Source organism: Streptomyces sp. NPDC017246, from assembly GCF_044331325.1.
Classification (GTDB): Bacteria; Actinomycetota; Actinomycetes; order Streptomycetales; family Streptomycetaceae; genus Streptomyces.
Genome location: NZ_JBIRMW010000014.1, coordinates 113,110 through 227,440, shown reverse-complemented (window position 1 = coordinate 227,440; position 114,331 = coordinate 113,110). Strand labels below are relative to the sequence as shown.

The window sequence follows — 114,331 nt, the reverse complement described above, 5'->3', positions numbered from 1 at the left end:
ACAACTCGACCGTGGTGCTGTCGGGACACGGTCCCCAGACGACCATCGGCCAGGAGCGCGCCACGAACCCCTATCTGCGGGACGTGGCCGCCGGCCTCGGGAGCACGAAGGCTCCCCGACGAGGAATGTGACGAGACTTTCGTGAGCACCTTTCAGGCCCCCAAGGGCACGTACGACCTGATCCCGCCCCGCTCCGCCACGTTCCTGGCGGTCCGGGACGCGATCTCCACGCCGCTGAGGAACTCCGGCTACGGCTACATCGAGACGCCCGGTTTCGAGAACGTCGAGCTGTTCTCCCGCGGTGTCGGTGAGTCCACCGACATCGTGACCAAGGAGATGTACACCCTCACCACGAAGGGCAACGACCACCTCGCCCTCCGCCCGGAGGGCACCGCGTCCGTGCTGCGCGCGGCGCTCCAGGCCAACCTGCACAAGCAGGGCAACCTGCCGGTCAAGCTCTGGTACTCCGGCTCGTACTACCGCTACGAGCGGGCCCAGGCGGGTCGCTACCGCCACTTCTCCCAGGTCGGCGCCGAGGCCATCGGCTCCGAGGACCCGGCGCTCGACGCCGAGCTGATCATCCTGGCCGACCAGGCGTACCGCACCCTCGGCCTGCGGAACTTCCGCATCCTGCTCAACTCGCTGGGCGACAAGGAGTGCCGTCCCGTCTACCGCGAGGCGCTCCAGGGCTTCCTCCGCGGGCTCGACCTCGACGAGGAGACCCTGCGCCGCGCCGAGATCAACCCGCTGCGCGTCCTCGACGACAAGCGCGAGTCCGTGCAGAAGCAGCTCGACGGCGCCCCGCTGCTGCGCGACTACCTGTGCGACGCGTGCAAGGCATACCACGAGGAGGTGCGCGCCCTGATCACCGCGGCGGGCGTGGTCTTCGAGGACGACGCCAAGCTGGTGCGCGGCCTGGACTACTACACCCGTACGACCTTCGAGTTCGTCCACGGCGGTCTCGGCTCGCAGTCGGCGGTCGGCGGCGGCGGCCGCTACGACGGCCTCTCCGAGATGATCGGCGGCCCCGCGCTGCCGTCCGTGGGCTGGGCGCTCGGTGTGGACCGCACGGTCCTCGCCCTGGAGGCGGAGGGCGTCGAGCTCGACCTCCCGGCCGTCACCAGCGTCTTCGCGGTGGCCATCGGCGAGGAGGCGCGCCGGATCCTCTTCGGCAAGGTCACCGAGCTGCGCAGGGAGGGCATCTCCGCGGACTTCTCGTTCGGCGGCAAGGGCCTCAAGGGCGCGATGAAGGACGCCAACCGCTCGGGCGCCCGTCTCGCCGTCGTCGCCGGTGAGCGCGACCTCGCCGAGGGGGTCGTCCAGCTCAAGGACATGGAGTCCGGCGAGCAGCGGGCGGTCGCCGTGGACTCCCTGCTCGACGCGGTACGGGCCAAGCTGGCCTGACGCACTGTACGGACGGAGGGGCCCGGACCACGCACGCGCGTGGTCCGGGCCCCTCCGCGTCGTCCTGCGCAGGCCGCCACGTCGTCCTTACGCACGTCTCACTTATCTCCGGCGAACGGTGGGCGCCGTCCCCCGTACGGCAGAATGACCATGCCCACAAGGCCAGCGAGCGAGGGACAAGGCGACATGACGAAGGCAGCGGTGGACGGGGCCGCGTCCGGCCGGCACGACGACGGCACGATCGGGGCGAGCAGGGCCTTCGCCTGGCTGCTCGTCATCACCGGAGCGGCCGGAGTGCTCGCCGCCTGGGTCATCACGATCGACAAGTTCAAGCTCCTGGAGGACCCGGACTTCGTCCCCGGGTGCAGCCTCAACCCGATCGTCTCCTGCGGCAACATCATGAAGAGCGAGCAGGCCTCGGTCTTCGGCTTCCCGAACCCGATGCTCGGCCTGGTCACCTACGCCATGGTGATCGCGATCGGCCTGGCCCTGCTCGCCGGGGCCCGCTACCGCCGCTGGTACTGGCTCGGCCTCAACGCCGGCACCCTCTTCGGCGTCGGCTTCTGCACCTGGCTGATGTACCAGTCGCTGTACGAGATCAACTCGCTCTGCCTGTGGTGCTGCCTGGCCTGGGTCGCCACCATCGTCATGTTCTGGTACGTGACCTCGCACAACGTCCGCCTCGGCGTCATCCCCGCCCCCCGCGGACTGAAGACCTTCTTCGACGAGTTCACCTGGATCCTCCCCGTCCTGCACATCGGGATCATCGGCATGCTGATCCTGACCCGCTGGTGGGACTTCTGGACCGGCTGACGGAAACCGTCCGGCCGGCCGGCGACGGCCGCGCTGTCAGTCCGGTGACCTAGGCTTCATGACTGTGGAGCCCGACCTCTTTACCGCAGCAGCCGAAGACCGCCAGGAGAAGGACCCTGCCAGCAGCCCGCTGGCCGTCCGGATGCGCCCCCGCACCCTCGACGAGGTGGTGGGGCAGAAGCACCTGCTCAAGCCCGGATCGCCGCTGCGCCGGCTCGTGGGGGACGGCGACGGCGGCCCCGCCGGCGCCTCCTCGGTGATCCTCTGGGGACCGCCGGGCATCGGCAAGACCACCCTGGCGTACGTCGTCTCCAAGGCGACCAACAAGCGCTTCGTGGAGCTGTCGGCGATCACCGCGGGCGTCAAGGAGGTCAGGGCCGTCATCGACGGCGCCCGGCGCGCCGTCGGCGGCTACGGCAAGGAGACCGTCCTCTTCCTGGACGAGATCCACCGCTTCTCCAAGGCCCAGCAGGACTCGCTGCTGCCCGCCGTGGAGAACCGCTGGGTGACGCTGATCGCCGCCACCACGGAGAATCCGTACTTCTCCATCATCTCCCCGCTCCTCTCCCGCTCGCTGCTCCTCACCCTGGAGCCGCTCACCGACGAGGACCTGCGCGGTCTGATGGCGCGGGCCCTCACCGGCGAGCGTGGCCTCGGCGGGGCCGTGACCCTGCCGGAGGACGCCGAGTCCCACCTCCTGCGCGTCGCCGGCGGCGACGCGCGGCGCGCCCTGACCGCCCTGGAGGCGGCCGCGGGCGCCGCCATCGCCAAGGGCGAGCCGGAGATCACCCTGGAGACGGTCGAGGAGACCGTCGACCGGGCGGCCGTGAAGTACGACCGGGACGGCGACCAGCACTACGACGTGGCCAGCGCGCTCATCAAGTCGATCCGCGGCTCGGACGTGGACGCGGCCCTGCACTATCTGGCGCGGATGATCGAGGCGGGGGAGGACCCGCGGTTCATCGCCCGGCGCCTGATGATCTCCGCGAGCGAGGACATCGGACTCGCCGACCCCAACGCGCTGCCGATCGCGGTCGCCGCCGCGCAGGCCGTCGCCATGATCGGTTTCCCCGAGGCGGCGCTCACCCTGAGCCACGCCACCATCGCCCTCGCCCTGGCCCCGAAGTCGAACGCGGCGACCACCGCGATCGGCGCCGCCTTGGCGGACGTACGGAACGGCCTCGCGGGATCGGTCCCGCCGCATCTGCGCGACGGCCACTACAAGGGCGCGGCCAAGCTCGGCCACGCACAGGGCTACGTCTACCCGCACGACGTGCCGGGCGGCATCGCGGCCCAGCAGTATGCCCCGGACTCCATCCACGGCAGGCGCTACTACGACCCCACCCGCTACGGCGCGGAAGCGCGGTACGCGGATGTGGTGGACCGTGTGAGGGCCCGGCTGAAGGGCGACGAATAGCCCCACCCCGGGATCCGGACGGCGGAAACGCCCCGGTCCGGGAGCTCTTGGGCGCCTGTCGCCGAGGCCGTCGGACCCTGGGCGGAGGGTGCCCCGAGGACCCGGTACACTGGTCGGGATCGCTGCGTCCCGTGTCCGGCTCCGGTCGGCACCACCAGAACGGGACAGTCAGCCGGAGACCCTGCCCCCGGGCGGGGTTTCCAGGAGCGTCGCGCACCTTCGAAGGTGTCGCGTGCCACCCACCACCACCCGGATCCCGGGAACGGCGGTGGGTCGTTCGCGTGCTGCACGTATGTGCCCAGACCTGGGAGCGGCTGCCCGGCAGGTCCGTCTCGTACGGATCCGGCGGGTTTCCCGGCTGCGGATGCGACCTCCCCTAACCCTGGTGAAGCCGTTTCGTACCACGTAGAGAGGTTGGTTCATGCCGAACCAGTCCCGTCCCAAGGTCAAGAAGTCGCGTGCCCTCGGCATCGCGCTGACCCCGAAGGCTGTCAAGTACTTCGAGGCCCGCCCCTACCCGCCGGGCGAGCACGGCCGTGGCCGCAAGCAGAACTCGGACTACAAGGTCCGTCTGCTCGAGAAGCAGCGTCTGCGCGCCCAGTACGACATCAGCGAGCGCCAGATGGCGCGCGCCTACGACCGCGCCAAGAAGGCCGAAGGCAAGACGGGCGAGGCGCTGGTCGTCGAGCTCGAGCGTCGCCTCGACGCCCTGGTCCTGCGTTCGGGCATCGCCCGCACCATCTACCAGGCCCGCCAGATGGTCGTCCACGGCCACATCCAGGTCAACGGTGGCAAGGTCGACAAGCCGTCGTTCCGCGTCCGTCCCGACGACGTCGTGATGGTCCGCGAGCGCAGCCGCACCAAGCCGCTGTTCGAGGTCGCCCGTGAGGGTGGCTTCGCCGCCGACGGTGAGACCCCGCGCTACCTGCAGGTCAACCTGAAGGCCCTGGCCTTCCGCCTCGACCGCGACCCGAACCGCAAGGAAATCCCGGTCATCTGCGACGAGCAGCTGGTCGTCGAGTACTACGCCCGCTGATTTCGGCAATGGCGTAGTACCACCCTCGCGGTGTTCAGCCCGCCGCTTCCCCGCCCTTTCCGGTGGGGGAGCCGGCGGGCTTCCGCGTTCCCGGGACCGCCGCCGACCTGGCCGTGCGGAAGGGCCGCGGGGCGGACGCCTCCGCGGTGACACCGACGGCCGGATCGCCCCGGCCGGCGACCGCGCACTCCACCGCCTCCGCCGCCGACAGCGCCAGGCCCTCCCGGAACGCGGCGCCGTAGGCCTCCGCGCCCAGCGCCTCCTCGGCCCGCTGCTGGCACAGCGTCCTCGGCGCGTCGAACGCCTCCGAGCCGAAGAGCCGGACACCGACCGTGTCCCACAGCGGCACCGCCGCCCCCTGGAGGACCGCCGCCTCCGTCGGATCCCCCTCGCTCACCGCCACCAGGGCGAGCATCTCGATCGCCAGGACGGTGCCGACCAGATCGCGGAAGGCGTGGTTGATGGATACGCACCGGGTGAGCAGCTCCCGCGCCTTGCCGTACGCGCCCCTCGTCCAGGCCGCGTACCCCAGTACATAGAGGGCGTACGCCCGGGCCCAGAGCTCGCCCCGCTCCTCGCAGATGTCCTTCACCTCGCGACAGAGGGCGACCGCCCCCTCCATGTCGCCCCGGAACGCCCGCGCCAGAGCCACCTCGATCTGGCCCATCAGCACATTGCTGTTCAGCTCGCCGAGCTCCCGGTACGCGTCGAGCGCCCGCCCGATCAGCTCCTCGGCCCGCGGCATGTCGTCCGTGAGCAGCGCCAGACAGCCCATCCGGTGCGTCGCGTACGCCTCCGCCAGCGCGTTCCGCGAGGACCTGGCCCGCTCCCCGCACTCGTGGAGCGCCGCCACCGCCGCCGTACCGTCCCCCTGAAGGACCGCCACGTACCCGAGCACCCACAGCGCCTTCAGCCGCGCCTCCTCGTGGCCGGACTCGACGGCGAGCGCCCGCTCCAGCCAGTGCCGGCCCTCCGAGAGGCGCCCGCAGCCCACCCACGCGAACCAGAGCGTGCCCGCCAGGTGCTGGGCGAGATGCGTGTCCTCCGGGAGTTCCAGGCAGAGGTCGAGGGCCGCCCGCAGATGCGGCAGCGCGGCCTCCGTCAGGGCCGCGACCTCGGCCTGGCGCGGGCTGAACCACTCCAGCTCGCACCAGGTGGCGAGGCCCATGTACCAGTCGCGGTGCCGCCGTCGCATCCGCTCCGTGTCGCCGAGCGCCGCGAGCCACTCCGCCCCGTACGCGGCGACCGTGTCGAGCATCCGGTAGGCCGGGCCCGGCGGGATGTCCTCGCGGGTGAGCAGCGACTGCGCGAGCAGCCCGCCGAGCAGATCCAGGATCCGCTCCGGCGGCAGCTCCCGGCCGCCGCACACGTACTCCACCGCCTCCAGGTCGAAGGGGCCGGGGAACACCGAGAGCCGGGCCCAGAGGAGCCGCTCCTCGGGGGTGCACAGCTCATGGCTCCAGCCCATGGCGGTGCGCAGCGTCTGATGGCGGGGGAGCGCCCCGCGCGCGCCGTCCGTGAGGAGCCGGAAGCGGTCGTCGAGACGGAGCAGCATCTGCTCGACGGAGAGCAGCGGGAGCCGCCCGGCCGCCAGTTCGAGGGCGAGCGGAATCCCGTCGAGGCGCCGGCACAGCTCCCGTACGGCCTCCGAACCGCCGACGCGCGCCGGGGCACCGGGGAGGCCCGGGGCCCCGGTCCGCCCTCCCGGGCACGGAGGGGCGCCCGTCAGGGTGGGCGCCCCGTGGAGGGAACCCGCTCCCGCCTCCGGCAGCGCGGGCGCGCCCGCCTCCGCCGCCCGTTCCGCGAGCAGGGTCATCGCGTCCGCCTCGCCCAGCGGCGCCAGCGGGAACACCGTCTCGCCCGCCACCCGCAGGGGCCGGCGGCCGACCGCCAGGACGGTGAGCCCGGGAGCGTGTTCGAGCAGTTCCCGCACCAGCGGCGCGCAGCCCTCCACGAGGTGCTCGAAACCGTCCACGACCAGCAGCGTCCGCCGCTCCGCGAGGTGCTCGACGAGCACCTCGCGCGGGGGCCTCGGGGTGTGGTCGGTCAGGCCGAGGGCCTCGACCAGGGCGTACTCGATCAGGTCGGGGTCCCGCAGGGGCGCGAGCTCGGCGAGCCGGACCCCGTCGCCGTAGCGATTCTGCACTTCCGAGGCAGCCCGCAGGGCGAGCCGGGTCTTGCCGACCCCGCCCACGCCCACGACCGTGACCAGCCGGGACGCCCCAAGGAGCGCCGTCAGTGCGGCCTGCTCGGCGGCCCGTCCGACAAACCGGTTCAGCTCCGCCGGGAGATTGCTCCGTCGCATGGGACACGGAGCGTACTCATCCCCGCGCGCTCCGTACAATCGGATCCCGCTGACTCCCGTCCCACGGGCGGTAATGCGGTACGGGGGGAGAGCCCGGGCGCGATAGGGTCGGGGAACGACTTTTCGCAAGGGCCCAACGACAGCAGAGAGCGGTGCAGCGTGACCGGTGGAGAGGTTGCCGGGATTCTGGTGGCCGTGTTCTGGGCGATCCTGGTCTCCTTCCTCGCCGTGGTGCTGGTGAGGCTGGCGCAGACGCTCAGGGCGACCACCAAGATGGTGGCCGACGTGACCGAGCAGGCCGTTCCCCTGCTGGCCGACGCCTCCGCGACCGTGCGTTCGGCGCAGACCCAGCTCGACCGGGTCGACGCCATCGCGTCGGACGTCCAGGAAGTCACCTCCAACGCCTCCGCGCTCTCCTCCACCGTCGCCTCCACCTTCGGCGGCCCCCTCGTCAAGGTCGCCGCCTTCGGATACGGGGTGCGCAAGGCCCTCGGCCGGGGCGGGGACGGCGAGGACGTACCGCGGGCCTCCGCGCGACGTACTGTGGTCGTCGGCCGTACCGTGCCGTCCTCGCGACGCCGGAAGCAGAAGGGCTGAGCCGCGATGTTCCGCCGCACGTTCTGGTTCACGGCCGGCGCCGCCGCCGGCGTGTGGGCCACCACCAAGGTCAACCGGAAGCTGAAGCAGCTGACCCCCGAGAGCCTCGCGGCCCAGGCCGCGAACAAGGCGATCGAGACCGGCCACCGCCTCAAGGACTTCGCCCTCGACGTGAGGGCGGGCATGGTCCAGCGGGAGGCCGAACTGGAGGAGGCGCTCGGCCTCGACGCGGCCGACCCGGGCCCGGCCCAGGGCCGGGAGCTGCCGGAGCCGCGCCGCAGGGGCGCGCTCGGCTCCACCCCGTACCCGACCACGCATTCAATTCCCACGATCTCGTACAACCGGAATGAGGACCACTGATGGAGTCGGCTGAAATCCGCCGCCGCTGGCTGAGCTTCTTCGAGGAGCGCGGGCACACCGTCGTCCCTTCGGCGTCGCTCATCGCGGACGACCCGACTCTGCTGCTCGTCCCCGCCGGCATGGTGCCCTTCAAGCCCTACTTCCTGGGCGAGGTCAAGCCGCCCTTCTCGCGCGCCTCCAGCGTGCAGAAGTGCGTGCGCACGCCGGACATCGAAGAGGTCGGCAAGACCACCCGCCACGGCACGTTCTTCCAGATGTGCGGCAACTTCTCCTTCGGCGACTACTTCAAGGAAGGCGCCATCAAGCTCGCCTGGGAGCTGCTGACGAGCTCGGTGGAGCACGGCGGCTACGGGCTGGAGCCGGAGAAGCTCTGGATCACCGTCTACCAGGAGGACGACGAGGCCGAGCAGATCTGGCGCGACGTCGTCGGCGTCCCCGCCGAGCGCATCCAGCGCCTGGGCAAGAAGGACAACTACTGGTCGATGGGCGTCCCCGGACCCTGCGGCCCGTGCTCCGAGATCAACTACGACCGCGGCCCCGAGTTCGGTGTCGAGGGCGGCCCGGCCGTCAACGACGAGCGGTACGTGGAGATCTGGAACCTGGTCTTCATGCAGTACGAGCGCGGTGAGGGCTCGGGCAAGGACGACTTCCCGATCCTCGGCGAGCTGCCGTCGAAGAACATCGACACGGGCCTCGGCCTGGAGCGCCTGGCGATGATCCTCCAGGGCGTCCAGAACATGTACGAGACGGACACCCTCCAGGTCGTCATCGACAAGGCCACCGAGCTGACCGGTGTCGCCTACGGCAAGGCCCACGACAGCGACGTCTCGCTGCGCGTGGTCGCCGACCACATGCGCACCTCCGTGATGCTCATCGGCGACGGCGTCACCCCCGGCAACGAGGGCCGCGGCTACGTGCTGCGCCGCATCATGCGCCGCGCCGTCCGCAACATGCGTCTGCTCGGCGCCACCGGCCCGGTCGTCCAGGACCTCGTCGACACCGTGATCAACACGATGGGCGAGCAGTACCCGGAGCTGGTCACCGACCGCAAGCGGATCGAGACCGTCGCGCTCGCCGAAGAGGCCGCCTTCCTCAAGGCCCTCAAGGGCGGCACCAACATCCTCGACACCGCCGTCACCGAGACCAAGGCCGCCGGCGGCACGATCCTCTCCGGCGACAAGGCGTTCCTGCTCCACGACACGTGGGGCTTCCCGATCGACCTCACCCTGGAGATGGCCTCCGAACAGGGCCTCTCCGTGGACGAGGACGGCTTCCGCCGCCTGATGAAGGAGCAGCGGGACCGCGCCAAGGCCGACGCCAAGGCGAAGAAGACCGGCCACGCCGACATGACCTCGTACCGGGAGATCGCCGACAGCAACGGCGCCACCGAGTTCACCGGCTACACCAACACCGAGGGCGAGAGCACGGTCGTCGGCCTCCTCGTCAACGGTGTCTCCTCGCCGGCCGCCTCCGAGGGCGACGAGGTCGAGGTCGTCCTCGACCGCACCCCGTTCTACGCCGAGGGCGGCGGTCAGATCGCCGACCAGGGCCGGATCAAGCTGCACAGCGGTGCGGTCATCGAGATCCGTGACGTCCAGCAGCCCGTTCCCGGTGTCTCCGTGCACAAGGGTTCCGTGCAGGTCGGCGAGGTGACCGTGGGCGCCACCGCCTACGCCACCATCGACGTCCGCCGCCGCCGGGCCATCGCCCGCGCCCACTCGGCCACCCACCTGACCCACCAGGCGCTGCGCGACGCCCTCGGCCCGACGGCCGCCCAGGCCGGTTCCGAGAACCAGCCCGGCCGCTTCCGCTTCGACTTCGGTTCGCCGAACGCCGTCCCCGGCGCGGTCCTCACCGACGTCGAGCAGAAGATCAACGAGGTCCTCTCGCGCGAGCTGGAGGTCCACGCCGAGGTCATGCCGATCAACGAGGCCAAGCGCCAGGGTGCCATCGCCGAGTTCGGCGAGAAGTACGGCGAGCAGGTCCGCGTGGTCACCATCGGCGACTTCTCCAAGGAGCTGTGCGGCGGTACGCACGTCGGCAACACCGCCCAGCTGGGCCTGGTGAAGCTGCTCGGCGAGTCGTCCATCGGCTCCGGCGTGCGCCGTATCGAGGCCCTCGTGGGTGTCGACGCGTACAACTTCCTCGCCCGCGAGCACACGGTCGTCGCCCAGCTCCAGGAGCTGGTCAAGGGCCGTCCGGAGGAGCTCCCCGAGAAGATCTCCGCCATGCTCGGCAAGCTGAAGGACGCCGAGAAGGAGATCGAGAAGTTCCGCGCGGAGAAGGTCCTCCAGGCCGCCGCCGGTCTCGTCGACTCCGCCCAGGACATCCGCGGCCTCGCCCTGGTCACCGGCCGGGTCCAGGACGGCACCGGCGCCGACGACCTGCGCAAGCTGGTCCTGGACGTCCGTGGCCGCTTCCCGTCCGACCGTCCGGCCGTCGTCGCCCTGTTCACCACGGCCAACGGCAAGCCGCTCACGGTCATCGCCACCAACGAGGCCGCCCGTGAGCGCGGTCTCAAGGCCGGCGAGCTGGTCCGCACGGCTGCCAAGACCCTCGGCGGCGGTGGCGGCGGCAAGCCGGACGTCGCTCAGGGCGGCGGTACGAACCCGGAGGCCGTCGGCGAGGCCATCGCCGCCGTCGAGCGTCTTGTGGTGGAGACGGCGTGACGATGCGCCGCGGCCGCCGTATCGCGGTCGATGTCGGGGACGCCCGGATCGGGGTCGCCTCGTGCGACCCCGACGGGGTCCTCGCCACGCCGGTGGAGACCGTGCCCGGACGTGACGTCCGGGCCGCCCACCGGCGGCTGCGCCAGATCGTCGAGGAGTACGAGCCGATCGAGGTCGTCGTGGGCCTGCCCCGCTCGCTCAGCGGGCGGGAGGGTCCGGCGGCGACCAAGGTCCGCGCCTTCGCCGGGGAGATGGCCAAGGGCATCGCCCCGGTGCCGGTCCGGCTGGTCGACGAGCGGATGACCACGGTCACCGCGACCCAGGGGCTGCGGGCCTCCGGGGTGAAGGCCAAGAAGGGGCGGTCCGTCATCGACCAGGCCGCCGCTGTGATCATCCTTCAGAACGCTCTTGAGTCCGAACGGGTATCAGGTAATCCGCCTGGCGAGGGCGTCGAAGTGGTCATCTGATCGCGATACGGTAACGTTCCGCGCGATGCGGCGATGTTCGAACAACTGCCGCACTACGTAGAGGCGGATCGTCCGGAAGCCTCGCGGCTGTTTTGGGGATCGATGACTGAGTATGGCCGGAGCCCCGGCTCCGAACCGTGGCACCCCGGGGACCCGCTGTACGGGGACCAGGGGTGGGAGGGCCAGCAGCAGCACTACCCGCACCCGCAGCAGGCGAGCCAGTACGACCAGGCCGGTCACGGCTACCAGGACCCGTACGGGCAGGGCGGCCAGGCCGGTCAGGGGTACGAGGGCGACCCGTACCAGCAGCAGCAGCAGCATGCGCAGCAGCAGTACCAGCAGCAGCCGCAGGAGTACGTCGACCCGCAGTATCAGCAGTACCAGCAGCAGCAGTCGCAGCAGCAGTACGAGCAGCAGCATCACCACCAGCCCCACCAGCCGCAGCACCAGCCTCAGCAGCCGCAGCACCAGCAATACGAGCAGTCGTACGAGCAGCAGCAGTACGGGACGGGCTACCCGGGCGGTTACGACACGCCCGGGAACCTCGGACAGCAGTACGACGGCAACTGGGAGACGGGCCAGGCGGCGATGCCGTACGGCGCGACTCCGGCCGATCCGTACGGCGGCCAGAACCCCGACCTCTACGGCACCCCCGAGGCGTACCCCCCGCCCCAGCCCCCCGGCCGTCGGCAGAACCCGCCGGAGCCGGTGATCGACTGGGAGCCGGAGGAAGAGGCGCGTCCGGAGCCGGAAGAGGAGAAGCACCCCTTCTTCACCGGTGAGGACGACCCGGAGGAGGAGTACGACGAGGAGCCCGGCCGCGGCCGGGGCTCCCGCGGCGGCGATCGCGAACGCCGGAGCAAAGCGAATAAACGCAAAGGCAAGAACGGTGTGGCCTGTCTGGTCGTCGCCCTCGTCCTGGCGGGCGGTGTCGGCGGCGTCGGCTATTTCGGCTACCAGTTCTGGCAGGGCCAGTTCGGCGCGGCCGAGGACTACGCGGGCGCGGGCTCGGGCGACGTGCAGGTCGAGATCCCCAAGGGCGCGCTCGGCAACGAGATCGGCAACATCCTGAAGAAGGCGGGGGTCGTCAAGAGCGTCGACGCCTTCGTCTCCGCGCAGCAGAAGAACCCCAAGGGCATCGCGATCCAGGCCGGCGTCTACACGCTGAAGAAGGAGATGTCGGCCGAGAGCGCGGTCACGCTGATGCTCAACCCGGCCAGCCAGGCCAACCTCGTGATCCCCGAGGGCAAGCGGAACGCCTGGGTCTACGACCAGCTCGACAAGCGCCTCGACCTCAAGCCGGGCACCACCAAGGAGATTGCCTTCGCGAAGGCGGGCAGCCTGGGCCTGCCCGACTGGGCCAAGAGCCACCCCGACATCAAGGACCCGCTGGAAGGATTCCTCTTCCCGGCGAGCTACCCGGTCGCGAAGGGCACCAAGCCGGAGGACGCGCTGCGCAGGATGGTCTCGCGCGCGAATCAGGAGTACGGGAAGCTCGACCTCGACGCCAAGGCGAAGGAGCACGGTCTCAAGGGACCGTGGGAGGTCCTGACGGTCGCGAGCCTGGTGCAGGTCGAGGGCAAGTACAAGCACGACTTCGACAAGGTGGCGCGGGTGGTCTACAACCGCCTCAAGCCGAACAACGTGGAGACCGTCGGCCGGCTGGAGTTCGACTCCACGGTGAACTACCTCAAGGGCGAGAGCACCCTCGACGTCGGGACCGTCGAGGAGATGCGCAAGATCAAGGACCCGTACAACACGTACGCGTACGACGTGAAGGGCCTCATCCCCGGTCCCATCAGCAACCCGGGCATCGAGGCGCTGAACTCGGCGATGAACCCCGCCGACGGCCCGTGGTACTACTTCGTGTCGATCAACGAGAACAAGACCGTCTTCTCCGTGACCCTCAAGGAACACAACCAGAACGTCGCGGAGTACGAGAAGGAACGGAAGCAGGGGCAGTGAGCACGCAACACCGCGCGGCCGTCCTCGGTTCGCCGATCGCCCACTCGCTCTCCCCGGTCCTGCACCGGGCCGCGTACGCCGAGCTCGGCCTCGACGACTGGACGTACGACCGGTTCGAGGTCGACGAGGCCGGGCTGCCCGGCTTCGTCGGCGAACTGGACGACAGCTGGGCCGGTCTTTCGCTGACCATGCCGCTCAAACGGGCGATCATCCCGCTGCTCGACGGGATCAGCGACACGGCGGCCTCGGTCGAGGCGGTGAACACGGTCGTCCTCCGTGAGGACGGCAGCCGGTTCGGGGACAACACCGACGTCCCCGGCATGATCGCCGCGCTGCGCGAGCGGGGTGTCGAGAAGGTGGAGTCGGCGGCCGTCCTCGGTGCCGGCGCCACCGCCTCCTCCGCGCTCGCCGCGCTCGCCCGGATCTGCGCCGGGCCCGTCACCGCGTACGTACGGAGCGAGGCGCGTGCCGAGGAGATGCGCGGCTGGGGCGAGCGGCTCGGCGTGGACGTCCGTACCGCCGCCTGGGACGACGCGGCGGAGGCCTTCGCGGCTCCGCTGATCGTCGCGACCACCCCGGCCGGCACGACGAACGCCCTGGCGACCGCCGTGCCCGACGCGGTCGGCACCCTCTTCGACGTCCTGTACGACCCCTGGCCGACCGCGCTCGCCGCGGCCTGGTCCGACCGCGGCGGCAAGGTGGTCGGCGGCCTCGACCTCCTCGTCCATCAGGCCGTCCTTCAGGTCGAACAGATGACCGGCGCCGCCAAGGCGCCGCTGGCCGCGATGCGCGCGGCCGGGGAGCGGGCGCTGGCCGCCCGATAGGCCCCGGGCCGAACTCCGGCCACGGGGGAGTGAGAGGCAGGGGGAGTACGGGGGATGGGCGGGGAACTGGTGCTGGCGTCGAAGTGGGACGCGGCCTTCGACATCGGGCGCTTTCTGTATGTGGGGTTCTTCAGCGACCTGCCCGCATGGGCGCGGTACACCGTGCTCGGTGTGGGCGCCGCCGGCTTCGGGTGGCTCGCGGTGAGCCGGCTCCGCGTCCGCTTCCGCGGCGCGCCGGAAGCCGGTGGGAAGACCGGCGGAACGGCCGGTGACACGACCGGTGACACGGCCGGTACGACGGACGAGGCGCTCGCCGCGGGCGAGACCCGCGTCCGATAGCTGGACCGGGGGCCGAGGTAGCGCCCCGGACGTGGGAGGATCGGAGACGGCGGGCCAGGGCCGCGCACCCGGTCGCGCCGTCGCAGTGCCAGGCGCGAGCATGAGGAGCATCGTTGAGCAGGTTGCGTTGGCTGACCGCTGGGGAATCCCACGGACCCGCGCTGGTCGCGACACTGGAGGGTCTTCCCGCCGGCGTCCCGGTCACCACTGAACTGGTGGCGGACCACCTCGCGCGGCGACGCCTCGGCTATGGACGTGGCGCCCGGATGAAGTTCGAGCAGGACGAGATCACCTTCCTGGGCGGTGTCCGGCACGGACTCTCCCTCGGCTCCCCGATCGCCGTCATGGTCGGCAACACCGAGTGGCCCAAGTGGGAGAAGGTCATGTCGGCCGACCCGGTCGACCCCGCGGAGCTCAAGGAGACGGGCCGCAACGCCCCCCTGACCCGGCCCCGGCCCGGTCACGCCGACCTCGCCGGCATGCAGAAGTACGGCTTCGACGAGGCCCGGCCGATCCTGGAGCGCGCCAGCGCCCGGGAGACCGCCGCCCGCGTCGCCCTCGGCGCCGTCGCCCGCTCCTTCATCAAGGAGGCCGCGGGCATCGAGATCGTCTCCCACGTCGTCGAGCTGGCCGCCGCCAAGGCGCCGTACGGCGTCTACCCGACCCCGGCCGACGTCGAGAAGCTCGACGCCGACCCGGTCCGCTGCCTCGACGCCGACGCGTCGAAGGCGATGGTCGCCGAGATCGACCAGGCCCACAAGGACGGCGACACCCTGGGCGGGGTCGTCGAGGTCCTCGCGTACGGCGTGCCCGTCGGCCTCGGCTCGCACGTCCACTGGGACCGGCGCCTCGACGCGCGGCTCGCCGCCGCCCTCATGGGCATCCAGGCCATCAAGGGCGTCGAGGTCGGCGACGGCTTCGACCTGGCCCGCGTGCCCGGCTCGCAGGCCCACGACGAGATCGTCAGGACCGAGGACGGCCTCAAGCGCACCTCCGGTCGCTCCGGCGGCACCGAGGGCGGTCTGACCACCGGTGAGCTGCTGCGGGTCCGCGCCGCGATGAAGCCCATCGCGACCGTGCCGCGCGCGCTCGCCACCGTCGACGTCGCCACCGGCGAGGCCACCCAGGCCCACCACCAGCGCTCCGACGTGTGTGCCGTCCCCGCCGCGGGCATCGTCGCCGAGGCCATGGTCGCGCTCGTCCTCGCGGACGCCGTCGTCGAGAAGTTCGGCGGCGACAGCGTGCCCGAGACGCGCCGCAACGTGCGGTCGTACCTCGAGAACCTGCGCATCCGGTGACCGCCGGCCCGCTGATCGTCCTCGTCGGACCCATGGGCTCCGGCAAGTCCACGGTGGGCGCGCTCCTGGCCGAACGGCTCGGCGCGCCCTACCGGGACACCGACGCCGACATCGTCGCCGCCGAGGGGCGCGAGATCTCCGACATCTTCGTCGAGGACGGTGAGGAGCACTTCCGCGCCCTGGAGCGGAACGCCGTCGCCGCGGCCGTCGCCGAGCACGAGGGCGTCCTCGCCCTCGGCGGTGGCGCGATCCTCGATGCCGGTACCCGCGCCCTCCTCACCGGTCTGCCCGTCGCGTACCTCTCCATGGACGTCGACGAGGCGGTCCGGCGCGTCGGCCTCAACACCGCGCGGCCGCTGCTCGCCGTCAACCCGCGCCGCCAGTGGCGCGAGCTGATGGAGGCGCGCCGCCACCTGTACACCGAAGTCGCGCGGACCGTCGTCACCACCGACGACCGCACCCCCGAAGAGGTCGCGGACGCGGTCCTCGCGGCACTGGATCTGAAGAAGGACGCATGACGACGGACCAGGAAGTGACCCGTATCCACGTCGCGGGCAGCGCCGGCACGGATCCGTACGAGGTGCTGGTCGGCCGGCAGCTGCTCGGTGAGCTCCCGACGCTGATCGGCGACCGGGCCAAGCGGGTCGCGGTGATCCACCCGGAGGCCCTCGCCGACACCGGAGAGGCGCTCCGCGCCGACCTCGCCGAGCAGGGCTACGAGGCGGTCGCCATCCAGGTGCCGAACGCCGAGGAGGCGAAGACCGTCGAGGTCGCCGCCTACTGCTGGAAGGCGCTCGGCCAGACCGGCTTCACCCGCAGCGACGTCGTCGTGGGCGTCGGCGGCGGAGCCACCACCGACCTGGCCGGCTTCGTGGCCGCGACCTGGCTGCGGGGCGTCCGCTGGATCGCCGTACCCACCACGGTCCTCGCCATGGTCGACGCGGCCGTCGGCGGCAAGACGGGCATCAACACCGCCGAGGGCAAGAACCTCGTCGGTGCCTTCCACCCGCCCGCCGGCGTCCTCTGCGACCTCGCCGCGCTCGACTCGCTGCCGGTGCACGACTACGTCAGCGGGCTCGCGGAGATCATCAAGGCCGGCTTCATCGTCGACCCGGTGATCCTCGACCTCATCGAGGAGGACCCGCAGGCCGCCCGTACCCCGGACGGCCCGCACACCGCCGAGCTGCTCGTACGCTCGATCAAGGTCAAGGCGGAGGTCGTCTCCGGCGACCTCAAGGAGTCCGGCCGCCGCGAGATCCTCAACTACGGCCACACCCTCGCGCACGCCATCGAGAAGAACGAGCGGTACAAGTGGCGCCACGGCGCCGCCGTCTCCGTCGGCATGGTCTTCGCCGCCGAGCTCGGCCGGCTCGCCGGTCGGCTCGACGACGCCACCGCCGACCGGCACCGCGCGATCCTGGAGTCCGTCGGACTGCCGCTCACCTACCGCGGTGACCAGTGGCCCAAGCTCCTGGAGACCATGCGGGTGGACAAGAAGTCCCGCGGCGACCTGCTCCGCTTCATCGTCCTCGACGGGATCGGCAAGCCGACCGTCCTGGAGGGCCCCGACCCGGCGGTCCTGATCGCGGCGTACGGCGAGGTGTCGGCGTGAGCGAGCCGCGTCCGGTTCTGGTGCTCAACGGCCCCAACCTGGGCCGGCTCGGCTCCCGCGAGCCCGACATCTACGGCGCCACGTCGTACAAGGGGCTCGTCGAGTCCTGCCGGAGCCTCGGCGCGGAGCTCGGCTTCGACGTCGAGGTCCGGGAGACCAACGACGAGGGCGAGATGATCCGCTGGCTGCACGAGGCCGCGGACGGCTCGGTCCCGGTGGTGATCAACCCCGGGGCGTTCACGCACTACGCCTACGGGATGCGGGACGCGGCCGCCCAGCGGACCGCCCCGCTGATCGAGGTGCACATCTCGAACCCGTACGCCCGGGAGGAGTTCCGGCACACCTCGGTCGTCGCGGCCGTGGCGACCGGCACGGTCGCCGGGTTCGGGATCGGTTCCTACCGGCTGGCGCTGCGGGCGCTCGCCGAGGAACTGACGGACTGACAGGCGTAGCGGAACCGACGGTCCGCGGGCCCGGACCCGCGGACCGGCACGGGCCGGGCCCGCGGACGGACGCGGGCCCGGGAACGGACCGCGCGGACGGGCGGGCACCAGGGGGAGTCCCCGGCCGTTCCCCCTGTGGGGGCCGGGGGCGGTAACGTTCCGGCGCACCGGATACATCAGGCGTACGAGACGGAGTGGGACCGGATGCAGCACGCAGTGGGGGGTCCGCTGCCACCGCCCGGGCGACCGGGCCAGGCGCCCGGCCCCGGCGCCGTTCCCGCTTCCGGAGCGGGGGGCGGCCCCCAGGGTGCCCACCCGCCCGTACCGCCGCCTCCGCCGGGTGCTCCGTACCCGGCCCCGCCCGCCGGACCGCGGCTCGGCGTGCACCCGACCGTCCAGAGCGGAGCCCCCCTGCCCCCGCACACGGCCTCGGGGCACGCGGCGCAGCCTCCGCACCCCGCGCCGCCCGCGGGACCCGGGACACCCGGCCGGTACGGCTCCGGAGTCGTACCGCAGCACGGCGGTCCGCCGCACCCCGGCGGCTCGCAGTACCCCAGTGGGCCGCCCCAGCGCGCGGACCTCAGCGGTCATGTCCCGCTGCCGCCCGTCGCCGCGCCGCTCGCGCCCCCCGCGGAGCACGGCGCGGGCACCGGCGGCGCGACCCTCGCCGTGCTGCTCATCGGCCCCGCGGGCGCCGGCAAGACGACCGTCGCCCGGCACTGGGCGCAGCGCCGCCGGGTGCCGACCGCGCACATCAGCCTCGACGACGTCCGCGAGTGGGTCTGCTCCGGCTTCGCCGACCCCCAGTCCGGCTGGAACGAGCACTCCGAGGCGCAGTACCGGCTCGCCCGCCGCACCTGCGGCTTCGCCGCGCGCAACTTCCTCGCCAACGGCATCTCCTGCATCGTCGACGACGCGGTCTTCCCCGACCGTCCCGTGGTCGGCCTCGGCGGCTGGAAGCGCCATGTCGGCCCCGGCCTGCTGCCCGTCGTCCTCCTGCCGGGTCTGGAGATCGTCCTGGAGCGCAACGCCGAGCGCAGCGGCAACCGGCGCCTCTCGGACGAGGAGGTCGCCGCCATCCACGGCCGGATGGCCGGCTGGTACGGCTCGGGCCTGCCGATCATCGACAACTCCACGTACGACGTCGAGACCACCGCCCGGGTCCTCGACGACGTCCTGGCCCGTGCGATCGCCAGCCCGCCCACCTGGTGACCCCACGGGGGCGCCCGGCGGCCCGCGCGCGGGACCGCGACGACACCTCCGGGCCGGTCCGGCGGGCCTCCCGCCCGGTCGGCCGTCCAGAACAGGCCACCGCGCCGCGCTGCTCGTAGGCTCGGAGCATGTCAGAGGTGTATGCGGACCGCCGTGTACGGCTGCGCGATCGCTGCGCGGCCGCGGGCAGCCCGGCGGCCCTGGTCTCCCGCCCCGCCAACGTCCGCTATCTCGCGGGCGGTTCGCCCCCGGGCGCCGTCCTCCTCGTCGGGCCGGAACCCGACGCGGACGTCCTGCTCTGCCCGGTCGCGCCCGGCGCCGAACCGGCCGACGGACGGCTCGACGAACTGCTCCGCCGGCAGGTCCTGCCCGCCGGTGGCGGCGATCCGGCCGTCGCCGCCGTCGACCTCGCCCGCCGGGCGGGCGCCGACGCGCTGGCCGTCGAGGAACACGACCTGACCGTGGCCCGGCACCGGGCCATGGGCTCCGTCGCGCCCGGACTGCGTCTCGCCGACCTCGCCTGCGCCGTGGAGCAGCTCCGGATCGTCAAGGACGAGGACGAGATCGCCTGCCTCCGGATCGCCGCGGAGATCGCCGACCAGGCGCTCGGAGAGCTCCTGGAGTCGATCCTGGTGGGACGGACCGAGCGGCACCTCGCCCTGGAGCTGGAACGGCGGCTCGTCGACCACGGCGCCGACGGGGCCGCCTTCCCCACCTCGGTGGCGACCGGCCCGCACTCCGGACGCCGGGGGCACCGGCCCACCGACCGCCGGGTCGAGGAGGGTGATTTCCTCTCCGTCTGCCTCGGCGCCGACTACCGCGGCTACCGCTGCGAGATCGGCCGGACCTTCGTCATCGGCACCACGCCCGCCGACTGGCAGATCGAGCTGTACGAGCTCGTCTTCGCCGCTCAGCGGGCCGGACGGGAGTCTCTCGTACCCGGCGCCGAGTACCGGGACGTGGACCGCGCGGCCCGCCAGATCCTGGACGCCGCGGGGCACGCGGAGGCCGCCGTCCCCCTCACCGGGCACGGGGTGGGGCTCGAAATCGACGAGGACCCGCAGCTCTCACCCTCGGCCATGGGTAAACTGGACGCTTGTGTGCCGGTCACCGTCGAACCGGGGGTCCACCTCCCGGGCCGGGGCGGGGTCCGGATCGATGACACGCTCGTCGTGCGCCAGGAGGCGGACGGCGGACCCGAGCTACTCACCATCACGACCAAGGAGCTGCTCGCGCTGTAAGGCGCGTAGGCCTCCACGGTCCACGTCAGTCCAGGAGATTCCGCAACCGTGGCTTCCACGAACGACCTCAAGAACGGCATGGTGCTCAAGCTCGACGGGGGCCAGCTCTGGTCCGTCGTCGAGTTCCAGCACGTCAAGCCCGGCAAGGGCCCGGCCTTCGTGCGCACCAAGCTGAAGAGCGTGCTCTCCGGCAAGGTCGTCGACAAGACGTTCAACGCCGGCACCAAGGTCGAGACGGCCACCATTGACCGCCGCGACATGCAGTTCTCGTACATGGACGGCGACTACTTCGTCTTCATGGACGAGGAGACGTACGACCAGCTGATGGTCGACCGCAAGTCCGTCGGCGACGCGGCCAACTTCCTGATCGAGGGCTTCACCGCCTCGGTCGCCCAGCACGAGGGCGAGGTGCTCTACGTCGAGCTCCCGGCCGCCGTCGAGCTGGTCATCAAGCACACCGACCCGGGCGTCCAGGGCGACCGCTCCACCGGCGGCACCAAGCCCGCCACGCTGGAGACCGGCCACGAGATCCAGGTCCCGCTCTTCATCACCACCGGCGAGAAGGTCAAGGTCGACACCCGCACCAGCGACTACCTCGGCCGGGTGAACAAGTAACCGTGGCCGCTCGGAGCAAGGCCCGCAAGCGCGCCTTCCAGATCCTCTTCGAGGCGGACCAGCGTGGTGCCTCCGTCCAGGAGGTTCTCGCGGACCAGGTCCGGCACGCCCGGTCGGACGACCGTCAGCCGCCGGTGAACGACTTCACCATGCAGCTGGTCGAGGGCTACTCGGCCCACGTGGCGCGGATCGACGAACTCATCGCGACCTACGCGGTGGACTGGGACCTCGACCGGATGCCCGTCGCCGACCGGAACATCGTGCGCCTCGGCGCGTACGAACTGATCTGGGAGGACGGCACGCCGGACGCGGTCGCGATCGACGAGGCGGTGCAGCTCGCCAAGGAGTTCTCCACGGACGAGTCCCCGACCTTCGTCAACGGTCTGCTGGCGCGCTTCAAGGACTTGAAGCCGCGTCTGCGCCGGGACGCGGACGTCTGAGTCCGTAGACGTCACCGGCAGTCGAAGGGGCCCGCAGCACTCGTGCCGCGGGCCCCTTCGGCGTCTCCCGGCCGCGTGTGCGACGGCACACGGAGAGGCCGGGTCCCGGACGGGGAGGAACGCAGGGTCCCGGACGGAGCGACGGCCCCGGCCCCGGACGCGGAATGGCGCCGGGCCCGTGACGTGGAAACAGCGACGGGCCCGTGGACGTCGGATGACGTCCACGGGCCCGGCGGTACGTTTCTGCTGAGTCCCCGGAAGGGGTCAGTTCTCCTCGTGGGCGACGGCGCGGCGCGCGTCCGCGTCCAGCACGCCCCAGCTGATCAGCTGCTCGGTGAGGACCGAGGGGGACTGGTCGTAGATCACGGCGAGGGTGCGCAGGTCGTCCTGACGGATCGACAGCACCTTGCCGTTGTAGTCGCCGCGCTGCGACTGGATCGTCGCCGCGTAACGCTGGAGCGGGCCGGCCTTCTCCTGGGGGACGTGCGCCAGGCGCTCCAGATCCAGGACCAGCTTCGGCGGCGGCTCGGCGGCCCCGCCCGGAGTCGTGCCCGGCAGGAGCTCCTGCACCGGCACGCCGTAGAAGTCGGCCAGCTCGGCAAGGCGCTGCACGGTCACCGCGCGATCGCCACGCTCGTACGAACCGACCACGACGGCCTTCCAGCGCCCCTGGGACTTCTCCTCCACCCCGTGGAGCGAGAGACCCTGCTGGGTGCGGATGGCACGGAGTTTGGCCCCGAGCTGCTTTGCGTATTCGCTGGACATAACGCTCCCGGACGCTGTGACGACATGCGGCTGCGCCGCGCGGCTGGTAACTCACTGTGAGGTTACGCAGCGTTACTCTTTCCCGTCAAGCCGAATGGTCCGTACCGCCCCCTCCCGGGGGACGGCGCCCGGAGTGGCGGCAGGGGTGCGAGGAGGCCTCCCGTCCGCCCCTGGTATCGTTGACGTCGCAAATCCGACGTCCTTTAAGAGCCGTCCCGTGAGGCGGAGAAGGAGGTCCGTTTCTTCATGGACACCCAGCTGCAGTACAGCGACGACGCGCGGCCCGTTCTCGAGGCCCCGGACATCGCGCGGGTCCTCACCCGCATCGCACACGAGATCGTCGAGCGCGCCAAGGGCGCGGACGACGTGGTTCTCCTCGGCATTCCCACCCGCGGTGTGTACCTCGCCCGCCGGCTCGCCGAGAAGCTCGAATCGATCACCGGCACCAAGATCCCGGTCGGCTCCCTCGACATCACCATGTACCGGGACGACCTGCGGATGAAGCCGGCGCGCGCCCTCGGCCGCACCGAGATCCCCGGTGACGGCGTCGACGGCCGCCTGGTCGTCCTCGTCGACGACGTGCTCTTCTCCGGCCGCACCATCCGCGCCGCCCTCGACGCCCTCGGCGACATCGGCCGCCCCCGCGCGGTCCAGCTCGCCGTCCTCGTCGACCGCGGCCACCGCGAGCTCCCGATCCGCGCCGACTACGTCGGCAAGAACCTCCCCACGTCGCTGCGGGAGACGGTCAAGGTCCAGCTCGCCGAGGAGGACGGTCGCGACACCGTCCTGCTCGGCTCCAGGCCCTCCGCCTAGCCGGACCGGCTTCCCCCGCGGGGTCGGGGCACACTCCTGCGCCCCCGCATGCCCTCACCCCTCCCCACCACGGAGAGACACACCGATGATGCGTCACCTCATCTCGGCCGCCGACCTCACCCGCGACGACGCCGTCCTGATCCTCGACACCGCCGAGGAGATGGCCCGGGTGGCCGACCGGCCCATCAGGAAGCTGCCGACGCTGCGCGGCCGGACCATCTGCAACCTCTTCTTCGAGGACTCCACCCGCACCCGGATCTCCTTCGAGGCCGCCGAGAAGCGCCTCTCCGCCGACGTGATCAACTTCGCGGCCAAGGGCTCCAGCGTCTCCAAGGGCGAGTCCCTCAAGGACACCGCCCAGACCCTGGAGGCCATGGGCGTCGACGCGGTCGTCATCCGGCACGGCGCCTCCGGAGCCCCGTACCGCCTCGCCACCTCCGGCTGGATCGACGCCCCCGTCATCAACGCCGGCGACGGCACCCACCAGCACCCCACCCAGGCCCTCCTGGACGCCTTCACCATGCGCCGCCGCCTGGTCGGCCGGGACACCGGACTCGGCCAGGACCTCGCGGGCAAGCGGATCACGCTCGTCGGCGACGTCCTGCACAGCCGCGTCGCCCGCTCCAACGTCGACCTGCTGCACACCCTCGGCGCCGAGGTCACCCTGGTGGCCCCGCCCACCCTGGTCCCCGTGGGCGTGGAGACCTGGCCCTGCGAGATCTCGTACGACCTCGACCGCGTGCTGCCGAAGTCCGACGCGGTCATGATGCTGCGTGTGCAGCGCGAGCGGATGAACGCCGCCTTCTTCCCCACCGAGCGCGAGTACTCGCGCCGGTACGGGCTGGACGGCGAGCGGATGGCGAGGATGCCCGAGCACGCCATCGTCATGCACCCCGGCCCCATGGTCCGCGGCATGGAGATCACCGCCGAGGTCGCCGACTCCGACCGCTGCACGGTCGTCGAGCAGGTCGCCAACGGCGTCTCCGTCCGGATGGCGGTCCTCTACCTGCTTCTGGGCGGCAACGACTCCGCCACCCACACCACCCGTACCGAGGAGAACAAGTAACCATGAGCAAGATCCTTATCCGCGGTGCACAGGTGCTGGGCGGCGAGATCCAGGACGTCCTCGTCGACGGCGAGACCATCGCCGAGGTGGGCACCGGCCTGTCCGCCGAGGGCGCCACCGTGATCGAGGCCGAGGGCCAGATCCTGCTGCCCGGCCTCGTCGACCTCCACACCCACCTGCGCGAGCCCGGCCGCGAGGACTCCGAGACCGTCCTCACCGGCACCCGCGCCGCCGCCTCCGGCGGCTACACGGCCGTCTTCGCCATGGCCAACACCCACCCGGTCGCCGACACCGCCGGCGTCGTCGAGCAGGTCTTCCGGCTCGGCCAGGAATCCGGCTACTGCGACGTGCAGCCCATCGGCGCCGTCACCGTCGGCCTGGAGGGCAAGAAGCTCGCCGAGCTCGGCGCCATGCACGACTCCGCCGCCGGCGTCACCGTCTTCTCCGACGACGGCAAGTGCGTCGACGACGCGGTGATCATGCGCCGCGCCCTGGAGTACGTGAAGGCCTTCGACGGCGTCGTCGCCCAGCACGCCCAGGAGCCCCGCCTCACCGAGGGCGCCCAGATGAACGAGGGCATCGTCTCGGCCGAGCTCGGTCTCGGCGGCTGGCCGGCCGTCGCCGAGGAGTCGATCATCGCCCGCGACGTCCTCCTCGCCGAGCACGTCGGCTCCCGCGTCCACATCTGCCACCTCTCCACCGCCGGCTCCGTCGAGATCGTCCGCTGGGCCAAGTCCCGCGGCATCGACGTCACCGCCGAGGTCACCCCGCACCACCTCCTCCTCACGGACGAGCTGGTCCGCTCGTACAACCCGGTCTACAAGGTCAACCCGCCGCTGCGCACCGAGAAGGACGTCCTCGCCCTCCGCGAGGCGCTGGCCGACGGCACGATCGACATCGTCGCCACCGACCACGCCCCGCACCCGCACGAGGACAAGGACTGCGAGTGGGCCGCGGCCGCCATGGGCATGGTCGGCCTGGAGACCGCGCTCTCCGTCGTCCAGCAGACGATGGTGGAGACCGGCCTCCTCGACTGGGCCGGCGTCGCCGACCGGATGTCCTTCGCGCCCGCCCGCATCGGACGGGCCAAGGGCCACGGACGACCCGTCTCGGCAGGTGAGCCCGCGAACCTGACGCTGGTCGATCCGGCTTACCGTGGTGTCGTGGACCCCGCGGACTTCGCCTCCCGCAGCCGTAACACCCCCTACGAGGGCCGTGAGCTGCCGGGACGCGTCACCCACACCATCCTGCGGGGCCGGGCAACGGTCGTGGACGGGAAGCTGGCGTGACACCACTCATCGCAATCGCCGCAGAGGCTGCCGATCAGAAGTCGGCGGAGGTGACCGAATGGGCCGGGCGGCTCGGCTGGGTCGCCGGACTGCTGCTCTTCGTCGCCTTCGTGTACTGGCTGATGCGCCAGGGCTGGAAGTGGCGCGGCAGCCTCCAGTCGGACCTGCCCGAGCTCCCCACCGCGCCCGCGGCGGCCGGTGCGGCCACACTGACTCTCAGCGGGCGCTACCACGGGTCCACGACCGCCGGGCAGTGGCTCGACCGGATCGTCGCCCACGGTCTGGGCACCCGCAGCCGCGTCGAGCTCACGCTCACCGACGCCGGGATGGCGGTCGTACGCCCCGGGGCGAACGACTTCTTCGTCCCGGCCGAGGCCCTGCGTGAGGCCCGCCTCGACAAGGGCATCGCCGGCAAGGTCCTCGCCGAGGGCGGCCTGCTGGTCGTCACCTGGGCGCACGGCGGCAAACTGCTCGACTCCGGCTTCCGGTCCGACCGGGCGGCCGAGCACACCGCCTGGGTCGAGGCCATCAATTCCATGATCAACACGACGGAAGGCATCGCACGATGACGACCTCCACCAGGGGAGCCGCCAAGGCTCCCGCCGTACTCGTCCTGGAGGACGGCCGCATCTTCCGCGGCCGCGCCTACGGGGCCGTGGGGGAGACCTTCGGCGAGGCCGTGTTCTCCACCGGCATGACCGGCTACCAGGAGACCCTCACCGACCCGTCGTACCACCGCCAGGTCGTCGTCATGACGGCCCCGCACGTCGGCAACACCGGCGTCAACGACGAAGACCCCGAGTCGGGCCGCATCTGGGTCTCCGGCTACGTCGTCCGCGACCCCGCCCGCGTCCCCTCCAACTGGCGCGCCACCCGCACGCTGGACGAGGAGCTGGAGCGCCAGGGCGTCGTCGGCATCTCCGGCATCGACACCCGCGCCCTCACCCGCCACCTCCGCGAGCGCGGCGCCATGCGCGTCGGCATCTTCTCCGGCGACGCCTGGACGGGCATCCGCGACGAGGCCCTGCTCGACAAGGTCAAGGCGCAGCCCCAGATGAAGGGCGCGAACCTCTCCGCCGAGGTCGCCACCAAGGAGCCGTACGTCGTCCCCGCGATCGGCACCAAGAAGTTCACCGTCGCCGCCGTCGACCTCGGCATCAAGGGCATGACCCCGCACCGGATGGCCGAGCGCGGCATCGAGGTCCACGTACTGCCCGCCACCGCCACCGCCGAGGACATCTACGCGGTGAACCCGGACGGCGTCTTCTTCTCCAACGGCCCCGGCGACCCGGCCACCGCCGACGGTCCCGTCTCGGTGATGCAGGCCGTCCTGGAGCGCAGGACCCCGCTCTTCGGCATCTGCTTCGGCAACCAGATCCTCGGCCGCGCGCTCGGCTTCGGCACCTACAAGCTGAAGTACGGCCACCGCGGCATCAACCAGCCGGTGCAGGACCGCACCACCGGCAAGGTCGAGGTCACCGCGCACAACCACGGATTCGCCGTCGACGCACCCCTCGACAAGGTCTCCGACACGCCCTACGGTCGCGCCGAGGTCTCTCACGTCTGTCTGAACGACCAGGTCGTCGAAGGCCTCCAGCTGCTCGACCAGCCGGCCTTCTCCGTCCAGTACCACCCCGAGGCGGCCGCGGGCCCGCACGACGCCGCGTACCTCTTCGACCGCTTCGTATCCCTGATGGAGGCCGAGCGTGCCTAAGCGCACCGATATCCAGTCCGTCCTGGTCATCGGCTCCGGCCCGATCGTCATCGGGCAGGCCGCCGAGTTCGACTACTCCGGCACCCAGGCCTGCCGCATCCTCAAGGCCGAGGGCCTGCGGGTGATCCTGGTCAACTCCAACCCGGCCACGATCATGACCGACCCGGAGATCGCCGACGCCACCTACGTCGAGCCGATCACCCCCGAGTTCGTCGAGAAGATCATCGCCAAGGAGCGCCCCGACGCCCTCCTGCCCACCCTCGGCGGCCAGACCGCGCTCAACACCGCGATCTCCATGCACGAGCAGGGCGTCCTGGAGAAGTACGGCGTCGAGCTCATCGGCGCCAACGTCGAGGCCATCAACAAGGGCGAGGACCGCGACCTCTTCAAGGGCGTCGTCGAGGCCGTCAAGGCCAAGATCGGCTACGGCGAGTCCGCCCGCTCGGTCATCTGCCACACCATGGACGACGTCATCGAGGGCGTCGACATCCTCGGCGGCTACCCGGTCGTCGTCCGCCCCTCCTTCACCATGGGCGGCGCCGGCTCCGGCTTCGCCCACGACGAGGAGGAGCTGCGCCGCATCGCCGGCCAGGGCCTGACGCTCTCCCCGACCACCGAGGTGCTCCTGGAGGAGTCCATCCTCGGCTGGAAGGAGTACGAGCTGGAGCTGATGCGCGACAAGAACGACAACGTCGTGGTCGTCTGCTCCATCGAGAACTTCGACCCGATGGGCGTCCACACCGGTGACTCGATCACCGTCGCCCCGGCGATGACCCTCACCGACCGCGAGTACCAGCGGCTCCGCGACATCGGCATCGCGATCATCCGCGAGGTCGGCGTCGACACCGGCGGCTGCAACATCCAGTTCGCGATCGACCCTGTCGACGGCCGCATCATCGTCATCGAGATGAACCCGCGCGTCTCCCGCTCCTCGGCGCTCGCCTCCAAGGCGACCGGCTTCCCGATCGCCAAGATCGCGGCCCGTCTCGCCGTCGGCTACACGCTGGACGAGATCCCGAACGACATCACGGAGAAGACCCCGGCGTCCTTCGAGCCCACGCTCGACTACGTCGTCGTCAAGGCCCCGCGCTTCGCCTTCGAGAAGTTCCCCTCCGCCGACTCCACGCTGACCACGACCATGAAGTCGGTCGGCGAGGCCATGGCGATCGGCCGCAACTTCACCGAGGCGCTCCAGAAGGCCCTGCGTTCCCTGGAGAAGAAGGGCTCGCAGTTCACCTTCGTCGGTGAGCCCGGCGACAAGGCCGAGCTGCTGCGCGAGTCGGTCCGCCCGACCGACGGCCGCATCAACACGGTCATGCAGTCCATCCGCGCCGGCGCCACCCCGCAGGAGGTCTTCGACGCCACGAAGATCGACCCGTGGTTCGTCGACCAGCTCTTCCTGATCAAGGAGATCGCCGACGAGCTGGCCGCCGCCGAGAAGCTGCACCCGGAGATCCTCGCCGAGGCCAAGCGCCACGGCTTCTCCGACGCCCAGATCGCCGAGATCCGCGGTCTGCGCGAGGACGTCGTCCGTGAGGTCCGGCACGCCCTCGGCGTCCGCCCGGTCTACAAGACGGTCGACACCTGCGCCGCCGAGTTCGCCGCCAAGACCCCGTACTTCTACTCCTCGTACGACGAGGAGACCGAGGTCGCGCCCCGCACCAAGCCCGCGGTGATCATCCTGGGCTCCGGCCCGAACCGCATCGGCCAGGGCATCGAGTTCGACTACTCCTGCGTCCACGCCTCCTTCGCCCTGAGCGACGCCGGCTACGAGACCGTGATGGTCAACTGCAACCCGGAGACCGTCTCCACGGACTACGACACCTCCGACCGCCTGTACTTCGAGCCGCTGACGCTCGAGGACGTGCTGGAGATCGTCCACGCCGAGACGCTGGCCGGCCCCGTCGCCGGTGTCGTCGTCCAGCTCGGCGGCCAGACCCCGCTGGGTCTGGCGCAGGCGCTCAAGGACAACGGCGTGCCGGTCGTCGGCACCCCCCCGGAGGCCATCCACGCCGCCGAGGACCGCGGCGCCTTCGGCCAGGTCCTCGCCGAGGCCGGCCTCCCGGCCCCCAAGCACGGCACCGCGACCACCTTCGCCGGCGCCAAGGCCATCGCCGACGAGATCGGCTACCCCGTCCTCGTGCGCCCCTCGTACGTGCTCGGCGGCCGCGGCATGGAGATCGTCTACGACGAGACCCGCCTGGAGTCGTACATCGCCGAGTCCACCGAGATCAGCCCCACCCGGCCGGTCCTGGTCGACCGCTTCCTCGACGACGCCATCGAGATCGACGTCGACGCGCTCTACGACGGCCACGAGCTCTACCTCGGCGGCGTCATGGAGCACATCGAGGAGGCCGGCATCCACTCCGGCGACTCGGCCTGCGCCCTGCCCCCGATCACCCTCGGCGGCTACGACATCAAGCGCCTGCGGGTCTCCACCGAGGCCATCGCCAAGGGCGTCGGCGTGCGCGGTCTGATCAACATCCAGTTCGCGATGGCCGGCGACATCCTCTACGTCCTGGAGGCCAACCCGCGCGCCTCCCGGACCGTCCCCTTCACCTCGAAGGCGACCGCCGTCCCGCTCGCGAAGGCCGCCGCCCGCATCTCGCTCGGCGCCACCGTCGCCGAGCTGCGCGCCGAGGGCCTGCTGCCGAAGACCGGCGACGGCGGCACCCTGCCGCTCGACGCGCCGATCTCCGTCAAGGAGGCCGTGATGCCGTGGTCGCGCTTCCGCGACGTGCACGGCCGCGGCGTCGACACCGTCCTCGGCCCGGAGATGCGCTCCACCGGCGAGGTCATGGGCATCGACGCGGTCTTCGGCACGGCGTACGCCAAGTCGCAGGCCGGCGCCTACGGCCCGCTGCCCACCAAGGGCCGCGCGTTCATCTCGGTCGCCAACCGCGACAAGCGCTCGATGATCTTCCCGGCGCGCGAGCTCGTCGCCCACGGCTTCGAGCTGCTCGCCACCTCCGGCACCGCCGAGGTCCTCAAGCGCAACGGCATCAACGCCACGATCGTGCGCAAGCTGAGCGAGGGCGAGGGCCCCGACGGCGAGAAGACGATCGTCCAGCTCATCCACGACGGCCAGGTCGACCTGATCGTCAACACCCCGTACGGCACCGGCGGCCGCCTCGACGGCTACGAGATCCGTACGGCCGCGGTGGCGCGCAGCGTCCCCTGCCTCACCACGGTCCAGGCGCTCGCCGCGGCCGTCCAGGGCATCGACGCGCTCAACCGCGGCGACGTGGGCGTCCGCTCGCTCCAGGAGCACGCGGAGCACCTGACCGCGGCCCGCGACTAGCAGCCCGTACGAGGAGGGGGACACCGGCAGCACCTGCGGTGTCCCCCTCGTCATGAGCAGACCTGGACTCCCCGCATGTACAAGTTCTTCTTCGACCTCGTCTTCAAGCGCATGGACCCCGAGAAGGCCCACTACCTGGCCTTCCGCTGGATCCGCCTCGCCGCCCGCGTCCCCGTGCTGCGGACCTTCGTCGCCGCCGTCCTCGCGCCCCGGTACAAGGAGCTGCGCACCGAGGCCCTCGGCCTGCGCATGCACGGCCCCTTCGGGCTCGCCGCCGGCTTCGACAAGAACGCCGTCGCCATCGACGGGATGTCGATGCTCGGCTTCGACCACGTCGAGATCGGCACGGTCACCGGCGAGGCCCAGCCGGGCAACCCCAAGAAGCGCCTCTTCCGGCTGATCCCGGACCGCGCCCTGATCAACCGCATGGGCTTCAACAACGAGGGCTCCGCCGCCGTCGCCGCCCGCCTCCACGCGCGCGTGCCGGTCTTCAGGACCGTCGTGGGCGTCAACATCGGCAAGACCAAGGTCGTCCCCGAGGCCGAGGCCGCCGCCGACTACGTGAAGTCCACCGAGCGCCTGGCCGCGCACGCCGACTACCTCGTGGTCAACGTCTCCTCGCCGAACACCCCGGGGCTGCGCAACCTCCAGGCCACCGAGTCCCTGCGCCCGCTCCTCACGGCCGTACGGGAGGCCGCCGACCGTACGGTCACCGACCGCCGTGTCCCGCTCCTGGTCAAGATCGCCCCCGACCTCGCCGACGAGGACGTCGACGCGGTCGCCGACCTGGCCCTGGAGCTCGGCCTCGACGGCATCATCGCCACCAACACCACCATCGCGCGCGAGGGCCTCGGCCTGAAGTCCGACCCGGAGCTCGTCAAGGAGACCGGCGGCCTCTCCGGCGCCCCCGTCAAGGAGCGCTCCCTCGCGGTCCTCAGGCGGCTGCACGCGCGCGTGGGCGACCGCCTGGTCCTCGTGGGCGTCGGCGGCATCGAGAACGCCGAGGACGCCTGGCAGCGCATCCTGGCCGGGGCCACCCTGATCCAGGGCTACAGCGCCTTCATCTACGAGGGCCCGTTCTACGCCCGCGCGATCCACAAGGGCCTCGCGGCGCGCCTCGCGGCCTCCCCGTACGCCACCCTCGCCGAGGCCGTCGGCGCCGACTCCCGAAAGGCCACCCCGTGACCCTCTCCTTCGGTACCCGTCTGCGCTCCGCCATGGACGAGCGCGGCCCGCTCTGCGTCGGCGTCGACCCGCACGCCGCCCTTCTGGACTCCTGGGGCCTGACCGACGACATCGCCGGTCTGGAACGGTTCACGTTCACCGTCGTCGAGGCGCTCGCGGACACCGTGGCCGTCTTCAAGCCGCAGGCCGCGTTCTTCGAGCGCTTCGGTTCGCGCGGGATCGCCGTCCTGGAGCGCGCCGTCGCCGATCTGCGCGCGGCGGGCGGCCTGGTCGTCATGGACGCCAAGCGCGGCGACATCGGCTCCACCATGGCCGCGTACGCCGAGGCCTTCCTGCGCAAGGACTCCCCGCTCTTCTCCGACGCGCTCACGGTCTCCCCGTACCTCGGCTACGGCTCCCTGAAGCCGGCCGTCGACCTGGCCCGCGAGTCCGGCGCCGGTCTCTTCGTCCTGGCGCTGACGTCCAACCCGGAGGGCGCGGAGGTCCAGCGGGCCGTCCGTGAGGACGGCCGCACGATCGGCGCGACCATGCTGGCGCACCTCGCCGCCGAGAACGCGGGGGAGACCCCGATGGGCTCCTTCGGCGCGGTCGTCGGCGCCACCCTGGGCGACCTGTCCTCGTTCGACCTGGACATCAACGGTCCGCTCCTCGCCCCCGGCATCGGCGCCCAGGGCGCGACCCCGGCCGATCTGCCCGCCGTCTTCGGCGCTGCCGTCGGCAACGTCGTCCCGAACGTCAGCCGCGGGGTCCTGCGGCACGGTCCTGACGCGGCCGCCCTGCGGGACTCGGCGCACCGGTACGCGGACGAGATCCGCGCGGCCGTCGCCGGCTGAAGGCCTCCCGGTCTCTCCGCAGGTCGGAGCGGATCGGGCCTGTTTCGGAGCTGTTTCGGCCCGGTGAGACGACGCGTCTCACCGGGCCGTCTCACTCCTTGACGAAAACTTGGCTCAAAACCGGGTCGTTATGCCGGAAAAGTCCCGGTCGGTCGATGCTGACCAGGACTTTTCCGCTGTTCTCGCTGACTGGAGCGGCCTCGGCCGCTAGTCTCCGGGGCAGAGCAGGCGTTCAACGACCACTCCGTTGAGCGTTGCTCCACTGGTGTGGGGCGCAGGGTTCCTCACCGGTCCGTATCCGACAGATCGACATCCGAGGTGACGTAGGCGTGGCTCTTCCGCCCCTTACCCCTGAACAGCGCGCAGCCGCGCTCGAAAAGGCCGCCGCGGCTCGCCGGGAGCGGGCCGAGGTCAAGAATCGACTCAAGCACTCCGGCGCCTCGCTCCACGAGGTCATCAAGACCGGCCAGGAGAACGACGTCATCGGCAAGATGAAGGTCTCCGCGCTGCTCGAGTCCCTGCCCGGCGTGGGCAAGGTCCGCGCCAAGCAGATCATGGAGCGGCTCGGCATCTCCGAGAGCCGCCGTGTGCGCGGCCTCGGCTCCAACCAGATCGCCTCTCTGGAGCGCGAGTTCGGCGGCGCCGGCGCCTGATCCGGCGACCGGTCCGGCTTCCGATCCGGGGCATGCGTCCCGGGCACACCGGTAAAGCTGGAATAATCGCTGCATGGCAGCAGAGGTACGTCCGCGGCTGACCGTGCTCTCCGGCCCTTCTGGGGTCGGCAAGAGCACGGTCGTCGCTCATATGCGCAAGGTCCACCCCGAGGTCTGGCTCTCGGTGTCGGCGACGACACGGAAGCCCCGCCCCGGCGAGAAGCACGGCGTCCACTACTTCTTCGTGACGGACGACGAGTTCGACAAGCTGATCGCCAACGGTGAGCTCCTCGAATGGGCCGAGTTCGCGGGCAACCGTTACGGCACCCCGCGCGGCGCGGTCCTCGAGCGCCTCGACTCCGGAGAGCCCGTGCTCCTGGAGATCGACCTCCAGGGCGCCCGTCAGGTGAAGGACTCGATGCCCGAGTCCCAGCTGGTCTTCCTGGCCCCGCCGAGCTGGGAGGAACTGGTCCGCCGCCTCACCGGCCGCGGCACCGAGTCGCCCGAGGTCATCGCGCGCCGGCTGGAGGCCGCGAAGATCGAACTGGCCGCCGAGTCGGAGTTCGACACCACCCTCGTCAACACCTCCGTCGAGGACGTCGCGCGTGAGCTGCTAACGTTGATGCTGTTGACTTCTGGGGAATGATCCACTGAATCCCCCGGACGCCCAACGGCAGTCTGATCTTTTTTCCATCTTCGGAAGGTAGAGCGTGTCCTCTTCCATCACCGCGCCCGAGGGCATCATCAACCCGCCGATCGACGAGCTGCTCGAGGCCACGGACTCGAAGTACAGCCTCGTGATCTACGCGGCCAAGCGCGCGCGTCAGATCAACGCGTACTACTCCCAGCTCGGCGAGGGCCTGCTGGAGTACGTGGGTCCGCTGGTCGACACCCACGTCCACGAGAAGCCGCTCTCGATCGCCCTGCGCGAGATCAACGCGGGTCTGCTGACGTCCGAGGCCATCGAGGGCCCGGCTACGTAAGCACGTATCACGTGTAACGCTTGTCACCACAGGCCCGGCGGATCATCCGCCGGGCCTGTGGTGTCTCATGGAGTCGTACGCATCCGAGTGCGGGGAGCAGCAGTGGGCGCAGCAGGCAAGCCGAAGGTCGTTCTGGGTGTCAGCGGCGGCATCGCCGCCTACAAGGCGTGCGAGCTGCTGCGCAGGCTCACCGAGTCCGGCCACGACGTCCGGGTCGTCCCCACCGACTCCGCCCTCCACTTCGTCGGCGAGGCCACCTGGTCCGCGCTCTCCGGGAACCCCGTCTCGACCGAGGTGTGGGAGACCGTCCACGAGGTGCCCCACGTCCGGATCGGACAGGCCGCCGACCTCGTCGTCGTCGCCCCCGCCACCGCCGACATGCTCGCCAAGGCCGCCCACGGCCTCGCGGACGACCTGCTCACCAACACCCTGCTCACCGCGCGCTGTCCCGTCGTCTTCGCCCCCGCCATGCACACCGAGATGTGGGAGCACCCCGCGACCCAGGAGAACGTGGCGACCCTGCGCCGCCGCGGCGCCGTCGTCATCGAGCCCGCCGTCGGCCGCCTCACCGGCGTCGACACCGGCAAGGGACGGCTCCCCGACCCGGCGGAGATCTTCGAGGTCTGCCGACGCGTCCTCGCGCGCGGCGCCGACGCCCTCACCCCGGACCTCGCGGGACGCCATGTCGTGGTCAGCGCCGGCGGCACCCGGGAGCCCCTCGACCCCGTGCGCTACCTGGGCAACCGCTCCTCCGGGAAGCAGGGCTACGCCCTCGCGCGGGCTGCCGCCGCCCGGGGCGCCCGGGTCACCCTCGTCGAGGCCAACACCGGCATCCCCGACCCGGCCGGCGTCGACGTCGTCCACGTCGGCACCGCGCTCCAGCTCCGCGAGGCCGTGCTCAAGGCCGTCGCCGACGCCGACGCGGTCGTGATGGCCGCCGCCGTCGCCGACTTCCGGCCGGCCGTCTACGCCGCCGGGAAGATCAAGAAGAAGGACGACGGCGGAGCGCCCACCGTCGAGCTGGTCCGCAACCCCGACATCCTCGCCGAGCTCGCCGCCGACCGTGCCCTGCCGGGCCAGGTGGTGGTCGGCTTCGCCGCCGAGACCGACGACGTCCTCGCCAACGGGCGCGAGAAGCTCCGCCGCAAGGGCTGCGACCTGCTCGTCGTCAATGAGGTGGGGGAGCGCAAGACCTTCGGCTCCGAGGAGAACGAGGCCGTGGTGCTCGCCTCGGACGGCACCGAGATCCCCGTGCCGTACGGCCCGAAGGAAGCGCTCGCCGAGACGGTCTGGGACCTGGTCCTGCCGCGTCTGCGCTCCGCGACCTGACACACGACGCCCGCGCCGCGCCCTGACACGCCTCCCGTCCGCGACGACCGCGAATCCAGCGGGGCGCGTGTGATGTACGCCCCATCAGGGGGTCCGAGCCGTGCGAAGCGACCGGATTCATCCGCTCAGGGCATTCGCCAGGCGAGACACCTGGTCCATCCCGCGACCGTGACCGATAGACTGTTCACGGAACGTCTTGGGGCGCAGCCCCCTGCCGGTCCGTCAAAGAAGAGCCAGCAGCCGCTGCAACCCCAGGGAGCGTTGTGTCCCGTCGTCTGTTCACCTCGGAGTCCGTCACCGAGGGACACCCCGACAAGATCGCTGACCAGATCAGCGACACCATCCTCGACGCCCTGCTGCGCGAGGACCCCACCTCGCGCGTGGCCGTCGAGACGCTGATCACCACCGGCCTGGTGCACGTCGCCGGTGAGGTGACCACCAAGGCGTGGGCGGACATCCCGACCCTCGTCCGGAACAAGATCCTCGAGATCGGTTACGACTCCTCGAAGAAGGGCTTCGACGGCGCCTCCTGCGGCGTGTCGGTGTCCATCGGGTCTCAGTCCCCGGACATCGCCCAGGGCGTGGACACCGCGTACGAGAAGCGGGTCGAGGGTGCCTCCCAGCGGGACGAAGAGGACGAGCTGGACAAGCAGGGCGCGGGCGACCAGGGTCTGATGTTCGGCTACGCGTCGGACGAGACCCCCGAGCTGATGCCGCTCCCGATCCACCTCGCGCACCGGCTCTCCCGCCGGCTGACCGAGGTCCGGAAGAACGGCACCATCCCGTACCTGCGTCCCGACGGCAAGACCCAGGTCACCATCGAGTACGACGGCGACAAGGCCGTCCGCCTCGACACGGTCGTCGTCTCCTCGCAGCACGCCTCCGACATCGACCTCGAGTCGCTGCTCGCGCCCGACATCCGCGAGTTCGTCGTCGAGCACGTGCTCAAGCAGCTCGTCGAGGACGGCATCAAGCTCGACACCGACGGCTACCGCCTCCTGGTGAACCCGACCGGCCGCTTCGAGATCGGCGGCCCGATGGGCGACGCCGGCCTCACCGGCCGCAAGATCATCATCGACACCTACGGCGGCATGGCCCGCCACGGTGGCGGCGCCTTCTCCGGCAAGGACCCGTCCAAGGTCGACCGCTCGGCCGCCTACGCCATGCGCTGGGTCGCCAAGAACGTCGTCGCCGCGGGCCTCGCCTCGCGCTGCGAGGTCCAGGTCGCCTACGCGATCGGCAAGGCCGAGCCCGTCGGACTCTTCGTCGAGACCTTCGGCACCAACACCGTCGACAACGAGAAGATCGAGAACGCCATCGCCGAGGTCTTCGACCTCCGCCCGGCCGCGATCATCCGCGACCTCGACCTGCTCCGCCCGATCTACTCCCAGACCGCCGCCTACGGCCACTTCGGCCGCGAGCTGCCGGACTTCACCTGGGAGCGCACGGACCGCGTGGACGCCCTGCGCAAGGCCGCCGGCCTCTAGTACCCGGCCACGAGCGACCGAAGCCCGGCACCCCTGGGGGGTGCCGGGCTTCGACGTACCCGGCTTGTCGGTGGCGTCTGGTAGGTATGGGGCTGTGAGCAGCGAGAACGAGAGGTCCGAGGAGTCCGGTGAGCCCGAGCAGCTCGCGCTCATCCGGGAGACCGTGCGGAAGGCGAAGGTGCCGCGGGCCAAGCCGCGGACCTGGCGGGGGGCCGCGCTGGCCAAGGAGCTGCCCGTCGCCCGGGTCGTCGTGAACAAGGGGGCGCTGCACCTCGACCAGTTCTTCGACTACGCGGTCCCCGAGGAGCTGGACGAGATCGCGCGGCCCGGGGTGCGGGTGCGGGTGCGGTTCGGCGCGGGGGCGCACCAGGTCAAGAACGGACGCCGGGAGGGCGGGCGGCTCATCGACGGCTTCCTCGTCGAGCGCCGGGCCACCTCCGACTACTCCGGGCCGCTGGCCGCCCTCGCCGACGTCGTCTCCCCGGAGCCGGTGCTCGGCCCCGAGCAGCTCGGACTTGCGCGGGCCGTCGCCGACCGGTACGCGGGCAGCCTCGCCGACGTGCTCCAGCTCGCCGTGCCCCCGCGCAGCGCCCGCGCCGAAGGCCGCACCTCACCGGAACCGCTGCCGCCACCGACGGCTCCGGAGCCGGAGAGCTGGGGACGCTACGAGCGGGGGCCCGCCTTCCTGGAGTCCCTCGCGCGCGGCGGGGCACCCCGGGCCGTGTGGAACGCGCTGCCGGGACCGTACTGGGCCGAGGAGATCGCCCGGGCCGTCGGCGCGACCCTGGCCTCCGGCCGGGGCGCGCTCGTCGTCGTACCCGACGGGCGGGCCGCGGGGCGGGTCGACGCGGCCCTGACCGCCGTCCTGGGGGAGGGACGGCACGCCCTGCTCACCGCCGAGGCGGGTCCCGAGAAGCGGTACGCGCAGTGGCTCGCCGTGCGGCGCGGGGCGGTGCGGGCGGTCGTCGGAACCCGGGCCGCGATGTTCGCCCCCGTCCGGGACCTCGGCCTCGTCGTCATCTGGGACGACGGCGACGGCAGCCACAGCGAGCCCCACGCCCCGCAGCCCCACGCGCGCGATGTGCTGCTGCTCCGCGCCGCCCACGACCGGTGCGCCTTTCTGCTCGGAAGCACCAGCTGCACCGTCGAGGCCGCGCAGCTCGTCGAGTCCGGCTGGGCCCAGGCCCTGAACGCCGGACGCGAGCAGGTCCGCAGGGCGGCCCCGCTGATCCGCACCGTCGGCGACGGCGAACTCGCCCGCGACGAGGCCGCGCGCGCCGCCCGGCTGCCCTCGCTGGCTTGGCAGGCCGTACGGGAGGGGCTCAAGACCGGGCCGGTGCTGGTCCAGGTGCCCCGCCGGGGGTACGTACCGAGGCTGGCCTGCGAGCGCTGCCGGACGCCCGCCCGCTGCCGCCACTGCGCGGGGCCGCTGGAGGCTCCCGAACAGCGGGAGCTGCACTGCGGCTGGTGCGGGCGCGGCGCCTCCGACTGGCACTGCGTGGAGTGCGGCTCCACCCGGTTGCGGGCGCAGGTGGTCGGCGCCCGGCGGACGGCGGAGGAGCTCGGCCGGGCGTTCCCGGCGGTGCCGGTCCGGACCTCGGGACGGGACCACGTCCTGGACAGCGTGCCCGGGCGCCCGGCGCTCGTCGTCTCCACTCCCGGCGCCGAACCCGTCGCCGAGGGCGGCTACGCGGCCGCCCTGCTCCTCGACGGCTGGGCCATGCTCGGCCGGCCCGATCTGCGCGCGGGCGAGGAGGCGCTGCGTCGCTGGATCGACGCGGCCTCCCTGGTGCGCGGGCAGCCCGAGGGCGGCACCGTCGTCGTGGTCGCCGAGCCGACGCTCCGGCCCGTCCAGGCGCTCGTCCGCTGGGACCCCGTCGGGCACGCCCAGCGGGAGCTGGCCGAGCGGGCCGAGCTGGGCTTCCCTCCGGTCTCCCGGATGGCCGCGGTGACGGGCCCGCCGGAGGCTGTCGAAAACTTCCTGGCGGGGGCGGGGCTGCCCATGGACGCCGAGGTGCTCGGCCCCGTGCCGCTTCCGGTGGTCCGCCCCGGCGGACCCCGCAGACCCGGCGACCCGCCGCCGGGCGAGCAGTGGGACCGGGCCCTGGTCCGGGTCCCACCGGGCAGCGGCGCGGCCCTGGCGGCGGCTCTCAAGCAGGCGAGGGCGGGCCGTCTCGCGCGCGGCGGCGGGGACCCGGTGCGGATCCGGGTCGATCCGCCGGACATCGGCTGACGGCGGGCTCCGCGACGGGCCCCGCGGGGCCGTGGCCTCCGGTTCTCCGCCCGGCGACGGGGGAGCCAGGCTTCCGCCGGGTACGGCGGACGGCCGCCCGCCCCCGTGGGGGACGGACGGCCGTCGGATGCGCGCAGGTCAGCCGTTGCGCGGGCTCGGGAAGGCCGACGGACGCGGGTCCTCGCGGAGGGAGGCGCTGCCCGAGGTCGGCTGCGGGGGCATCGAACGGGCGGCGGGGACCGAGGGGAGCGTGCGGGTCGCGCCCGGCTCCACGATCGGCTCCTGGTCGACGCCGACGCCCGGCTGGGGCGCGCGCCGGGCGCCGTAGCGGCGGTGGACGGCCTGCTTGGTGACTCCGAGGGCGGAGCCCACCGCGTCCCAGGAGAATCCGAGGGAGCGGTCGAAGTCGACCGCCGCGGTCACCAGGGTCTCGACACTGTCCCGCAGCTCCTGCGCGAGACGTACGGTCGGGGCGGGCGCGCGCCCGTAGACGACGAAGCCCGTCGACGGGCCGGAGCGGCGAGGGCGGTAGACATTGCCCAGCTGGGCCGTGAGCGTGCGCAGTGCGTCCACCTGCCGCCGGACCCGCTCGATGTCCCGCACCAACAGGTGCAGACTCGCCCGAGCCTGGGCGTCGTGGGTTGCGTGGTCGGCCATGTGAAAGCCTCTCGAACCGGCATGTAAAGGGAAGGGCCGCAGGGGGGAACGGCGACCCGATTCGGTCAATCTCTCTTGACCAACGCGCCACCCGGGGTTGGGTCACGCTGCGGGGGCGTACACGCATATGCGCGGGGCGCTCGTCCTTCCGTACGCCCCCTCCGTACAGGACGCCTAGACTGGTGCGCTGCCCGTAAAGCCCCCGGACAGACAGGCAGTCGCCACCCATGAAGCTCGTCTTCGCAGGCACCCCCGAGGTCGCCGTACCCGCCCTGGACGCCCTGCTCTCCTCCGGCCGGCACGAGGTGGCCGCCGTGATCACCCGGCCGGACGCCCCGGCGGGGCGCGGCCGGCGGCTCGTCGCCAGCCCGGTGGCCCAGCGGGCGGAGGAGGCCGGCATCGAGGTCCTGAAGCCGGTCAGGCCCCGTGACGAGGACTTCCTCGCCCGGCTGCGGGAGATCGCCCCGGACTGCTGCCCGGTCGTCGCCTACGGCGCGCTGCTCCCCAAGGTCGCGCTCGACATCCCCGCGCGCGGCTGGGTCAATCTGCACTTCTCGCTGCTGCCCGCCTGGCGGGGTGCCGCGCCGGTGCAGCACTCGCTGATGGCGGGCGACCAGGTGACGGGCGCCTCCACCTTCCTCATCGAGGAGGGCCTCGACTCGGGTCCCGTCTACGGCGTCGTGACCGAGGACATCCGGCCCACGGACACCAGCGGTGATCTGCTCACCCGGCTCGCGTTCGCGGGCGCCGGCCTGCTCGCCGCCACCATGGACGGCATCGAGGACGGCGCGCTCCAGGCCGTTCCGCAGCCCGTCGAGGGCATCACCCTCGCCCCGAAGATCCAGGTCGAGGACGCCCACGTCGACTTCGCCGCCCCCGCGCTCCGGGTGGACCGGGTGGTCCGCGGCTGCACCCCGGCCCCCGGCGCGTGGACCGTCTTCCGCGGCGAGCGCCTCAAGCTGATCCAGGTCACGCCGCTGCCGGACCGTACGGACCTCGCCCCGGGCGAGCTCGCGGCGGGCAAGAACAACGTGTACGCGGGCACCGGCTCGTACGCCGTCGAACTGCTCTGGGTCCAGCCCCAGGGCAAGAAGCCGATGAAGGCCGCCGACTGGGCCCGCGGCGTCCGCATCGCGCCCGGCGAGCTCCTCGGCGCCTAGGACGGCGCCCGGACCGAGCCCGGGACGGCGCCCTGGACCGAGCCCAGTACTGAGCCCTGGACAGCGCCCAGTACGGCGGCTGAGAGGGGTACGGCCGGGCGGGCCGTGGGCCGGGTGCCACGGTCGGCCCCGCCGGACCGGTGAGGGCCGGTGGGCGCCGGTCACGGGCCCCGGAGCGGGTGGGGGCGCGGCGGACGTAGGCTTGGGGGGTTCGACCTCGTCATTTCGTCACGCGGAGCACCTTTGAGCGAGCAGGCACGTCGCCGTCCCCACAAGCCCTACCGGCGGCCCCAGAAGGACCCCGTCCGGATGCTCGCCTTCGAGGCGCTGAGGGCGGTGGACGAGCGGGACGCCTACGCGAACCTGGTGCTGCCGCCGCTGCTGCGGAAGGCCCGGGAGGCCGGGAACTTCGACGGCCGGGACGCGGCGCTCGCGACCGAGCTGGTCTACGGGACGCTGCGCCGCCAGGGCACGTACGACGCGATCATCTCCGCCTGCATCGACCGGCCGCTGCGCGAGGTCGACCCGCCCGTGCTCGACGTGCTCGCGCTCGGCGCGCACCAGCTGCTCGGCACCCGGATCCCCACCCACGCCGCCGTCTCCGCCAGCGTCGAGCTGGCCCGTGTGGTGCTCGGCGACGGCCGGGCCAAGTTCGTGAACGCCGTCCTGCGGAAGATCTCCCAGCAGGACCTCGACGCCTGGGTGGCGCAGGTCGCCCCGCCGTACGACAAGGACCCCGAGGACCACCTCGCCGTCGTCCACTCGCACCCCCGCTGGGTCGTCTCGGCGCTCTGGGACTCCCTCGGCGGCGGCCGCGCCGGGATCGAGGACCTCCTGGAGGCCGACAACGAGCGCCCCGAGGTCACCCTCGTCGCCCGGCCCGGACGCTCCACCACGGAGGAGCTCGCCGAGGCCACCGAGAGCTTGCCGGGCCGCTGGTCGCCGTTCGCCGTCCGGATGGCCGAGGGCGGCGAGCCCGGCGCCATCGAGGCGGTGAAGGACGGCCGGGCCGGTGTCCAGGACGAGGGCAGTCAGCTCGTGGCGATCGCCCTGGCCAACGCCCCGGTCGACGGCTCGGACGCCCGCTGGCTCGACGGCTGCGCGGGCCCCGGAGGCAAGGCCGCGCTGCTCGCCGCCCTCGCCTCCGAGCGCGGCGCCGTCCTGCTCGCCTCCGAGAAGCAGCCGCACCGGGCCCGGCTCGTCGAGCGCGCCCTCGCCGGCAACCCCGGCCCGTACCAGGTGATCACCGCCGACGGCACCCGCCCGCCGTGGCGTCCCGGCTCCTTCGACCGGGTCCTGATGGATGTGCCGTGCTCGGGCCTCGGCGCCCTGCGCCGCCGCCCCGAGGCCCGCTGGCGCCGTCGCCCCGAGGACCTCGACGGCTTCGCCCCGCTCCAGCGCGCCCTGCTCACCGAGGCGTTGAGCGCCGTCCGTGTCGGCGGTGTCGTGGGGTACGCGACCTGCTCGCCGCACCTGGCCGAGACCCGGGTGGTCGTCGACGACGTCCTGAAGAAGGTCGGGGGCGCCGAGCTGATCGACGCCCGTCCGCTGCTGCCGGGCGTGCCGGCGATCGGCGACGGCCCGGACATCCAGCTCTGGCCGCATCTGCACGGTACGGACGCCATGTATCTGGCGCTGCTGCGCCGGACCGCCTGAGCGACGGGGGCGTCGGGGAGCGTCCGGGAGTGCCCCGGGAGCTCCGCCCCTTCGATCACCTGACCGTAATCTCCCGGTCTGTACCGGTTCCGGGCTCGTCGCTTCGTACCGAAAATGGTCTGGACCGCAACCGAAACCGCTCGGCGGCAAAGAAGTACCCAAGAACGTGGGAGGCTTGGCACATGGCGCAGATCAACCCCAGCATCCTGTCCGCGGACTTCGCCCGGCTCGCCGATGAGGCCAAGGCCGTCGACGGTGCCGACTGGCTGCACGTCGATGTGATGGACAACCACTTCGTGCCCAACCTGACCCTGGGTGTGCCGATCGTGGAGTCGCTCGCCCGCGCGACCGACACCCCCCTCGACTGCCATCTGATGATCGAGGACCCCGACCGCTGGGCGCCCCAGTACGTCGAGGCGGGCGCCGGTTCGGTGACCTTCCACGTCGAGGCGGCGGCCGCGCCCGTCCGGCTCGCGCGGGAGATCCGGGCCAAGGGCGCGCGGGCCTCGATGGCGCTCAAGCCGGCCACGCCCATCGAGCCGTACGAGGACCTGCTCCCCGAGCTCGACATGCTGCTGATCATGACCGTCGAGCCCGGCTTCGGCGGTCAGGCCTTCCTCGACATCATGCTGCCCAAGATCCGCCGTACCCGTGAGCTGATCTCCAAGCACGGTCTGGAGCTCTGGCTCCAGGTCGACGGCGGCGTCGCCGAGTCCACGATCGAGCGGTGCGCCGAGGCCGGCGCCGACGTCTTCGTCGCGGGTTCCGCGGTCTACGGCGCGGCCGACCCGGCCGCCGCCGTCGCCTCGCTGAGGGCCCGCGCGGACGCCGTGACGGCCGTCGCCCCGTGGGCGTGTGGCCACTGAGCCTCCGGTGGATGAACGCGGTCCGTCGGGCCGCCCACAGGACTGATCAAGGCTCGCCGAATCTGACAGGATGGACAGCGAGTCCAGAGTGTGAACGACAGCGGTACGTGAACAGCGGTACGTGAACGTCGGTCGGTACGTGAACAGCGGTACGTGAACAGCAGTGAGGAGATCGCGGTGGCGGGTATGTCGGCGGGACGGTCAGCCCTGCGGATGGGCCCCGCGGAGCTGGTGCAGGCGGCGGCCATGGCCCGCCGCTTCTACCTCGAGGGCAAGTCCAAGATCCAGATCGCCGAGGAGTTCGGCGTGAGCCGCTTCAAGGTGGCCCGGGTCCTGGAGACCGCCCTGGAGCGCGATCTCGTACGGATCGAGATCCGCGTACCGGCCGAGCTGGACGCCGAGCGCTCCGACGCGCTCCGTGCCCGCTACGGGCTCCGTCACGCCGTCGTCGTCGAGTCCCCGGCGGAGGGCGAGGACGAGTCGCCCGACCCGGAGAACCTCGGCGAGGTCGCGGCCGACCTGCTCGGCGAGCTGGTCACCGAGGGAGACGTCCTGGGCCTGGCCTGGGGCCGCTCCACCATCCACATGGCGGCGGCCCTCGACCGGCTGCCGCCGTGCACGGTCGTGCAGCTCACCGGGGTGTACGACGCCGGGACCGCCGAGCGCGGCTCGGTCGAGGCGGTACGCCGTGCCGCCCAGGTCTCCGGCGGCGAGGCGCACCCGATCTACGCGCCCATGCTGCTGCCCGACCCGGCGACGGCCGCCGCGCTGCGCAGCCAGACCGGTATCGCGCGGGCCTTCGAGTACTTCGACAAGGTGACGGTCGCCTGCGTCTCCATCGGCTCCTGGGAGCCGGGCATCTCCACCGTCCACGACATGCTCTCGGACGAGGAGCGCGCCCACTACGCCTCGCTCGGCGTCGCCGCCGAGATGTCCGCGCACCTCTTCGACTCCGAGGGGCGCCGGGTCGGCCGTGACCTGGGCGAGCGCTGCATCACCGTCGAGGCGGACCGGCTGCGCCGGATCCCCGAGGTCGTGGCGATCGCGGGCGGCCAGCGGAAGGCGGCGGCGATCGGGGCGGTGCTCCGCTCCGGGCTCGTCACCAGCCTGGTGACCGACCGCGCCGCCGCGGACTATCTCCTCACCGAGTCCAGCCCGGGCACGCACCCGGCGCTCGACCGGACGGACCCGGACGGCAGCTGAACGACGCGCGCTGAACCACGGCGGCTCGGAGAGGCCGCCGTCGGTCGAGTCGATCAAGGGGCCGGAGCCATCCCGTAACGGTATGTTCGGGACATGTCGCTCCGGCCCCTGCGCGTGCTCCTCGCGCTCGTCCTCTGTGTCTTCCTGGCCGGCTGCTCCTCGGCGGGCGGCGGCGCCGCCCCGGCCGCCCCCGCACGCACCACCCCCGCCACCGCCGCCCAGAGCGCCACCGCCGAGGCCGCCGCACCCACCGGAACCTCCGGGCTCCCCACCGTGCGCGCCGCCGACCTGCCTCCCGAGGCGCGCCGGACACTCGCCCTCATCGCACGGGGCGGGCCCTTCCCGTACGCCAAGGACGGCGCCGTCTTCTCGAACTTCGAGCGGATCCTGCCCCGGAGGGAACGCGGCCACTACCACGAGTACACGGTGCGGACCCCCGGCGAGCGCGACCGCGGGGCGCGCCGGATCGTCACCGGCCGGAGCGGCGAGATCTACTGGACCGACGACCACTACGAGTCATTCCGGGAGGTGATCAAGGATGAGAATTGACGACCCCGTCGTCCTCGACCTGACCGGCGTCACCGGGAAGGCCGCCCTCATGGACCGCTGCGCCGCCGTCCTCGCGCTGCCGGACTGGTTCGGCCGGAACTGGGACGCCCTCGCCGACTCCCTCACCGATCTGCCCCGGCCGGTCACCCTCGTCGTCACCGGCTGGCAGGAGTACGCGAGGACGAGCCCCCGCGAGTGGCGGACCGCGCAGGAGGTCTTCGCCACGGCCGTCGACGTACGCCCCACCCGCCTCGCGGTCCTCCTCTCCCTGGGGGAGACTTTCGGAGGATCCGACGAACCCCCTGCCGCAAGCCTCGGATGAATCGCCCGGGTCTGGTATTCGTACTGGCGTGGGAGAATGAACTACGTGCTTTTTCCCCTGGCTGAAATGCCTAGGGGCCGATCCGAACGACTGGGATGTCAGCACGTGCGTTTCCTCAATGACGTCAAGCCGCCCTACGACCTGACGTACGACGATGTCTTCATGGTGCCGAGTCGCTCGGCCGTGGGTTCCCGCCAGGCGGTGGACCTCTCCTCGCCCGACGGGACCGGGACCACGATCCCGCTGGTCGTGGCCAACATGACCGCCATCGCCGGCCGCCGTATGGCCGAGACCGTCGCCCGCCGGGGCGGACTGGTCGTCATCCCGCAGGACATTCCGATCGAGGTCGTCACCGACGTCATCTCGTGGGTCAAGAGCCGTCACCACGTGCTCGACACCCCGATCGTCCTGGCCCCCCACCAGACCGTCGCCGACGCGCTCTCGCTGCTGCCCAAGCGGGCGCACGACGCCGCCGTCGTCGTCGACGAGGACCGCCGTCCCGTCGGTGTCGTCACCGACGCCGACCTGTCCGGGGTGGACCGCTTCACGCAGCTCTCCGAGGTCATGTCCAAGGACCTGCTGCTCCTCGACGCCGACATCGAGCCGCGCGACGCGTTCAACACGCTCGACCAGGCCAACCGCCGCTACGCCCCGGCCGTGGACAAGGACGGCCGTCTCGTCGGCATCCTGACCCGCAAGGGAGCCCTCCGCGCGACCCTCTACAGCCCCGCCGTCGATGCCGACGGCAAGCTGCGCATCGCCGCCGCCGTCGGCATCAACGGCGACTTCGTGGGCAAGGCCAAGCAGCTCCTCGACGCGGGCGTCGACACGCTCGTCATCGACACGGCGCACGGCCACCAGGAGTCGATGATCACCGCGATCAAGGCCGTGCGCGCCCTCGACCCGCACGTCCCGATCGTCGCCGGCAACATCGTCGCCGCCGAGGGTGTGCGCGACCTCATCGAGGCCGGCGCGGACATCATCAAGGTCGGCGTGGGCCCCGGCGCCATGTGCACCACGCGCATGATGACCGGTGTCGGCCGTCCGCAGTTCTCCGCCGTCCTGGAGTGCGCCGCCGAGGCGAAGAAGTACGGCAAGAACGTCTGGGCCGACGGTGGCGTCCGGCACCCGCGCGACGTGGCCATGGCGCTCGCCGCCGGCGCGTCCAACGTGATGATCGGCTCCTGGTTCGCCGGGACGTACGAGTCCCCGGGCGACCTCCAGCACACCGCCGACGGGCGTCCGTACAAGGAGTCCTTCGGCATGGCCTCGGCCCGCGCCGTGCAGAACCGCACGAGCGAGGAGTCGGCCTACGACCGCGCCCGCAAGGGCCTCTTCGAGGAGGGCATCTCGACCTCCCGGATGTTCCTCGACCCGGCCCGCCCGGGTGTCGAGGACCTGATCGACTCGATCATCGCGGGCGTCCGCTCCTCCTGCACCTACGCCGGTGCCGGCTCGCTGGCCGAGTTCGAGGAGAAGGCCGTGATCGGCATCCAGTCCGCCGCCGGTTACGCCGAGGGCAAGCCGCTGCACGCCAGCTGGAGCTAGTCCCGTCACGTGGTGACACCGATGGGCCCCCGGGAATTCCTTCCCGGGGGCCCGCCGTCGTCCCGTACGGTCGCCGCATGGATCGTGTGGACCGTACGGAGATCAGGCCCTGCCGCGCCGCCGACGTGCCCCTGCTCGACCGGCACCTCCCCGCGCCGGGAGCGCCGACGCGCCATGCGGACCGGTTCGCCCGCCAGGAGGCCGGGGCCGGTACCTATCTCCTCGCCTGGCGGGACGGGGTGCCCGTCGGGCACGGACAGGTCCGCTGGGACGGGTGCGCGGCCCCCGAGGTGCGGGCCGCGGTCGGCGGCTGCCCGGAGTTCAACGGCCTCGACGTCCGGGCCGGGCTCCGGGGACAGGGCATCGGTACGGCCCTGATCCGCGCGGCCGAGGAGCTGGCGCGGGAGCGCGGCGGGACCCTCCTGGGCCTCGGGGTGGGCCGGGAGAACCCGCGGGCGGCGGCGTTGTACGCGCGGCTCGGCTACGCGCCCGTCGTCGCCTACACGGACCCCTGGAGCCGGACGGACGCGGAGGGCCGTACACACGCGTGCGCCGACGCGTGCGTCTTCCTGGTCAGGACCCTGGAGGCGCGGAGCGGCTGACGGGCGGGCCCGGATCCAGGACCCCGCCGAGGACCTCCGCCACCGCCGCCGCGATCCTGGCGTGCCCCCGGTTGTCCGGGTGCAGTCCGTCCGCCAGGTGCTCCGGGCCGAGCAGCGGCCGCCCGGGGAGGACCAGCAGCCGTCCGTCGCCCTCGGCCGCCAGGTCCCGGCCCGCCCGCTCCATGGCCCTGCGCAGCTCCGTGAGGGTCGCTCCGAGGGCGTTGCGGGTGTGCTCGGCCGCCGGCCGCAGGACCGGCGAGACGATCAGCAGCGGGGTGTCCGGATGGCCCCCGCGGACCAGACCGACGAAGGCCCGGACGGTGGCGTACAGCCAGTCGGGCGTCGCGGGCACCGTGGACCAGCAGTTGGTGCCGAAGGCGAGGGTGACCACCTCGCCCGGGAGCCGTGCCAGGTGCTCGGCGAGCGGGAGTTCGCCGCGCGCCCCGCCCGCGTACCCGAGATTGACCGGGTCGAGTCCGAGGAGCCGTCCCGCCGTGGCGGGCCAGGAGTGGGCCGGCCGGGTCGCCCACCAGCCCTCCGTGATCGAGTCGCCGTGGACCAGCCAGCGGGGCCGGACCGGGGCGGGGGAGAGGGCGCCGCCGAGGGCCCGCAGGGCCAGCGGCACCGGTGCCTGGCCCTCCGGGAGGTGGACGGTGAAGACACCGCCGCCCGGGGGCAGCGGGAGCGTCACGGTGGCCTCGGCGGCCGGGGCGGCGCAGGTCTCGCCGACGAGCCGGGTGCCGCTCCAGAGGGCGAAGCAGTGGCGCAGCGGGGCGAGGGGGTCGCCCGGCTCCGGGACGGCGGCCCGGTAGCGCAGCCGTACCGCGCGCGTACCGGGTGCGGCCGTGAACTCGATCCGTACGCCGATGGGCAGCGCGGCCCGCTCGGCGATGTCCCAGGGAAGCCGCTCCAGGTCGTCGGGATCGGCGCGCACCGGCCGGTTCCCGTCCAGCCAGGCCGTGCCGCGCAGGAACGGTGCCGGGTCGAGCCAGCCCACCTGGGTCTCCGATCGTCGGGTCTTCGAGGGCTCGCAGCGTGGGTCATGGGGCACGAGGAGTCAATGCGCGCGGGGAGACCGGTTCACACCCCCAATGTGTGGATTCATGCGGGGGAGCGCAATGTTTCCCCGTCTGTGCCCCGAGCGCGCAATGATCATTCGACAGTGCGCAACAACCCTGCATTACGAGTGCGAACCCCGGACCCTTAGGCTCGTGCCTCGTACCAGGAGTGGCGGGGACCGCCTGCTCGGCGGTTCCCCTCCCCCGTGGGCCTGATCCGTCATGCCCACGCACCGCCGCGGTCCCACGTCCCGCCCACAGGCAGCGATAAGGAGCCTCCGCAGTGCTGGACCATGGCGCAGCCCCACCGGTCGAGGAATCGACCACCCGCAAGACCTCCGCTCTCGGCGCACTGACCCGGCGCAAGCCGGTGGAACTGCTGGTCGCAGAGGGTGGACAGGGTGAGGGCGGCAGTCTCCGCCGCTCGCTCTCCATGTGGCAGCTGACCATGATCAGCATCGGCGCCACGCTCGGCACCGGCATTTTCGTCGTCCTCGGCGACGCCGTCCCGAAGGCCGGCCCCGCGGTCACCCTGGCCTTCGTCATCGCCGGTCTCACGGCCCTCTTCTCGGCGCTCTCGTACGCCGAACTGGCCGGCTCCATACCGGTCGCCGGCTCCTCGTACTCGTACGCTTACGCAACGATGGGTGAACTCGTCGCCTGGGTCTGCGGCTGGTGCCTGGTCCTGGAGTACGGCGTTTCCGTGGCCGCAGTGGCCGTCGGCTGGGGCGAGTACCTCAACGAGCTGCTCGACGGCACCATCGGGGTCACCATCCCCGACGTGCTCTCCTCCGCCCCCGGCGAGGGCGGCGTGATCAACCTGCCGGGCCTCATCGTGGTGCTGCTCGCCATGGTGTTCCTGCTCGGCGGCGCCCGTGAGTCCGCCGTGGTCAACACGATCATGGTCTTCGTGAAGATCGCCGCGCTCGTGCTCTTCTGCGCCATCGGCTTCATGGGCTTCAAGTCCGGCAACTACGCCGACTTCATGCCGCTCGGCATGGCCGGCGTCAGCGCCGCCGGCGCGAGCCTCTTCTTCTCGTACATCGGCTTCGACGCCGCCTCCACCGCCGGTGAGGAGGCGAAGGACCCGAAGCGTGACCTGCCCCGCGCGATCATGCTCTCGCTGCTCATCGTCACGGTCCTCTACGTCCTGGTCGCGGCCGTCGCCGTCGGCGCGTGGAACTGGAAGGACTTCGACGGCTCCGAGGCCACACTCGCCGCGATCATGAACGACGTCAGCGGCCAGAAGTTCTGGGGCACCCTGCTCGCCGCCGGCGCCGTCATCTCGATCGCCAGCGTCGTGCTCACCGTGCTCTACGGCCAGACCCGGGTGCTCTTCGCGATGTCCCGCGACGGCCTCGTGCCCAAGGTCTTCGGCAAGGTCAACGCCAAGACCGGCACCCCGAGGGTGAACACCGTCCTCGTGTCGCTGTTCTGCGGCGCCCTCGCCTCGGTCATCCCGCTGGGCAAGCTCGTCGACGCCACCAGCATCGGCACCCTGTTCGCCTTCGCCCTGGTCAACATCGCCGTGATCGTGCTGCGCCGCACCCGTCCGACCATGGACCGCACCTTCCGCGTGCCGCTCGGCTGGACCTTCCCGATCCTGGGCTTCCTGTTCTGCGTGTACAACATGTTCAGCCTGGACTCGATCACCTGGGTGGTCTTCGGTTGCTGGATGGCCGTCGGCCTCGTGGTCTACTTCCTGTACGGCATGCGCCGTTCCCGACTGGCCACCGCAGCGTCAGCAGCATCAGCAGAGAAGTGATCCACCCGTAGTGCGACTCAACGACCTCGACGAACGCATCGTCCACGCCCTCGCGGAGGACGCCCGTCGCTCCTACGCCGACATCGGTTCCCTCGTCGGACTCTCCGCCCCCGCCGTGAAGCGGCGCGTGGACCGGCTGCGGGCCGAGGGCGCCATCACCGGCTTCACCGTACGGGTGGACCCGGCGGCGCTCGGCTGGGAGACCGAGGGCTTCGTCGAGATCTACTGCCGCCACAACACCTCGCCGGACGACATCCGGCGAGGCCTGGAGCGGTATCCCGAGGTGGTGTCCGCGTCGACCGTCACCGGTGACGCGGACGCCGTCGTCCAGGTCTTCGCCTCGGACATGCGTCACTTCGAGCGGGTCCTGGAACGGATCGCGGGCGAGCCCTTCGTGGAGCGGACCAAGTCCGTCCTGGTGCTCTCGCCGCTGCTGCGGCGCTTCTCCTCGGGTTCGCCCGCGTAGCACCGCGGGGCAGTGGTCGTTCGGGGCGGTGCGGGCCGTGGTTCCCGCACCGCCCTTCGCCCGCCCACCCCCGTGGGGCGGTCTACTCGGTCGGGTAGACGAACGTCCAGGGCACGACCTTGAAGTCGCCCGTCCCCTTCTCGACCTTCTCGAACGGTGCGCCGCTGATGCACGGCGGCACCTTGTCCTTCTGCGGGTCGGCGGTCATCCACGTGTAGCCGAGCCGGTCGCCGGCCGCGTCGTCGTGCACCGTGACACCGACGCGGGCCTTCCGGAACTCCTTCACGTCGGTCTCGACGACGACACCCGACACGACGGCCACCTTGCCGCCCGTGGTGAGGCAGTCGACCTTCACCTTCGCGTACCCGCCCCGGTCGCCCTTGTAGTGGCTGAAGCGGAACGTGCCGGTGGCCTTCATCGGATCCTGCCGGTCCTTCTCCGCCAGGTGCGCGTCGAAGGTGAACGTGATGTCGTCCCCGGCCGGCCGGTACAGCTTCGCGGTGCCGGTCAGCGCGGCGGACTCCGAGACGGCAGCGGCCGCGGCCGGGGCGGGGGCTTCGTCCGCCGAGGCGGCGGCGATTCCCCCGGCCCCCAGGGTGAGCAGGACGGCGGCGGCGACGGCGACGATCTTCGTGCGGCGGTTCATGGCTACTCGGTCCTTTCGGCAGGTCGTCCGGGGTTCCTCCGGACGACCACCACTCTTCCGCGCGGGCCGCGCCGGGTCGTCGCGCCGAGGGACGGTCCTCGTCTCCGCCGCGCGGCGGGGGAGCCGTACGCCCCGCGGCGGAGCCGTACGCAACGAATCGCCGCGGTGGTCGTGAATCGCGCAATGGTTCGACGGTCGGTCCGCAACGCTGCCGTCTTGTCCCGACGCGGCGCGAAACCGTACCGTTTTTGACGTCTTCCCCCTGTACTTCGACCCCCGAGGATCACGCATGCCCGCGCTGCGCACCGCCCTGCTCCAGAGCTCCGGTGAACTCGGTGACGTGGCCGCCAACCTCAAGGTCCTCGACGAGGCCGCCGGCCGCGCCGCCGCCGCCGGCGCGGGTGTGCTGCTCGCCCCCGAGCTGTTCCTCACCGGGTACGCCATCGGCGCCGACATGGCCCGACTGGCCGAGCCGGCCGAGGGCCCCTCCGCCCGTGCCGTCGCGGCGATCGCCGTGCGCCACGGCCTGGCCGTCGGCTACGGCTACCCGGAGCGGGACACCGAGCGGCACGGGGTCCTCTACAACTCCGCGCAGCTCATCGGCGCCGACGGCATCCCGCTCGCGCGGTACCGCAAGACCCACCTCTTCGGCGACTTCGAGCTGAAGTGGTTCACCGCCGGTGACCGCGCCGTCGTCCAGGCGGAGATCGACGGTCTCACCGTCGGCATGATGATCTGCTACGACGTCGAGTTCCCCGAGAACGTGCGGGCACACGCGCTGGCCGGTACGGACCTCCTCCTCGTACCGACCGCGCTCATGCACCCCGCCGAGATCGTGCCCCTGTCCGTGGTGCCGGTCCGCGCCTTCGAGAACCAGCTCTACATCGCGTACGCCAACAGGACCGGCCCCGAGGGCGGGTTCGAGTTCGTCGGCCTGTCCACGCTGGCCGGCCCCGACGGAACCGCCCGGGCCCGCGCCGGGCGCGGCGAGGACCTCGTCATCGGCGATGTCGACCCCGACGTCCTGGCGGCCTCCCGCGCGGAGAACCCCTACCTCCGCGACCGGCGCCCGGGCCTCTACGGCCCCCTCGTCTGAGCCGCCCTCCCCGCCTCCCCGACCTGCCTCACTTTTTCCGTGCAAGGAGTCCGTACCCCATGACGTCCACGGTGCCCACGACCGCCGTCCCCCACAGCGACGGCCAGCCGCCGATCACCATGTTCGGTCCGGACTTCCCGTACGCCTACGACGACTTCCTGGCCCACCCGGCCGGGCTCGGCCAGATACCCGCGACCGAGCACGGCACCGAGGTCGCCGTGATCGGCGGCGGGCTCTCCGGCATCATCGCCGCGTACGAGCTGATGAAGATGGGCCTCAAGCCCGTCGTCTACGAGGCCGACCAGATCGGCGGCCGGCTGCGCACCGTCGGCTTCGAGGGCACCGCCACCGAGGGCCTCACCGCCGAGATGGGCGCCATGCGCTTCCCGCCCTCCTCGACCGCGCTCCAGCACTACATCGACCTGGTCGACCTGGAGACCACGCCCTTCCCCAACCCGCTGGCCGAGTCGACCCCGTCGACCGTCGTCGACCTCAAGGGCGAGTCGCACTACGCCACCACCGTCGACGACCTTCCCCAGGTCTACCGCGACGTGATGCACGCGTGGAACGCCTGTCTGGACGAGGGCGCCGACTTCTCCGACATGAACCAGGCCATGCGCGAGCGCGACGTCCCGCGCATCCGCGAGATCTGGTCGAAGCTCGTCGAGAAGCTCGACAACCAGACCTTCTACGGCTTCCTCTGCGAGTCGGAGTCCTTCAAGTCCTTCCGGCACCGCGAGATCTTCGGCCAGGTCGGCTTCGGCACCGGCGGCTGGGACACCGACTTCCCGAACTCCATCCTGGAGATCCTCCGCGTCGTCTACACCGAGGCGGACGACCACCACCGCGGCATCGTCGGCGGCTCGCAGCAGCTGCCGCTGCGTCTGTGGGAGCGCGAGCCGGAGAAGATCGTCCACTGGGCGCAGGGCACCTCGCTCAGCTCCCTGCACGAGGGCGCCCCGAAGCCGGCCGTGACCCGGCTGAACCGGACCGCGGGCAACCGGATCACCGTGACCGACGCCTCCGGCGACATCCGCACCTTCCCGGCGGCGATCTTCACGGCCCAGTCCTGGATGCTGCTCTCCAAGATCGCCTGTGACGACTCGCTCTTCCCGATCGACCACTGGACGGCGATCGAGCGCACCCACTACATGGAGTCCTCGAAGCTCTTCGTGCCTGTCGACCGGCCGTTCTGGCTGGACAAGGACGAGGACACCGGCCGGGACGTCATGTCGATGACGCTGACCGACCGGATGACCCGCGGCACGTACCTCCTGGACGACGGCCCGGACAAGCCGGCCACGATCTGCCTCTCGTACACCTGGTGCGACGACAGCCTGAAGTGGCTGCCGCTGTCCGCGAACGAGCGGATGGAGGTCATGCTGAAGTCGCTCGGCGAGATCTACCCGAAGGTCGACATCCGGAAGCACATCATCGGCAACCCGGTGACCGTCTCCTGGGAGAACGAGCCCTACTTCATGGGCGCGTTCAAGGCGAACCTGCCGGGCCACTACCGCTACCAGCGACGCCTGTTCACCCACTTCATGCAGGACCGGCTGCCCGAGGACAAGCGGGGCATCTTCCTCGCGGGCGACGACATCTCCTGGACGGCCGGCTGGGCCGAGGGCGCGGTGCAGACGGCGCTCAACGCGGTCTGGGGCGTGATGCACCACTTCGGCGGCGGCACCGACGCCACCAACCCGGGTCCGGGCGACGTGTACGACGAGATCGCCCCGGTCGAGCTGCCGGAGGACTGAGCCGCGTACGGTTCAGGGCCTGGTCAGGGGCGTGAGCAGCATCCGTCCCACCAGGCCCACCGAGCGGTCGAGGCGTTCCGTGAACTCCTCGGCCAGCTCGGGGAGGCCGCGCAGCTGCCACAGTGAGCGCGCGGCGAGCCAGGCCCCGTCGCGGGCCCGGTCGAGGCTCCAGCAGCCGAGCAGATGCGTCAGCGGGTCCGCGATCTCCAGGAGGTCCGGGCCCGGCATCAGTTCCTCCCTGATGCGCTCCTCCAGGAGGACGAGGATGTCGCCGACCCGGTCGAACTCGGCCTCCAGGTCGGCCGGCGCGCACTCCAGGATCCGGCAGGCGTCGACCACCGCGAGGGCCAGGTCGTGGCCGATGTGGGCGTTGATCCCGGCCAGCGCGAACTGCAGCGGTCGTACGCCGGGATGGCGCCGGGAGTGGAAGAGGGGCCGCCAGCAGGCGGGGGCGGGGCGGCCGGTGGCGACGGCGTCGACCGCGGCGAGGTACCGCTCGGCGAACCGTACGTCGAGGGTGGCGGCGGCCCGCCGGTCGGCGAAGCCGCCCGCCTCGATGGCGTGGCCGATCTCCTCGGTGACGGTCAGATAGACCCGGTTGAAGACGGCGACCCCGTCGGTCGGATGCCAGGCCGAGCGGAGTGACCGCATCCGGTCCACCACGGGGTCGACGGCCAGGAACTCTCCGAGGTCCTGCCCGGTCTCGATCCGTTCGATCAGATCGGCCCGTTCGTTCCGCCCGATCCGATCGCTCTGCCCGATCCGCCGGTTCTGCCCGATCTGCTGGGTCTGCGCCATGGAGGCAGGCTCCCAGCCGCCGGGCCCGGGTGGGAACTCCTCGGGCCCGGCTTACCCAGAACGGGCGAATCACTCAGTTCTTCGACAGCGGGTCCCCGCCCGGCGTGCTCTCGACCGAGGGGCTCTCGTACGAGCTGGTCCCGGAGTCGAGCAGTGGCTCCTGCTCCTTGAGGTGCGCCGGGGCGAAGGCCCGCAGCACGTGGTAGCCGGTGATGACGACGATCGTGCCGAGCGCGATGCCGCCCAGCTCGAAGGTGTCCGTGAAGGTCAGCTTCACCCCGCCGACGCCGATGATGATGCCGGCGGCGGCCGGGACCAGGTTGAGCGGGTTGCGCAGGTCCACCTCGGCGTTGATCCAGATCTGGGCGCCGAGCAGGCCGATCATGCCGTACAGGATGACGGTGATGCCGCCGAGGACACCGCCGGGGATGGCGGCGACGATCGCGCCGAACTTGGGGCAGAGGCCGAAGAGCAGGGCGAAGCCGGCCGCGGCCCAGTAGGCGGCCGTGGAGTAGACCCGGGTGGCGGCCATGACGCCGATGTTCTCCGAGTACGTGGTGTTCGGCGGGCCGCCCACGGCCGTCGACAGCATCGAGGCGGCGCCGTCGGCGGCGATCGCGGTGCCGAGCTTGTCGTCGAGCGAGTCGCCGGTCATCTCACCGACGGCCTTGACGTGCCCGGCGTTCTCGGCGATCAGGGCGATGACGACGGGCAGCGCGACCAGGATCGCGGACCACTCGAAGCTCGGCCCGTGGAACGAGGGCAGGCCGATCCAGTCGGCCTGGGAGACGGCGGAGAGGTCGAGCCGCCAGTGGTCGGTGACCTGGCCGCTCGGGGACATCGAGTTGATCTTGCCGAAGACCAGGTCGAAGACCCACGAGACGGCGTACCCGAAGATCAGGCCCAGGAAGATCGCGATCCGGGACCAGAAGCCGCGCAGACAGACGACGGCGAGACCGGTGAACAGCATCACGAGGAGGGCCGTCCACTGGTCCTGCGGCCAGTACGTCGACGCGGTGACCGGGGCCAGGTTGAAGCCGATCAGCATGACGACGGCGCCGGTCACGATCGGCGGCATCGCCGCGTGGATGATCCGCGCGCCGAACCTGCGGACCGCGAGACCGGCGAGGAAGAGCACCGCGCCGACGACCAGGACCGCGCCGGTCACGGTGGCGCTGGTGCCGCCGGAGGCCCGGATCGCGGCGGCGACGCCGACGAAGGAGAGCGAGCAGCCCAGGTAGGAGGGGACGGTGCCGCGGGTCGCGAGGAGGAAGATCGCGGTCGCGACGCCGGACATCATGATCGCGAGGTTCGGGTCGAGGCCCATGAGGACCGGGGCCACGAAGGAGGCGCCGAACATCGCGACCACGTGCTGGGCGCCCAGGCCGACCGTACGGGGCCAGGAGAGCCGTTCGTCCGGGCGGACGACGGCTCCGGGGGCGGGTGTCTTCCCGTCGCCGTGCAGGGTCCAGCGCACGCCGAGGTTCATGAGGTCGCTCCCGTTCTCCGGTATGGGCGGCCGTGTCGTGACCGCAAAAGATCAGCCACATGGTATGCGCCGCCGCAGGTCGGAGAGGTGCGGCGGGCTGCCGCCCGCCGCACCGGCCGATTCCGATCGACCTCTTCCGGGCGACTTCTAGGCGACGGGGCCCGAGCTCTTCGCCGGGGTTCAGTCCTTCGTCGCCGCCGTCGGCGCCGACTCCCGCCCGCCGGTGCCTTCGGTCCCGTCGGCCCCACCGGTCCTGAGGACCCCCGCACCGACGACCAGGCCCAGGGCGAGCAGGGTGACCAGCCCGAACGAGAAGACCAGAGAGGTCGCGTCCGCGATGCCGCCGATCGCCGAGGGGGCGATGAGCCCCGAGGTGTACGTGATGGTGGCGACGCCCGCGATGGCCTGGCTGGGGTTCGGGCCGCTGCGCCCGGCCGCGGCGAAGGCGAGCGGGACGACGACGGCGACCCCGAGCCCGATGAGACCGAAACCGGCCATGGCGACGGCGGCGTGCGGGGCGAGGACGACCATGACCCCGCCGAGGGTCGCGACGGCGCCCCCGACCCGTACGGTGCGCACCGAGCCGAAGCGGTCCACGACCCGGTCGCCGACGAGGCGGGCGACGGTCATCGTCAGAGCGAAGGCGGTCGTCGAGGCGGCCGCGAGGCCGGCGGAGCTGCCGAGCTCGTCCCGGAGGTAGACGGCCGACCAGTCGAGGCTGGCGCCCTCCGCGAACACCGCGCAGAAGCCGACCGCGCCGATGATCAGCGCGGACTTCGGCGGCAGCGAGAAGCGCGGCGGCGGTTCCTCGTCGGGAGTGTTGCGCAGGTCGAGCACGCCCTGGCAGAAGAGCATGCCGAGGACGGTGAGGGCCAGGGCCGCGATCAGGTGGTGGAGCCGGGCGTCGCCGCCGAGGTGCGCGGCGACCGTGCCCGCGGCGGAGCCGATGAGGGCGCCCGCGCTCCACATGCCGTGCAGGCTCGCCATGATCGACTTGCCGAGCCGGTTCTCGGTCTCGACGCCGAGCGCGTTCATCGCCACGTCGGACATGCCGGCGGTGGCGCCGAACACGAAGAGCGCGACGCACAGGCCCCAGATGTTCGGGGCGAGCGACGGCAGCGTCAGGGCGAGCGTCCACAGGGCGAGCAGCGCGCGGAGTGCCGCCCGGGCGCCGAGGCGGTGGGAGACCGCCCCGGCGAGCGGCATCGCGACGGAGGCGCCGAGGGCGGGGAAGGCGAGCGCGAGCCCGAGCTGTCCGGCGCTGACGCCCGCGTGGTCCTGGATCCAGGGGATACGGGTGGCGAAGCTGCCGGTCACGGCGCCGTGGACGCAGAAGACGGCGGCGATGGCGATGCGTGCCCGCCGTAGCCGATCGGTGCTGGTGACGGTCTCCGCCGCCATGGGCCCTCCCTGGGTCGTGGTGTGGCCGGTAAACTATCAGGAACCCTGCCTGATAAATAGCCCGAGAGATGGCGACTTCGCCGGGGCGCGTCTGAGAGGATCGCCGCATGGCCGCATCCCCGAGCACGGCACGAGCCATCAACGACCGGTTCGCCCTGCGACTGCTCCAGGACGAAGGCCCGTTGACGGCCACTCAGCTCAAGACCCTCACCGGTCTCTCCCGACCCACCGTCGCCGATCTCGTCGAGCGCCTCCGGGACTCCGGGCTCGTCCATGTCGTGGGGGAGTCCGGAGCCGAGCGCCGGGGACCCAACGCCAAGCTGTACGGCCTCGTCGCCGACCGCGCGCACCTCGCCGCCCTCGACGTACGCACCAGCTCGGTCTCCGTCACCGTCGCCGACCTGCTCGGCACCACCCTCGCCGAGGCCTCCGTGCCGGTCGGCGACGACGGAGGCACCGGACCGGCCGTCGAGAAGGCGGTCACCCTCCTGGAGCGGACCGTGAAGGAGGCCGGCGCCGACCGGCTGCACAGCGTGGCCGTCGGAGCCCCCGGCCTCATCGACCCGGCCTCCGGCGACCTCCGTGACTCCACGGGACTGCCCGCCTGGCACCGGCGGCTCGTCGGCGTCCTCCAGGAACGGCTGGCCGCCGACGTCCTCGTCGAGAACGAGACCAACCTCGCGGCCGTCGCCGAACTGCGCGAGGGCGCGGCCCGCGACCGCGAGGACTTCGTCCTCCTCTGGCTCGGCCAGGGCGTCGGCGCCGCCGTCCTCCTCGACGGCAGGATCCGCCGCGGGGCCTCGGGCGGCGCGGGCGAGATCGGCTTCCTGCCGGTCCCCGGCACCACGGGACTCCCCTCCGCCACCGACTGCGAGGGCGGCTTCCACGAGCTGGCCTGCGCGGCCGCCGTCGAGGACCTCGCCGCCGCCCACGGCCTGGACGCCGCCCGGGCGCTCGCCTCGGGCCACGTCCCCTTCCTCGACGCCCTCGCCCGCCGGCTCGCCGTCGGTGCGGCCGCGGTCGTCTCGGTCCTGGACCCAGGCTGCGTGGTCCTCGCCGGGGAGACCGGCCATCAGGGCGGCGCCGCACTCGCCGCGCGCGTCCAGGCGGAGCTGGCCTCCCTCTCCCCGCTCCGTACGGAGGTCCGCCCGACCGCGCTGGGCGGCGCGGCCGTCCTGCGCGGCGCCCTGCTCGTCGCCCGCGACGCGGCCCAGGACGCGCTCTTCGGCCCGCCGGCGGCGGGACTGCAGGGCCGCTCCGGGCCGTAAAGCCGCTCCGGACCGTAGGGCCGTTGCGGACCGTAGGGCTGCTCCGGACCGTAGGGCCGTTCCGTGATCGGCGGTTCCCCGGCCGGTCAGGTGCCCCCGGCCTCCTGCGGTCCGCCGAACCGCCGCGCCAGGAACGCGTCGAACGTCACGCCGCCCGCCGCGCGGTCCGGTGCCAGGTGCCCGCCGCGCCGCAGTGCCCGGTACGTCCCGCCCGGCAGCGGTACCTCCAGGAGGCGGCGCCGGCGTCCGCTCGCCCGCAGATAGGAGTGGGCCAGCTCGGCGAAGGTGCGGATCTCGGGGCCGCCCATGTCCTCCACCCGTCCCGCCGGAGGTCCCGCGGCCAGCTCGGCGAGGCGCGCCGCCGCCTCCGTCACCTCCAGCGGCTGGTCCCGGACGTCCTTGGGCAGCAGCATCACGGGCGGTTTGGCGAGGCCCTGGAGCAGCTGGAGGATCAGGTCGTGGAACTGGGTGGCGCGCAGCAGGGTCCAGCCGATGCCCGAGCCCTGGATCATGCGCTCCACCGCGTACTTGGTCCGGTAGTAGCCGAGCGGCACCCGGTCGACGCCGACGATCGAGATGTACAGCAGATGGGGCACCTCGGCCCGCCGCGCGGCCTCGATCAGGAGGCGGGCGGCCTCCTTGTCGCCGCGCAGGATGTTGCTGCAGTGGACGACCGCGTCGACCCCGCCGAGTGCCCGGTCGAGCAGGGGGCCGCCTTTGCGCAGGTCGACGGCGTACGGGGGTGAGTGTCTGCTGAGGACCCGCACCTCGTGGCCGTCCGCGCGCAGCCGCTCGCAGACCGGCCGGCCGAGGGTTCCCGTACCGCCGGTGACCAGGATCGTGCTCATGTCTCCAGCCTGACCGCCCCGGCCGCGGTCCGCACACGCGGACGCGCCGCGCCCCGGACAGGGGGGCGCGGCGCGGAGGAGCCCGGCGGCGGCAAGGGCCGTGAAAGTCCGCCGCCGGGAGTCACTGGGCCGGTGGCTCAGCGGGGTGGGGTCAGCAGGGACCGAGGTCCTTCCAGACGCCCCACTCGCCGGTCGTGCCCGGCGCCTCGTTCTGGGTCCACCACTGGGCCTTGTACTTGCGGCCGTTGTGGGAGACCTCGTTGCCCGCGTTGTAGACGTTGCCGGCCACGTACGCCGCGACCGTGCCGCAGCCCGTGGGCGGCGTCGTCGGAGGCGTGGTCGGGGGAGTCGTCGGCGGGGTCGTCGGCGGGGTGGTGGGAGGCGTGGTCGGCGGAGTGGTCGGCGGGGTCGTCGTGCCCGGCTCCACCACCGTCGTGCCGCGCGCCAGGTCACCGGCGAGGGCGTACGTCGTGCCGTTGATGTTCACCGTCCAGTTGGAGGGCGTGGACACCGGCAGGTAGTAGTTGAACGCCAGGTCGACGGACGCGCCCGGGGCCAGCGACTGCCAGGCCGGGAGCTTCAGGGAGACGCGGTGGAAGTCGCCCTTCAGGCCGCCCACGTTGCTGCCCGTGTGGTCGCTGCTGATGACCTTCGTGCCGAATCCCGACTGGTCGGAGGCGTTGCTCGGGGCCGAGGTGCCGTAGTCGAACTGGAACTCGGTGCCGCCCGGCAGGGCCGTCGCCGTGTTGTTGGTGATCTTGATCTTCGGGGTGATCGGGTAGTTCGAGTCGCCCAGCTTGAACTCGGTGAACTGGGTGTCGATCTTCACGGCCTGGGTCGGCAGCGCCTTGTTCGACTTCTTCGCGCCGTACGGCGTGGCCGCCTTGAACTTGTCGTACATCAGCGAGGTGAGCGTGGAGCCCATCTCGTACTGGCCCTTGGTGGCGTTCCAGCCGTAGTCGCCGGCCATCTCCCAGATCATGGTGCCGCCGATGCCGCGGTCGACCACGTAGTCGGACTTGGCGGCGATGGACTGCTCGTCCTCGGTGGAGAGGAAGACCTTCTTCTGCGCGTTCCACAGCCACGGCGCGACGAGGGTCGCGTCGTACTTGCGGACGTAGGTGCCGGTGAGGGTGGTGTTCGCCGGGAAGCCGTACTGCGTGACGTAGTCGCCGACGATCCCCTTCTCGAGGTTCTTGGCGTGCCACATCGGGTTGGAGCCCGCGGGGGACTCGACACCGTTGGTGTCCTTGTCGTGCCACAGGTTGTCGATGCCGACCGCGCCGTCACCGCACTTGGTCAGACCGGCGCCGGCCGGGCAGGTGGTCGCGGAGGCCTTGCCCCACAGACCGTCCGTGCCGCCCTGCACGTTCTTGTGACCGCGGGTGTAGTAGGGCAGGCCGATGTTGATCCGGCCGGCCGGCATGGAGCCGCGGAAGTAGTGGTACGCCCAGTCGGTGTTGAGGTACCCGATGTTGCCGTACTGCGCCGAGCCGTAGACGTTGGCGGCGGCGAGTTCGCCGTCCTTGCCGTCGTCGAAGAGGGAGGCGTTGGGCCCGACGTACTCGTTCCAGGCGCCGTGCAGGTCGTAGGACATGATGTTGACGTAGTCCAGGTACTTCTGCATCTGGAACGTCTCCATGCCCCGCAGCAGGTAGCCGGAGGAGGGAGCGGCGACGGTCAGCAGGTAGTGCTTGCCGTCGGCGGCGCCGGCCACGTCCAGCTTCTCGCGCAGGGACTTCATGAGCGCGTCGTAGCTCTTGACCAGACCCGCGCGGCGGGCGTTGGCGATCTGCCAGTCGAGCGGGTTTCCGGCGTCCTTCATGGTCGTCGGGTACTCGTAGTCGATGTCGACGCCGTTGAACCCGTACTTCCGGATGAAGTCGACGGACGACGCGGCGAAGGTGTCGATCCCGGCCTGGTTGACCGAACCGTCGGCGTTGGTGGCCATCGAGTAGAAGCCGCCGGAGTTGACCCGGTCACCGTTGTCCGCGAAGTAGCCACCGGTCTCGGCCCAGCCGCCGACCGAGATGAGCGTCTTGACGTTCGGGTGCTGCTTCTTGAACTTGTTGAGCAGGTTGAAATGGCCCTTGTAGGAGAACGAGGGGTCCATCTCGGCGCCGGCGACACCGGGCCAGGTCATCCCGGTGGCCGCGTTGTTCGGGCCGTCCGTGCCGACGGAGAGCTTGTTGTCCCCGCCGATGTGGCCGAAGGCGTAGTTGATGTGGGTGATCTTCTCCCACGGGATGTCCTTGGCCAGGTACGCGGGCTGGCCGTTCTTGCCGTCGCGCCAGCCGGTGAAGTAGCCGATGATCCGGCGCTGGTGGTCCGCGCCCATCTTCTCGCGGCCCTGGGTGTCGTAGACGGAGCAGTACGGGACGTCGACGCCCGGGGTCTTGTAGAGCCCGTCGGGGCGACAGGACTCGTTGTCGGCCGCGTACGAGACGCCGCCGGAGAGCGAACTGAGCAGCAGTCCGGCGACGGCGGCGCCGGAGGAGAGCAGCGAGGCTCTTTTCGCGGTGGGGGACAACACGATCGTTTCCTCCTGGGGAGGTGGAAATACACAACGAACAAGGGGGTGGGTCGTGTTGGGCCCGTGGAGTGCGCACGCCGCCGGGCCGTTCCTAGGAGGTGACACGGAGATTAAGAGGACTAGACCAGTGCGTCAATAGGTCTGGACCAAAGAAGAGTTCTATGGGAACCTGTGAGCCAGACCACAGGAACTCGGCCACATCGCCTCGCGCGGCTCGTGGCACACTGGCCCTGTATCAGCAGCAGCGCACTCCGGGGTCGGTGTAATTCCGAACCGGCGGTATAGTCCGCGACCCGTCCGCAGCCAGCGGCCGGTTGACCAGGTGAAATTCCTGGACCGACGGTGAAAGTCCGGATGGGAGGCAGTGCGCGGCGGGCGACCCCTGTCAGGGGTGTGCCGGCCGTACGTCCGCTGGTCGCCGTATCGACATCGATCGGCGTACCCGGAGGACGCGGCCTCGGCGCACCCTGCGAGAGGCGTCGTTTCGCTCTCTGTCGTCATCGACAGGCCCCGGAGTCCGTGCCCGAAGAGGCAGGAGGACCCGGTGGCCCAGCAGGCCGACATCACCGCCATGCGACGCGCCGTCGAGCTCGCCGCACGCGGTCTCGGCGCCACCAGCCCCAACCCGGTCGTCGGGTGCGTCGTCACCGACGCCTCGGGCCACCCGGTCGGCGAAGGCTTCCACCGGCGCGCCGGCGGCCCGCACGCCGAGGTCCACGCCCTGCGCGAGGCCGGCGTCCTCGCCCGCGGCGGCACCGCCTACGTCACCCTCGAACCCTGCGACCACACCGGCCGCACCGGCCCCTGCGCCCAGGCCCTGATCGAGGCCGGCGTCAGCCGCGTCGTGTACGCCGTCGGCGACCCGAACCCGCAGGCCACCGGCGGTGCCGACACCCTGCGCGCCGCGGGCGTCGAGGTCGGGCAGGGCCTCCTGGAGGACGAGGCCGAGGCGGTCAACATCGCCTGGCTCACCTCCGTACGCCGCGGCCGCCCCTTCGTCCGCTGGAAGTACGGCGCCACCCTCGACGGCCGGATCGCCGCCGCCGACGGCACCTCCCGCTGGATCACCTCCGCCGAGTCCCGCGCCGACGTCCACCGGCTGCGCGCCGAGGCCGACGCCGTCGTGGTCGGTTCCGGCACCGCCCGCACCGACGACCCCCATCTGGCCGTACGCGGCGTGGAGGGGGCCGTGCAGCCGCTGCGGGTCGTCGTCGACACCGAGGCGACCGCCGTGAAGCCGGGAGCCCGGGTCCTCGACGACGCGGCCCCGACCCTGATCGCGATCGCCGAGGACGCCGCGGCCCCGATCGGCGACGCCGACGTCGTACGCCTGCCCAGGGCCGAGCGCGGCCTGTCCGTGGCCGCCCTCCTGGACGCCCTCCACGCGCGCGGCGTCCGCTCCGTCCTCCTCGAAGGCGGCCCCACCCTCGCGGGCGCCTTCGTCGCCGCGGGAGCCGTCGACCAGGTCGTCGGCTACCTCGCCCCCGTCCTCCTCGGCGCGGGCCCGAACGCCCTCGCCGGCGCGGGAATCGACACCATCACCGAAGCGTTGCGGCTCGACATCACCGAGACCGTCCGCATCGGATCCGACCTCCGCATCACCGCCACCCTCAAGGGAGCCTGACCGTGTTCACCGGAATCGTCGAAGAACTGGGCGAAGTCGTCGCCGTCGAGCAGCTGGAGGACGCCTCCCGCTTCCGACTGCGCGGCCCCCTGGTCACGGAAGGCGCCCAGCACGGCGATTCCATCGCCGTCAACGGTGTCTGTCTCACGGTCGTCGAGTTCGGCGACGGCGAGTTCACCGCCGACGTCATGGCCGAGACCCTCAAGCGGTCCAGCCTCGGCGCCCTCGAAACCGGCTCCCGCGTCAACCTGGAGCGGCCCATGGCCGTCGGCGGCCGCCTCGGCGGTCACATCGTCCAGGGCCATGTGGACGGCACCGGCACGATCCTGGAGCGGACCCCGTCCGAGCACTGGGAACTCGTCAAGGTCGGCCTGCCGGCGCACCTCTCCCGGTACGTCGTCGAGAAGGGCTCGATCACGGTCGACGGCGTCAGCCTCACCGTCGTCGAGGTCAGCGACGACTGGTTCACCATCAGCCTCATCCCCACCACCCTCGACCTGACGACGCTCGGCATCAAGCGGTCCGGCGACCCGGTCAACCTCGAAGTGGACGTCATCGCCAAGTACGTCGAGCGGCTGCTCGGCCCGAACGCCAAGGAGAGCGACAAGTGAGCTGGCTCAACTCCGAGGCGTTCAGCGCCTTCGGTCAGCACATCATGTGGTCCGACATGATCGGCAACACGATCGGACTCATAGCCCTCGCGCTCGGCTGGCGCCGCTCCATCCTCACCTGGCCCGCCCAGCTGCTCTCCGGCCTGATCCTCGTCGGCGCCTACGCCTCCGCCCATCTCTCCGGCGGCGTCGGCAAGCAGCTCCTGGTCATCGGCGTCGCCGCCTGGGGCTGGTGGCAGTGGAACCGGGGCCGGCAGCAGGCCCAGGACGGCACCATCGCGGTCCGCTTCGCCACCTGGAAGGAGCGCGGCCTGCTCCTCGCCGGCGCCGCCCTCGGCACCCTCGCGGTCGGCGGCCTCTTCACCCTCTACCCGTCGCTCTCCTGGAGCCCGTGGGCCGACGCGTACATCTTCGTCGGCACCCTCGTCGCGATGATCGCCCAGGCCCGCGGCCTGGTCGAGTTCTGGTTCGCCTGGCTGCTCGTCGACCTCGTCGGCGTGCCGCTCGCCTTCAACAGCGGCCTCGCCTTCTCCGGCCTGGTCTACGTCATCTACTTCGCCCTCGTCATCTGGGGCATGCGCGACTGGTGGCTCCGGACGCGTACGACCTCCGCCGCTCTGGAAGGAGCCCACGCATGAGCGCCGCCCTTCCCCCCTGGGACACCACCGACCTCGCCCTCGACCCCGTCGAGCAGGCCATCCGCGACATCGCCGCCGGCCGGCCCGTCGTCGTCGTCGACGACGAGGACCGCGAGAACGAGGGCGACCTCGTCATCGCCGCCGAGAAGGCCACCCCCGAGGTCGTCGCCTTCATGATGAGCGAGTGCCGCGGCCTGATCTGCGCCCCGATGGAGGGCGAGGAGCTGGAGCGCCTCGAACTCCCGCAGATGGTCGAGCACAACACCGAGTCGATGCGCACGGCCTTCACCGTCTCCGTCGACGCGTCCCCCGCGCACGGCGTCACCACCGGCATCTCCGCCGCCGACCGCGCCACCACCCTGCGGATGCTCGCGAGCGGCAGCCACGAGCCCTCCGACTTCGTGCGGCCCGGCCACATCTTCCCGCTGCGCGCCAAGCCCGGCGGCGTCCTCGCCCGCAACGGCCACACCGAGGCCGCGGTCGACCTCGCCCGCCTCGCGGGCCTTCGCCCGGCCGGCGCGATCGTCGAGATCGCCGGCGAGGACGGCGTCATGCTGCGCCTGCCCGAGCTGGTCCCCTTCGCCCGCAAGCACGGCCTCACGATCATCTCGATCGAGGACCTCATCGCGTACCGCCGCTCCGCCGAGCCGACGGTCCGCCGCGAGGCCGAGGTCCAGCTGCCCACCGCACACGGCGACTTCACCGCGTACGGCTACCGCTCCACCGTGGACGGCGTCGAGCACGTCGCCCTCGTCCACGGCGAGATCGGCGACGGCGAGGACGTCCTGGTCCGGGTCCACTCCGAGTGCCTGACCGGCGACATCTTCCACTCGCTGCGCTGCGACTGCGGCCCCCAGCTCCAGGCCTCCATGGACCGGATCACCGAGGCGGGCCGCGGCGTCGTCGTCTACCTCCGGGGCCACGAGGGCCGGGGCATCGGACTGCTGTCCAAGCTCCGCGCGTACGAGCTGCAGGAGCGCGGCCGCGACACCCTCGACGCCAACCTGGAACTCGGACTCCCCGCCGACGCCCGCGACTACGCGGCCGGCGCGCAGATCCTCACCGACCTCGGCGTCCGCAGCCTGCGCCTGATGACCAACAACCCCGACAAGATCGACGCCCTGACCCGGCACGGCCTCACGGTCGAGGGCCGTGAGCCCATGCCGGTCACGGCCGGCGAGCACAACCTCCGGTACCTGACCACCAAGCGGGACCGGATGGGCCACGACCTGCCCTGGCTGGACGGCTCTCCGGCCTCCACCTGCGGCAACCAGTAGTACCCGGCTTCCGCCACCTTTCGTACGTACGGTTCAAGGAGAGACATGAGCGGCAAGGGCGCACCCGTCCTCAGCGTGAAGAACTGCGGCGACCTCCGGGTCGCGGTCATCGCGGCCCAGTGGCACGAGAAGATCATGGACGGTCTCGTCGACGGCGCCCTGCGCGCCCTGAGCGAGCTCGGCATCGACGAGCCGACCCTCCTGCGCGTCCCCGGCAGCTTCGAGCTCCCGGTCGTGGCGAAGGTCCTCGCCGGGCGCGGCTACGATGCCATCGTGGCGCTCGGTGTCGTCATCCGCGGCGGAACGCCGCACTTCGAGTACGTGTGCCAGGGCGTCACCCACGGCCTCACCCAGGTCTCGATCGACACCGGCGTACCCGTCGGATTCGGCGTCCTCACCGTCGACACCGAGGAGCAGGCCCTCGACCGGGCCGGCCTCGAAGGCTCCAGCGAGGACAAGGGCCATGAGGCCGTCACCGCCGCCGTCGCCACCGCGACCACGCTGCGCACGGTCAGCGAACCCTGGCGCTAGGTACGCGACCCTCACCCCGTACTCTTAGGAACCATCATGGCGAAAAAAACCTTCGAAGAGCTCTTCGCCGAGCTCAAGCTCAAGGCCGAGACCGGCGACCCGACCACCTCCCGCACCGCGGAGCTGGTGGACAAGGGCGTCCATGCCATCGGCAAGAAGGTCGTCGAAGAGGCCGCCGAGGTCTGGATGGCCGCCGAGTACGAGGGCAAGGAAGCCGCCGCCGAGGAGATCTCGCAGCTGCTGTACCACGTCCAGGTGATGATGGTCGCCCGCGGGATCTCGCTCGACGACGTCTACGCCCACCTCTGAGCACGGCCTCTTCCGCGTACCCAGAACCAGACTCCCCACCACTCCCAGGCAAAGGAAGCTCACCCCATGCTGCGCATCGCCGTTCCCAACAAGGGTTCCCTCTCCGGACCTGCGTCGGCAATGCTCCATGAGGCCGGCTACCGCCAGCGCAAGGAGTCCAAGGAGCTCGTGGTCATCGACCCCGACAACGAGGTCGAGTTCTTCTACCTGCGCCCGAAGGACATCGCGATCTACGTCGCCTCCGGGAAGCTGGACATCGGCATCACCGGCCGTGACCTGCTCCTGGACTCCGGCGCCAGCGCCGAGGAGATCCTCCCGCTGAACTTCGGCCGCTCCACCTTCCGGTACGCCACGCGTCCGGGCACCGCGAACGGCCCCGAGGACTTCGGCGGCATGACGATCGCCACCTCCTACGAGGGCATCGTCGCCAAGCACCTCGCCGACCAGGGCATCGACGCCTCCGTCGTGCACCTCGACGGCGCCGTCGAGACCGCGATCCAGCTGGGCGTCGCCCAGGTCATCGCGGACGTCGTGGAGACCGGCACCAGCCTCCGCAACGCCGGTCTGGAGGTCATCGGCGAGCCGATCCTCACCTCGGAGGCCGTCGTGATCCGCCGCCACGGCGTCACGGACGACAACGCGCAGGCCCAGCAGTTCCTCCGCCGCCTCCAGGGCGTCCTCGTCGCCCGTTCGTACGTGATGATGGACTACGACTGCCGTGCCGAGCACCTGGAGCAGGCCGTCGCCCTCACCCCGGGCCTGGAGTCGCCGACCGTCTCCCCGCTGCACAACGAGGGCTGGGTCGCGGTCCGCGCGATGGTCCCCGCCAAGGAGGCGCAGCGGATCATGGACGACCTGTACGAGATCGGCGCGCGCGCCATCCTCACCACCGCCATCCACGCCTGCCGCCTCTGACGGCACGGACCGTCCGCACCGAAGGCCCCGAGGAACCCCCGATGTCACACCCCCAGACGCCGGACCTGCCGGTCACCTTCCGTCCCGGGCGCACCCGTGCCGTCCTGGTCGCGATGAGTGTCGCGATCTTCGTCGTCATCGCCGCCGTCGCGGTGATGCTGGAGCGGCTCGGGCCGGGGGAGCGGGCCAGCTTCTTCTTCACCGCCGCGCTGCTCTCCGGGGGCCTGCTGCTGCTGAGCCGGCCCAAGGTCGTCGCCGACGACGAGGGCGTCACGGTCGTCAACATCACCCGGACCAGGCGGCTGGCCTGGGCCGAGGTCCTCAAGGTCAATCTGCGCCCCGGCGACCCGTGGGTCTTCCTCGACCTGAGCGACGGCACCAGCCTGCCCGTGCTCGGCATCCAGCCCGGCATCGCCAAGGAGTCGGCCATCCGGGACGCCCGCGCGCTGCGGGCCCTGGCCGACAGCCACGGCACGGGCGCCGAGCAGCCGTCCTGACGAACGGGCGGTCCGACGCACGGGCTTCCCGGCGATGGCGGGCCGGCGGTCCGGCGGTCCGGCGTGCGGGCGGTCCGGCCTCCGGGTCGGGACCCGGGTGAACCCGGATCCGTCCCCCATCCGTGGCCGACCCCCTGCCCCTCGGGCCCTTCGCGTGACTACTCTTGAGACGGTGGTGCCGAGCGGCACCACCGCCTCGCGTGTGCAGGGCCGCAGCCGCGGCCCGCGAGGCCACCCTTCGACCCGAGGAGTGACTCCCTCCAGCAATGGACGGATCGTCCGGTAGTACCTGCGCCGCCCCCTCCCCGGAGGCGGCGGCATGATCGTCTCCCTGCTGCTGCTCGCAGCGGCCTTCGTCCTCATCCTCGCCAACGGCTTCTTCGTGGCCGCCGAGTTCGGTCTCGTGACCGTCGAGCGCGCCGAGGCCGAGCGCGCCGCGGCCGCCGGCGACCGGCGCGCCCGCACCGTCGTCACCGCCCTGCGCGAGCTGTCCTTCCAGCTCTCCGGCACCCAGCTCGGCATCACGCTCACCTCCCTCGTCGTCGGCATGCTCGCCGAGCCCGCGCTCGCCGGACTGCTCGACGGACCGCTCACCGCGACCGGACTGCCCGAAGGGGCCGTCTCGGGAATCTCGGTGGTGGTCGGGATGCTGCTCGCCTCCGCCGTCCAGATGGTCGTCGGCGAGCTCGTACCGAAGAACTGGGCGGTCTCCCGTCCGCTGCAGGTGGCCCGCTTCGTGGCCACCCCGCAGCGCCGTTTCTCCGCCCTGTTCCGGCCGGTGATCTCCCTGCTCAACCGGGTCGCGAACCGGCTCGTACGGCTCCTGGGCGTCGAGCCCACCGAGGAGCTCGACTCGGTCCGCACCCCCGGCGAGCTGGTCTCCCTGGCCCGCCATTCCGCCCTGGCCGGCACCCTCGAACAGGACACCGCCGACCTCTTCGTACGGACCCTGTCCCTCGGCGGCCTCACCGCCGAGCAGGTCATGACCCCGCGCGTGAAGGTGAGCGCCCTCCAGTGGGACGCCACCGCGGCCGATGTCCTCAACCTCACCCGGGCCACCGGCCTCTCGCGCTTCCCGGTCTACCGCGACCGCATCGACGAGATCGTCGGCATGGTCCACCTCAAGGACGCGCTCGCCGTCGCCCCGCACGCCCGGCTGCGCACCCCCGTCGGCCGGATCGCGGTCCCCCCGCTGCTCGTGCCGGAGACGCTGCCCGCCCAGACCCTTCTGGAGCGGCTGCGCCGGGAGCAGCCGATCGCGGTGGTCGTCGACGAGTACGGCGGCACGGCCGGGGTCGTCACCCTGGAGGACATCGTCGAGGAGCTCGTCGGCGAGGTCCGCGACGAGCACGACACCGTGGCCGACGGCCGCCCCGAACTGGCCGCCGCTCCCGCCGAGGACGGCCGGCCCGCCTGGGAGGCCGACGGCTCCTGCCGGGTCCACACCCTGCGCCGGATAGGCCTCGACGTGCCCGACGGGCCGTACGAGACCGTGGCCGGGCTCGTCGCCGATCTCCTCGGGCGCATCCCCGCCCCGGGCGACCGCGCCGACCTCCCCGGCTGGCGGCTCTCCGTGCGTCAGGTCGACCGGTACCGCGCCGAGCGCGTCCGGATCGTACGGACGGACCCGACGACGGATCCGGACACGGACCTGGCACCAGCACTGGATGCGGACCTGGCGGCGTTTCCGGCGCCGCACCCGGCGTCCGGCCCGGCATCGGTCCCGGCCGCGGACCCGGTACCCGGCCCGGCCGGCGTGCCGGTGGGGGCGGAGGCGGCCCGATGAGCACCCTTCCGCTTCTCTTCGCCGTCCTGCTCGTGCTGGCCAACGGCTTCTTCGTCGGCGCCGAGTTCGCGCTCGTCTCCGTCCGCCGCAGCCAGATCGAACCCCTCGGCGGGGCCCGTGCCAAGCAGGTCCTGCACGGTCTCGAGAACCTGCCGCAGATGATGGCCGCCGCCCAGTTCGGCATCACCGTCTGCTCCCTGACGCTCGGCGCAGTCGCCGAGCCCACCGTCGCCCGTCTCCTCGAACCCGTCTTCCACACGGTCGGGGTCCCGGAGGGGCTCATCCACCCGCTCGGCTATGTCATCGCCCTCGCCGCGGTCGTCTTCCTCCACCTCGTCATCGGCGAGATGGTCCCGAAGAACCTGGCGATGGCCGCGCCCGAGCGCACCGCGCTCTGGCTCGCCCCCGGCCTGGTCGGCTTCGCCCGGGTCTGCCGTCCGGTGACGGCCGCGCTCGGCGCCTGCGCCCGGCTGGTCCTGCGGGCGTTCAAGGTCGAGCCGAAGGACGAGGTGGAGGCGGTCTTCACCAGCGCCCAGCTCGGCCGGCTCGTCGAGGACGCGGGCCAGGCGGGACTCCTCGATCCGGCCGAGCAGGAGCGTCTCGAGGACGCCCTGGAACTGGGCACCCGCCCGGTGACGGACGTCCTCATCGCCCCGGCCTCCCTGGTCACGGTCCCGCCGACGGTCACCCCGCGCGAGATCGAGGAGCTGACCGTACGCACCGGGTACTCGCGCTTCCCGGTCCGTGCCGAGACGGGCGCCGCCTTCATGGGCTTCGTGCACGTGAAGGACGTCCTCGACCTGGACGAGCGGGAACGGGCGGTGCCGCAGCGGCTGTGGCGGCCGATGGCGACGGTCCGCGCCGAACTGCCCCTCGACGACGCCCTCACCGTGATGCGCCGCGCCGCCACCCATCTGGCGCAGGTCGCGGACGGCTCGGGCCGGGTCCTCGGCCTGGTCGCCCTGGAGGACGTCCTGGAGACGCTGGTGGGCGAGGTCCGTGACCCGGCGCACCGGGTCAGGACCGTACCGGCCTCGTCCACGGTGCCGGTCTAGGGCAGGTCCTGCCGATCGCCGCCGGCCCGGCCCGATCGGCAGGACCTGGGGCCTGTCGTCGAATTCCCGTCTGCCCTGCGGGCGACGACGGGAATGTGACGACAGACCCTAGTACCCCGGGGGCTCCTGCTGGGGGCCGCGGTCGATCGGACCGCGGCCCGACAGGACCTCGCCGTACGCCTGCATGAGGTCGGCGAGCCGGAGGGTCGCGAGATCGTCCCTGGTCGGGGTGGAGGCGTATCCGGAGAGACGCAGGTCCCGGTAGGCGCAGGACTTCTCGTACAGGGTGCGCAGGAAGCGTCCGTTGCCCAGCTCGTCGATCCAGCCCTGTTCGACGACGTGCCCGCTGATCGAGCGCAGCTCCTCGCGGGCCTCGTCGTCCCAGTTGTCGCCGTTGGCCGCCGCGAGGACCTCGCCTATGGCGGTGAGTTCCAGCGGCCGGTACGAGGGGAAGTCGACCCGGGTGGTGAAGCGCGAGGACAGGCCGGGGTTGGTGTTGAGGAGCCGGTCCATGCCCTCGGGGTAGCCGGCCAGGATGACCACGAGATGGTCGCGGTTGTCCTCGGCCCGTTTGAGGAGCACCTGGAGGGCCTCGTCCCCGTAGGCATCGCCCTTGCTGTAGCCGGTGTTGGAGAGTGCGTAGGCCTCGTCGACGAAGAGCACCCCGCCGACCGCCGAGTCGATCAGCTCATTGGCCTTGACCGCGGTCTGCCCGAGGAACTCGCCCACCAGATCGGCCCGCTGGGCCTCCACGAGATGGTCGCCGCCGAGCAGCCCGAGGGCGTAGAAGACCCGGCCGAGGATGCGGGCGACCGTGGTCTTCCCGGTGCCTGAGGGGCCGGAGAAGACGAAGTGGCGTTTGGGCGGCTGGACCGGCAGGCCCTGTCCGGCGCGCAGCCGCGCCATCTCCAGCTGCGCCGACAACGCCTTGACCTGGCGCTTCACCGGCTCCAGACCGACCATGCCCTCCAGCTCGGCGAGCGCCTCCGCGAGCAGCACCGGGTCGGTGGGGCCCGCCGGGAAGCGCGGGGGCACCGGCTGGGACGGCAGCGAGGCCTTCTGCCGTACGGTCTCCGGCGGGGTGACCGGTGCCGCCGGCGGTACGGGCTCGGGGGCGAGCCGCGGTCCGTCGCCCAGCGGCCCACCGGTGTCGGGTTCGGCTCCCGGCGCCGTGTCCACCGTGTCCTGGCCGAGCCCTCCGCCGAGGGTGCCGAGGGCGACCGTCGCGAGCCCGGCGGGGTCGTCGATGCCGTCGTACCCCTCGAAGCCGTCGTACTCGGCGATCGCCGCGAGCCGGGCGGCGGTGTCCATGAACGTGGGGTCGATCCGGTGCACAGCCCGGTAGAGGGGCAGGGCGGCGGCGCTGCGCCCGGTGCCCTCGTGGGCGCGGGCCAGCCAGTAGCGGAGCTCCTTGCGCTGGGGCTGCTCGCTGCGGCAGCGCATCAGCGAGGCCGACAGCAGCGGCTCGGCCTGCCCGTACATCTCCAGGCGCACCCGGGCCATGCCGCCGAAGAGCCCGGCCTCGATCCCCAGCAGCGGGTCGTCGACGAGGGTCTCGGTGAGCCGGACCAGCTGGTCCCAGTCCTTGACGAGATAGGCGCGACAGGCGTGCAGAAAGCGCACCTGGGGGTCGGTGTCGACCGGCGGGAGCCCCGCGAGGGCCCGGTCGAGCTCGGCCACGTGGCGCCCGTCGAGCCAGTGGGAGGCGTGCGCGAGCAGCAGATCGCGCGGGCTCTCCAGCACCGGCTGCACCCACCAGCCCAGCCAGTACCAGGAGTTCAGGGTGCGCCGGTACCGGGCCCGCTGTTCGCCGAAGCGGTCGCGGTTGCGGTACATGCGCAGCAGCGCGGTCGTGGTGTCGACCCGGAGCGCGTGCAGCCCGAGCCAGGCGTCCGCCATCCCGGGGTCGATCCGTACCGCCGTCCGGAACTCGTCCTCCGCCTGCGGATAGGCGCCCATCGTGTAGGCGTCGACTCCGCGCAGCCAGGCGAGCTCGGCCGGGGCCTGCGCGCCCTGCGTGCCGATGTCCATCGGGTCCCCCACAACCGTCTTCGCATGGACGGGATTTGACCGCACCTGGGGGCATCGTACCTGCGCAGGGGGTGCGCGATTAAGGAGAAGCGTATGATCCGCAAGCAGTGACCCTGGGTGAGCGTCAAGGGCTGCGAAGGGCCCCGGAGGGGGGCGTAAGGGGCAGAACGAAGCCCCCGATCACGGGGGAACAACCGGGGGCTTCGCGTCTGCGGCGGCTCCGAAAAGCCGCACATTCAGAACGTAAGACCTGTACGCCCCTTGGGTCAAGCGGAGTTGAAGCACTTGCGGAAGCGGACTTTCGGGCCCTCAGTTCACGGACATGAAGCCGTCACGGTGTGTGATGATCTGGTGCGCGCCCGCTGTCACACCGGGCCCGGGAAGCCAGTCGTACCCCTCCGGACACTCCCGTACCAGGGTGTCGGCGAAGGGCCGGGAGGGGTCCTCGGTGAAATGGCGAGTCTCCGCCACGGTCCAGCCGTCCCAGAAGGAAGCCTGGTCCGGACCGTCCCGGTGCCGGCCCCGCTCCCATGACTCCCCCCGGCCGCGCTCCATCCACAGCAGCCACGCCAGGAACGGCCGTACCACCTGCCGGCCCGCGCCGACGCCCTCGACGAGGACGACCGGGGCCGGGGGTAGCGCGCGTGCCTCGCCGAAGCGCCGCAGCCGCCAGTCGTACGGGCGGTAGGACGCGGTCTCGCCCCGCGAGAGCGGATCGAGGACCTGCTCGCGCAGCCGGCCGGTCCACTCGAAGAGCTCCTCGTGCGTGGCGAGGTCGTCGAGGTGGAGGACGGGGGCGTCGCCGAGGGCGGTCGAGAGGCGGGCCGCGAGGGTGGACTTGCCCGAGCCCGCGTGGCCGTCGACCGCGATCAGCCGGACCGGTCCGCAGGAGGGCGGCAGCCGGAGCAGCGCGTGAGCCGCGCGGTCGAGGTCGTTCATGGGCCCAGAGTAGGGGAGCGGAGGACCGTCGCAGGTCAGGGAGGTACCGCCGTCAGTGGTCGAGACCAATATTGGTGCGGCGACGCGGGGCGAAGTGCTGGCGGACGCCCGTCGGAAGCCGCGATAGTGGGGCCCGCGCAGCCCCGTCCGTACGCCCACCGTTCTCGACTGGGGGTCACCGCCCATGACCAGCTCCACCCCACGCAGAACCGTCCTCGCCGCGGCCCTCGCGGCCGCCGGAACGGCCGCCGCCGCCGCTCCCGCCACGGCCGCCGCCCCTCCCCGCACCGCCGGCCTCCCTCCGTCCGCCTCCGGCGGCCCGGCCCCCGGGGACGGAGCCGGACGGGGCCACGCCCCCGCGCCCGGGCTCGTCGACAACCGCTTCTGGTCCTCCTACACGGACTGGAGGTGCGGGAGCGCGGCCGGTACGAAGGCGGTCGCCGGGTACCGCCCCGGCCTCGTCCTCGCCGCCCCGGCCGGCCGGACCGACTACACGGACCCGCACACCGGGCGGACCTCCGCCTGGGAGTACGCGAGCTGGACCTCGCCGGAGCACACCCCGACCGTGTCCGCCACCGAGGTCATCGCCTCCTGGAACGCCCACACCCCGCCCGGCACCTGGATCCAGGTCGAGCTGTCCGGCACGTACACCGACACCACCGCCACCCCCTGGTACGTCCTGGGCCGCTGGGCCTCCGGCGACGAGGACATCAAGCGCACCTCGGTCGACGACCAGACCGACGGCAAGAGCACCGTCTGGACCGACACCTTCGCGATCGACGACACGGCGAGCGGCCTGCGACTGGCCTCGTACCGGCTCCGGCTCACCCTCCACCGCGCCCCGGGGAGCGGGCTCACGCCCACGGTGTGGCGCCTCGGCGCGATGGCCTCCGACATCCCGGACCGCTTCACGGTCCCGGCCGCCGCGCCGGACCTCGCCCGCGAGCTGCCCGTACCCCGCTACTCGCAGAACACCCACGTCGGGCAGTACCCCGAGTACGACAACGGCGGCGAGGCCTGGTGCAGCCCCACCTCCTCCCAGATGATCGTCGAGTACTGGGGGCGCCGCCCGTCGACGGACGACCTGTCCTGGGTGAACCCGGAGTTCGCCGACCCCCAGGTCTGCCACGCGGCCCGCCACACCTACGACCACCAGTACGAGGGCTGCGGCAACTGGCCCTTCAACGCCGCCTACGCGGCCACCTACCCCGACATGAACGCCGTGGTCACCCGACTCCGCTCGCTCACCGAACTGGAGAGCCTCATCCGCGCCGGCATCCCGGCCATAACGTCCCAGTCCTTCCTCAGGGAGGAGCTCACCGGGGCCGGGTACGGCACCTCGGGCCACCTCATGACGGTCATCGGCTTCACGGCGGAAGGCGACATCATCGCCAACGACCCCGCCTCACCCGACAACGAGGCCGTACGCCGGATCTACCGGCGCCGCGAATGGGAGAACATCTGGCTGCGGACGAAGCGCTACGACGCAAACGGCAAGGTCAGAAGCGGTACGGGCGGCGTCTGCTACCTCTACTGGCCGGTCAAGTCAGCACCAAGTCAGCACCGCGCACTGCGGTCGCTCGGCCTGGTGTGAGCATGTGCGGCCCCACGGCCGTCTCGACCACCTGACGGCAGCGCTCCTGGCCGTCCTGAGTGAGGTGGCCGTACCGGTCCACCGTGACCTTGATCGAACGATGTCCGAGCCAGCGAGACACCTCGTGAATGGACACTCCGTTGGTCAGGCCCACGGTGGTCCATTTATGCCGTAGGTCGTGCGGGTTGTATGCGGGAAGGTCGAGCCGCTTGATGGCGCGGTCCCACGACTTGCGCAGAAGATCGGGATACGGCATTCCGCCGCTCGCATTGCGGATCGGAAGCCGGTCGATGAACGGCTCAAGGGAAGCAGGCACGGGTATGTCGCGCCATTCGCCTTCTTTCCGGTGCTTCAAGGGGGCGTATTTCGGCGTGTACTTTCCGGAGGCGTCTTTGTAGCGAATCACCTGCCGCCGGATTCGCAGGGTGCCGTCACGCATGTCCTCCGGGAAGACTCCCAGAGATTCCCCTATACGAAGTCCGCAACACGTCATGAGCCATACCGCCGGAGACAGCCGAGGTCCGATCTCCTTGGCGATGGCGGTTATCTCGTCGAAACTGGGAAGCTTCCTGTCGTCGACAGGAATGACGGGGTTCTCCAGCTTCTCGGCCTGCGTCATGGGATTCACGGGAATCCGCCTGTGGCGCACAGCGTGGGAGAACAGCGCCGATAGGGCTATGTGCCGGGATTCGATGGTGTTGAGAGCCGCCCCGTCCCGGCGCCAACGTGCGTACAGACCCTCGATGTCCGCTGCGGTGACCTGCGAGATCATCTTGCTCCCCAGGTGGGGGACCACGTGGAGGCGGACGATACGCTCGTACGACTCAAGGGTGCCGGCGGAAGCGGTCTTCTTCGCGAGCCAGTCGTCCGCGTACCGCCGGAGCGACACCTTGCCGGCGTCGGGGTCGACGTAGATGTTCTCGCGCTTGTCACCCTCCATCTTGGTGGCGAAGTCGACCGCGTCCTTCTTCCGGGCGAACGACTTCTCCCGCTGACGCCCGGTGCGCCCGCCCGGCTCCCTGTAGCGCACGGTCCACCGCTTGCCGGACACGGCAGAACCGTTGTCGATGATTTGAGCCAACCTGTTCACCCATCTCTACTCACACGCCCCTTGGTCGTGTTTTTCGGTGTGGGTGGTGTTGTAGTCGATGTTTCCGGCCGCGCCAAATGCCTGGGCACGTGAAGATTTGACGACCCGTGTCTCCGCGGTCCGTAGGCGCGCGATGCTGCCCACGCGCCGGCGCCCTTCAACCGCTCGGAAGTCGTCCGGGCATGGCCCGCCGAGATCGAGGCGAGGTTCCTGCATGCGTTCTAACCGAGCTGGACGGGTAATGTTTGATGCGGTCCGGCCCGGTACCTCAGTCAATCCGAGGATTGTGGCCCCTGCGCCGCTTCGCGCTCGGCCGCGAACTCGTCGAGGAGCTCGAACAGGACCCTGATCGCACGCTGCTCGTCCTCAGGCGGAAGGTTCCAGACGTCGTCCCAGCCGTCCGGGAAGGTGATGTGGAGGACTTGGCCAGGCCAGGCGTGGCTGCAGTCACGTCCCCGACGGGCGATGAGCCAGTCGTGCCAGCCGGTGAGCCCGTGGCCACCGTGCCGCAGCGCATGCTGGTCATAGCCGGTCAGGAACGCGGTCAGCATGTGGAAGGAGGGCTTGCCGACGAACATGCCGGGACGTTGGCCGACGCTGGCGAAGTACTCGCGCTCGGTCATCTCCGCGAGGGGTCTCATGAGTCTGACCCCTCGTGATCATCGGTGTCGTCGTCCGGAGCTGGACGAAGCCTGCGGCGGGCCGCGTCCAGACGTTCGGTGTAGTCCGTCGCGAAGATCCCGGGCAGCGACTTGTCGAGTGTTCCGGCGATGCGATGAAGGGGCGCCCAGACCGCAGCATCGTCGACGAGACGGCTGAGGTCCGTCATCTGCACCTGCTCCAGCCAGTCTGGCAGGACCAGCGCCTCATCCGGGGTGAGCTTGATGATGATCTCCGGATTCTCCACCGCTCGAACATAGTCCGTGGACCGGTGTTGTCAGAGGCGCCTGGCACAGTGCCGCCGTGGACATCGATTCATTCTGGGCGCTCATCGAAGAGTGCCGGCGGCAGGCTCGGGGACAGGACGAACGGCTTGCGTGGCTGCGTGGCGAACTGTCGCGAAGGTCGCAGGCAGAGGTCGTGCAGTTCCAGGTGCGCTTGGACGAGGTGACGCACGAAGCGTTCACGTGGGACCTGTGGGCAGCCGCGGACCGGATCTTCGGCGGCTGGTGTTCGGACGACGGGTTCTGCTATTTCGGCCTGTGGATGGTGAGTCTCGGCCGGGAATCGTTCTCCCAAGCGGTGGTAAACCCCGATGCCCTGGCCGACACTCCGGAGGTCCAGCGCCTGGTGGGCCGTCCGCGGGAGATGTGGGACGACGACTGGCCGGATTGGGAGTCGCTCGACTATGTCGCCATGGAGGCGTACGGGATCCTGACCGGCGTCGACGACGAGTGCGGCGAAGCGTTCTACGAGGCCGTCGACGCCGAGCAGAGCGACGAAGAGGGAAGCTCCGGGCCGCTTGGTGAGCGGTGGGACGTGCGCTGCGAGGACGAGGCAGCGCGCAGACTGCCGAGACTGAGCACGATGTTTCCCCTGCGATCACTCACTCAGAAGGGCAGCTCGTCGGCTTCGGGGAGCGGGGAGTAACCGCATGCCCATTGCCCGGGGACGGTCGCGTAGATCGCCTCGAGGTCGGCGGCTGTCCTTCCCCGAACGTGCAGCCAGCTGTGGTCACCCTGCCCGTCCAACCGCAGGAGCTTTCCAGGTGCAGAGAACCAGCGCACGGGTGCCTCCTCGACCCCTGTCCACATCGGGTAGTCAGGCAGCTCGGCGTGCGTGAACAGCCGCAGTATCTCATGGATCAGCTCCGCGGGCAGCTCACACGCGTTGTAGAGCCGGTCGTCGCTGAACAGCGTCTCGCTGAGGACAAGTTCGACCCAGGCGAGGGAGATCCGCTCCAGGAAGGGGATCCAGCCGTCCCGCGACTGCACGAACACCGGCGGATCGTCCTGATCGAGGTCTCGAAGACGAACACCCCAGAAGGCACATCCTTGGTTCTCGCTACGGAAGACCAGCACTCCTCCGAACTCGTCGTGCACGAAGAGCTCGGAGGGTGGCAGCAGCGGATCCTGGTTACCCGTGAGGTCGTGCCGTGTCGCACCGAGAAGCGAGTAGCCCTCGCGCAGCGCCACTGGCAAGAGGAACCCGAGGGCTGCCTCGGCCTGCTCCAACTCCGCTCCTTGGGTGCCGGAGTCGTCACCCAGCGGCGCCGACCAAGCTGCAGCGAAGTCTCGGACGAAGTCCCAGGCCTGCCGTCTGTCGCGTATCCCGCCACGCAGAGCCTGAGCTACGTCCAAAGAGCCGAACATGTTGCTGAACTCGCCTTCCTCGTCCTCGTGATCGCTGTTGTATTGCGTTTCAGGACGCAGACCCGGACGTCATTGACCTGGCGGTAGGACGGTGCGCTCCCCGGCGAGGAAGTGCCGGACATCGGATGCGAGGCATGACATCTGCTCGCCGGCCTCCAGCCACGTTGTGACCGAAGTGCTCCAGTCGCCCGCCGCGCTCCGCCAGGGGCGAACGGTCCAGGTCAGGCCGATGTGTCCGCCGGAGCGGAAGACGGCCGAGACGGCGAGGTCGCGGTCCATGGTGTGCCAGGTCCGTTCGCCATCCCAGCCCCGGTAGCCCGCTGCCAGCTCCTCCAGGAACGTGGTGAGGTCGTTGTCCCAGGTCCAGGCGACCACCTCGTTGACACGGGCGGTCAGACCGGGCGCCCAGGCTTCGACGGCGTAGTGGACGGAGTCCTGGTCGAAGCTGAACCGGTCGCAGAACGTCACGCCCACGGACGAGTTGTCCTGGCAGCGGATGGTCACGCAGGGCTTGCCGTCGATGTCGCCGTCCGGGGATGTCATGCACGGAACGCTAGGTCAGCGCTGCCTCGACCGTCATCCGGTTTCGTGGCCGGTGCCGTGCAACAGGGCTTCGGCGATTGCGCGGACGCGGTCGCGCGTGATGCCGGTGCGCTGTTCGACAGCGAGCGGGTGCTCGGTCGGTTCGAGTTCGACCAGGGGCCGCTCGCCGATTGGGCGGGTGTGGACGTTGGTCTTGAGGTTGATGGTGCTGGGGGCGTAGATCGGCAGCTCGGTGGTGAGCCAGCCGAAGTACGGCTGCTCCGACTCGCGCCCGGGCGTGTCCCACAGGTCGGCCGCCCGGGAGAAGTTCTCTCGGCTGAGGGAGACCCAGACACCCCAGGAGAAGACCTCGTCGCTGCCGATGACCGGTATTTCGATCAGACCCTTGACGAAGTAGTGCTGCGCCTTGATGACGCACTGGTCCGAGGAGAGCAGGCAGTCGGGGGCGTCGGCGAAACTCGGGTCCCAGACGTAGGGGGCGGCGGCGGAGTAGTTCATCGGCAGCTCGCCGTGGTGGCTGCCGCAGCACGTACAGGTGAATCCGAGATCGCTGGTCATGACGGGGAGCCTAGCTATGCACTCGGACAGTCACACTCTGCAGCCAAGACGCACGTCAGGGCGGCGCTGGCCAGCCGACCGCGGTGGGAAGCCACAGGGGCGCGAGGCGGAGGCGTTCATCACAGCGCGATGATCTCTTGATCACCTCGTGCTCTGGAATCAAGTGCCTCGCTGCTGTCACGTGGTGCGGTGAACGGCCCTGCGGCAAGGAATCGATGACTGATGTGGGAGGTGGAAGGAAGCGCAGGAATAGGAGGCGAGGAAGACTGGAAAACGACGGTGCGAGGTCAGGCGGGGTGGTCCAGAGGGGGTGGCCGGCGTCGGTACCCTGGAGCGCATGTCTACTGCTCCGGTTCGCGTTCGTTTCGCCCCGTCTCCGACCGGCATGTTCCATGTCGGTGGTGCACGGTCCGCTCTCTATAACTGGGCCGTGGCGCGACAGTCCGGCGGCACGTTCGTCCTGCGGATCGAGGACACCGACGCGGCTCGGAACAAGCCGGAGTGGATCGACGGGATCATCAACGCGCTCGCGGCGATCGGCATCCATGGCGAGGACGCGGCCTTCGAGGGCCCGTACTTCCAGTCGCACAACGCCGACCGGCACCGCGAGGCGGCCCAGCAGCTCTTCGCGGCCGGCCGGGCGTACTACTGCGACTGCACCCGGGAGCAGCTGAAGGAGCGCACCGGGTCGGACCATCTCGGGTACGACGGGTTCTGCCGGGAGCGGGGGCTGGCCTTCGAGGAGGGCCGGGCGCTGCGGTTCCGGACGCCGGATGAGGGCGAGACCGTCGTGGTCGACCTGATCCGCGGGGAGCCGGCGTTCCCGAACAGCGCCATCGAGGACTTCGTGATCGCCCGCGGTGACGGGTCCCCGGTCTTCCTGATCGCCAACGTGGTCGACGACCTGGACGAGGGCATCACGCAGGTCATCCGCGGCGAGGAGCACCTTTCGAACACGCCGAAGCAGCAGCTGCTGTGGGAGGCGCTCGGCGCCAAGCCGCCGGTGTGGGCGCACCTGCCGGTGATCGTGAACGAGAAGCGGCAGAAGCTGTCCAAGCGCCGTGACAAGGTCGCGCTGGAGGACTACCTCGCCGAAGGCTTCCTGCCCGAGGCGATGGTGAACTACCTCATGCTCCTGGGCTGGGGTCCCGGCGACGACCGGGAGATCATGCCGTACGAGGAGCTGGAGCAGCTCTTCCGGATCGAGGACGTCAACACGGCGCCGGCCTTCTTCGACGTGAAGAAGCTGACGGCGTTCAACGGCGACTACGTCCGCGCGCTCTCGCCGGAACAGTTCGTCAACGCCTGCGCGCCGTGGCTCGTCGCTCCGCACGCGCCGTGGGCCCCGGAGGCGTTCGACAAGGACGTGTTCGAGGTGGCGGCGGCGCTGGCTCAGACCCGGATCGCGCTGCTGTCGGAGATCACCGGCTACGTGGACTTCCTGTTCCTCGACGAGCCGGTCGAGGACGAGGCGTCGTGGAACAAGGCGATGAAGGCCGGCGCCGGAGACATCCTGTCCGATACCCGCGCAGAGTTCGCCACCGTCGCGAACTGGAAGGCGGACGACCTGAAGGCCGTCCTCCTCGCCGTCGGCGAGAAGCACGGCCTCAAGCTGGGCAAGGCCCAGGCGCCTATCCGGGTCGCGGTCACCGGCCGCACGATCGGACTCCCGCTGTTCGAGTCCATGGAGCTGCTCGGCCGGGACCGCGTGCTGGCCCGTCTGGACGCGGCGGCGAAGAAGCTGGCCGCCGCGCAGGCGTAGCCGCCGGTCAGGCGATCTTCGCGAGAAGGTCGCCCCAGGCGTTGCCGAAGTAGTTCAGATCGAAGCGGGCCAGGGCCTCGTACGGGGCCTTGGCCTCGGTCTGGCGTGCTGTTGCGCGTTCCCGGACCTGCGCAGGCAGTCGGCCGAGGTCCGGGGCTGGCTGGCCGGTCAGCGCGGCGAGGTCGCCCAGGCCGGCCACCGGGCGGATCAGACAGGGCAGGCCGAGCAGCAGCGCCTCGGCCGCGCAGCGGCTCCAACCCTCCCGCATCTGGGGGAGGAAGACGCCGACGTCGCACGCGCACAGCAGCCGCAAGTACCGCTCGCGCTCCACGTCGTAGTGGGCGCCGTCGAAGCCGATGGTGTTGCTGCCGCTGGTGATCACCCGCAGCCCGGGCGTGTCGGCCAGGGCCGCCGAGACCTTCTCGGTGCCCTTCCAGTGCACGGCCTTGCCCGCGTACACGCCGATCACGTCCGGCGACAGACCGAACTCTGCGCGGCACTCGGTCCGGTCGAAGCCGCGGGCCCGCTCGACCTCCGTCATGTCGAAGGCGTTGTAGATCACCCGGACGTTGCGGACGCCCCGGGCCTGGAGGAAGTCGGCCCAGTACGGGGCGACGCAGACCACGGCGGCGCACTGGGGTAACACGCGGAACAGGCGCTCCCAGAGCATGGCCTCGACCGGGGCGGAGTCGTGCTGCAGCGGCTCGTAGTGGTGCAGGAGGAACACCGTGCGGGCCCGCATCTCCGGCGTGAAGAGCAACAGGCTCAGGTCGTCCCACATGAAGGTGCCGGTGGTGCTGTCGAGCGTCCGGATGGTCGGGGCCAGGCGGGCGAGGTGGCGGAGCTTGCGCCAGCGGCGGACGCGGTAGGTGCGCTTGTGGTCCGGGATCGTGCGCCATTCCACGTCGTCGGCCGTCGCCTCATGGAGCATCCGCAGGTAGACCCGGCCACCGGTCCGACCGACCGGCTCCATCGAGTAGACGACCCGCTTCACGGACGTACCTCCTGTTGGTGTCGGACGTACTCGGTGTGGAGCAGTGCGCGCATGGCCGCCAGGTGGGGATTGAGGCCGCAGGCGGCGTCGGCGAGCGGGAGGTAGAAGTCCTTCAGGCTCTGGAGGAACCGCCGACGCCGGTCGATGTTGGGTGAGGCGGCGACATCGCGCAGGTTGTGGAGGCGGTCGGCGAGCCGGACGAGGAGGTCCTCGGACGGGAGCGCGGCCTGCTTGAAGCGCCAGCTGGACTCGTCGCCGGCGGCCTTGGGGCGCTGTTCGAGGCGGTGGTCGGCTGTCATCGCCCGCAGGCGGCAGGTGAAAGGGGCGCCGAGGTGTTGGACGAGCAGCGCCTCCGATTCGGGGGCCACCTCCAGGGCGTCGTGAAGGAGGGCGAGGAGCAGGGTCTCGGGGTGGCTGACCCTGATCTCGGTGCGCAAGAGCGTGACGACGGCCAGCGGGTGTTCCAGGTACGGGGTGCCCTGGTCGCGGGTGTGGCCGTCGTACACCGTGAGCGCGAGGGCGCCGACGACGCGCGCGCGGGACTGCTCGTCCCTGCCCCACGCGGCGGCGCCGAGCACGGTTAGGACGTGGTCCAGGTCGGTGGGGTTCATCCGCCTCACCTCCTACGGAGGGCCGTGGCACGGGGGTCGGGAACGTGGTCGGCGAGCAGCAAGGTGTCCCCGACCGCCAGGGCGTCGAGGCCCAGGTCCGCCGTCGCCGACACGGCCTGCTCGGCGGTCCGCAGGATTGGGGTGCCCTTGCGGTTGAAGGACGTGTTCAGCAGCAGCGGTAGTCCGGTGCGGTCGTGGAAGTGGTCCAGGAGTTCGTACAGGCCCTGGTGGTCGGCGGCGACGGACTGCACGCGGGCGGTGCCGTCGTGGTGGGTGACTGCGGCGATGCGGTCCGCTCGGCATCGGCGGACGCGGGCGACACGGTTCATGAAGGGGTCGCCCGCCGACATGAACCACTCCGTGGCGTGCTCGGAGAGGACGGCCGGGGCGAAGGGGCGGTAGGCGGCTCGCTTCTTGATCGCGTTGAGCCGGTCTCGCGTGGCGGCGTGGCCGGGGTGGGCGAGGATCGAGCGATGGCCGAGGGCTCGCGGCCCGAACTCAAGCTGTCCCTGTACCCAGCCGACGATGTGGTGTTCCGCGAGGAGCGTGGCCACCGTGGGCGCCAGACCCGGGCCGAGGTCAGTCAGCGCGCGATACCCGGTCGGTACTGCGGTGGCCGGCAGGACGCCCGGGGGCGGGCCCCAGGCCGCGTCGGTCGGCACAGGGAGGCGCTCCTGGCCGAGCTGGTAGTGCCAGCCGTAGAGCGCGGCGCCGACGGCGGTGCCCGCGTCGTGCGGGGCCGGTGCCACGAAGAGAGTGTCGAAGCCGCTGTCGGCGGCCAGCTGACCGTTGAGGTGGGAGTTCAGAGCGCACCCGCCGGAGAACACCAACGTCGATGCCCTGGTGAGCCGCTGCAGGTAGCGGGCGATGTGGACGACCGATTCGGCGAAGACCTCCTGGACGGCGGCGGCCAGGTCGGCCCACTCGTGCTCCGGCTGCTCCGCGACGTTGTCGGCGGTCCAGGCCCGGCCGCCGAGCAGCAGCGGTGTGCTGCTGTCCGCCGAGCCCCAGGGGTGATCGATGCGGACCTCACCGTCGTCACCGAGCCGGACCAGCTCGCGGATCTGCGCTCCGTAGCGCTGGGGATCGCCGAAGGACGCGAGCGCCATCATGCTGCCCTCGGGCTCGTTGCCGGGCGGGATCACCCGCCGCGCGAGGTTCCGGTAGAAGTGCCCGAGGGAGGAGTGGACGCGCCGGGGGCCGGCCGGGCTGGGCACGACGGTCGGCATGCCTTGGTGGAGGCGGTCGATGCGATCGGGTCGCAGGTCGTACCCGGTGATGCGTTCCCGGCCCGGGCCGAAGTCGGAGCCGAGGGAGGAGCCGCCGGCGTCGATGACGAGGCCAGCCGTGTGGTCGTGGCCGGAGAGCAGGTAGCCGGAGAGCACGTGGGCCGTGTGGTGGGAGAGCAGGCGGAGCTGTTCGCCGAGCGGGGCGGGCAGGAGGGCGGCGAGTTCGTCGCGCTCCTCGGCCAGCCACCAGCCGACAGCGGGGTTGGGACGCATGGAGGCGGCCCAGACGGCGTCGACGTCCTGCGGTTCGAGGCTGGCGGCCTCCAGGCACCACTGGAGCGCGCGGGTCGGGGCGGTGAGCGTGCCCTTGCGGGTGGGGTGGTTGTGCTTGACGCCGCTCCAGCGTTCCTCCTCGGCCGCGTAGAGGCGGCCGTCGACGAGTAAGGCGGCGCTGGTGTCGTGGTGGAAGTTCAGTCCGAGGACTGCGGGCATGGTCGTGTACCTCCGGTCTGGGGTCAGACGGTGAGGGCCGGGGCGGGGAGGAGGGCGGCGCCGGAGTCGGTGTACTCGTGGCAGCGCAGGCAGAACCGGAAGTGGTGACCTCGGGGCGCGAACACCTTGGCCGCGAAGTCCTCGTCCCAGATGCTGAATTCGCTGTCGTCCTTCGCCATGGCGTTGAAGCAGCGGTAGCAGGAACCGTCCATCTCGATCATCAGGTGCTGATCGAGGTAGCGGTCGCAGATGCCGCGCAGCTCGTTGGCCGGCTGGCCGACGTCGACGTGGTGCACGTGGTTGGTGACATGGATGGCGCCGTACATGTCACACAGCCTCGCGAGCTGCGTGAGGCGGGTGGAACTGATGCCTTCCAGGACGCTGTTGACGACCACGGTCTTGCCTGCCTCGCGGAGGCGGGGAACGACGGCGTGGACCTCGTCGTAGTTCTCGTGCTCGTCGTCGCAGCCGATGAGGACCTGGTCGTACGAGCGAAGGGTGGCCTCCATGATCCGCTTGTTGCGGGCCAGGGTGATGGCGTTCGTGCCCAGGACCATGACCTTGTCCGGCAGGCGGGTGCGGGCCGCGTCGCTGAGGGCGGGGAAGTCCCGGTGCACGGTGGGCTCGCCGCCGTTGATGTGCAGCTGCTGAAAGGGGATGGTCTCCAGCCGGGTCAGGATGGTGGAGAACAGCTCCTGGGACATGTTCTCGCCCTGGGCGCCGTCGGCGAAGATGCAGAAGTCGCAGGACCGGTTGCACTTCGTCGTGATCTTGATCTTCGCCGTCTTCAGGGCGCGGGGCAGGGGCGCACGCGCGGGCATGTCGGAACTCCTTGGGTCAGGGGTGGACGTCAGCGGGCGTGAGGCTGAGGAAGTCCTGCACGGTGGACTTCTGCCGGTGCCAGAGCGCGAGGGTCGCGCGCAGGGTGCCGGCGGTGGTCGGTCCGGTGGGGATCAGCGTCGCCATCCGGGCGGCCAGCCGCTGGACAGAGGTGCTCTGGTCCGCCGCGAGCGCGTTCAGGGTCCGTGCGGCGGACCGGAGCTCCTTCGCCTCGCGCCGGATCAGGTAGTCGGTCGCCACACCGGGCGGCGGGTCGAGGTAGTACAGCCAGCGGGCGACGCGGACACGGAGCATCCCGGCTGTCATCACCCAGTCGGTACGGGCCTGTTCCTCGCCTTGGCCGACGGGGATGTTGGTGTCGGGGACGCGGCGCATCGCAGCCTCGAGGGCGACGTGGGCCGTGCGGAGCAGGTGACGCGGACTCCGCGGACGGGCATCGGGTCGGTCTTCGGCGTGCCCGAGGAACAGCTCGGCGTACCCGTCCAGCCCGTCCGGCCTCCACTGCGTGAGGGCGGCCGTCTTACCGGGGCAGCGGGTCCGTGTCGCGAGCGCGGCTGCGGCGAACCAGCAGGGGGCCAGGTAGTGCCAGGCCGCGCAGTGGCGTCGGTACGCGACGATGTCCTCCACCACGTTGTCGGTGCTGTCCGCCGCCAGCTGGTACCGGCCGCCCAGTCGCCCGTGGAGGATGCCCCGGTAGAACCGCTCGTCGACGTCGCACCACGGCGCCATCTGGGCCCGGGACTTCCAGCGCTGGAAGTCCCGGGCGCTCCCGCTGATCAGCGACCAGGTCGCCAGCTCGGGCGCGGAGACCAGCCGCCCGTCCGCCTCGGCCACGGTGAACGCGAAGCCGGGCGGATGCTCCAGGAGTCGCCGATGTGAGACCTTCCGGCTGACCGCGGCGGCGTGCGCGGCGGCCAGCCGGTGGTTCCACTCCTCCCAGTCCGCCGGGGGCCGGGGGAGGAGGACCCGTACGTCGATGTCGGAGTGGGGAGCAAGCAGGTCGGCCGGCTGCCACTTGTGGGTGAGCACCACCGCACCGACGCCGTGGGCGTCCAGCTCGCGTCCGTACAGCGCTCCGAGTCCCGAGTAGAGGGGCGGAGCTTCGACCACCGCCATCAGCGTTCCCTCGTGGAGGCGCGGGCGCAGGCGGGCTGGGTCGCGTCCGTGGTCAGGAGCGGGAGCAGGGGCAGGACCGGGGTGCCTTCGGGGCGCTCCATCCGGTCCCAGCGCAGGTCGTAGTCGACGTAGTGGAAGCCCTGCCAGGCGTCGTTGGTGTTGCGGTCGAGCATGGACTGGAAGAGGTGGGCGAAGGCGTCGCCGAGGGTGCCCTCGGCGAGATGGGGCTTCAGGGGGATGTCGCGGTTGTGGAGGATGCAGGGGCGGGCCACACCGGTGGGTGTGATCTTGATGCGGTTGGCGTCGGAGCAGGTGGCGCAGCTGGAGTTGGAGATGAAGCCGATCGAGCCCGCCCAGCCGTCCGGGCGGAGGTACTGCCCGGGGCTGCGGACCCCGAGCTCGTCCCTGCGGACCTCTCCTGCGTTCGCGAACCACTCGTGGAGACGGTCTCGGACCTCGGCCTCGTTGATGAACTCGGTGTCGAAGAGTGCCTGGGCGGGGCCGATGTTCTGGAGTTCGATCAGCCGGACGGCGACGGGCAGGTCGCGGGCGAGTTCGGCGACGGCGAAGGCGTCGTCCAGGTAGGTGCGCTGGAGAACGCAGTTGATCTTCACGCGCAGGCCGAGGGAGAGGGCGGTGTCGAGGGTGCGCCGGGTGATGCGCGGGTCGCCGCCGCCCATGATCTCGGCGGACCGGGTGGGGTCGAGGCTGTGGAGGCTGAGGTTGAGGTACGTCAGGCCAGCACCGTGAAGCTTCTCGACGCTCAGGCCGCGGCGCAGGTTGCCGTGGCTGGTCATGCCGATCGCTGCGTCGGCCCCGAGGCCGGTGGCGAGGCCCGCGATCACATCGAGGATGTCCGCTCGGAGGGTCGGCTCACCGCCGGAGCAGTGCGCCTTCTTGATCTTCCAGGCGCCGGCCTCGGCGGCGATCGACGCGTAGTCGGAGGCGGTCAGGGGACGGTCCTTGTGCCCGTAGTCCGGCATGCAGCGGGGCTTGCAGAACACGCAGTCCAGGTTGCAGAGCGAGTTCAGGGTGAAGGCCAGGTAGGGGTGGTTGCGGCCGGTCGCGGCGAAGGCGGCGGCCAGGTCGCGCTGGCGTGTGGCGGGCATCGGTCAGCCTCCTACGAGGGGAAAACGGGCAGCGGGCACTTCGGCCAGACCGTTAAGCGGCTGGCCGGTGAGGTAGCGGCGCAGGTTGTCGGCGAAGAAGGCGACCGCCTCGTTCATGTACGTGCGGCTGAGAGTGGAGCTCTTCGGCGTGAGGACGACCCGGGGGTGGAGCCGCAGCGGATGGCGGGCGGGCAGCGGTTTCGGGTCGAAGACGTCCAAGGCGGCGCCGCGAAGGTGGCCGGAGTTGAGGGTGGCCAGGAGGGCTGCCTGGTCGACGGTCGCCGCGCGGCCGAGGTTGAGGAAGAGGGACCTGGGCTTGAACTCCGTGAAGAGGTCGTGGTCGAAGAACCGGTCCGTGGCCCGGTTGGCGGGCAGCAGATCGACCACCACGTCGGCGACGGCGACTGCCTGGTGCACCGCCGACGGGTGCATCCACGTGATCCCGCCTGCGGCGGCCACCGGCGGCGTCCGCCGTACGCCGATGACGTCCATCCGGAAGGAGCGGGCCGCACGAGCGAGGTGTCCACCGATACTGCCGCAGCCGACGATGGCCATCGTGGCCCCTGCCAGGTCGAAGAACTCCTCGGCCAGGTCGTCCTTCCACCAGGTCCGGTTCCGCTGGGCGAGCTGGCTCATGAACAACCCGCGTGAGAAGCCCAGGACCATCCCCATGGCATGCTCGGCCATGGGCCTCCCGTGAAACCCGTACGAGCGGGTCAGAGCCACCCCGACGGAGTGGGCCTCGGCGACGGGCAGATGGTCGGTGCCGGCGGCCGGGGAGGCGATCCACCTCAGATGAGGCGCACCGAACAGCCACGACGGCTTGAACACCCAGCCGAAATAGACGTGCGCCTCAGCCAGCTGGTGCGGCACGGCCTCCTCCGTCGCCGTACGGAATTCGACACCGGGGAAGGCGGCGGACAGCGCCCGCTCGTGCTCGGCGGACAACCGCCAGAAGGAGTGCGGGGACTCCAGACTGATCAACACGACCGGCCGGTTCATCGCGCTCGGACCACCGCGTTCGACGCCGGCACAAGAGCCCAAGGAGCGATGCGTTCGACGACGGAACCGATGCTGGCCTCGTAGTCGTGGCGCGAGCGCACCAGGGCCGCCCCGGTGCTCCGGAGCCGGTCGCGTTCGCGGGGCAGGGCGGTCAGGGCGCGGTGGAGCGCGGAGGCCAGGGACCGGGCGTCACGTGGTGCGGCGGTGAAGCCGGTCTCGCCCTCGACGACGGTCTGGGCCAGCCCGCCGGCCGTGGTTGCCACCACCGGGCCCGCTCCGGCCGCGAACGCCTCCAGAGGGATGCGACCGAAGGGCTCCTCCCGCGAGGGAACGACGACCGCGCGCAGGGCCGGGTTGTGCAGCCAGGCGCGGATCGCGGGGGTGAAGCGCGTGATCAGAGTCGCGTCCAGGCCGTACGCGCGGATGCGCGCCGCCAGGTCCTCCTGGTACGAGGTCGGGCGCTCGTGTTCGTCCGAGGCCACCGCCGCCAGGACCAGATGCGGGGCGCGGACCCCGCGCTCCTTGAGGAGGTGCAACGCCTCCAGGAGGTCGTCGAAGCCCTTTGTCGGCACGGCACGGCCCATGGCGAGAAGGAACCCGGCGCGGGCCTTGAAGGGCAGGGGCGGGGCGCTCGTCGGCCGGGCCATCTCCTCCCGGATCAGCCCGTTCGGGACGCTCACGATGCTTCCCCGGGGGACGGCGTAACTGACGACGAGATGGCCCCGCATGTGGGAGGAGATGGCGCCGATCCGCCCGCCTCGGACGGTCGCCGCCCGCAGGGCGTCCCGCTCCCAGCGGACGCGGGACATGTCCTTGGGCCTCGTCAGCGCCGTTGTGGAGCGGGGCACGAGCAGCAGGTCCGTGGTCGGCGACGTGTAGGGGGCCAGCCCGAGGAATGGGATGTCGAGGCCGATGAGAAGGCACCGGCTCGCGCGGTCGGCGATGCGTACGGCCGCCTCGCCTGCCACGTCGCACAGCTGCACGGATCCGTGGATCGAGTCCGGCGCCGCCTGGACCTCCGGGATCGTGATGACGTCGGCCTCGGCCTGCCGCAGCATCTGCTGGACCTCGCCGGCCCACCGCCGGTCGTGCGCTCCTGCCGTGTCCGACACGTGCGGGGTGATCACGGAGAGGCGGCCGGGCGGCAGCAGGCGGGCGAGGGCCGTGAGGAAGGCCCGGTTGCTGAAGCCCGTGCCCGACGCCGCACCGTAGAAGCCCTCGTGGAGGGCGACGACGACACGGGGCTGGCGGACCGCCTCCGGTACGGCGGCCGTCGGCGGGGGAGGTGGAGTGGCATGGTCGATGCGCACCGTGTGGTGCCTCCTTCGAAGAAGGGGTGTCGTGGGCGTGGACATCAATGGGTGCCGTCGGGCGAGTGGTGGGACCCGCGCCTGAGTCGGCACCAGGCACGGGTGCCGTGGGTACCGGTCGTCAGCGACCAGGCATCGGCCAATGCCTCGACGATGACCAGCCCTCGTCCCGATTCGGCCTCCTCCTCAGGAGCTGGAGGAGAGCAGGGCGCGGGGTCAGAACAGCCGCCGTCGGTGACCGTGATCTCGACCTCCAGGTCACCGGCGGTCTGACTCCTGCGGTCGACGCACAGGACCAGAGGCGGCCTGCCCGAGGCGAACGCGTTCGTCGCGAGCTCCGACGTGATCAGGCGGGCGTCATCAAGCAGGTCCGCCTGGGCGTCGTGGAGGGCGACCGCCACAGCCTCCCGCGCGACTTCGGCCGCCTTCGGCCCGTACGGCAGATCCGTGATCAGCGTGGTCGCGTCGGCGCCGTCGGTGTGCCCGGACGCCGGGACTCGGAGCGGACGCTCGGTGTCGTGGTCCAGCACGATGCCGAGACGGCCTGGGGAGGTGCTCGTGCGGTGTCTCAAGTCCCACCTCTTTCCGTCGGCACCGAGGGCGGCGCCTTCCGCCGGGATCCAAGAACACCGGAGGAGGGGGGTCGCGCAGGACCCGATCAACGGGTCAACTCGGTCAACTTCCTTGAGAGGGAGGTGAATCAGCTGTCCGAGGGCGTCACCATGAGGGAGCGCGACAAGTGATGGATGAACCACTGGGGCAAGAGGTGGTCGTACGTGGTATCGCAGGCGGGGCAACCCAATGTCGTACTGGCGGGGTGCCTGGATGAACTCGGATGGAGCCCCAAGGCGCTTGCTCGCAAGCTGAACAGGGTGTTCGGAGCGGGGACGGTGGCCGAGTCGGCGCCGTACCACTGGCGGGATGCAGGCTCGCTGCCGCGCTCGCCGTTACCGATGATGGCCGCCTACGTGCTCTCCCAGGAACTGGGTAGACCTGTCTCGGTGGGCGAACTCTGGCAGGGCCGCGTGGGCGACTCCTCGGCGCTCGTCCCTGCGGACACGGATCTCGCACGGCCCTGGACCGTGCAGGGTATGGAGGCGATCGTGGAGGACTGGGTGATGGGAGGGCTCGTAGACCGACGCCGGTTCCTCGCGATCTCGGGCGCGGGACTCCTGGCGATCGTCGCCCAGTACCTCGACGGCACCGCGGGGCGCGGCCAATACACACCTCGGATCACGCCATCCGTGGGTGGCGATCCGCTCGTGGACCAGGTCGAACAGCACCTTCCCATGCTTTCCGCGCTTGACGACGAGCACGGAGGGGCACGTCACCTCCCTTATGTGGGTGCCCAGTTCCGTGCGGTCGGGCTGCTGATCCGAGAAGGCGGTCACCCTCCCGCCGTTGCGAGCCGCCTCATCCACGCGCTCGCGGAGATCGGCCAGCTGGCCGGCTGGATGGCCTTCGACGCCGCCGATCACGGCCTGGCGCAGCGTTACTTCGCCACCGCGTTGCGGGCAGCACACCAGGTGAACGACCTGCCCCTGTGCGCCCACATCCTCGGCGACCTCTCCTTCCAGGCGGCCAGCCGGGGCCACCCCGCGGATGCCATTGCCCTCGGCGAGGCCGCCCGCCGAGCCAGCGACGCCGCCCCGCCAGTCGTCCGGGCATCCGTCCTGTCGCGGCTCGCCTACGCGTACGCCGCCGCCGGCCGGGACAACGACTTCGCCCATACCCGCGGGGCCGCCCGCGAGCTGATCGCCGGCCGGGACGGTAGCCAGGAGGAGCCTCGCTGGATGTACTTCCTCACCGACAACCACCTGGACTGCCAGGCGGGGTACGGCCTCATTCAGATGGGACGAGCGCAGCTGAAGGCGGACGGTGGAACGAGAGGACGGCGGTCCCTCGCCCAAGGGGCGGAGATGCTCCGTTCCGGAGCGTACGACGTCCCGCGTGGCGACCCCAGTCAGCGCAGGGCCATGTTCGAAGGGGCCTGGCTGGCCCTGGGGCACAGCGCCCACGGGGACCTGGAGGCCGCGTGCGAGATCGGTCAGATCGCCGCCGACCGCCTCGATGCCGTGCGCTCGCCTCGCAGTGCGGCCCTGCTCCACCAGCTCGCCGCAGACCTGCGGCGCCGACAGCGTAATTCCCACGTGCGCAGCTTCCTGCCGGTCCTGGAACACGCCCTCGCCGAACACGCCCCGTCGACGCCACCTGGCCGTTAGGGTCGGGATCATGACCGCAGGGGAGCGCGTTGTCGTTGTCGGGGCTGGGGTGGCAGGGCTCACCACCGCCGTCCTTCTCGCCGAGGCTGGTGCTTCGGTGCACGTGATCGCCGAGCAGGTGCCCGGCGTCACGTCGCTGGCGGCGGGGGCGATGTGGGGGCCGTACCTGGTCGAACCGAAGGACAAGGTCGACCAGTGGGGGCAGCGGTCCCTGGAGATCTTCCGCGAGCTGGCGGAGGACCCGTCGACGGGTGTCAGGCTGACCAGCGGCATTGAGGCGTCCCGCACGGCCGAGGCGCCACCGGACTGGGCTATCACTCTGCCAGGCTTCCGGCCGTGCAAGCAGACCGAGCTTCCGGCCGGGTTCACCGCCGGGTACCGGTTCACCGTGCCGCTGATCGACATGCCCACCTACCTCGACTACCTCCTGCGTCGGCTTGATGCCGTTGGAGGAACGTTTGAGCGGCGACGCCTGACCTCGCTCGCGGACGCCGATATGGCCCCCGTGATCGTCAATTGCGCCGGACTGGGTGCCAAGGACCTGGTTCCAGACCCGGACCTTCGGCCCATCCGCGGTCAGCACGTCGTCGTCACCAACCCGGGTCTGACCGAGTTCTTCTCCGAGGACACAGGTCTCTCGCCGGACCTGCTGTGCTTCTATCCGCACGGTGACACCGTCGTCCTGGGAGGCACCGCCGTCGACGGTGAGGGCGACCTCGCCTCCGACGACGGTGCGGCGGCCGACATCCTGGCCCGCTGCGCCAAGGTCGAGCCTCGTCTTGCCGAGGCACGTGTTCTGGAGCACCGGATCGGCGCTCGGCCAACGCGGGCCACGGTCCGCGTGGAGGCCGATCGACAGGAGGACGGCAGGCTGGTCGTACATAACTACGGGCACGGAGGCGCCGGCGTCACGCTGTCGTGGGGGTGTGCTGAGGAGACTGGTGAGTTGCTGAACGCCTCCTGACGGAGTGTCCGAAGGGCTACGGCCCAGTACACGTGCGAGGAGGGCGACTGTGCCTCATCTTCGCCAGCACGACGTGTGTGACCAGGACTTGCCACCTCCTCAGCGCCAAGTCCTGTTGCGGAGGGCGTGTTGCCCGCGGTGACTCGGTACCGGAACCTGACCTCTGCGACGTTCCTCTGTTCAAGTTCGGCTGACAGGTAGAAGCCGCCGAAGCCAGGGGTGGTCGGGCACGATCACGTTGATCGCGTCCGCCAACCAGGCGCGCGCCGGAGCGTCGAGCAGCGGCAGTACAGCTTCGAAGTCGGCCTCGTCCTTGTTCCGGGTCGCCTTGGCCTTGTAGAAGAGTTGGACCTCGGGCGCGAGATACGGGATGCCCGTCTTGCTCGTGCGCCCGAGCTGGTCGATCGGGAGCCGGATTGCCGGGTCACGCCGCGAGACCCATTGGGTGCCCTCCGCCTCGTCCAGCATGAGCTGGATGGACCAGGGGGCCTCGGGCGTGCGGCGGCACCAGATGTCGTGCAGTGGCTGCGGAAGAACCTCTCCAGGAAGCCACGTTCTCAGCCTTCCCTGGCCGGGCGGGTCCGCCACGTAAAGGTCCCAGCTGGCCAGGAGGCCCCGTGCGCGGACCTGGTCACGCCGGAGAATCAGGAGGTCGAGATCGCCGTGTGGCCGCAACTCGTGTCCGACCGCGAGTTCGATCGCGTAACCACCGGCAATCCACCACGGGAAGTCCGCCTCGGTGAAGACCGTGGCCACGTCCTCGGGACGAGCTGGCACCCAGCGTCCCAACACATCAGCACTCACCCACACATACTCCCAGTGACCAGACGGATGGCAGCACAGTGCTGCCCGCGGGCCGCGCCGCAGCCCGTACCGAGGACATCTGGCAGGCGCCCTGGCTTCGTACCCCTTCATGTGGCCCCCGCGGTCGCAACCGCCGTACTGTTCAGTGCGCTCGAACGCGTCTAAAGGGGGACACGACTATGCCGGACCGCAGCGCCGAAGTACGCGCGAAGACGCGCGACCGCATTGCTTCGTACCAGGAGTCCAAGGATCGCTGGAACCTGTTCCGGAGCCTCAAGAACCTCATCGAACAGGCCGTCCGCGACTACGAGCACCGCGCCCTGGTGGAGCTCCTTCAGAACGCCCACGACGCGCATGACGCCGACGACCCCGGGGGCAGGGTCCTGATCACGCTCGACCACGACGAGGGCCCGCACGGCGCGGTGTACGTGGCGAACACCGGGCGGCCCGTCAGCCGCAGCAACTTCGACGCGATGACCGACATTGCACAGTCGGACAAGCGACCGGAGGAGGGCATCGGCAACAAGGGGATCGGCTTCAAGAGCGTTCTCCAGCTGACCGGAGCACCCCAGGTCTACTCGGTCGCCGAGGAGGGAAGCCAGGTCTTCGACGGCTATCGCTTCACCTTCGCCGACGAGACCTCGCTCAAGGACTTCCTGGGCGGCGACGCGACCCTCGCGGCGGAGGTGGCCGCCGACGTCTTCCACCTCTGTCTGCCCGTGCCCCTCGACGGCGTCCCCGACGCCGTGAACTGCTTCGCGGCCGACGGATACGTGACCGTGCTGCGCCTGCCGCTCAAGAGCGAGGAGGCCCGGGCCGAGGCGGCCGAGCAGCTGACCGCGCTGTCCGCCGGCCCGCCGGTGCTGCTCTTCCTGCGCCGCATCGGGTCGCTCACCATCGAGGAGAGGCAGGACGGCGAGGTCGCCCGGCGCACCCTGGTCCGGACCGAGCGGGTGGACGCCGTCCTCGACCGGCTCACGGTCAGCACGGTGACCGTCGGCGACGGAGATGCGTTTGTCCTCCTCGACCGGCAGGTGGCGGCGGACGAGTTCGGCGACGCGATCGAGCGCAGTGTGCTCGGCGACCACATCAGTGAGGGATGGCGCGACTGGCAGGGAGACGCCCGGGTCACCCTCGCGATTCCCCTTGGGGACGGACCGGCCGAAGGACGCCTCTACACCCACCTGCCGATGGGCGAGCAGGCCGTTGCCCCCCTGCCGGCCCATGTGAACGCGCCCTTCTTCGCCAAGCTCGCCCGCGTCGACCTCGAGAAGACGGTCCCGCTCAACGACTTCCTCCTGGACGAGCTGGCCGTCCTCGGTGCCGAGACGCTCCTCGCCTGCTCCGCCGGGACCGTCGAGCTCCCACCGACCCTCTGCGCCGATCTGCTGAGCTGGGACGCGTCCATGTCCGACCGGCTGACCCGGGCCTTCGAGCGGCTCGGACACGAGGTCGGCACGGCCCCGGTCGTCCCCTTGGCTCCCGGCTCCCGGCGGTCGTGGGCCTCCCTCGCAGAGACCCGCCTGTGGGATGACAAGGACCGGACCCTCTTCACTACCGACCGGCTGACCAGGGAGGCGGACGCCGTACTCGTGCACCCGTCCGTCACCGGGCACCGTGCGGCCCGGCTGGAGAAGGCCGTGGTCACGCTCGTCGGCCGCTCGTTGCGGCCGTCGGACGAACTCGTGGCGACCTGGGCCGAGAGCCTCGCCCGCCGCCTCGCCGGTGCACCCTTCCAGGCGGAAGACTGGGCACGCTTCTACGACGAGCTCGCCGGCTGCGTCGAGCGGCCCCGCTCCCTCCAGGGCCGCCGCATCCTCGTGGACGATGAGGGAAAGCTCCGCAAGTGCAACACGGCCGACGGCAGGACGCCCCGGCGCGCCACGGCCTTCTTCTCGCCCAGGGCGGACGGCGAGGACCAGCCGGGCTCCGCACGCACGGGCCGGGGCCCCGGCTTGCCGCGGTCGCTGCGCCACCGGGTCTTCTTCGTGTCGCGGAACATCCCGTGGAAGAACCGCCTCGGCAGCGTCACGAGCAAGCAGCCGGGCCGCCGGATGCTGGAGGACGGCGGCCTGGTCAACGAGTACCGCGCCGACGAACTGCTGGCACTGGTCGCTCGCTCGCTGCGGGACAGGCCCACCCCGGAGCTCGCGGCGGAGGTCCTCACGTGGGCCTTCCGGCTCTCCAGGAGCGAGGCCGCGCCGTGGCGCGACATCCAGGACATGGGGCTGCTCGTCCCCGGCGCCGAGGGTGTGTGGATTCCCGCCTCGAAGGCACTGTTCTGCGCCGACTGGGGCGGAGAGCGGGCGAAGCTGCTCACAGAGCTGATCGACCGCGCGCAGGATGTCTCGGAGGAGATCGCGGAGCTCCGGGGCCGCTTGACCGTGCCCCCGGAGCACGCCGTCTTCCGCGGTGGCAGCAGGGACGACTGGCGGGACTTCCTCGGGCGTCTGGGGGTCGGCGACGGGCTCTGCCCGGAACCGGTGCTCCGCTCCACCCTGAGGGCGGACGGCCGGCACTTCGCGGACGGCAGGCCTCCGACGACGTCACTGACACCGGCCACCGCGAAGGTCTGGAAGCGCCATGTGGAGAGGGACCTCCCCACGGACCTGCGGCCGAACACCGAGTACGTCGGCGGGACACCTCTGTACAGGCTGCCCGGTCAGGACGACCACCACCATCTGCCCGACGGCGCGAAGCGGGTGTACGCCCGGCTCGTGGCCGCCGGTTGCGCCGAGTGGCCCACCGAGGCCCTCCACGTCACCGTGCGGCGCTACAACGACCGGTGGGACTCCTTCACCCTGCCCACGCCGGTGACCGCCTTCCTCACCGAGGCCGAGTGGATGCCCGTCGCGTCCCCGCGCGAGCGAGCCGACTGGCGCTTCGTCCGGCCCGCGGCCGCCTGGACGCACGGAGACGAGGCCGCCCCCTCGTTCGTTCCCCTGGTGCCCTCTCCGCTGCGTCGGGCGTTCCAGGCGAACGACCGGGCGGTGCGCCGTACGAGCGGCTGGGGGCTGGAGCGGTGGGACTCCCCGGCCACCGCCGCGCGTCGCGTCCGCGAGCTGACGGAGCTGTTCCGCGACGGTGCCGTCCCCGAGACGATGATGGCCGCCTTCCGCAGGGCGTACGAGGACGCCTGGGCGGAGTGCGCCCAGGCGGGCCAGGACCCCTACCCCCAGGGCTCAGGGGCGACGGTGGTCGTCAGCCGGGGCGGCCGACTCGAACCGGTCGCGCTCGCCGACGACACGGACTCCCCGACGGCCGTGGACCACCTGTACGTGGAGGACGCCGACGCACGCCAGCTCGTCCAGCTCCTCGAACAGCGCGGCGCCTGCCTGCTCCGCATGCGCAACGCGCACGGGGACGCGGTGGCGGCGCTGCTCGAGCGGCGTTTCGGCTCCCGCGTCCGGAGGATCTCCCAGGCTCGGGTCGAAGTCCAGGCGGACGGGCGGGCGTTCCACGCCGGCACCGCGGGCGACCTCCTGATCACGCCCGAGCAGGACTGGCTCCTGACCCTCGTCGCGGCCGTGATCGACCTGCGCGCCAGCCGCTTCCGCCGTCCCACCACGGAGGCCGTGCGGCGCGCTTGCGGGATCGCCAAGCGCATCCGCATCGTCCACGCGGGCGTACTGACCTCCGCCGTGGACGACATCGCAGAGCGGCCCGGTAACGGCGGCAGACGGTGGCTGGTCGTCCCGCACCCGGAGTCTCCGACACTGCTGCTGGAGGACGCTGGCCAGAGCGAGGAGGACCTGCTGCAGCGGTCCGCCGCAGGGATCATGGAACTCCTCCACCACCCCGAACTCGCCGACACTCTCCGCATGGCCCTCCTTGACCTGGCCGCGGTCGGCTGGGGACCTGGCCAGACCCCGGACGCCGACGCGATCGCCGACGTCCTGGGCGAGGACCGGGGCCGGGTACGCGAGATCGCCGCGACCCTGCGACAGCCCCTGGACGCCCTGCTGGACGTCCTGGTGCCGCTGCTCGCGACCTTGGACCTCGAAGCGGCCCAAGCGCTCTTGTCCGACGACGGCGCCCCCGCCTCGGAGACGGAACTGGACCGCGGGCTCGCCGCCCGGCTGTCGCCGGAGGACCACCGGGCGCTCCGGAAGGCGGCCCGCCGGCTGGACCTGGACGCCGCCCGCAGGGCCATGGCCCTGTCGCTTCCCGAGCTCAACGCCGCGATCTCCGCCCTCGGACCGCCCTACCGGCCGCTGCGCAACGCGGAGGGCATCGAGCAGGAGTTCCGCCACTTCGTCGCTGGTCGGCGGCAGAGCATCCTGGACGCACTACGGGCCGGCTTCCTGGAGGCGTTCCGGACCGGCGCCCCCCTGACCTCGTACGCCGAGAACCGAAACCTGGCCGGACTCGTGCCGGATCCCGCCTGGGCGGACGAGCACCTCCATCTGGAGGCCGACCTCATGCGGGCGCACGTCGACCTCTGGCTCGCCGGACTGGGAGCCCCGCCGCTCGGCACGAACGCGGGGCTGGCGCCGGTGGACGAACTCCGGCTCAGCAACCGGCCCCTCCTCCTGGATGGGCTGAAGCGGGCACGGACCCTGGTCCACGCGTGGGAGGCCGCGCACCACGAACCCGCCTCCGGCCTCCCGGGGGACGCAGAGGGCCTCGCGGCCGAGGCGGCTGCCACCGGGCTGCTCGACTTCCTCCCGCTCGACGACGCCACGACGCTGCGCTGGCTCCGGGCCGGAGACCACTGGCCGGCCGCAGTCCCGCTCGCCTTGACCCCGGGGGAGCTGGGCCTGACAACCGGTCAACTGGACGACGCCGAACGGCAGGAGAAAAGGGAACGGCGGCTGCGACAGGAGGAGCGGCGGCACATCGTGGTGGACCGGAGGAGGATGTCGGCGGAGGAGGACAACTACCACGAGATCGTGGAGGCCGTACGGGGCGGCCTCACCCCCGAGTTCCTCGGCTCCACCGGCGACGCCCCGCTCGTCGGACTGGGCCGACAGACACAGCGGACCCCCGGTGCCGGACGCCCCGGATTCTCCGCCGGCCGACGGGGCAAGCTCTCCGACACACAGGCTCTCGCGGTCGGACTCGCGGGGGAGGTCGCCGCCCTCGCCTGGCTCATGAATCGGTATGACGCCGTGGACGACAGTGCCTGGGTGTCGGGCTACCGCAACAAGGTCTTGGGCGACGGCCTGGGCGACGACACGCTTGGCTACGACCTCGTGGTCGAGAGGAGACGGTCGAGCCTGCTCTTCGAAGTGAAGTCCTCGGCCGGAGGCGAGGGGGAGTTCGTCCTCTCACCCACTGAGATCGCCAGGGCGCGCTCCCTGAAGAAGCGTGAGACCTACCACGTGCTGTACGTCTCCCACGTCCTCGACGCCGACCTGCGGAAGATCCACCTCCTGCCTAACCCACTCCACCCTCGGTCGGCCCACCTCTTCCGCTCGGTCGGCGAGGGCCTGCGCTACCGGTTCCAGCTGTCGAGGTAGGAGGCGCCAGGCGGGGACAGGAGTGAAATGAGTGCTTGGCGACCTATCTAATTGGGCGCCGAGTTAACGCGCTGATCGCTACAAACTTCGGGCCAAAGCGAGGAAGGGAACCACGCGGCAGAGCACGATGGTGTATGACGGACCGTCACGTGAACTCTCTGTGCCCAGACTTACCTGTCCTCGACTCAGAGGCATTCAAAATTCAATTACCGAGCAGTCATCCAATTTTGATCTTGGGGTCCGGATTGGGGGACCGTCGCGCTTGGGTGACGTTCACAACAGCCCATCCTGCATGGATCGCACTTTCCGCCTTGTACGATTGGGCGTAGACGGTGTGTGCCGGTTGACCACGCGCACCTCAAGCACAAGCTCCTGGCTACTAGCGCCTCGCGGGCTGGCAGTGAACACCTCAGTGGCATTTCAATGGAGCGACGATGCGTTGGCGTAGGGACCCTTCACGGCGCGCCCTCGTGAAAGAATGTGAGAGCCTGCTCGCCGATCTCCCGATCCCCGCTCCGTTCAGCGTCGAGGCGCTGGTGCGGAACATGGAGGGCGTGTTGGGGCGCCAGATTCGGCTAGTGCCGCTGGATGGCAGCGACGGGGGCCTGGGCACGGCATGCGGTCTCCGGATCAAAGCGCCGGAGTCCACGATCATTCTCTATCGCCGCCGTTCAAGTCGCAATCAGACTGAGCACATCATTCTCCATGAGCTCGCGCACGAGTGGCTGAACCACGGGACCTCCCTGACGGATGCAGAGATTGAGCGATACGTCCCTGAGCGCATTCGTGAGGAAGTCCTTCGGCGTTTCCCGTCGGCCCCGATTCAAGGGCGCGTAGATTTTGGCAGCCCCGAGGAAAAGCAGGCCGAGCTTTCGGCTTCATTGATCAAGCGGCTGGCGCGCCGCCAATCGTTCACGGGGGATGACATGGTCAGCCTCCTGGAGCATTCACTTGCACACCCAGTTGCTGCTCCACTGCGGCGCCGACTCTAGCCGCGATCGACTGGCGACCGCTGAGGCAAAGTTCCCGGCCTCACGGCTTCCGCCACATCGTGCAGTCCACCTATTGGCAATTGAGGCTGCGGCCGACTGACCTGCCGGGCCGGCAAGCGTCGCAGCCGGCGCAGATACCGACTGGTTCCGTGTTCGACTACATCAAATACCTTACTGCGGCTGTGATGACCCTCATCGCCGTATGGCGATTCCCCGCAGTTCGGTACGCCGACGCTCACCGCCGGGCACTCTGGGGCGGTTATGCGGGATTCGCCGTAGCTCTCTGGCTCTACACGCCGGCAGCAATGGATGCGGTGGATCGCATCCCAGTAGTGGACCTGAGCGCCCTACTCAGGCACTTTGCCAGTACCGCGGCGATCATCGCGGCCCTGACCTACGTCGCCACAAGCTACGGGAAGAGCTCGGAGACGGTCGTACCCCGGCACGTAGCGGTCTCCCGCTGGATCGCCCGCGCGTCCTACGGGGCGGGAGCGATAGGCGTCATTCTGCTCACGGTCCTGTTTTTCACCGTGGTGGACCGCGACAAGCCGAGCCAGAACTTCCTCATCGACCACGCTGGGCAATGGGGGGTCGCGGTCTACATGACCGTGTTCTACTTCTTCCCGCTCATTACGACCGCAGTCTGCGGCTACCAGTGGACGAGGGCGGCGCGACGGGTCGAGGACACGAGCATGCGTGTCGGGCTGGGCTTGATGGGGATTTCAATGTGGATGGGGCTGGCCCACACATTGGCGCGCATCGCCGTCCTTTGGGCTGCGGTCGCATTCCCTCTCAGTCCCTTCACGGTCCGGCTCCTGGTCGATGCCACAGTGATATGGATGAACCTGCTCTTCCTGATCGTTGCCGTAGGTGCGAGCATTCCCACCACCCGCGCTGCGGCGGCCCGGTGGAGAACTTGGCGCACCCTGTACAGGACTTACCCGCTCTGGTTCGACCTGGTGGATGCGTTTCCCGGGACGAGCCTGTATCCGCCAGGGCGGCGCCTCGCTGAACTCAGGCACATACGCGTCCCCATCGATGTTCGCCTGGACCGATGGACTCAGGACATTGCTGACGTTTGCGAGAAGCTGCGCTATTACGCTCCACGAGACTTGATGTTCGCCGCCGAGGACATCACCGCATCGCACCCCGACCCTGAGCCGGCCGCGGAAGCGTACTGGATTAAGGCCGCACTCCAGGCCGCTGACACCTCGCAAGCCAACATGTACGCCACTGCCCCTCTGAGAGAGAAACCGTTCGTTGACACCGATAGTGAAGCTGCGTGGCTTGCGCGAGTCAGTACGGCCTACTCGCACATAACCACGGATCAAGCTCGGGAGCTTCTCCTGCACTCCATGGAGGTGGAATCTGAACCGGGTCGCTAGCCTCCTATTAGGTTCACGGTCTCATTTCTCGGTTCAGGCTCCATTTCCCGACGAGCGAAACCAGGCTGCATAGCGATCTTGAATGGCGGGCCGGTGAGTGAGATTTGGCACCGTCCGCCGCATCAACTGGGCTGGTACCGTGGGTCAGGCGGACTGGTAGGTCTTGCTCCGCCTCGTAAGTGCACCCCGGCCTGCGAACGCACCCCTACTCCCGTCGCCACATGTAGCCGGGCCGTGACGCTATCCGGTTTGGATGTGCGTCCGAAATCTCAGCAATCTGGAGTTCTCGCATGTCCAACCGCCGCACGGGCCTCATCCTCGATTTCGGAGGCGTTCTCACCACTCCGCTGCTGCCCGCAGTGCTCGCGTTCGAGCAGCGCGAGGGCCTCCCGCAGGGTGCCTGCCTCACGGCCCTGTACAAGGACGAGGAGGGTGTCCGGATCACCAGCGACCTCGAGCGCGGAGCGGTCTCCCAGACCGAGTGGAACGAGTTCGCCGGCAAGATGCTGGGCGTGCCGGCTGACAACTTGATGGGCCGTATCTTCGGTGCACTTCGCCCCGAGCCGCTGATGATCAATGCGGCTGCCGCAGCGAGGCGGGCCGGGATCAAGGTGGGCATCCTGTCCAACAGCGTGGGGATCGCCCCTTGGGACCTGTACGACGGCTACGAGCTTGAGCGGCTGTACGACGTCGTCGTGATCTCCGAGCAGCACCTGCTGCGCAAGCCTGACCCCGAGCTCTTCGAGATCACGCTCAAGCTCATGGATCTGCCGGCCGAGGAGTGCGTCTTCGTCGACGACACCGAAGGGTACGTCCAGGCAGCAGAACAGCTCGGTCTCGCAGGCGTGCACAACCAGGACCCCCGGCAGACGGTGGCCACTCTCTCCGAACTACTCGGCGTGGACCTCACGGCGTCGTAGCTCGGTCAGACGCGCAGCGGTCCGACCGGCCTCGGTGTCGGAGCCGAGCCGCCGACCCTGCTCTCCCACACGCGGAGGGTGGGCAAGCCTCCGCCCTCGGCGTTGGAGCGCCAGGAACACAGCGAAGGGACTACGGCGATACCCCAGCAAGGGGTATCGCCGTAGTCCCTTCGCTGCTGTCGGCCATTGCACGGCTGCGGAGTAGCCCGCACCGGCCTGGTCCACGCACAGTAGACGGTCCGTATCAGACGCCAAGCCGGCGGAGCGGAAACGCCTCGGAAATGCGAGCCCGAGAGGTGCTCGCCTACGTCGTCACTCCCTGTCCTGCACCCCTGGCAGCTTGTGCTTCAGTTCTCCGACGAGCTCGTTGATCTTGGCCATCATCTCGGCAGACAGGCCCCCGCCGTTGCCGCGGGCAGCCAGGCCGAGGATCTGCCCCCTGTGAATCGAGCCGAGGAAGCGGAGTGCCTCCAGGAATTCACGGGCCGCAGGGTCGACCTCGGCGTCGTCCTGGAAGAGGGCCGCGTCGACCTGAAGCGCCTCGGCTAGGCCTGCACGCACCACATCAGAAGCCCCCGTCGTGGCACCCGCACGAAGGGCGGCGATGTCGTCGGCGGTGACGGCCGCCACGCCCGCATGCTCGTTGACGATCCGCGCGATTTCGCCATCGGAGGGCGCTTCCTGACCAACGTACCCGTGCTGCAGGAGATAGTTGATCTTCTCTCCCACCGTGCGGGGTGCGGACGCATGCTCGTCATGCGAGGCCGTGGGGCGAAGCCCGAACGAGCAGTCCTGGGCGGCCAGCAACTCCTCTTCGGTCACCCCGTACGCCTCTGCGAGCGGCTGCACGTAAGCATCACTGAGTCGGCGCCGGCCGGATTCGGCGTTGCTCACCGGCACGCGGCTCGCGCCGATGATCGCAGCGGCCTGCGCCACGCTGAGGCCGGCGTCGCAGCGCAGGAGCTGCAGGTCCGGCGGACCGTCGTGGGGGAAAAGGGCATCAAGCGACTGACCGAGCGCCGCTGCGATTGCGGGGAGCTTCTCACCCTTGGGGAAGTCCTGGCCGCTCTCCCATCGCGCGACTGTGGGGGCACTGACGCCCACCATCTCGGCCAATTCCTTCTGGTGGAGGTCCTTGCCCCGCCGGACAGCACGCACGCGGCTGCCGTCGAACTGACGTGGCACATGGACTCCTGCGGGGTGGCGATTGGGCCGGTGGTGGCGGCCTCGACGGCAACTGTAGCCCAGGCTTGATACATTTCCGCAACTGACGTACGTTTCCGTATCGCACCTGCTGGCCGGGCTCCGGCTCTCTATGGTGCCAGCCCTGGGGGACCTCTATGCACGTTGCGTTGTCATGACTACTCGCGCAACGCCCGTCGGATTCGGTCCAGTCGTTGCCGGCCGGTCATGGGACCACCTTCCCGACACCGGCCGTCGCGAGCCCTGCGCGAGCTGTAAGGAGCCAGGGATGGACTTGCCGCAGGTGTCTACATATGTTCGTCGTCCCCCGCCGGGCGGCGACCCGGGGAGGGACGCAACGAGCTGATGAAAGGCGCGAACCGATTAGGTCGTAAGACGAAAACCGGCGCCCGGGAGCTACCAACTCCCAAGCGCCGGGTCGGCACCCCGAGAGGTGCCCATATACATCACGCGGGCGGCGGGGCTTTTGCACGAGAACCGCCGCACCGCGCTCCTACGAAAGACGGAGTATCGCATGCTTGCCATGCCGATCGGAACCCCGGCCTGCCCGGACGCTGGCTGCCAGCGCCGCCTCGCCGCCCAGCTCGCGGACATGATCGCGGGCGCGGCCACCATCCGGGTCAGCCTCAACGACCCGAAGCAGACGTGGCCCCACCGGCGCGCTGTCGTCAACGACGAGACCAGGAAGACCACGGAGGTGGGCCGCGCCACCGTCAGTGGCGCGGGCCGCTGGATCCTGAGGGTCTGGCTGGGGGCGGACTCGACGCGACCGCACACCTTCCACCTTGCCGACGCCACCCTCACGCGCAGCGGCCTGACCGCCGCCGTTCGGGGCCGCTGACATGGCGCGGATACGAACCATCAAGCCGGAGGCATTCTTCTCCGAGTCGCTCGCCGAAGTGCGCGTCGAGGCCGAGCGGACCTTCTTCGGACTGCTCACCCAGGCCGACGACCACGGTCGCCATCGCGACAACGCCGCGATCATCGCCGGGCTCCTCTGGCCCCTCCGCGCCGAACACACCTCGGTCCACGTCGAAGACGACCTCCACCAGCTCGCGGCCGCCGGCCTGATCTGCCGGTACACCGGCTGCGACGGCCGTCGGTACCTCCACATCGTGACCTGGTCCGACCACCAGAAGATCGACAAGCCGAGCCAGTCGCGCCTGCCCTCCTGCCCGCAGCACCAGGCTGCCGACCGGTGTGCGCCCTGCAAGGGCTCCTGCACCAAGCGGACCGAGGGTTCGTCTGCTACTCCCCGAGGACTCGCCGAGATCTCGCCGAATGCTCCCCGAGCCCTCGACCTGCCCGCCAAGACCACCTCCACGCCTTCCGGAGGCGCGGGTGGGGCCTCCGTCGACCGGCAGGAAGCCGCCGACAATGCGTGCGGTGTTCCTAGCCGGGCTGGAACGAAGAGCGCAGGTCAGGAGGCATTCCCCGAGGACTCCCCGAACCTTCCCCGAAGCATCGGAGAGGGCTCGGCGCCTGGATCCAGGATCTTGGATCCTGGATCTCTTGTCCCTACGGGGCGCACGGCGCCCGCAGACGGCGTCTCGGCCAACCAGCTCGTCGGCGAGTACGTCGCCTCATGCGACGAGCGTCCGCCCAGCGACGTGATCGGACATCTCGGCCGGATCGCCAAGAAGCTCCTGGGTGAGGGCATCGCGCCTGAGCACATCAGGGCCGGGCTGGCGAATTTCGCGGCCAACCCCAAGCACCCGAGCGTGCTGACCAGCATGGTCAACGAGGCCATGAACGCACGCCCCGGCAGTTTTGCCCGGCCGGGAATCCGGCCTAACGTGCCCGCCCATCAGGCGTGGACCAACCCCTCCAACGCCGCCGCCTACGCCGAGGAGCTGTGATGCGCACCCGTCACCGCGAACCGCAGACCCTGGGCGAGGGCACCCTGGACCGGATGGCTCGGATCTTGGCCGCCCGCAACATCGACTCCGGCGTCGTCGCCGCACCGTCCGAGGAACCCGAGACCGCCTCCCCGCTGGAGGCCCTGTCGGCCGGGATGCCCCCGCGCTACCGGGCCGCCGTCGCCGACCACCCCCAGGTCCTGGCCTGGGTCCGGACGGTCGCCGAAGCCGCCGCCGCCCCCAACCAGGGAGCGAGGCGGCAGGTCACCACCGGACCCAGCCTGCTGATGGCCGGCGTCGTCGGCGCGGGCAAGACGCACCAGGCGTACGGCGCGGTCCGGCAGCTGGTGCAGAGCGGAGTCGGCGTGCGCTGGCGCGCGACCACCGCCGCCGACCTGTACGCCGACCTGCGACCCCGGCCCGGAGCCGACAGCGAACGGGAGCTGGCCACCGTCAGCCGCTGCCCGCTGCTGATCATCGACGACCTCGGCGCGGCCAAGGCCAGCGAGTGGGTCGAGGAAGTGACGTACCGGCTGATCAACCGCCGATACAACTACGAGCTTCCGACCCTGATCACCACCAACCTGGCGATCAAGGACCTCCGTGCCCACCTCGGCGACCGCGTCGCCTCCCGGCTCGCCCAGATGACCACCCGGGTCGAGTTCGAGCAGGTCGACCGCAGACGCCACCGTCTCGCAGCCTGACCCGCCCCAGGCCGCCACGCCGGGCCGCGCCTTCTGCACGCCGCCCCGAGCCCGTCCCCGACCCAGCGCACCTCTCCGCCGACGCCCTTGCGCACGGAGAGCGATCGGAGCATCCGCATGACCAGCACGACGCACAGCCCTGTCCGCCACCGGTCGCTCGGCGACCACACCTGGCGGGACCAGGCCGTCTGCCAGAGCACCCAGTACACCCCGGTGGACCCCGAGATCTTCTTCCCGGACCCCGATGAGACCGACAAGATCACCGCAGCGAAGGCGCTGTGCGGCCAGTGCCCGGTCCGCCGCACCTGCCTGGACGCCGCCCTGGAAGCCGGCGACACCGACGGCATCCGAGGCGGACTGACCGAGGAGGAACGCGGACCTCTGCACGAGAAGATCGCCCACCGCCTCGACTACAGCCGCGTCAACGACACCATCGCCGGTCGCGACATCCACCTCACCAAGGCCGAGCGCCGCGCGGTCATCCGCGCCGCCTACCGCCACGGGGTGACCGAGCAGCGCCTGGCCTGGCTCCTCAAGATCACCGAGGAGCACGCCCAGAAGCGATACCGCGAACTCCGCCGCGCCCTGCGCAACCGAGACCTGAACCAATCTGAGACGGCCACCGCCTCGTCCGAGGCCGGCAGCGAGCGCCTGGGCCGCGACGACTTCGGGACAGCGGCGTGACCGCCAGGACCGCGCCGAAGACTGCGCACATATCCGGCTGGGACCGAGCGGTCGTCATCGCCCTCGGTGGCGCGGGATGCGCGCTGTCGTACGACGCGCTGCAGCAGATGGCCGTCGCCATCCACATCCGAGGCTTCCTCACCTACCTCTTTCCCCTGGTGATCGATGGGTTCATCGCCTACGGCGTCCGGGCGCTGCTGGTCCTCCGCGACGCGCCGCTGCGCGCCCGGCTCTACGTCTGGACGCTCTTCGGCACGGCCACCGCCGCCAGCATCTGGGCCAACGCGCTCCACGCGGTACGGCTCAACGAGGACGCGGTCGCCGGCACCGGCCTCCGGCTCGGGGACACGGTGGTCGCGGTGCTGTCCACCATCGCCCCGCTCGCCCTGGCCGGAGCGGTCCACCTCTACATCCTCATCGCCCGGGGGCCGGTCAAGGGCAGTGACCGCGAGGACCTCGGTCACCTCGGTCACCTCGGCCAAGGTGACCGGCGCGATGTCGTCGAGGTCACCCGGACTGACCGGGCCGGTCAGCACCGGTCGACGGTCGGTCAGGTCAAGGCCGGTCAGCCGGTCACCGCCCTCACCGACCGGCTGCCGCTGCCCCTGGAAAAGAAGGCTCCTGCCTCCCGGTCACTGACCGGGGACAGGGCCCCGGTGGGCAACAGCGACCTGGTCACCAATGACCGAGGACAGTCGCACAAGGCCGCTGACCTGCTCGGACAGCCGGACATGGCACGGCCGGTCACTGACCGCCCCGACAACACCGACCCGGTCACCGGAGACCAGGACAGCCCGGCGGCGGGCACCACCCCGCCGGTCACTCCGCCGCCGGTCACTGACCGAGAGGCCCGGGCACCCGCCACCCGACGGCCCGACCCGGACACCGAGGAACTGCTGAAGATCGCCCGGTCAGCGGTCAGGGCCGAGGACAAGCTGACCCGCAAGGTGGTCGCCCAGGCGATCCGCGGTCAGCAGATCCCGCTCTCCAGCGACACCTTGACCGCCCTGATGGCCCAGCTCCGCGCTCAGCACGGACAGCCGGTCACCTCCGCCCGGAACTGACCGGACACCACGGAGCGGGTGACCGAGTCGGTCACCCCAGCCGGTCACCCGCTCCGGACACCTGCCCCACACCCCTCCAGAGCAGAAGCGGAGAACACCCGATGCGCACCCACCCGGCCACCCCCGCCGAAGTCGACTCCTGGCTGACGGTCCTTCACCAGCGCGGCCACCTCCACCGCGCCCAGTCCGGTCCCGACACCACCCGGATCGTGCCACGAGAGCAGCACGATCGCCCCTGGACCCTGCACCACCCGGTCCTGGCCATGGACTGGATCGAGGAACTCGTCCGCGAAATCCAGCAGCAGAACCCCGAGGCGAGCCGGTGACCACCGACGACCCGGCGGTGACCACCGCCGGACAGCAGCGTGACCCCACGACGGCACCTGGCGGAGCAAGCTATCGCGTACGACGGTCCTACGGCCCGTCGTACGCACTTGCCCCCGCCCAGGAGGGCGGGGGAAGCCCGGTTGGTTCCCGAGCGAGGGCGCTCGGGAACCAACCGGGCAACCGGCACCAGGGGGCGCCGGTCGCCGGGGGAGAAGCCGCCCGCGACGACCACCGTGAGCAGCCGAGCCCGAGCATGCCCGCCTTCCCCGACCGCAAGCCGCGTCGCCGCAGCCGTAACCCGAGCGAGCGTGCCCGCAAGACGACCACCCGTCTCTCCGACGACGAGCAAGCCGAGATCGTCGCCGCCGCCGCGCAGCGCGGCGTCACCGTCGCCCGATTCCTCGCCGCCGCCGGCCTCGCCGCCGCCCGCGGTTCGACCGCCCTGCACACCAACGAACAACTCGACGCGGCCATCGACGAACTCGCCGCCCTGCGCACCGCCCTGGCCCGGATCGGCAACAACATCAACCAGATCGCCTACGTCCACAACGCCGGCGGGCAGCCCCGCCCCGGCGAACTCGACCACGCGCTGAGCGTCTTGACCCGGTCGCTCGGCCGCCTCGACGACGCGGCGAACGACCTGGTGAACAGGCGGCTGTGATGGTTCCCGACATCGGACGCGGCTCCCGCACCCAGGGACTCCTCGTCTACCTCTACGGCCCCGGCAGGCGCGAGGAGCACACCGACGCACACCTCATCGGCTCCTGGGACGGCTTCGCCCCCGACCCCGGCCGCGACACCGACCCGCAAGTCACCCTCGCCCGCCTCACCGCAGCCCTCGACCTCCGGGTCAAGCAGGCCGGCGACCGCGCGCCTGCCAAGCACGTGTGGCACTGCTCGGTCCGGACCGCCCCCGGCGACCGGCGGCTCTCCGACGAGGAGTGGAACACCGTTGCCCAGCGCATCGTCCACGCCACGGGCATCGCCCCGGACGGTGATCCCGACGGCTGCCGGTGGATCGCCGTACGCCACGCGGAAGACCACATCCACATCGTCGCCACCCTGGTCCGCGGTGACCTGCGCAATCCCCGCCTCAACTACGACTTCAACAAGGCCCAGGCCGTCTGCCGTCGCATCGAGGAGGAGATGGGCCTGCGCCGCCTCAACGCCGGCGACGGCACCGCAGCGAAGAACCCCACCAGCGCCGAGAAGTTCAAGGCCGAACGCACCGGCCGCCCCGAGACCTCCCGCGAGACCCTCCGCGAAGCCGTCCGCCAGGCCGTCGCGGGAGCGAACGACGAGAAGGAGTTCTTCACCCGGCTCCGCGAAGCGGGACTGCGCGTGAAGGTCCGCCACGCCCCGTCCGGTGACGCGCTCGGCTACAACGTGGCCCTGCCCGGCGACCGCAACCGCCACGGCGAACCGGTCTGGTACCCCGGCTCCAAGCTCGCTCCCGACCTGTCCCTTCCGAAGATCCGCCTCCGGCTCGCCGACGGTACCGCCGAGCGGGCAACGCCTTCGCCCGCCAGCGGCCGGCCGGACTGGTCCCCGCCCGCCCGAGAGCGGCGGAGCGCCACCGGGATCGCCGAGCGTGCCGCCGTCCTCCTCGACGGCGACGACGATGAAGCCGCCGCCCAACTCGTCGGCGTCGGAGAACTCCTCGACGCGGTCGCCCAGACCTCCCCGATCGCCACCCGCACGGAGCTGGCTGCCGCCGCCCGAGCCTTCGAGCGGGCGACCCGCAGCCACGTCCGAGCAGAGCGCGCCGACACCCGGGCCCTCCGCTCGGCCGCCCGGCGCATCGTCCAGGCCAGCGGCGCGCTCGGCCGGGGCGAGGACGGCGGCACCACCGCCATGCTCGTCTCCACCCTGGTCCTGGTCACCCTCGCCGCCGCCCGCTGGCACTCCGCGCGCGGTCACGCCCAGCAGGCCCACGCCTCCCGACAAGCCGCCGAGCACCTGCGCACCGCCTACCGCCAGGCCGCCACCACGCCGATGCGGGTGCTGCACGACCAAGGCCGTGCCCTCCCCGAAGCCCAACGCCGGACCCACGAGGCCACCCTCCGCGCGGCCCTGTCGGAGCAGGGCGTACGCGCAGATGGCACACCGACGAAGACCGACGCACTGGTCGCCACCCTCGCCCAGGCCGAGCAGGCAGGCCACGACCCCGAGGCCCTCCTGCAACAGGCCATCGACCTGCGTGAACTCGACACCGCCGCGGACGTGAACGACGTCCTGGTCTGGCGCCTTCGTCGCCTCGCCCAGCTCCCCGCCCACCCGGGCGAAGCTCCCCGTCGCCCGCAAGCCGTCACCCGCCAGACCAAGACCTCGGCCAACCGCACCAGCGAACGGAACGCACTCACAGTGGCGACGCGCCCTGCCGTCTCTAACCCGCGCAGCCGCCCACCGCGCCGCTGATCAGTGCGTCCGTAGGCCGGCCACCGACGGACCAGACTCCACGAAATGCCTCGACAGCCGGATCCACCGGCTGTTACGGATGGAAACAGGAAGCCCTCGACCGGGAGATGACGCTCGTGCCCAGAACCACCGACCGCACCACGGAGCCGCCACCCGCGCTGCCCATCCTTCCCACAGGGGCCGACCCCCTGCTGCAACTCCAGTACGAGACGCACCCGGCCGACGGCCCCGGCGCAACGCGCTGCGTTAGCCACCCACACGAACTCGCCCTCGGCGGCATCCCCGTGATGTGCTCGGCCTGCCGGGCCCGACGCGACTGGCTGCTCATCAGCCACAGCCGCAACGTCTGGATCCGCTGCCGGTGCAGCAACCAGTGGCTCGAACCCGAGATCACCCGCGCCGACTTCGACGCCCTGACCGCCAGCCCGTACGGCACGACCTACCCCACCGTCGAGCAGGGCCTTATCGCGCTCGGCTTCGACGGCGCCTTCGCCGGCACCTACTTGGGGTAGGCGAGCGAGGTACGAAAAGCCGAGGCTGTTCCCGCCCCTGGAACCCTGAGCGGCCGCGTCTGACACAGAAGGCGCCCCTGCCTACCCTCTCCTCCTCGGGCGGCCGACACGCGCCGGGATGTGCCCAGTGTGGGCAAGAGAGTGGATGGCCGAGAACCGCGCGCGGATCCGAGGCGCCCTGCCTTGCGAGCAGGGACTGCGGCCGTCCCCGGCTGGGGAGCGCGCATCCTGTGAGGAAAATGTGCAGTCAGTGAGGGGTGTGTGTCGGTGGGGGCTCGTATGCTCAACGACGAGGGTCTCGCTTAGGTCGCTGGCACATTCGCGTGCCCGAGGCCGGGACTGGCCGGGAGTTGAGGTAGCGCGGCATGTGGTCAGACAACGAAGCCGATGTGGATCTTCTCGGTTTTGACTTCCTCGTCGACGAGTTGATGGTGCCGCTCACGCGGCCGCAGTTGCTGCCCCTGACGGTGGGCCTGCTTGGCGAATGGGGATCGGGTAAGAGCAGCCTGCTCAAGATCGTGGCGGCGCGCCTCGATGCGGAGCGGCCCGCGGACGGCGGGCGCTATGTGGTGGTGCCGTTCAGTCCGTGGCAGTTCGAGGGCTATGACGACATCAAGGTCGCGCTGATGGACGCCGTCTTGAACCGGCTCCAGGCCGAGGCCGCATCCAATGCCTCGGCCGCGGAGGAGATCGGGTTCCTGCGAAGGTTCATCAACCGGCTTCGTCGTCCGGCGGTCTTCGCCGGACGGGCCGCCCTCGCCGGAGTGGGGCCGGCAGCCCAACTGGCCGCGACCCACTACCAACCGGCCCTCGCTCCCCTCGCCCAAGCCGTCGTCCAACAGGCAGCCGTCATGGGCGGCGCAGCCCTCGATCGCGCGGAGCAGCAGACGCCCCCGGAGGATGCGGGCCCGGCGGCCGGAGACGACGTCTTGGCCGATGTCGCGTCCTTCAGGTCCCGCTTCGAATCGCTCGTGGAGACGCTGGAGGGTGTGACGGCAGTGATCGTCCTCGTCGACGACCTCGACCGCTGTCTGCCGGGCACGATCGTCGACACCTTCGAAGGCATCCGGGTCTTCCTCCACACGAAGAAGACCGCTTACGTCATCGCCGCGCACCCTCAGGTGGTCGAGGCGGCGATCGACAGGTTCTATCCCACCACGGATCGGGCTGGCGCGACCGGCCTGGGTGCCGAGTACTTGGAGAAGATGCTTCAGGTCAAGATCACCATCCCTGTGCTCTCCGTCCCGGAGGCGGAGACCTACATGCAGCTCCTCCTCGCTCAGCTGCACCTGGAGGGATCAGACTTTGCGACCGTCCTGAACGACGTGGCACAGCGCAGGGCCCACAGCGTCCTGGCCGTCTCGCTCAATCCGGGTCTGGCCGCGGACAGCCTGGGCCGGGACCGCATGCCGTCGGCGCTGTTCACGGACATGGGCTGGGCAGGCTCCATCGCGCCGCTTCTCGGCGCCGCTCTGCGCGGCAACCCCCGTCAGCTGAAGCGCTTCATGAACTCGGTGATCATGCGTCGGGGAAGCGCGCAGCGTCGGGGAACGGATCTGGACGCAGCTGTGCTGGCCAAGCTCATGGTCTTGGAGGAGCAGTACCTGACGGACTTCCAGCGTCTGTTCGACTGGCAGGTG

105 protein-coding genes and 1 riboswitch (2 of these 106 running past the window's edge) are annotated in these 114,331 nt (G+C 71.0%); of the genes, 76 read left to right on the top strand and 29 right to left on the bottom strand.

The genetic code is table 11. From position 1 onward, the window contains the following. From ACH4MY_RS29080 to rpsD, 5 genes are all read left to right on the top strand, one after another. Nucleotides 1-131, top strand: the end of a protein-coding gene (locus ACH4MY_RS29080) for an MBL fold metallo-hydrolase (protein ID WP_327161006.1). It extends 577 nt beyond the left edge of the window; 131 of the gene's 708 nt are visible here — the last part of the coding sequence; its start codon lies off the left edge, out of view; it ends in the stop codon at nt 129-131. A 10-nt stretch (nt 132-141) separates the two neighbouring features. Further along, the gene (gene hisS / locus ACH4MY_RS29075) at nt 142-1,404 is read left to right on the top strand and encodes a histidine--tRNA ligase (RefSeq protein ID WP_398006692.1); all 1,263 of its coding nucleotides are present in this window, start codon (nt 142-144) and stop codon (nt 1,402-1,404) included. A gap of 186 nt (nt 1,405-1,590) precedes the next feature. Then, a complete protein-coding gene (locus ACH4MY_RS29070; RefSeq protein WP_398006691.1) occupies nt 1,591-2,217 on the top strand; it encodes a vitamin K epoxide reductase family protein in 627 nt (208 codons plus the stop codon). Between the two features lie 64 nt (nt 2,218-2,281). After that, a complete protein-coding gene (locus tag ACH4MY_RS29065; protein WP_398006709.1) occupies nt 2,282-3,634 on the top strand; it encodes a replication-associated recombination protein A in 1,353 nt (450 codons plus the stop codon). Between the two features lie 421 nt (nt 3,635-4,055). Beyond that, complete coding sequence (gene rpsD / locus ACH4MY_RS29060; protein WP_024758279.1) at nt 4,056-4,670, top strand: 30S ribosomal protein S4; 615 nt, start codon at nt 4,056-4,058, stop codon at nt 4,668-4,670. 34 nt (nt 4,671-4,704) lie between these two features. On the opposite strand, the gene ACH4MY_RS29055 is transcribed toward rpsD, so the two are convergent. Continuing rightward, nucleotides 4,705-6,975, bottom strand: a complete 2,271-nt coding sequence (locus ACH4MY_RS29055; RefSeq protein ID WP_398006690.1) for an ATP-binding protein — start codon at nt 6,973-6,975, stop codon at nt 4,705-4,707. Between the two features lie 159 nt (nt 6,976-7,134). Between ACH4MY_RS29055 and ACH4MY_RS29050 the strand changes: the two genes are divergently transcribed. From ACH4MY_RS29050 to nusB, 15 genes are all read left to right on the top strand, one after another. After that, the gene (locus ACH4MY_RS29050; RefSeq protein WP_398006689.1) at nt 7,135-7,572 is read left to right on the top strand and encodes a DUF948 domain-containing protein; all 438 of its coding nucleotides are present in this window, start codon (nt 7,135-7,137) and stop codon (nt 7,570-7,572) included. Nucleotides 7,573-7,578: 6 nt separating this feature from the next. After that, nucleotides 7,579-7,932, top strand: a complete 354-nt coding sequence (locus tag ACH4MY_RS29045; protein WP_398006688.1) for a DUF6167 family protein — start codon at nt 7,579-7,581, stop codon at nt 7,930-7,932. Then, nucleotides 7,932-10,601 (top strand): alanine--tRNA ligase, encoded by a 2,670-nt coding sequence (gene alaS / locus ACH4MY_RS29040; RefSeq protein WP_398006687.1) that lies wholly within the window; start codon nt 7,932-7,934, stop codon nt 10,599-10,601. Before ACH4MY_RS29045 ends, alaS begins: the two co-directional genes overlap by 1 nt. 2 nt (nt 10,602-10,603) lie before the next feature. Beyond that, nucleotides 10,604-11,068 (top strand): Holliday junction resolvase RuvX, encoded by a 465-nt coding sequence (gene ruvX, locus ACH4MY_RS29035; protein WP_398006708.1) that lies wholly within the window; start codon nt 10,604-10,606, stop codon nt 11,066-11,068. Nucleotides 11,069-11,170: 102 nt separating this feature from the next. After that, nucleotides 11,171-13,033 carry an endolytic transglycosylase MltG gene (mltG, locus tag ACH4MY_RS29030; protein WP_398006686.1) on the top strand — a complete coding sequence of 621 codons (1,863 nt, stop codon included), beginning with the start codon at nt 11,171-11,173 and terminating at the stop codon, nt 13,031-13,033. Next, complete coding sequence (locus ACH4MY_RS29025) at nt 13,030-13,857, top strand: shikimate dehydrogenase (protein WP_398006685.1); 828 nt, start codon at nt 13,030-13,032, stop codon at nt 13,855-13,857. The genes mltG and ACH4MY_RS29025 overlap by 4 nt, the downstream gene beginning before the upstream one ends. Before the next feature lie 54 nt (nt 13,858-13,911). Then, the gene (locus ACH4MY_RS29020; protein ID WP_398006684.1) at nt 13,912-14,196 is read left to right on the top strand and encodes a hypothetical protein; all 285 of its coding nucleotides are present in this window, start codon (nt 13,912-13,914) and stop codon (nt 14,194-14,196) included. A gap of 113 nt (nt 14,197-14,309) precedes the next feature. Next, nucleotides 14,310-15,494, top strand: a complete 1,185-nt coding sequence (gene aroC, locus ACH4MY_RS29015; protein WP_398006683.1) for a chorismate synthase — start codon at nt 14,310-14,312, stop codon at nt 15,492-15,494. Further along, on the top strand, nt 15,491-16,012 hold the full coding sequence (locus tag ACH4MY_RS29010; protein ID WP_398006682.1) for a shikimate kinase: 522 nt from the start codon (nt 15,491-15,493) through the stop codon (nt 16,010-16,012). Before aroC ends, ACH4MY_RS29010 begins: the two co-directional genes overlap by 4 nt. After that, nucleotides 16,009-17,106 (top strand): 3-dehydroquinate synthase, encoded by a 1,098-nt coding sequence (gene aroB, locus ACH4MY_RS29005; RefSeq protein WP_398006681.1) that lies wholly within the window; start codon nt 16,009-16,011, stop codon nt 17,104-17,106. Before ACH4MY_RS29010 ends, aroB begins: the two co-directional genes overlap by 4 nt. Further along, nucleotides 17,103-17,549, top strand: a complete 447-nt coding sequence (gene aroQ / locus ACH4MY_RS29000; protein WP_398006680.1) for a type II 3-dehydroquinate dehydratase — start codon at nt 17,103-17,105, stop codon at nt 17,547-17,549. The genes aroB and aroQ overlap by 4 nt, the downstream gene beginning before the upstream one ends. A 204-nt stretch (nt 17,550-17,753) precedes the next feature. Continuing rightward, nucleotides 17,754-18,761 carry an AAA family ATPase gene (locus tag ACH4MY_RS28995; protein WP_398006679.1) on the top strand — a complete coding sequence of 336 codons (1,008 nt, stop codon included), beginning with the start codon at nt 17,754-17,756 and terminating at the stop codon, nt 18,759-18,761. A gap of 128 nt (nt 18,762-18,889) precedes the next feature. Then, nucleotides 18,890-20,002 (top strand): aminopeptidase P family protein, encoded by a 1,113-nt coding sequence (locus ACH4MY_RS28990; protein WP_398006678.1) that lies wholly within the window; start codon nt 18,890-18,892, stop codon nt 20,000-20,002. Between the two features lie 48 nt (nt 20,003-20,050). Beyond that, nucleotides 20,051-20,617 carry an elongation factor P gene (gene efp, locus ACH4MY_RS28985; RefSeq protein WP_266889643.1) on the top strand — a complete coding sequence of 189 codons (567 nt, stop codon included), beginning with the start codon at nt 20,051-20,053 and terminating at the stop codon, nt 20,615-20,617. A 2-nt stretch (nt 20,618-20,619) separates the two neighbouring features. After that, nucleotides 20,620-21,057 carry a transcription antitermination factor NusB gene (gene nusB, locus ACH4MY_RS28980; RefSeq protein ID WP_398006677.1) on the top strand — a complete coding sequence of 146 codons (438 nt, stop codon included), beginning with the start codon at nt 20,620-20,622 and terminating at the stop codon, nt 21,055-21,057. Nucleotides 21,058-21,321: 264 nt separating this feature from the next. Here nusB and bldD read toward each other — a convergent pair whose 3' ends face one another. Beyond that, complete coding sequence (bldD, locus tag ACH4MY_RS28975; protein WP_015032294.1) at nt 21,322-21,822, bottom strand: transcriptional regulator BldD; 501 nt, start codon at nt 21,820-21,822, stop codon at nt 21,322-21,324. 246 nt (nt 21,823-22,068) lie between these two features. Here bldD and pyrR point away from each other — a divergent pair, with 246 nt between their 5' ends. The 14 genes from pyrR (at nt 22,069) to ACH4MY_RS28905 (ending at nt 38,708) form a co-directional block, all read left to right on the top strand. After that, a complete protein-coding gene (pyrR, locus tag ACH4MY_RS28970; protein ID WP_189832317.1) occupies nt 22,069-22,635 on the top strand; it encodes a bifunctional pyr operon transcriptional regulator/uracil phosphoribosyltransferase PyrR in 567 nt (188 codons plus the stop codon). Nucleotides 22,636-22,720: 85 nt separating this feature from the next. Then, the gene (locus ACH4MY_RS28965) at nt 22,721-23,701 is read left to right on the top strand and encodes an aspartate carbamoyltransferase catalytic subunit (RefSeq protein WP_398006676.1); all 981 of its coding nucleotides are present in this window, start codon (nt 22,721-22,723) and stop codon (nt 23,699-23,701) included. A gap of 2 nt (nt 23,702-23,703) precedes the next feature. Next, on the top strand, nt 23,704-24,990 hold the full coding sequence (locus tag ACH4MY_RS28960; protein ID WP_398006675.1) for a dihydroorotase: 1,287 nt from the start codon (nt 23,704-23,706) through the stop codon (nt 24,988-24,990). Then, nucleotides 24,987-25,559 (top strand): hypothetical protein, encoded by a 573-nt coding sequence (locus ACH4MY_RS28955; protein WP_398006674.1) that lies wholly within the window; start codon nt 24,987-24,989, stop codon nt 25,557-25,559. The genes ACH4MY_RS28960 and ACH4MY_RS28955 overlap by 4 nt, the downstream gene beginning before the upstream one ends. Beyond that, on the top strand, nt 25,556-26,704 hold the full coding sequence (carA, locus tag ACH4MY_RS28950; RefSeq protein WP_398006673.1) for a glutamine-hydrolyzing carbamoyl-phosphate synthase small subunit: 1,149 nt from the start codon (nt 25,556-25,558) through the stop codon (nt 26,702-26,704). Before ACH4MY_RS28955 ends, carA begins: the two co-directional genes overlap by 4 nt. Beyond that, a complete protein-coding gene (gene carB / locus ACH4MY_RS28945; protein WP_398006672.1) occupies nt 26,697-30,005 on the top strand; it encodes a carbamoyl-phosphate synthase large subunit in 3,309 nt (1,102 codons plus the stop codon). The genes carA and carB overlap by 8 nt, the downstream gene beginning before the upstream one ends. A gap of 75 nt (nt 30,006-30,080) precedes the next feature. After that, nucleotides 30,081-31,190: a quinone-dependent dihydroorotate dehydrogenase gene (locus ACH4MY_RS28940; protein ID WP_398006671.1), complete on the top strand. Its 1,110-nt coding sequence runs from the start codon at nt 30,081-30,083 to the stop codon at nt 31,188-31,190. After that, entirely contained in the window at nt 31,187-32,023 is an 837-nt protein-coding gene (pyrF, locus tag ACH4MY_RS28935; RefSeq protein ID WP_398006670.1) for an orotidine-5'-phosphate decarboxylase, read from the top strand. The genes ACH4MY_RS28940 and pyrF overlap by 4 nt, the downstream gene beginning before the upstream one ends. Before the next feature lie 329 nt (nt 32,024-32,352). Then, the gene (locus ACH4MY_RS28930) at nt 32,353-32,676 is read left to right on the top strand and encodes an integration host factor (protein ID WP_398006669.1); all 324 of its coding nucleotides are present in this window, start codon (nt 32,353-32,355) and stop codon (nt 32,674-32,676) included. Between the two features lie 73 nt (nt 32,677-32,749). Further along, on the top strand, nt 32,750-33,322 hold the full coding sequence (gmk, locus tag ACH4MY_RS28925; RefSeq protein WP_398006668.1) for a guanylate kinase: 573 nt from the start codon (nt 32,750-32,752) through the stop codon (nt 33,320-33,322). Nucleotides 33,323-33,386: 64 nt separating this feature from the next. Next, entirely contained in the window at nt 33,387-33,659 is a 273-nt protein-coding gene (gene rpoZ / locus ACH4MY_RS28920; protein ID WP_030316319.1) for a DNA-directed RNA polymerase subunit omega, read from the top strand. Nucleotides 33,660-33,761: 102 nt separating this feature from the next. Continuing rightward, the gene (coaBC, locus tag ACH4MY_RS28915) at nt 33,762-34,988 is read left to right on the top strand and encodes a bifunctional phosphopantothenoylcysteine decarboxylase/phosphopantothenate--cysteine ligase CoaBC (protein ID WP_398006667.1); all 1,227 of its coding nucleotides are present in this window, start codon (nt 33,762-33,764) and stop codon (nt 34,986-34,988) included. 263 nt (nt 34,989-35,251) lie between these two features. Further along, nucleotides 35,252-36,475, top strand: coding sequence for a methionine adenosyltransferase (gene metK, locus ACH4MY_RS28910; protein ID WP_398006666.1), 1,224 nt, complete (start codon nt 35,252-35,254; stop codon nt 36,473-36,475). 94 nt (nt 36,476-36,569) lie between these two features. Beyond that, on the top strand, nt 36,570-38,708 hold the full coding sequence (locus tag ACH4MY_RS28905) for a primosomal protein N' (protein ID WP_398006665.1): 2,139 nt from the start codon (nt 36,570-36,572) through the stop codon (nt 38,706-38,708). Between the two features lie 138 nt (nt 38,709-38,846). Here the strand turns inward: ACH4MY_RS28905 and ACH4MY_RS28900 are convergent, their stop codons facing one another. Further along, nucleotides 38,847-39,365, bottom strand: coding sequence for a hypothetical protein (locus ACH4MY_RS28900; protein ID WP_398006664.1), 519 nt, complete (start codon nt 39,363-39,365; stop codon nt 38,847-38,849). 227 nt (nt 39,366-39,592) lie between these two features. Here ACH4MY_RS28900 and fmt point away from each other — a divergent pair, with 227 nt between their 5' ends. The 8 genes from fmt to ACH4MY_RS28860 all read left to right on the top strand — a co-directional run bounded on the left by fmt (nt 39,593) and on the right by ACH4MY_RS28860 (nt 47,271). After that, entirely contained in the window at nt 39,593-40,525 is a 933-nt protein-coding gene (fmt, locus tag ACH4MY_RS28895; protein ID WP_398006663.1) for a methionyl-tRNA formyltransferase, read from the top strand. A 243-nt stretch (nt 40,526-40,768) separates the two neighbouring features. Then, on the top strand, nt 40,769-42,181 hold the full coding sequence (locus tag ACH4MY_RS28890; protein ID WP_398006662.1) for an RsmB/NOP family class I SAM-dependent RNA methyltransferase: 1,413 nt from the start codon (nt 40,769-40,771) through the stop codon (nt 42,179-42,181). Between the two features lie 182 nt (nt 42,182-42,363). After that, nucleotides 42,364-43,047: a ribulose-phosphate 3-epimerase gene (rpe, locus tag ACH4MY_RS28885; protein ID WP_187622613.1), complete on the top strand. Its 684-nt coding sequence runs from the start codon at nt 42,364-42,366 to the stop codon at nt 43,045-43,047. A gap of 153 nt (nt 43,048-43,200) precedes the next feature. Continuing rightward, a complete protein-coding gene (locus ACH4MY_RS28880) occupies nt 43,201-44,250 on the top strand; it encodes a sugar-binding transcriptional regulator (protein WP_199863605.1) in 1,050 nt (349 codons plus the stop codon). Between the two features lie 93 nt (nt 44,251-44,343). Next, nucleotides 44,344-44,799 (top strand): ribonuclease domain-containing protein, encoded by a 456-nt coding sequence (locus ACH4MY_RS28875; RefSeq protein WP_398006661.1) that lies wholly within the window; start codon nt 44,344-44,346, stop codon nt 44,797-44,799. Continuing rightward, on the top strand, nt 44,789-45,121 hold the full coding sequence (locus ACH4MY_RS28870; RefSeq protein WP_398006660.1) for a barstar family protein: 333 nt from the start codon (nt 44,789-44,791) through the stop codon (nt 45,119-45,121). Before ACH4MY_RS28875 ends, ACH4MY_RS28870 begins: the two co-directional genes overlap by 11 nt. Before the next feature lie 105 nt (nt 45,122-45,226). After that, nucleotides 45,227-46,669: a GuaB1 family IMP dehydrogenase-related protein gene (locus ACH4MY_RS28865; protein ID WP_398006659.1), complete on the top strand. Its 1,443-nt coding sequence runs from the start codon at nt 45,227-45,229 to the stop codon at nt 46,667-46,669. A gap of 77 nt (nt 46,670-46,746) precedes the next feature. Next, entirely contained in the window at nt 46,747-47,271 is a 525-nt protein-coding gene (locus tag ACH4MY_RS28860) for a GNAT family N-acetyltransferase (RefSeq protein ID WP_398006658.1), read from the top strand. Here the strand turns inward: ACH4MY_RS28860 and ACH4MY_RS28855 are convergent. Further along, nucleotides 47,243-48,268, bottom strand: a complete 1,026-nt coding sequence (locus tag ACH4MY_RS28855) for a GDSL-type esterase/lipase family protein (protein WP_398006707.1) — start codon at nt 48,266-48,268, stop codon at nt 47,243-47,245. The genes ACH4MY_RS28860 and ACH4MY_RS28855 overlap by 29 nt on opposite strands. A 344-nt stretch (nt 48,269-48,612) precedes the next feature. Here ACH4MY_RS28855 and ACH4MY_RS28850 point away from each other — a divergent pair, with 344 nt between their 5' ends. After that, nucleotides 48,613-50,094: an amino acid permease gene (locus ACH4MY_RS28850; protein WP_398006657.1), complete on the top strand. Its 1,482-nt coding sequence runs from the start codon at nt 48,613-48,615 to the stop codon at nt 50,092-50,094. A gap of 10 nt (nt 50,095-50,104) precedes the next feature. Next, nucleotides 50,105-50,560: an Lrp/AsnC family transcriptional regulator gene (locus ACH4MY_RS28845; protein WP_015032260.1), complete on the top strand. Its 456-nt coding sequence runs from the start codon at nt 50,105-50,107 to the stop codon at nt 50,558-50,560. 82 nt (nt 50,561-50,642) lie between these two features. Here ACH4MY_RS28845 and ACH4MY_RS28840 read toward each other — a convergent pair whose 3' ends face one another. Then, a complete protein-coding gene (locus ACH4MY_RS28840) occupies nt 50,643-51,206 on the bottom strand; it encodes a Repetin (protein ID WP_398006656.1) in 564 nt (187 codons plus the stop codon). A 289-nt stretch (nt 51,207-51,495) separates the two neighbouring features. Between ACH4MY_RS28840 and ACH4MY_RS28835 the strand changes: the two genes are divergently transcribed. Next, a complete protein-coding gene (locus tag ACH4MY_RS28835) occupies nt 51,496-52,302 on the top strand; it encodes a carbon-nitrogen hydrolase family protein (RefSeq protein ID WP_398006655.1) in 807 nt (268 codons plus the stop codon). A gap of 59 nt (nt 52,303-52,361) precedes the next feature. Continuing rightward, on the top strand, nt 52,362-54,059 hold the full coding sequence (locus ACH4MY_RS28830; RefSeq protein WP_398006654.1) for a flavin monoamine oxidase family protein: 1,698 nt from the start codon (nt 52,362-52,364) through the stop codon (nt 54,057-54,059). Between the two features lie 12 nt (nt 54,060-54,071). Here ACH4MY_RS28830 and ACH4MY_RS28825 read toward each other — a convergent pair whose 3' ends face one another. The 3 genes from ACH4MY_RS28825 to ACH4MY_RS28815 form a co-directional block, all read right to left on the bottom strand. Then, complete coding sequence (locus ACH4MY_RS28825) at nt 54,072-54,857, bottom strand: DUF5995 family protein (protein ID WP_398006653.1); 786 nt, start codon at nt 54,855-54,857, stop codon at nt 54,072-54,074. 73 nt (nt 54,858-54,930) lie between these two features. Further along, nucleotides 54,931-56,346, bottom strand: a complete 1,416-nt coding sequence (locus ACH4MY_RS28820) for a uracil-xanthine permease family protein (RefSeq protein WP_398006652.1) — start codon at nt 56,344-56,346, stop codon at nt 54,931-54,933. A gap of 180 nt (nt 56,347-56,526) precedes the next feature. After that, nucleotides 56,527-57,747, bottom strand: a complete 1,221-nt coding sequence (locus ACH4MY_RS28815) for an MFS transporter (protein WP_398006651.1) — start codon at nt 57,745-57,747, stop codon at nt 56,527-56,529. Between the two features lie 107 nt (nt 57,748-57,854). Between ACH4MY_RS28815 and ACH4MY_RS28810 the strand changes: the two genes are divergently transcribed. Continuing rightward, a complete protein-coding gene (locus ACH4MY_RS28810; RefSeq protein ID WP_398006650.1) occupies nt 57,855-59,015 on the top strand; it encodes an ROK family transcriptional regulator in 1,161 nt (386 codons plus the stop codon). 86 nt (nt 59,016-59,101) lie between these two features. Here ACH4MY_RS28810 and ACH4MY_RS28805 read toward each other — a convergent pair whose 3' ends face one another. Further along, nucleotides 59,102-59,863: an SDR family oxidoreductase gene (locus tag ACH4MY_RS28805; protein ID WP_398006649.1), complete on the bottom strand. Its 762-nt coding sequence runs from the start codon at nt 59,861-59,863 to the stop codon at nt 59,102-59,104. A gap of 151 nt (nt 59,864-60,014) precedes the next feature. Then, nucleotides 60,015-62,396, bottom strand: a complete 2,382-nt coding sequence (locus tag ACH4MY_RS28800; RefSeq protein WP_398006648.1) for a chitinase C-terminal domain-containing protein — start codon at nt 62,394-62,396, stop codon at nt 60,015-60,017. Between the two features lie 242 nt (nt 62,397-62,638). Beyond that, nucleotides 62,639-62,768, top strand: a riboswitch (FMN riboswitch). A gap of 172 nt (nt 62,769-62,940) precedes the next feature. Between ACH4MY_RS28800 and ribD the strand changes: the two genes are divergently transcribed. The 10 genes from ribD (at nt 62,941) to ACH4MY_RS28750 (ending at nt 71,639) form a co-directional block, all read left to right on the top strand. Next, nucleotides 62,941-64,020, top strand: a complete 1,080-nt coding sequence (gene ribD / locus ACH4MY_RS28795) for a bifunctional diaminohydroxyphosphoribosylaminopyrimidine deaminase/5-amino-6-(5-phosphoribosylamino)uracil reductase RibD (RefSeq protein WP_398006647.1) — start codon at nt 62,941-62,943, stop codon at nt 64,018-64,020. Nucleotides 64,021-64,022: 2 nt separating this feature from the next. Continuing rightward, nucleotides 64,023-64,631 (top strand): riboflavin synthase, encoded by a 609-nt coding sequence (locus ACH4MY_RS28790; RefSeq protein ID WP_398006646.1) that lies wholly within the window; start codon nt 64,023-64,025, stop codon nt 64,629-64,631. A 44-nt stretch (nt 64,632-64,675) separates the two neighbouring features. Next, the gene (locus ACH4MY_RS28785) at nt 64,676-65,269 is read left to right on the top strand and encodes a nicotinamide riboside transporter PnuC (RefSeq protein WP_398006706.1); all 594 of its coding nucleotides are present in this window, start codon (nt 64,676-64,678) and stop codon (nt 65,267-65,269) included. After that, the gene (locus tag ACH4MY_RS28780; protein ID WP_398006645.1) at nt 65,266-66,546 is read left to right on the top strand and encodes a bifunctional 3,4-dihydroxy-2-butanone-4-phosphate synthase/GTP cyclohydrolase II; all 1,281 of its coding nucleotides are present in this window, start codon (nt 65,266-65,268) and stop codon (nt 66,544-66,546) included. The genes ACH4MY_RS28785 and ACH4MY_RS28780 overlap by 4 nt, the downstream gene beginning before the upstream one ends. A 45-nt stretch (nt 66,547-66,591) precedes the next feature. Beyond that, entirely contained in the window at nt 66,592-67,077 is a 486-nt protein-coding gene (gene ribH, locus ACH4MY_RS28775; protein WP_125665105.1) for a 6,7-dimethyl-8-ribityllumazine synthase, read from the top strand. A gap of 36 nt (nt 67,078-67,113) precedes the next feature. Next, nucleotides 67,114-67,386, top strand: a complete 273-nt coding sequence (locus ACH4MY_RS28770) for a phosphoribosyl-ATP diphosphatase (protein WP_398006644.1) — start codon at nt 67,114-67,116, stop codon at nt 67,384-67,386. Nucleotides 67,387-67,452: 66 nt separating this feature from the next. Continuing rightward, nucleotides 67,453-68,301, top strand: coding sequence for an ATP phosphoribosyltransferase (gene hisG, locus ACH4MY_RS28765; RefSeq protein WP_398006643.1), 849 nt, complete (start codon nt 67,453-67,455; stop codon nt 68,299-68,301). A gap of 41 nt (nt 68,302-68,342) precedes the next feature. Further along, on the top strand, nt 68,343-68,798 hold the full coding sequence (locus ACH4MY_RS28760; protein WP_398006642.1) for a PH domain-containing protein: 456 nt from the start codon (nt 68,343-68,345) through the stop codon (nt 68,796-68,798). A 319-nt stretch (nt 68,799-69,117) separates the two neighbouring features. Continuing rightward, on the top strand, nt 69,118-70,584 hold the full coding sequence (locus ACH4MY_RS28755) for a hemolysin family protein (RefSeq protein ID WP_398006641.1): 1,467 nt from the start codon (nt 69,118-69,120) through the stop codon (nt 70,582-70,584). After that, a complete protein-coding gene (locus tag ACH4MY_RS28750) occupies nt 70,581-71,639 on the top strand; it encodes a hemolysin family protein (protein ID WP_398006640.1) in 1,059 nt (352 codons plus the stop codon). Before ACH4MY_RS28755 ends, ACH4MY_RS28750 begins: the two co-directional genes overlap by 4 nt. A 108-nt stretch (nt 71,640-71,747) precedes the next feature. Here the strand turns inward: ACH4MY_RS28750 and ACH4MY_RS28745 are convergent, their stop codons facing one another. Next, nucleotides 71,748-73,670, bottom strand: coding sequence for an AAA family ATPase (locus ACH4MY_RS28745; RefSeq protein WP_398006639.1), 1,923 nt, complete (start codon nt 73,668-73,670; stop codon nt 71,748-71,750). Between the two features lie 309 nt (nt 73,671-73,979). Then, complete coding sequence (locus ACH4MY_RS28740; RefSeq protein WP_398006638.1) at nt 73,980-74,609, bottom strand: uridine kinase; 630 nt, start codon at nt 74,607-74,609, stop codon at nt 73,980-73,982. A gap of 184 nt (nt 74,610-74,793) precedes the next feature. Between ACH4MY_RS28740 and ACH4MY_RS28735 the strand changes: the two genes are divergently transcribed. Then, on the top strand, nt 74,794-76,203 hold the full coding sequence (locus tag ACH4MY_RS28735; RefSeq protein ID WP_398006637.1) for a peptidase C39 family protein: 1,410 nt from the start codon (nt 74,794-74,796) through the stop codon (nt 76,201-76,203). Here ACH4MY_RS28735 and ACH4MY_RS28730 read toward each other — a convergent pair. The 3 genes from ACH4MY_RS28730 to ACH4MY_RS28720 form a co-directional block, all read right to left on the bottom strand. Continuing rightward, entirely contained in the window at nt 76,151-77,284 is a 1,134-nt protein-coding gene (locus ACH4MY_RS28730) for a tyrosine-type recombinase/integrase (RefSeq protein WP_398006636.1), read from the bottom strand. The genes ACH4MY_RS28735 and ACH4MY_RS28730 overlap by 53 nt on opposite strands. 281 nt (nt 77,285-77,565) lie before the next feature. Beyond that, nucleotides 77,566-77,916, bottom strand: a complete 351-nt coding sequence (locus ACH4MY_RS28725; RefSeq protein WP_398006635.1) for a hypothetical protein — start codon at nt 77,914-77,916, stop codon at nt 77,566-77,568. 14 nt (nt 77,917-77,930) lie between these two features. Beyond that, the gene (locus tag ACH4MY_RS28720; RefSeq protein ID WP_398006634.1) at nt 77,931-78,200 is read right to left on the bottom strand and encodes a hypothetical protein; all 270 of its coding nucleotides are present in this window, start codon (nt 78,198-78,200) and stop codon (nt 77,931-77,933) included. A 56-nt stretch (nt 78,201-78,256) separates the two neighbouring features. Between ACH4MY_RS28720 and ACH4MY_RS28715 the strand changes: the two genes are divergently transcribed. Continuing rightward, nucleotides 78,257-78,883 (top strand): DUF4240 domain-containing protein, encoded by a 627-nt coding sequence (locus tag ACH4MY_RS28715; RefSeq protein WP_398006633.1) that lies wholly within the window; start codon nt 78,257-78,259, stop codon nt 78,881-78,883. On the opposite strand, the gene ACH4MY_RS28710 is transcribed toward ACH4MY_RS28715, so the two are convergent. The 3 genes from ACH4MY_RS28710 to ACH4MY_RS28700 all read right to left on the bottom strand — a co-directional run bounded on the left by ACH4MY_RS28710 (nt 78,844) and on the right by ACH4MY_RS28700 (nt 80,646). Next, entirely contained in the window at nt 78,844-79,467 is a 624-nt protein-coding gene (locus ACH4MY_RS28710; RefSeq protein WP_398006632.1) for an SMI1/KNR4 family protein, read from the bottom strand. The genes ACH4MY_RS28715 and ACH4MY_RS28710 overlap by 40 nt on opposite strands. 207 nt (nt 79,468-79,674) lie before the next feature. Continuing rightward, nucleotides 79,675-80,148, bottom strand: coding sequence for a DUF6228 family protein (locus ACH4MY_RS28705; RefSeq protein WP_398006631.1), 474 nt, complete (start codon nt 80,146-80,148; stop codon nt 79,675-79,677). Nucleotides 80,149-80,181: 33 nt separating this feature from the next. Next, complete coding sequence (locus ACH4MY_RS28700; protein WP_398006705.1) at nt 80,182-80,646, bottom strand: DUF2199 domain-containing protein; 465 nt, start codon at nt 80,644-80,646, stop codon at nt 80,182-80,184. Nucleotides 80,647-81,091: 445 nt separating this feature from the next. Between ACH4MY_RS28700 and gltX the strand changes: the two genes are divergently transcribed. Beyond that, complete coding sequence (gene gltX / locus ACH4MY_RS28695; RefSeq protein ID WP_398006704.1) at nt 81,092-82,468, top strand: glutamate--tRNA ligase; 1,377 nt, start codon at nt 81,092-81,094, stop codon at nt 82,466-82,468. Nucleotides 82,469-82,475: 7 nt separating this feature from the next. Here the strand turns inward: gltX and ACH4MY_RS28690 are convergent, their stop codons facing one another. From ACH4MY_RS28690 to ACH4MY_RS28650, 9 genes are read right to left on the bottom strand one after another with little or no spacing between them, the layout of a single operon-like run. Continuing rightward, nucleotides 82,476-83,462: a glycosyltransferase gene (locus ACH4MY_RS28690; protein WP_398006630.1), complete on the bottom strand. Its 987-nt coding sequence runs from the start codon at nt 83,460-83,462 to the stop codon at nt 82,476-82,478. Next, nucleotides 83,459-84,073 carry an HD domain-containing protein gene (locus ACH4MY_RS28685; RefSeq protein ID WP_398006629.1) on the bottom strand — a complete coding sequence of 205 codons (615 nt, stop codon included), beginning with the start codon at nt 84,071-84,073 and terminating at the stop codon, nt 83,459-83,461. The genes ACH4MY_RS28690 and ACH4MY_RS28685 overlap by 4 nt, the downstream gene beginning before the upstream one ends. A 5-nt stretch (nt 84,074-84,078) precedes the next feature. Next, nucleotides 84,079-85,794, bottom strand: coding sequence for a carbamoyltransferase C-terminal domain-containing protein (locus ACH4MY_RS28680; RefSeq protein WP_398006628.1), 1,716 nt, complete (start codon nt 85,792-85,794; stop codon nt 84,079-84,081). A gap of 23 nt (nt 85,795-85,817) precedes the next feature. After that, nucleotides 85,818-86,615 carry a radical SAM protein gene (locus tag ACH4MY_RS28675; RefSeq protein ID WP_398006627.1) on the bottom strand — a complete coding sequence of 266 codons (798 nt, stop codon included), beginning with the start codon at nt 86,613-86,615 and terminating at the stop codon, nt 85,818-85,820. Between the two features lie 16 nt (nt 86,616-86,631). Next, nucleotides 86,632-87,750: a hypothetical protein gene (locus tag ACH4MY_RS28670; RefSeq protein ID WP_398006626.1), complete on the bottom strand. Its 1,119-nt coding sequence runs from the start codon at nt 87,748-87,750 to the stop codon at nt 86,632-86,634. After that, complete coding sequence (locus tag ACH4MY_RS28665; RefSeq protein WP_398006625.1) at nt 87,750-88,859, bottom strand: radical SAM protein; 1,110 nt, start codon at nt 88,857-88,859, stop codon at nt 87,750-87,752. Before ACH4MY_RS28665 ends, ACH4MY_RS28670 begins: the two co-directional genes overlap by 1 nt. A gap of 3 nt (nt 88,860-88,862) precedes the next feature. Next, nucleotides 88,863-89,861, bottom strand: a complete 999-nt coding sequence (locus ACH4MY_RS28660; RefSeq protein ID WP_398006624.1) for a D-2-hydroxyacid dehydrogenase — start codon at nt 89,859-89,861, stop codon at nt 88,863-88,865. Continuing rightward, the gene (locus ACH4MY_RS28655) at nt 89,858-91,171 is read right to left on the bottom strand and encodes a glycosyltransferase family 4 protein (RefSeq protein ID WP_398006623.1); all 1,314 of its coding nucleotides are present in this window, start codon (nt 91,169-91,171) and stop codon (nt 89,858-89,860) included. The genes ACH4MY_RS28660 and ACH4MY_RS28655 overlap by 4 nt, the downstream gene beginning before the upstream one ends. A gap of 44 nt (nt 91,172-91,215) precedes the next feature. Continuing rightward, nucleotides 91,216-91,743, bottom strand: coding sequence for an ATP-binding protein (locus ACH4MY_RS28650; protein WP_398006622.1), 528 nt, complete (start codon nt 91,741-91,743; stop codon nt 91,216-91,218). Between the two features lie 174 nt (nt 91,744-91,917). On the opposite strand from ACH4MY_RS28650, the gene ACH4MY_RS28645 reads away from it, so the two are divergent. Then, complete coding sequence (locus ACH4MY_RS28645; RefSeq protein WP_398006621.1) at nt 91,918-93,393, top strand: carph-isopro domain-containing protein; 1,476 nt, start codon at nt 91,918-91,920, stop codon at nt 93,391-93,393. 10 nt (nt 93,394-93,403) lie between these two features. Next, nucleotides 93,404-94,357 carry an FAD-dependent oxidoreductase gene (locus ACH4MY_RS28640; RefSeq protein WP_148005027.1) on the top strand — a complete coding sequence of 318 codons (954 nt, stop codon included), beginning with the start codon at nt 93,404-93,406 and terminating at the stop codon, nt 94,355-94,357. A gap of 180 nt (nt 94,358-94,537) precedes the next feature. Here ACH4MY_RS28640 and ACH4MY_RS28635 read toward each other — a convergent pair whose 3' ends face one another. Beyond that, entirely contained in the window at nt 94,538-95,161 is a 624-nt protein-coding gene (locus ACH4MY_RS28635; RefSeq protein ID WP_148005028.1) for a nucleotidyltransferase domain-containing protein, read from the bottom strand. A 179-nt stretch (nt 95,162-95,340) separates the two neighbouring features. Between ACH4MY_RS28635 and ACH4MY_RS28630 the strand changes: the two genes are divergently transcribed. From ACH4MY_RS28630 to ACH4MY_RS28615, 4 genes are all read left to right on the top strand, one after another. Continuing rightward, nucleotides 95,341-100,623: a sacsin N-terminal ATP-binding-like domain-containing protein gene (locus ACH4MY_RS28630; protein WP_398006620.1), complete on the top strand. Its 5,283-nt coding sequence runs from the start codon at nt 95,341-95,343 to the stop codon at nt 100,621-100,623. A gap of 470 nt (nt 100,624-101,093) precedes the next feature. Continuing rightward, nucleotides 101,094-101,615 (top strand): hypothetical protein, encoded by a 522-nt coding sequence (locus ACH4MY_RS28625; protein ID WP_398006619.1) that lies wholly within the window; start codon nt 101,094-101,096, stop codon nt 101,613-101,615. Between the two features lie 149 nt (nt 101,616-101,764). Further along, nucleotides 101,765-103,000: an MAB_1171c family putative transporter gene (locus ACH4MY_RS28620; RefSeq protein WP_398006618.1), complete on the top strand. Its 1,236-nt coding sequence runs from the start codon at nt 101,765-101,767 to the stop codon at nt 102,998-103,000. A gap of 290 nt (nt 103,001-103,290) precedes the next feature. Then, the gene (locus tag ACH4MY_RS28615; RefSeq protein WP_398006617.1) at nt 103,291-103,920 is read left to right on the top strand and encodes an HAD-IA family hydrolase; all 630 of its coding nucleotides are present in this window, start codon (nt 103,291-103,293) and stop codon (nt 103,918-103,920) included. 312 nt (nt 103,921-104,232) lie between these two features. Here the strand turns inward: ACH4MY_RS28615 and ACH4MY_RS28610 are convergent, their stop codons facing one another. Then, the gene (locus ACH4MY_RS28610; protein WP_148001742.1) at nt 104,233-105,105 is read right to left on the bottom strand and encodes a helix-turn-helix transcriptional regulator; all 873 of its coding nucleotides are present in this window, start codon (nt 105,103-105,105) and stop codon (nt 104,233-104,235) included. Between the two features lie 541 nt (nt 105,106-105,646). Here ACH4MY_RS28610 and ACH4MY_RS28605 point away from each other — a divergent pair. From ACH4MY_RS28605 to ACH4MY_RS28560, 10 genes are all read left to right on the top strand, one after another. Then, nucleotides 105,647-105,964 carry a transcriptional regulator gene (locus tag ACH4MY_RS28605; RefSeq protein WP_398006616.1) on the top strand — a complete coding sequence of 106 codons (318 nt, stop codon included), beginning with the start codon at nt 105,647-105,649 and terminating at the stop codon, nt 105,962-105,964. Nucleotide 105,965: 1 nt separating this feature from the next. After that, entirely contained in the window at nt 105,966-106,982 is a 1,017-nt protein-coding gene (locus ACH4MY_RS28600) for a hypothetical protein (protein ID WP_398006615.1), read from the top strand. Further along, a complete protein-coding gene (locus ACH4MY_RS28595; protein WP_148001739.1) occupies nt 106,982-107,686 on the top strand; it encodes an ATP-binding protein in 705 nt (234 codons plus the stop codon). The genes ACH4MY_RS28600 and ACH4MY_RS28595 overlap by 1 nt, the downstream gene beginning before the upstream one ends. Before the next feature lie 117 nt (nt 107,687-107,803). After that, nucleotides 107,804-108,370, top strand: coding sequence for a WhiB family transcriptional regulator (locus ACH4MY_RS28590; RefSeq protein ID WP_398006614.1), 567 nt, complete (start codon nt 107,804-107,806; stop codon nt 108,368-108,370). Beyond that, entirely contained in the window at nt 108,367-109,434 is a 1,068-nt protein-coding gene (locus tag ACH4MY_RS28585) for a DUF2637 domain-containing protein (protein WP_398006613.1), read from the top strand. The genes ACH4MY_RS28590 and ACH4MY_RS28585 overlap by 4 nt, the downstream gene beginning before the upstream one ends. Nucleotides 109,435-109,535: 101 nt before the next feature. Further along, a complete protein-coding gene (locus ACH4MY_RS28580; RefSeq protein ID WP_398006612.1) occupies nt 109,536-109,760 on the top strand; it encodes a hypothetical protein in 225 nt (74 codons plus the stop codon). 254 nt (nt 109,761-110,014) lie between these two features. Then, nucleotides 110,015-110,422, top strand: a complete 408-nt coding sequence (locus ACH4MY_RS28575) for a MobC family plasmid mobilization relaxosome protein (protein WP_261992666.1) — start codon at nt 110,015-110,017, stop codon at nt 110,420-110,422. Then, on the top strand, nt 110,422-112,179 hold the full coding sequence (locus tag ACH4MY_RS28570; RefSeq protein WP_398006611.1) for a relaxase/mobilization nuclease domain-containing protein: 1,758 nt from the start codon (nt 110,422-110,424) through the stop codon (nt 112,177-112,179). Before ACH4MY_RS28575 ends, ACH4MY_RS28570 begins: the two co-directional genes overlap by 1 nt. A gap of 107 nt (nt 112,180-112,286) precedes the next feature. After that, the gene (locus ACH4MY_RS28565; RefSeq protein ID WP_148001733.1) at nt 112,287-112,691 is read left to right on the top strand and encodes a hypothetical protein; all 405 of its coding nucleotides are present in this window, start codon (nt 112,287-112,289) and stop codon (nt 112,689-112,691) included. Nucleotides 112,692-113,056: 365 nt separating this feature from the next. Next, on the top strand, nt 113,057-114,331 hold the 5' portion of the coding sequence (locus tag ACH4MY_RS28560; protein ID WP_398006610.1) for a P-loop NTPase fold protein. 711 nt of this gene lie beyond the right edge of the window; the window shows 1,275 of its 1,986 coding nt (coding positions 1-1,275); the start codon lies at nt 113,057-113,059; its stop codon lies off the right edge, out of view.

Coding starts and splice junctions, on each gene's coding strand:
- ACH4MY_RS29070 (WP_398006691.1), top strand. CDS start 1,591: ATGACGAAGGCAGCGGTGGACGGGGCCGCGTCCGGCCGGCACGACGAC.
- rpsD (WP_024758279.1), top strand. CDS start 4,056: ATGCCGAACCAGTCCCGTCCCAAGGTCAAGAAGTCGCGTGCCCTCGGC.
- ACH4MY_RS29055 (WP_398006690.1), bottom strand. CDS start 6,975: ATGCGACGGAGCAATCTCCCGGCGGAGCTGAACCGGTTTGTCGGACGG.
- ACH4MY_RS29045 (WP_398006688.1), top strand. CDS start 7,579: ATGTTCCGCCGCACGTTCTGGTTCACGGCCGGCGCCGCCGCCGGCGTG.
- alaS (WP_398006687.1), top strand. CDS start 7,932: ATGGAGTCGGCTGAAATCCGCCGCCGCTGGCTGAGCTTCTTCGAGGAG.
- ruvX (WP_398006708.1), top strand. CDS start 10,604: ATGCGCCGCGGCCGCCGTATCGCGGTCGATGTCGGGGACGCCCGGATC.
- mltG (WP_398006686.1), top strand. CDS start 11,171: ATGACTGAGTATGGCCGGAGCCCCGGCTCCGAACCGTGGCACCCCGGG.
- ACH4MY_RS29020 (WP_398006684.1), top strand. CDS start 13,912: ATGGGCGGGGAACTGGTGCTGGCGTCGAAGTGGGACGCGGCCTTCGAC.
- aroB (WP_398006681.1), top strand. CDS start 16,009: ATGACGACGGACCAGGAAGTGACCCGTATCCACGTCGCGGGCAGCGCC.
- ACH4MY_RS28995 (WP_398006679.1), top strand. CDS start 17,754: ATGCAGCACGCAGTGGGGGGTCCGCTGCCACCGCCCGGGCGACCGGGC.
- ACH4MY_RS28990 (WP_398006678.1), top strand. CDS start 18,890: ATGTCAGAGGTGTATGCGGACCGCCGTGTACGGCTGCGCGATCGCTGC.
- bldD (WP_015032294.1), bottom strand. CDS start 21,822: ATGTCCAGCGAATACGCAAAGCAGCTCGGGGCCAAACTCCGTGCCATC.
- pyrR (WP_189832317.1), top strand. CDS start 22,069: ATGGACACCCAGCTGCAGTACAGCGACGACGCGCGGCCCGTTCTCGAG.
- ACH4MY_RS28965 (WP_398006676.1), top strand. CDS start 22,721: ATGATGCGTCACCTCATCTCGGCCGCCGACCTCACCCGCGACGACGCC.
- ACH4MY_RS28960 (WP_398006675.1), top strand. CDS start 23,704: ATGAGCAAGATCCTTATCCGCGGTGCACAGGTGCTGGGCGGCGAGATC.
- carA (WP_398006673.1), top strand. CDS start 25,556: ATGACGACCTCCACCAGGGGAGCCGCCAAGGCTCCCGCCGTACTCGTC.
- ACH4MY_RS28940 (WP_398006671.1), top strand. CDS start 30,081: ATGTACAAGTTCTTCTTCGACCTCGTCTTCAAGCGCATGGACCCCGAG.
- gmk (WP_398006668.1), top strand. CDS start 32,750: ATGGCAGCAGAGGTACGTCCGCGGCTGACCGTGCTCTCCGGCCCTTCT.
- ACH4MY_RS28900 (WP_398006664.1), bottom strand. CDS start 39,365: ATGGCCGACCACGCAACCCACGACGCCCAGGCTCGGGCGAGTCTGCAC.
- fmt (WP_398006663.1), top strand. CDS start 39,593: ATGAAGCTCGTCTTCGCAGGCACCCCCGAGGTCGCCGTACCCGCCCTG.
- rpe (WP_187622613.1), top strand. CDS start 42,364: ATGGCGCAGATCAACCCCAGCATCCTGTCCGCGGACTTCGCCCGGCTC.
- ACH4MY_RS28875 (WP_398006661.1), top strand. CDS start 44,344: ATGTCGCTCCGGCCCCTGCGCGTGCTCCTCGCGCTCGTCCTCTGTGTC.
- ACH4MY_RS28870 (WP_398006660.1), top strand. CDS start 44,789: ATGAGAATTGACGACCCCGTCGTCCTCGACCTGACCGGCGTCACCGGG.
- ACH4MY_RS28860 (WP_398006658.1), top strand. CDS start 46,747: ATGGATCGTGTGGACCGTACGGAGATCAGGCCCTGCCGCGCCGCCGAC.
- ACH4MY_RS28840 (WP_398006656.1), bottom strand. CDS start 51,206: ATGAACCGCCGCACGAAGATCGTCGCCGTCGCCGCCGCCGTCCTGCTC.
- ACH4MY_RS28835 (WP_398006655.1), top strand. CDS start 51,496: ATGCCCGCGCTGCGCACCGCCCTGCTCCAGAGCTCCGGTGAACTCGGT.
- ACH4MY_RS28830 (WP_398006654.1), top strand. CDS start 52,362: ATGACGTCCACGGTGCCCACGACCGCCGTCCCCCACAGCGACGGCCAG.
- ACH4MY_RS28825 (WP_398006653.1), bottom strand. CDS start 54,857: ATGGCGCAGACCCAGCAGATCGGGCAGAACCGGCGGATCGGGCAGAGC.
- ACH4MY_RS28820 (WP_398006652.1), bottom strand. CDS start 56,346: ATGAACCTCGGCGTGCGCTGGACCCTGCACGGCGACGGGAAGACACCC.
- ACH4MY_RS28815 (WP_398006651.1), bottom strand. CDS start 57,747: ATGGCGGCGGAGACCGTCACCAGCACCGATCGGCTACGGCGGGCACGC.
- ACH4MY_RS28810 (WP_398006650.1), top strand. CDS start 57,855: ATGGCCGCATCCCCGAGCACGGCACGAGCCATCAACGACCGGTTCGCC.
- ACH4MY_RS28805 (WP_398006649.1), bottom strand. CDS start 59,863: ATGAGCACGATCCTGGTCACCGGCGGTACGGGAACCCTCGGCCGGCCG.
- ACH4MY_RS28785 (WP_398006706.1), top strand. CDS start 64,676: ATGTGGTCCGACATGATCGGCAACACGATCGGACTCATAGCCCTCGCG.
- ACH4MY_RS28780 (WP_398006645.1), top strand. CDS start 65,266: ATGAGCGCCGCCCTTCCCCCCTGGGACACCACCGACCTCGCCCTCGAC.
- ribH (WP_125665105.1), top strand. CDS start 66,592: ATGAGCGGCAAGGGCGCACCCGTCCTCAGCGTGAAGAACTGCGGCGAC.
- ACH4MY_RS28770 (WP_398006644.1), top strand. CDS start 67,114: ATGGCGAAAAAAACCTTCGAAGAGCTCTTCGCCGAGCTCAAGCTCAAG.
- hisG (WP_398006643.1), top strand. CDS start 67,453: ATGCTGCGCATCGCCGTTCCCAACAAGGGTTCCCTCTCCGGACCTGCG.
- ACH4MY_RS28760 (WP_398006642.1), top strand. CDS start 68,343: ATGTCACACCCCCAGACGCCGGACCTGCCGGTCACCTTCCGTCCCGGG.
- ACH4MY_RS28755 (WP_398006641.1), top strand. CDS start 69,118: ATGATCGTCTCCCTGCTGCTGCTCGCAGCGGCCTTCGTCCTCATCCTC.
- ACH4MY_RS28750 (WP_398006640.1), top strand. CDS start 70,581: ATGAGCACCCTTCCGCTTCTCTTCGCCGTCCTGCTCGTGCTGGCCAAC.
- ACH4MY_RS28745 (WP_398006639.1), bottom strand. CDS start 73,670: ATGGACATCGGCACGCAGGGCGCGCAGGCCCCGGCCGAGCTCGCCTGG.
- ACH4MY_RS28740 (WP_398006638.1), bottom strand. CDS start 74,609: ATGAACGACCTCGACCGCGCGGCTCACGCGCTGCTCCGGCTGCCGCCC.
- ACH4MY_RS28735 (WP_398006637.1), top strand. CDS start 74,794: ATGACCAGCTCCACCCCACGCAGAACCGTCCTCGCCGCGGCCCTCGCG.
- ACH4MY_RS28725 (WP_398006635.1), bottom strand. CDS start 77,916: ATGACCGAGCGCGAGTACTTCGCCAGCGTCGGCCAACGTCCCGGCATG.
- ACH4MY_RS28705 (WP_398006631.1), bottom strand. CDS start 80,148: ATGACATCCCCGGACGGCGACATCGACGGCAAGCCCTGCGTGACCATC.
- ACH4MY_RS28700 (WP_398006705.1), bottom strand. CDS start 80,646: ATGAACTACTCCGCCGCCGCCCCCTACGTCTGGGACCCGAGTTTCGCC.
- gltX (WP_398006704.1), top strand. CDS start 81,092: ATGTTCCATGTCGGTGGTGCACGGTCCGCTCTCTATAACTGGGCCGTG.
- ACH4MY_RS28685 (WP_398006629.1), bottom strand. CDS start 84,073: ATGAACCCCACCGACCTGGACCACGTCCTAACCGTGCTCGGCGCCGCC.
- ACH4MY_RS28680 (WP_398006628.1), bottom strand. CDS start 85,794: ATGCCCGCAGTCCTCGGACTGAACTTCCACCACGACACCAGCGCCGCC.
- ACH4MY_RS28675 (WP_398006627.1), bottom strand. CDS start 86,615: ATGCCCGCGCGTGCGCCCCTGCCCCGCGCCCTGAAGACGGCGAAGATC.
- ACH4MY_RS28670 (WP_398006626.1), bottom strand. CDS start 87,750: ATGGCGGTGGTCGAAGCTCCGCCCCTCTACTCGGGACTCGGAGCGCTG.
- ACH4MY_RS28665 (WP_398006625.1), bottom strand. CDS start 88,859: ATGCCCGCCACACGCCAGCGCGACCTGGCCGCCGCCTTCGCCGCGACC.
- ACH4MY_RS28660 (WP_398006624.1), bottom strand. CDS start 89,861: ATGAACCGGCCGGTCGTGTTGATCAGTCTGGAGTCCCCGCACTCCTTC.
- ACH4MY_RS28645 (WP_398006621.1), top strand. CDS start 91,918: ATGAACCACTGGGGCAAGAGGTGGTCGTACGTGGTATCGCAGGCGGGG.
- ACH4MY_RS28640 (WP_148005027.1), top strand. CDS start 93,404: ATGACCGCAGGGGAGCGCGTTGTCGTTGTCGGGGCTGGGGTGGCAGGG.
- ACH4MY_RS28630 (WP_398006620.1), top strand. CDS start 95,341: ATGCCGGACCGCAGCGCCGAAGTACGCGCGAAGACGCGCGACCGCATT.
- ACH4MY_RS28615 (WP_398006617.1), top strand. CDS start 103,291: ATGTCCAACCGCCGCACGGGCCTCATCCTCGATTTCGGAGGCGTTCTC.
- ACH4MY_RS28605 (WP_398006616.1), top strand. CDS start 105,647: ATGCCGATCGGAACCCCGGCCTGCCCGGACGCTGGCTGCCAGCGCCGC.
- ACH4MY_RS28600 (WP_398006615.1), top strand. CDS start 105,966: ATGGCGCGGATACGAACCATCAAGCCGGAGGCATTCTTCTCCGAGTCG.
- ACH4MY_RS28595 (WP_148001739.1), top strand. CDS start 106,982: ATGCGCACCCGTCACCGCGAACCGCAGACCCTGGGCGAGGGCACCCTG.
- ACH4MY_RS28590 (WP_398006614.1), top strand. CDS start 107,804: ATGACCAGCACGACGCACAGCCCTGTCCGCCACCGGTCGCTCGGCGAC.
- ACH4MY_RS28580 (WP_398006612.1), top strand. CDS start 109,536: ATGCGCACCCACCCGGCCACCCCCGCCGAAGTCGACTCCTGGCTGACG.
- ACH4MY_RS28575 (WP_261992666.1), top strand. CDS start 110,015: ATGCCCGCCTTCCCCGACCGCAAGCCGCGTCGCCGCAGCCGTAACCCG.
- ACH4MY_RS28570 (WP_398006611.1), top strand. CDS start 110,422: ATGGTTCCCGACATCGGACGCGGCTCCCGCACCCAGGGACTCCTCGTC.
- ACH4MY_RS28565 (WP_148001733.1), top strand. CDS start 112,287: ATGACGCTCGTGCCCAGAACCACCGACCGCACCACGGAGCCGCCACCC.